A 115,343-nucleotide genomic window follows, 5' to 3' on the forward strand; every position below is an offset into this window, starting at 1 on the left:
GCTGGCGGCCTTCCGGCTTAAGTCCAACCCGCTTGGCGGTTGCACCCTTGGCAATCGCATCGAGCACGGCTTTGGCGCCATTAAAGGCAGCCTTTTCACGCACAGGCTTGGTGATTGCCCATGTGAGACCGGCAGAGACCGGATCGGTTTCCGGCGTGATGTCCTGACCGTGCAGGCAAAGACCCGCTTCAAGGCGCAGGCTGTCGCGGGCAGCAAGACCGATCCATTCGACGCGTTCGTCGGCCAAAAGCTTTGTTGCAAGCGCGCGCGCCTCATCGGCAGGCAAGCCAATCTCAAAACCATCTTCGCCAGTATAACCCGAACGGGTCATGAACCAGTTGGGATTAGGTTCAAAGCCGCTCATAAAACCGAGTTCTGCACCTTTCAGACCGGCATCATTAATCACGCTTTCGGCTTCCGGACCCTGAATAGCCAAGAAAACGCGATCCAGCGGATTGACCGTTACATCCTTGCCAGATGCTGCTTCATTGAGATGCTCAATATCGGCTATAGCGTTACCCGCATTGGCGACAACCATGAAACGGTTTTCGCCAAGGCGCGTGACAATAAGATCGTCAAGAACGCCGCCCTGTTCATTGAGAAAGAAAGTATATTTCGACTGGCCGGTTTTCAAAACCGAAGGATCAAGCGGACAGGTTTCGCTCAAAAGCGCAATTGCATCTGCGCCCGAAACTTCAATCAGCTTCATATGAGAAATATCGAAAAGGCCGACATGTTCACGCGTGTGAAGATGTTCCTTCATAACGCCAAGCGGATAGGTGATCGGCATGTTCCAGCCAGCAAAACCGCCAAAGCGTGCGCCAGCTTCCTCATGCAGATCCTGCAAAGGCAGGGTATTCAAGTGTGCGGTATCGCCCATAACAACTCCAGAGTCGCACGTATGCCTCCGCGAAATGCGGTTGCTTCGTGCCCCTCTGTCTCAAGCCTGAGAGACTCGCATAGCTATAAAGCTATACTTACACCTTCGGCGCAGGGTTTCCCCCGACTTTCCAGAGTTGCCTTACCCACCTGCGGTTCCTTGTACCTGAGAGATTTCGGGCGATTTCCCCTTCGGTGGCCGACTTGCGTCAGCTCTCTCCCGCAGACAAACAGTGACAGAACCATCTCTTAAAAGCGCAAAGCTCCATCACACGACATTAAGTCACTTAGCTTAAACTGTTTCTGGAGTCATGTATAATTATTGTCACAAGACGACAATTCCCGGGAATTTTGCGACAAAAATTGCATGGATTTCCCCCCTAAGCCGAAAGAATAACTTTAAGTTCCGGGCAAACAGGGCAATACACAGCAAATGCATTGCACTGTCGCTTCATTCGAAGGAATATTCTCTTGTGTAGACGTAGAATTGGCACGGTAATCGTTCTGTCTTTATCATGTGCAACCGCAGCTTATAGTAACGAACCATCCAAAGCAGACTACCTTTCCTTTGCGGAGCGATCATGGAAACATTTTCAATGCGGCTATCTTCATGAAGCCGCTATGGGTCATAATATAACCGGCATACAGTTTACGCGCCGGGGCTTTGAACTTGGCAAACAGTTTTTTGATGCGGTGAAACACGGGAAAATAAACCAGATGGACTTCACCCTGAAAACGCCGCGCGATTTCTGGGTAAGCATCACAGAATTATCGCCCGAATTCGATCTCGGACGCGCTTCGATCATTGCACAACATCAAATGGCAAGTGAAATAGTCGCCTTCAATCAAAACCTTCCTGCGACACTTAATGAGATCAAAGACAGCGGTTTTCAGATCGATAACGAACAAACCGCAAGCAATGCGATTGAGCGCATTAAAATCGAAAACTGCGATTATGAAGATTTGGGCTTTTCAGCAGAAATAACAAAGAACATACGGGAAAATGCCCTGCGCGGACCCATGCTTTTAAATAGCAGAAAACCACCAGAAAAAAGGTGATTTGGGCATGCTCCTGATGATTGTGATTATAAAATGGCCAAGCTGCGCAAAAGCCATGCAATCGACAGGCTAAATTGCACAGCAGCTATGCAAATCTGGCTCTCCACTTCTCAAAACTTAGGACCTATATGCTGGTCGCAACACAGAGAGATAAGATTTACTAGGTGAGAGAAATGAACCTGATCCGCTCGTACAATAACTGGCGCCGCTACCGTAACACGGTAAACGAACTGAGCCGCCTGAGCCCACGCGAACTGAACGACCTCGGCATTCTGCCTTCGGAAATCTCGTTCGTTGCACGCAAGGCAGCCGCTCGTTAATAGCGCGACCAAAAGGCTACAGCCTTTTATAAGAACCGCAGCACTTAAACCACGCGGTTCTACAGTTTCTAGGTTTTTCACCGGGGTGTTTCCTCCTCCCATTTGCCTCGGTGATATATAGGCCGGACCTCCTCCTCCCATTCCGGTCTAACCCTAAACAACACCCGCCGTCCTCCCACGGCGGGTGTTGTTTTTTTATACAGCTTTGCGTATGGCAGATGCTACTTTTTCCCGGTCTATATGATCGATCAAAATCGATACCGCAAAGACGATCAATCCAGCAGTTGCAAGGAAAGCACCAACTGTTCCGGTCGCAGTCCAGCCATATCCCCACGCGATTGCCAAGCCGCCTAGCCACGCACCCAAAGCGTTGGCAAGATTGAGTGCGGAATGGTTCATTGCCGCCGCAAGTGTTTGGGCGTCAGCAGCTACATCCATTAGTCTTGTTTGCAGAGCAGGCACCAATGCAAATCCACCGCCAACGAGAAGCACGCTCAGAAATGCGGTTACGGGATGCTGCATCAATAGCGGGAATGCCAGCATTACAATCATATCGTAAACAAGCACCCCGCCAACCGTACCCATAACAGAACGGTCAGTGAGCTTTGAACCGATGATATTTCCCAGTACCATACCAAAACCGAACATGGCAAAAACAACCGGCATCCACTTCATATCGACATGCGAGACTTGCGTGATGGTTGCCGCGACATAGGAAAAGACTGAGAATAGTCCGCCGGTGCCGACAGCACCAATCGCGAGCGTCAACAAAACCTGTTTGCGACGCAGCGCACCCAGTTCGCGCAGCGGTGACGCACCGTCTTCTGCCGGCTGCCTTGGAACGAAGACAACTATCATCAACATCGTCAAAATGGCGATCAGCCCAACGGCCGCAAACATTGCGCGCCATCCGGCCATCTGTCCCAGCCATGTTGCCAATGGAGTACCGACAAGTGTCGCGACCGTTAATCCGGTCATAACCCGCCCAACGGCTTGCGCACGTTTTCCAGGCTCGGCCATGGAAGCAGCAATCAGCGAAGCGACGCCGAAATAAGCACCATGCGGAAAACCCGCAACAAAGCGCATAATAATCAGACCACCGTAATTCTGCATAAAGGCACTTGCTAGATTGCCGAAGGCAAACAGCGCCATAAACAGAAAGACAAGTTTGCGACGGTCAAGCCGGGCACCAAAGACCGCCAGAATTGGCGCACCAATCAGCACACCCAGAGCGTATGAACTTATCAGATGTCCAGCGGAAGGCATATCGACATTGAGGTCACCCGCAATATCAGGCAGAAGCGCCATGATCGCGAATTCACCCGTTCCAATGCCGAAACCGCCGATAGCGAGCGCGAGTTCAGCAAGCCGTGCGGAAGAGCGCGGAGAATTATTCGGCAACAAAGCCGAAGGCTGGGTTTTTGACATGGATGGGCCTGAAAGAATGGAGGATGTCGGATAAGCCTACCATTCCCTTCACACAAACGCGATATGGTTTATTACGGCCACAAAGCGTTATCGTGCTGCTTATTTTGCTGCCACAACCTCGATTTCGACCTTGAATTCTTCGCGTGTAAAGCCAGAAACAATCATCAGCGTCGAAGCCGGTGCAGGTTGCGGAAACAACCGGTCACGCACATCCATATAGGGGCGCATATAAGCGCGATCCGTCACATAGGCGTTGATACGCACGGCATCGGAAAGCTCCATGCCTCCATCACGCAGAATGCGGCGGATGTTTTCAAAGCAAAGCTCAGCTTGCGCGGCTGCATCGTCCGGCACCGATCCATCTGGCGCAATGCCAAGCTGCCCCGAACAGAAAATCAGCTCGGCCCCCTCCCTCACCTTAACGCCATGGCTATAGGCGGCAAAGGGAGCAGCCATATCGGCTGGAAGCAAATGTTTCAAAACAGTCATTTTATGTCCTTAGGCTTTTGGCATCGACGCCAGCAATTGTTTGAGCCGCGCAGCGCCTGCTGCAATGTCGTCTTCCGTGGGATTGATACCAGCCGCCAGCAATCGACGCGCCATCATGTGATCCGCTGGACGATTGACGGAATCAACCGCAACGAGCTTCTCACCTGCAAAATGAAACACCGAAAAAGCATTATCCTCGAGACTGCCTGACAGAATATGACGGTCGGCATCGAACGACAGCCCAGCCGTCTGTAACTTCATGTCGCCCTGATCCGACCAAAACCACGCCACATCACGAAATGGTGTAGCGCGACCGACAATCGAGCGCGCAACATGCTTGGCCTGATCAGTGGCATTCTGCACTGATTCCAGTCGCACGCGGCGACCCGCATGGAAATGATCGTAGCTTACGCAATCGCCAATCGCATAAACATGCTCACTCGACGCACGCATATGCTCGTCCACCACGATACCATTATCGACAACAAGTCCGGTGTCGGTCGCAAGCTCGACATTTGGGACAGCGCCCGTCCCCAGCACCACCATATCAGCCGGAAAAAGCGTGCCATTCGCCGCTTTCACACCTGTCACGCGCCCGTCTTTGCCTTCAATGGCTTCAACACCCACCCCCGTCAGAAGCGTGATATCCGCAGCACGGCTGCGCGCTTCGACATGTGCTGAAACATGTGTGGCAACCGAACGACCCAGCACGCGAGTGGCTGCTTCAATCAGAACGGTCCTTTTTCCAAGAGCGACAGCACTATGCGCCATTTCAAGGCCGATAAAGCCGCCACCGATAATCACCACATTTTCAACACGCGGCATAATATCGGCAATGCGGCGCGCATCACCCAACCGGCGTAGTGTGACAACGCCATCAAGACCAACGCCCGGCATATCGGGAATGCGGGCGCGCGCACCGGTCGCAAAAACCAGCTCCGACCACCCAAGCACCTCGCCGTCATCAAGCGTGACAGTCTTGTCAGCTAAAGACACCTGTTCAACGCTACGCCCAAAAAGCATTTCAATATTATTATCGCGATAAGCGTTCTCCGGACGCAGCACCAAAATCCCGCTTTCAGGTGCTTTCAGATAAGACTTGGAAAGCGGCGGCTTGTGATAGGGAATTTCCTGTTCATCATTGATCAGGACGATTTCTCCCGCATAGTCTTCCTGTCTCAGACTGATTGCAGCCTGCGAACCTGCATGGCCCGCGCCAATAATAATGCATCTGTTGTCCATCGGACCTCCGGGAATTTTCCGCGCATCATAATCATGTGGCGGGCTGTCGCGTGGCGAATTCGTCACGGATTCACACCTTAATTGCATGCATCGCCATTTTTTTAAACATTTAGTTTGACCGATTGGTCAGATTGTTTAGTAAAAAGCTTCCACGCCTCCCAAGAATGCAGGAGCCTCCACCTTGAAAAGATACTGGGCTGATTACACGAGCGAAGCGTTCTCCCGCCTCGAGCGTGAAAAGATCGTGGCAGTTCTGCCCGTTGGTGCAATTGAACAGCACGGGCCTCATCTGCCGCTGGCCGTGGATGCGGCGATTGTGGATGGCATGGTGAAAGAAACCATCGCCCGCCTGCCCGCTGAAAGCCACGCGCTTTTTCTGCCAACGCAGGCTATCGGCAAGAGCAATGAGCACAGCCTTTATCCCGGAACGCTGACATTCTCTGCAGAGACACTCATTCGCATGTGGTGTGAAATTGGTGCCTGCGTCGCTGCAAGCGGCGTTCGTAAAATGGCGCTGTTAAACAGCCATGGCGGCCAGATCACGGTGATGGACATTGTGGCGCGCGAATTGCGCATCAAGCACAATCTCATGGTGTTCAGCGTCAACTGGTTTGGCCTCGGAATGCCTCAAGGCGTTTACAGCGAGCATGATCTCAAGCACGGCATTCATGCCGGTGACATGGAAACATCTGTCATGCTTGAATTCCACCCGGATCTGGTGGACATGTCGAAAGCGAAGAATTTCCGCACATTGACCGAAACGCTTGCTTCTGATTACAAGCATCTGTCGCTCGGCGGTGGCGCGAAGCCCGCTTGGCAGATACAGGACATCAATCCTTACGGTGCCGCTGGCGATGCTACGCTCGCGTCTGCCCAAAAAGGCCGCAAGACCATCGACTTTGCTGCCGAGCGGCTGGTCGAGGTGTTGGCCGAGATCGAACGAGCGCCGCTCTCGTGGCTCGATAACCAACCTGCCTGGTAAGGACGATGAGCGTGGCCCCCAACTCGCAGACTCCATCTTCCCTCATCAATATCAACAGCGTCTATAAGCAATATGGCACGGGCGTTATTGCGGTCAGCGACATGTCGCTCAAGATCGAACAAGGTCAATTCGTAAGCTTTCTCGGTCCATCGGGCTGCGGCAAGAGTACAGCACTTCGCATGATTGCAGGCCTTGAATCCATTTCGGCAGGCGACATTCACGTCAATGGCCATGCACCGGGCAAAGGCCCCATAGGTGCTCAGGATATCGGCTTTGTGTTTCAAGAACCAACGCTCATGCCGTGGGCCAGCGTTTTCGACAATGTTTATTTGCCGCTCCGTCTTTCCGGCATGTCACGCAAGCAAGCTACACCGCGCGTCGAAGAAGTGCTCACTCAGGTAGGGCTGTCCCGCTTTGCCAGCGCATATCCCCGTGAACTCTCCGGTGGCATGAAGATGCGCGTTTCTATTGCCCGCGCACTGGTCACGCGTCCGCGCCTTCTGCTGATGGATGAGCCTTTTGCGGCGCTCGATGAAATGACGCGATTCAAGCTCAACAATGATGTTTTACGTCTCTGGCAGGAGCACGGCCTCACTGTCATCTTCGTTACGCACAGCGTTTATGAATCTGTCTATCTCTCAAACCGCGTCATCGTTATGGCCGCACGCCCCGGACGCGTGGTTGCGGATATCGCTATTGAAGGCAGCTATCCACGCGCTGAAAACTTCCGCACCACGGAAGATTACGCCAAGGATTGCGCACGGGTTTCGGATGCGCTCACCGCAACTCTTTCGTCGCAAGACATCGACCATTGAGGACAGGAATCATGCAAGACCAAACGCCTGTTCTGAATTCCGAACAACATCGCCTCGCCCGCAGAGACCGCAACCTGCGGATCATCATGCCAACGCTTGCGATCATCATCGCACTTGGTATCTGGGAAGGTCTGGTGCGCTATTATAACGTGCCGCATTACCTGATCCCGGCCCCGTCGCTCATCGGCGAAACGCTGATTAAAGACGGGCCATCGCTGATGACTTCGATGTGGTTCACGGTCAAGCTCACACTGATTTCGCTGCTCTGCGCGATTGTCGGCGGCGTGCTGCTGGGAATGATCTTCGCACTGTCGCGACCAATCGAAATGGCTTTCTTTCCATTTGCCGTCATTCTTCAGGTAACACCGGTGATTGCCATTGCACCGCTGATCCTGATCTATGTGCGCGATACATTTTCAGCCCTGTTGATCTGTGCATGGATCGTGGCCTTCTTCCCGATCCTGTCAAACACGGTCATCGGCCTGCGTAGTGCCGATCATAATCTGCGCGATCTCTTCAAGCTCTACCGTGCCTCACCATGGCAGCGTCTGCGCTATCTGCTTGCTCCAAGCGCCCTGCCGTATTTTATGGCGGCGCTCAAGATCGCCGGTGGCCTTTCGCTTATCGGTGCTGTGGTGGCCGAATTTGTTGCAGGCAGCGCCGGACAAAGCACGGGCCTCGCGTCACGCATTCTGGAATCGAGCTTCCGCAATGAAATTCCGCGCATGTTTGCTGCACTTTTCCTCGTCTCACTACTTGGTATTGTGATTTTCCTGATAACAAGTTGGCTGTCGCGCCTTGTGCTGGGACGCTGGCATGAAAGCGAGATTCGACGTGAACGTTAAAAGCGAGGAAACTGATATGCTTAAAGGCGTCGCAATTGCTGGCCTGAATGGTCAATACGACATCTGCATCGAAGGTGATCGCATTGCATCGCTAACGCCTTCGCAAGCGACAGGCCGCGGCTTTATCACACCACTCTTCGCTGATTTGCATGTGCATCTCGACAAGACATTCACCATTGGCCGCATTGCCGATCGCGGCAGCGCCAAGGTCGAATGTCTGTTCGATGCCATTAATCTCATGAATATCGACCGCGAGAGCTGGAATGCCGACGATATTCGCGCGCGCGCCACGCGCGGCCTTGAGGCAGCATATGCGCATGGCGTTGGCGCCATCCGAACCCATGTTGACTGGACATCACCAGACGTGCCGACCGCATGGCCAGTGCTGAACGAAATGCGCAAGGAATGGAAAGACCGCATCAATCTTGAACTCGCCGCGCTTATCCATGGCGATATCGTGCTTGATGCCGGTGCTGCGATTGCTGAGCGCGTGGCAAAAGATGGCGGTGTGCTTGGCGCTTTCTTCTATCGTAATCCTGATCTTGAAGCCAAAATCGAAGAAATGTTTCGTCTTGCCGTCCGGCATGATCTCAAGCTGGACTTTCACGTCGATGAGGGACTCGAACTGGAAGCGGATGGCTTCTCGGTGATTGTCGCTGCAACCAAGCGTCACAACATGGCAGGCCGGGTGCTCTGCGGTCACGCCTGTTCGCTTTCGCTGCGGTCGTCCGAAGAATTAAACCGAATTCTCGATGCCGCAGCGGATGCGGGAACCGCGCTTGTGTCGCTGCCGACATCCAATCTCTATCTGCAAGACAGGCTTGGTGGAAAATCACCACGTCTTCGTGGTGTCGCACCGCTTAAAGAAGCGCGTCGGGCGGGCATGGACGCCATGCTTGGCTCCGACAATGTGCGCGACGCCTTCTACCCTTATGGCGACTACGATCCGCTTTCGGTTCTGCGCCTCGCAGCCCCGGTTTGCCACCTTGATCCGGATGAATGGCTCGACAGTATCACCACCCTGCCCGCCCGTTTCATTGGAAGCGACCGCGTAAAGGAACTGTCGGCAGGTGGGGCTGCGAATTTTATCTGGCATGATGCCAAAGACATCAACGATCTCATCAGCCGTCCTCAGGCACGTCGCGTCGTCTGGCGCGATGGCAAACAAAGTTAATCGGAGAACCCCATGAATTCTGCCGCGCCACAGCGCATCTATGACTGGGCCGCTTTTCGTGCCGAAATCGAAGGTATCCGCATTTATGACGATCCCAAGCAGGTCGAACTTCGGTCCCGCGATTATTTCTGGTATAGTCCGATCCTGACAGAAGATATCGGCCATTATCTGGGCGATCTCGTCGTCATCCCAAAAGATCAGGATGAAGTGCGCCGGGTGGCAGCCGCTGCCGCGAAGCTACGCATTCCGATCACCGTTCGCGGTGGCGGCACCGGCAATTACGGCCAGTGCGTTCCGCTCGAAGGCGGTGTCATTCTCGACATGACCAAGATAGATCGCGTCATCTCAATCGAACCGGGCAAGGTTCGCGTTGAAGGCGGCGCTCGTATTTCGCGCCTCGACGATGCGGTACGCGAAACTGGTCAGGAACTTTTGATGTATCCTTCGACCCGCCGCATCGCCACTATTGGCGGCTTTTTCTCAGGCGGTTCGGGTGGCATCGGTTCGCTGCGCCACGGCATGTTGCGGGATGATGGTAATGTCTATTCGGTCAAGGTTATGACTGTTGAGCCAGAGCCGAAAATTATCGAACTGACAGGCCGTGACATCCATAAAGTGCAGCACGCCTATGGCACTAACGGCATCATTCTTGAGCTTGAAATAGGTCTCACCAAAGCGACAGAATGGGTACATACTGCAGCATTATTCGATACTTATGAGGCAACGCTAAAATTTTGCCTTAAAGCACTCGAAAACAATCTGGACTGTTATCTGCTGACGACGGTAGACCGCCGCTTCGCGCGCTTTTATACCAAGTTCGGTGATCTTTTCCCATCCGACAAGGATGCGGTTTTCGCGATGATCGCACCAGAAGAACTGGAACGTTTCGAACAGCTGGCGACAGAATTCGGCGGCAAAGTTTCATTCTCGATGACACTGGATGAACTTCACAAAGCAGGGCTTCAGCCTGCTTACGAATGCGGCTGGAACCACACGACGCTTCAGGCGCTGAAAGCAGAGCCCGGCTGGACCTATTTGCAGGTTGCCTATCCACGTCCGTTCGAGATCGATGTGGTTACACGCCAGATCGAACGCTATGGCGAAACGCAATATATGCATCATGAGATGGCGCGTCTGGAAGGCGAAGTGCAGATTTTTGCTCTGCCGCTTGTACGCTTTGAAGGTCGTGATGAGATGTATCGCCTGATCGAAGAGCTGGAACAGGTTGACGGCTGCGATATTTACGATCCTCACGCCTATACCATCGAAGATGGCGGTATGAAAGAAATCGACAGCGTGCAAATTGAATTCAAAAAGCAGGCTGATCCTTATGGATTGCTTAATCCAGGCAAAACCCGCGGCTGGACAGCCGACATGGTAGCTAAAGACTAATTAAGGGGAACGAAAATGAAAAAGGCACTCGTCGCAGCATTTGCTGCACTTTCCTTGGGCTTTTCCGCACAGATGGCCTATGCACTCGATAAGGTGACGCTCGGCACCAACTGGCTGGCGCAGGCTGGGCACGGCGGCTTCTATCAGGCAGTTGCCGATGGCACATATGAAAAATACGGCCTCGACGTGAAGATCGAAATGGGCGGACCACAGGTCAACAATCGCCCGATGCTGGCCGCCGGTCGTCTCGACTTTCTGCTAACCGGTAATCTGCTTTTATCGTTCAACAACGTTGCCAACGGCGTTCCAACAGCGGTTGTCGCGGCTTTTTATCAAAAAGACCCGCAGGCACTGATGGCGCATGAAGGCGAGTACAAGGATTTTAAAGACCTGGCAAATGCCGAAACGATCCTGATCTCGAAGGATGGCCAGTTCTCTTTCTGGCCATGGCTGGTCAAGGAATTTGGCTTCAAGGACGAGCAACTCCGGCCTTATGGCTACAGCCTTGCGCAGTTCCTTGGCGACAAGAAAACCGTACAGCAGGCCTATGCCACAGCGGAGCCGATCTATGCTGAAAAGGAAGGCGCGAAAATCACAACTTTCCTGCTCGCCGATCAGGGCTTCAACACCTATGCCAATACGATTGAAACCCGCCAGCAGCTGATCGAAGAAAACCCGGATCTTGTACAACGCTTTGTGACAGCTTCGATTGAAGGTTGGAACAACTTCCTCTATGGCGACAACAGCAAAGCCTACGAGCTGATCCTCAAGGACAACGCAGATATGAGCAAGGAAACACTGGATGCAGAGCTTGCTCGTCTCAAGGACTTGCAGCTTATCGATGGCGGCGACACTTTGGAAAAGGGCATCGGCGCCATCGATATGAACCGCGTCAAAGGCTTTTACGAATTGGCTCGCAAGTCCGGCATCGTCAGCGGTGAAGAACTGGACATGACCAAGGTTGCGACCGACGCCTTCGTAAACAAGGGCGCAGGCCTCGACATCAAGAAGCAACTGGGCCAATAAGCCCTTGTAATTCAGATAGCGGCTGGCACATATGACAATAGATGACTGGAATGACGATAGTGGCCTGACCGGACGAGATAAGGTTCTCGGCCGCAGGCGTCGCATTCAGGATGCTATACGCACAGCCGCTATCGATGAATTTGCGGAAAAAGGACTGGTGGGAGCGTCAACGCAAGGGATTGCCCAGCGCGCCGGCCTCACCAAGCCGCAACTCCATTATTATATCTCCAGCAAGGAAGAGCTCTACGAAGATATTCTCATCTTCATTCTAGATGAATGGGAAGAAATTTTTCTAGGTGTCAGCGCGGAAACAGATCCGGCAACAGTTATCAGACAATATATTCGCGCCAAGCTCGAATACAGCCAGAAAAACCCCAAAGCCTCGAGACTTTTCACAACTGAGATCGCCAATGGCGCGCCTTTCCTGAGCCGTCACTGGAAGAAACACGTTTCTGCAACGCATAATGCTGTCAAGCTTATTCAGTCATGGGTCGATGATGGCCGTATAAAGCCTGTCGATCCTCTGCTGTTCCAGATGCACATTTGGGCTGTCACCCAGCACTATGCTGACTTTGAAGCGCAGGTCCGCAGTATGATGTCACTCACCAAAGACGAACCGCTGGACCTCGACCGCATAGAAAAGGAAGTCTCGACACTGTTCTTGCGCGCGTGCGGATTGGAGTAAGCATCTGTAATATCTAGCAGCTTTTTCACCCCGTCTAAAAAATGCCAGAAAAGAACCGGCGGACAGGAGAATTAAGTTGCACAGCAAAACAATTGTGCGTTAAAGTTGATTATAAGTTTATGGGAAATGAATTAGTTATTACTGATCATTATTTTATCCTATACAGCATCGACCATCCGCAGGCGGGGGCGATGCATCAAGGAGCAGGTTCTTGGGGAGGAGCCTGCTCCTTTTCTTCTTCATCATATATCATCAAAACTTGCTCTAGAGCGCACCCTGAAAGGAACAAACGCCTAAGGGAAAAATCGGTCCACTGGACTGATTTCTGATCTCGCGTCGATTGGACAAACTTGCTTGTTAAAACAATGGCTTAGAGCGACTATCTGATCCTGTCAGGTCATCACTTTAAAGCTTAGTCTTGACGATCACCGTTTCACTGCGTTCGTATCAAGGTTACAATAAAACCCCGGCAAATACCGGGGTTTTATTCTTTTGAAAGCGGTTACCGTTTATTCAGCAAGCCATTCTTTAACACGGTCAGGATGATCGGCAAGGTACTTATCGACAGCCTTTTCATAAGATGTTTCCTGCGCTTCAAACATTGCTGCTTCAAGTTCACTGATCGGAATGATCATCTTTTCAAGAAGTGATGCAACTTTTGGGTTATCTTCCTTAAAGCCCTTACGCGCTAGTGCATCGATATGCTCGGCGCCGCCCAGTGCGCCTTCCGGATCGGCAAGATAACGAAGCTTATATTTACCGAACATCCAGTGCGGACTCCAGGACGTTGCAACAAACCAGCCATCGGAGCGCGTTGCACGATCGACAGTCGTCAACATTGCAGCTTCACTGGAAATATTCAGCTTATAATCCAGTCCATATTTCTTGATCGCCTCTTCAGAAAGACGTGTCAAACCTGCGCCCGGATCAATACCCTGAATTTCGCCTTTCAGCTTTTCGCGAACTTCTGGCTTCTTGAGATCTTCAATGGAGCTGATTTCACTTTCTGGAATATAATCCGGAACAATCCAACCGAGCTTTGCCCCCTCGTAAAGTGGGCCGAGATTTTCGACCTTGTCTTCAACACGCTTGTAATAATCTGCATGGGTTTCTGGTAACCAGGCCATCATCATGGCATCAATGTCGCCGCGGCTTACGCCCTGATATAGCGGTGCGACATCAGTCTGAACCAGCTCAACCTTCTGTCCGAGATTATCCTCGATGAGCTTGGCTGCAAGTTTGGTGACGAATTCTGCATCAGACCAGGGAGCCCAACCGATTTTAACTGTTTTACTATCCTGCGCGAAGGCTGCTCCAGCAGACAAGCTGCCTGCGACCACCGCTGCGAGACCGAATTTTGTCAGTTTGCCTAACATAACTTCTCCTTTGAATTGAATGGTTCCCGTTATTGTTTTTATGCTTCCTGCTTGCTGAATGCCGATGACGACGGCTCATCTACTGTCTTTTTTGTAAATGACAGCTTTTTGAAATAGCCCAGTAAGCCCCCTGAGTTTCCCTTGCCAAAGCTCTGCGTAATACGGTCGAGGATAACAGCGAGAATGACGACCGCGAGCCCACCTTCAAACCCTTTTCCAACATCTAGGCGCTGAATACCGGTCAATACCGTGTTGCCGAGACCGCCCGCACCAATCATCGATGCGATAACGACCATCGAAAGAGACAGCATGATGGTCTGGTTCATACCCGCCATGATGGATGGCAGGGCATTTGGAAGTTGCACTTTGAAGAGCAGCTGCCGCGATGTACAACCGAATGCAAGGCCAGCTTCAACAAACTCGGAGTGCACTTGACGAATACCGAGGTTTGTCAAGCGTACCACAGGCGGCATTGCAAAAATCACTGTGGCGATCGTCCCTGGCACCGCACCAAGACCAAAAAACATTGCTGCAGGGATAAGATAGACGAAAGCGGGCATCGTCTGCATCAGATCCAGAACCGGACGAACAAGAGATGCCACCGCATCGCTGCGCGCCATCGAAATGCCGAGTGGAATGCCGATGACTACCGCGATGATCGTAGAAGCAAGCACAAGCGACAAGCTTTCCATCGTGCCGCTCCACAGGCCCATGTGGATAATGAGCGCAAGCGCGAGAACCGAAAAAATCGCAAACTTCCAACCAACACGCCAAAGGGCCAAAAGCGTGAGAATTGCAACGCCGCCATAAGGCGGAATTGCGAGAAGAGCATTCTGAATACCATCAGTCACAAAGCCAATTGTGGCTGCTATAACATCAAGCGCTGGCGTGAAATGATCAAGGATGTAGTTAACCACCACATCCGCCCCGCCTCCGATACTAAAATTCAAATCCATGGTTTACCGTCCATTTCAGATCGAGTTACCTATGGCTGGACTATTGTCCAAAACGGGCCAAAGCCCGAAAGCCTGAGAAGATATGGCGCGCAGATCAACCCGCGCGACCGAGCGTCTCGAGCAATGCCGATTTACTGATAGCTCCGAGATACCGATTGTTCCGATCAGTTACAGGTACCGGCCAAGGGCTTTCGGCAACACGCATCAGAAGCCCTGATAGCGGCGCATCGGCCTGTATCGCAGCCGCACCGTCCAACTGATCGTTCTCGGCCTTAAAGTTTCCGCTGGCGAGCGCATCGCGGGTTACAACACCGCGATAAATGCGATCTCCGTCAATTAAAACACCGTAAGATTTTCCGCTCGCATCTAGTCGTTCGAGCGCCGACGACAATTGGGCTGGATCGAAAACAATCAACTCATCTTCACGCGCAACATCCGCTGCCTTGAAGACCCTTGAAACATCAACATTGCGGAAGAACGAGCGCACGTAGTCATTAGCCGGTGCAGAAACGATTTCGTTGGGCGTTCCGACCTGCACGACCTTGCCGTGCTGCATGATGCAGATCCGATCACCGATGCGCATGGCTTCATCAATGTCATGACTGACGAAGATGATCGTGCGGCTGTGCTCCGCCTGAAGACGTTTCAACTCATCCTGCATTTCGGTACGGATAAGCGGATCAAGCGCAGAGAACGCCTCATCCATCAACAGAATTGTCGGTTCGCTCGCAAGTGCTCTTGCAAGACCAACACGCTGCTTCATACCACCGGAAAGTTGGTCGGGCATCGAATTGGCATAGGGTTCAAGCCCTACAGCCGCGAGTGCGTTAAGCGCCTTCTCATGGCGTTCAGCCTCACCCATTCCGGCCACCTCAAGACCGAACGCAGCGTTATTCAATACCGTGCGATTAGGGAGGAGAGCAAAGGACTGAAAAACCATGCTCATATCGCGGCGGCGAAGATCGATCAGCTCACATTTCGACATTTTAACGATGTCTCGGCCATCGACCTCTATCGACCCTGTCGTTGGCTCTATCAGACGATTGAGTAGACGCAGAAGTGTCGATTTACCTGAACCGGAGAGGCCCATAATAACGAATACTTCGCCTTCTTTAATATCGAAGGTGGCATCGTCTACGCCGATCGTAGCACCATGATCGCTATGAATCTGGGCCTTTGATTTACCTGCTCGCAACTCCTGCATCGCAAGTTTCGGATCGTCGCCGAAGACTTTAAAAACGCTATTCAAGCTTATCTTTGTCTTAGCAGGCGACTTCATACTTTCTTCCTTGTATAAAATACCATGCATTATGTTTAACCCCGCTGTGCTGGCGGGTTTAATCTCCTTTTTAACATCATTATTTCTTCATTCATGCGCGAATTTGACATGCGCAACTTGCAGGCTTCGAGTGGCCCGCAGAGAATGATTAGCGATTGGTGTGATGTATTTATATAGGCCATTTCCCGACATGTCCACCCACAGTGACGGATTCATCTTGGCGCAACCCGTTCCCATGATTGTTTTTGATGGGTTGCGCGACGAAATATGCAGGCTGATAGAGAGGTCCAATTACGAGGACTAATCAACCAGCCTGACATTGATAGTAATCCGGGGGAAGGCCTGCCTACGAGCGGGCTGCGACAAATATGCAATTAGCTGCGACATGAGGCAATTTAGTATTCGTAGAATATAATTTCGCTTAAGCGCAGTAAATTTGTATGATTATACTTATGCCTTATCCGGCGGCATTTGTCAGAAAAAATGGGCATGGATCAAGCAATCCGCGCCCAAAATTCGAAGTGAATGAATCGCCATGAATTAGCGATTAACCATATATCCAATGAAGCCGATGATACGCCAGCGATCTCCATGGCGACGACAAAAATAAAGCGTTTGCCAATTTAACCTGTCGTGGGTTCCGTCTACTTTAGCGATTGTTCCGTCAAATTTTTTACGCGCAACAGCGACATCTCCATTGATATCAATAGCGTCGAGTCGGGTGGCACGAAAAATGCCATCCGCTAGAGATTCGGCATATGGCGTGGCGGCACTTGTCGCCGCCTGACGCAACCATTCATCACGATAGGCGACAAGCGTCGGGAATGCCGCGTCCCATTTATCGGGATCTGTTTCACCATGAGCGTGAATGCCCAGAAAGCGCGCTTCATCAAAATCACTGGCAACCAGAGACCAGTTCTCCGTGACAAAAGCTTCAATATCGCGGTGCACAAGCATGTCCCAAATCTGCGCGCGATCCTTGTCGCCAGCAAATGGATTGGCGGCTTCTTTCACATTCTCCTCCTGATTACTTTAGTTTTCCGCGCGCGGCGACCGGCAGAATATCAATGACATCGTCACCCGAGATAAGATGCACTTCGTCGAAAAGATTGGAAACGACACAGACGTGATCGGGGATGACCCGCACTTTATCGCCAACTTTCAAACCCGTCAGATCACCCTTGAGTGTACCATGTTCTTCACTGAGGCTCGTAACGCGGGCTTCAGGCTTTCCGGCCAACTCGCCAAAATCCGCCAGCCCGAGTGTATCGCTTGAAAGCGACTTGGAGCCGGCATCGATAATTGCGCGATCAGCTGTTGGATGGCTGACAATTGTGGACAACACGGTGAACGCACAATCATCCAAAGTCCCGGCACCTTTGGCCACCTGAAACCGGTCGAAATAGATATATGTGCCGGGCCGATATTCAGTAATGACGCTTTGTGTTGGCGAACGCCACATGTCAGGCGTGCCACCGCTTGATATGGTCTCGCACTGAATGCCATTTTCAGCGAGCAGATTGCGTGCTGTCAAAAGCCATTGTTCAGTCTGGTCAGCTTTAGCCGTTGCTGGATAGGTCATCAAGCCGCCGAATTTCAGTCCCTTGCTCTGCACGATCTGACGCGCAAGTTCCAGCGCCTCTTCAGGTGTTTGCACGCCACAGCGCCCCATGCCCGTATCACACTCGACCAGCACCTTGAGCGGGCGCCCTTCATTGGTAAAACGCTTCGCCAGTCCCTCGAGGCTAGTTGCGTTATCGACGGTTACCGAGATCGTGATGCGCTGGTGAAGAGCATAAAGCCGGTCGAGCTTTTGCCTGCCTAAAATATTATAAGGCAGGAAAATATCGACAATGCCAGCATCGGCCATAACTTCAGCTTCACCGAGCTTCTGGCACGTAATGCCAATGGCACCGGCTTCCAGCTGCCGGCGTGCAAAATAGGGCAATTTATGGGTTTTGATATGCGGACGAAGGCTTACGCCAATCGCATCAGCATGCGCCTGCGCCTTAGCAATATTGGCCTGAACACGATTTACATCAATCAGGATTGCAGGCGTATCAATTTCATGGACGGTTGTAGGCCTTGTCATTCATCAGTCTCCCATCAGTCACCCAAGGGCAAACGCGGATCGTCAATCTTGAGTGTGTTTAAACTGTGCTTGATGCGCCTTAGGCTCTCAAGCACTTTTGGTCCATGAATTTCAGCAGCAGCCGTCGCAATCATGTCAAGAATTGCCATAAGTGCAAAGCGCGACGATGTCGGCTTATAGAGATTACCGTCCTCGTTGGACTGAAACGCAATGACCGTATCTGCGGCTTTTGCGACATCAGAATCCGGTGCCGTGATTGCTATCGTTTCCGCTCCATACTGGCGTGCAACCAGTATCGCTTCAACGACTGAACGCGCATAGCCTGACACCGAAAATGCAATAACCGTTGTTTCCCGCGTTGCGACAGCCGCATACATGCGCTGCAATTGCCCATCAACCTGCGCCACAACCGGAATACCGAGACGGAAAAGCCGGTTCTGCAATTCCGTGGCCATCATCGACGAAATGCCACCCGAGCCGATACAAAGCACTGATCCTGAATGAACAATACGTTCGGCTACCGCCATGACAATCGACATATCCAGCATATCGCTGGCACGTTGAATTGCAGCAATTGCCGCATCAGTAACCGCTGATGCAATACGCGCTTCGCGAATGTCGCGAGCAGGCACTTCGGCAGTCAGATACTGACCACCAATCGCCAGAGCTTGCGCAAGAAAAAACTTGAAATCGCGGACACCATCGCAACCCAGAGCACGACAGAACCGCGTCACAGTCGGCTCACTCACATCGGCCCGGGATGCTATTTCCGAAATAGCGGCCTTGGATGCATAGGCTGGATCAGACAAAACCAATGCGGCTAGGCGGCGGTCTGACTTTGATCCGTCCTGTGCTGCGGCATGAAGCTTTGTGATGATGTCTGCGACCTTGCTCATACATTATTGAAGCGGCAAACCGCTTTCCTTATCAAAGAGATGAATATGCTCGGGCCTAGCCGTTACAAGGACTCGCTCTCCGGGCGCAAGATCAATACGCTCTCGGAAAACAGCGCGTACAGCTTCGCCAGAAATTTTCCCGTAAACATGGGTCTCTGGTCCCGTTGGCTCGACAACTTCAATAGCCAGTGTTAGCCCCTCGCCCTCTTTCGCGATCATAAAATTTTCCGGTCGCACGCCCAGCTCAACACTCCGCCCCAAGGCAGATTGACGGGGGATACCCATCTCTTCGCCTGAAGTGCTGCGGAATTTCCCATTCTCAATCAACGTGCCTGGAATAAAGCTCATGGATGGAGAACCGATAAAACCGGCAACGAATTTATTGGCAGGCCGGTCATAGAGCTCAAGGGGCGCACCAATCTGCTGAATTTTACCCTGGTTCATCACAACAATACGATCTGCCATAGTCATGGCTTCGATCTGATCATGCGTGACATAAATCACGGTTGATTTCAGGCGCTGGTGTAAAGCTTTGATTTCGGTGCGCATCTGAACACGCAACTGCGCATCGAGGTTGGAAAGCGGCTCGTCAAATAGAAAAACCGACGGCTCACGGACAATTGCACGTCCCATGGCAACACGCTGTCGCTGACCGCCAGAAAGCTGACGAGGATAGCGGTCAAGATAAGAGTGCAGATTGAGAATTGATGCGGCCTTATCAATCTTGTCAGCTGTAGTAGAACTATCTTCACCGCGAATACGCGGCCCAAAACCAATGTTTTCGCGCGCCGTCATATGTGGAAACAACGCATAAGACTGAAACACCATCGCAATATTACGTTTTTGCGGCGGAAGATCATTGGCACGCTGATCGCCAATGATCAGATCACCACCGGAAATCGGCTCAAGCCCAGCCACCATCCGCAGAAGCGTGGATTTGCCACAGCCGGACGGGCCGACGAGCACGAGAAACTCACCATCCTCAATATCGAGATCAACTCGATCCAGAACATTCATCTGTCCGAACGATTTGGTAATGCCACGCAGGGAAACATTTTTCATCACTCAGTTCCCATCTAAAATATCATCGATAAAGGGGCGACAACCGGCCATAAGTCCAGCATCAACAGGTAATACTGTTCCAGTAATGCCAGACGCTCTGTCAGATGCGAGAAAGGCTACCGCTTCGGCCACCTCATTCACTTTGACAATCCGCCCCAGTGGATAAAGACGGCTGAGCTTTTCAAAAACAGTGGGATCTTTTGCGATGCGATGATCCCATGCCGCCGTATGAATCGAGCCAGGGCACACCACATTGGCACGTAAACCGTTTTGGCCATATTCGACTGCAAGCGCTCTTGCGAAAGCATTAATTCCGGCTTTTGCAGCGGCATAGGCGGGATTACCGAAATGAGCGAGTGCATTGACAGACGACACGAAGACAAACGCACCTGAGCCACGAACGGCCATTTTCCCGGCAATTGCGGACGAAATCGTGCCTACGCCTGTCAGATTGAGATCAATTTCCCGATTAATCGCTGACTGATCAAGACCATCGAATGATTCAGCGCGTGTCCACCCGGCATTGTTGATGACAATATCCGGCACACCATCCCGCCCCACAATATCGGCGACCGTGCGGTCAAGTGAATCGCGATTCAGCAAGTCAAAAACATGGCGGCTGGATATCGACGTATCGAGCAAAGCATCTGAATGACGGTCGCAACCTATGACACGTGCTCCACGTGATGCGAACATGTGAACCAAGGCAGTGCCAAGACCACCACCTGCACCGGTAATCAACACGGATTTTCCGGCAAACTCGCCTGAATTATCCACTCTGTTCCCCTTTGTGTAGCACTTTGCGCGCCTGATTATTTTGATAAGCCTAGAAGTGAAAATGTAAGTTTGCAACAAAACATTTTACTTGAAAGCGTAAAATTTGCCGATAATGTAGGAAAATAACAAAAATTAGCATGTCTTGCATAATGCATGGGCAAAAAAGGGAACGGAAACATGACCATAGGAAAATGGAAGGCTGGCCTGCTGGCCGGATTAAGTATTTTGGCACTTGGCTCGACGGCACTTGCTGGCGAAGTGCGTATGACAGTCGCGGAATACAGCTCCAAAACCGGCCCGTACTTTGAAGAGGTGAAGAAAGCTTTCGAGGCAGAAAATCCGGGCATCACTCTTACGTTCGAGGTCGTGCCGTGGGACGTGCTTCTTCAAAAACTGACAACCGATATCTCGGCCGGAACGAATGCTGATCTTTCAATCATCGGCACCCGGTGGCTGATCGATTTTGTGCAGCAAGGCATCGCGGAGCCGATGGACGGCTATATGGATGATGCTTTCAAGGATCGTTTCATTGAAACCTTCCTGTCGCCTTCCGTTTTGGAAGGCAAGACATACGGTCTGCCGATCGCAGCATCTGCACGTGCAATGTATTACAACAAGGATCTGCTTGAAAAAGCTGGCGTTGCCAATCCACCTGCAAATTGGCATGAGGTCAAAGCGGCCGCTGAAAAAATTAAAGCGTTAGGTGGCGAGAACTATGGTTTTGGCCTGCAAGGCAAAGAAATCGAAACGGACGTTTATTACTACTATGCAATGTGGTCGCAGGGAGCCGAAATCCTCAATAAGGATGGCACATCGGGTTTAAGTTCGCCGGGCGCACTGGAAGCTGCGAAGCTTTACAAGTCGATGATTGATGGTGGTCTTACCCAGCCGGGCGTGACATCCTATGCACGCGAAGATGTGCAGAACCTGTTTAAACAGGGCAAATTGGGCATGATGATCACTGCGCCGTTCTTATCCAACCAGATCAAGGAGGAAGCGCCAAACCTCAAATATGGTGTGGCTGCCATTCCAGCTGGTCCAACTGGCGCTCGCGGCACTTATGGTGTGACGGATTCTGTAATCATGTTCCAGAACTCCAAGAACAAGGAAGAGGCCTGGAAGGTTCTGGACTTCCTGTTCCAGAAAGACTGGCGCGCAAAGTTCACGCAAGGCGAAGGGTTTCTTCCTGTAAACAAGGAAGAAGCGAAGATGGATTATTACGTCAATAATGCCGATCTCGCAGCTTTCACAGCGCTTCTTCCTGATGCACGCTTTGCACCGATCATTCCGGGCTGGGAAGAAATTGCCGATATCACGTCCAATGCGATGCAGAACATATATCTCGGTCAAGGCGAGCCGGAAGCTGTTCTGAAGGACGCAGCTGCAAAGGCAGACGCAATCCTGAAGAAGTAATCCCATCAACCCGGCAGCAGGCAAAGTCGTAAACTTTTTGCACTGTTCTGCTGCCGGGACCCTTTTCTTCCGTGGAATTTTTGGCCGATGCAAAATCGCACCCTGCCCTATTTTCTGATATTGCCGAGCCTGATGCTGGCTGCGGTGGTGATTTTCTGGCCGGTTGTCAATCTCTTTGAGATTGCCACGCATGATGTGAACCGTTTCGGGCAGTTGCGCGATTTCAACGGTGGCGATAATTTCGCGGCCCTTTTTGCCTCACCGGACTTCATCAATGCTTTATGGCGTACGGCCTTATGGACAATTGCAGTTGTTGGTGGGGCATTACTGGTTTCAATTCCGGTCGCGATTATTCTGAACATGGACTTTTACGGTCGTTCCGTTGCGCGTGTCATCGTTATGTTGCCATGGGCTGTATCGCTTACAATGACGGCAATCGTCTGGCGCTGGGCTTTGAATGGCGAAAGCGGAATGCTCAATTCAGCCCTGCGCAATCTGGGGCTGATCGACAGCAATATTCAATGGCTGGCAAGTGCCGCGACAGCCTTCCCGATGCAGATATTGGTCGGCATTCTGGTGACCGTCCCATTCACAACCACAATCTTTCTTGGTGGTCTTTCATCCATACCAGAGGATCTTTACGAAGCGTCATCGCTCGAAGGCGCCAACCCGTGGCAGCAATTTCGTGAAATAACCTTTCCGCTGCTCAAGCCCTTTGTGAATATCGCAATCGTCTTGAATACGATTTATGTTTTCAATTCATTCCCGATCATTTGGGTGATGACCCAGGGCGGACCGGCGAACTCCACCGATATTTTAGTGACGCATCTCTACAAGCTGGCCTTCCGCCTCGGAAAGCTTGGCGAAGCCTCTGCTGTTTCTCTCATCATGCTGGCGATCCTGCTGGTGTTTACCGCTATTTACATTCGTCTTGCCATGCGGAAGGAGCCGGCATGAACAAGTCCAAGCTCAAGCGTACAATCCTCGCATGGGTAACGCTTGCTCCGCTGATCGTGCTGACATTGTTTCCTTTTGCGGTCATGTTCCTGACCGCCGTTAAACCGCCTCAGGAAGTTTTGTCTCCGACCTGGTGGCCAAGTGAATTCCATTGGCAGAATTTCTCGGAAATGTGGGTGCGAACAGGCTTTGGCACCGCACTTCTGAATTCAATCTATGTTTCCGTGATCGCATCCATGGGCGCGATCATCTTCTCCATCCCGGCCGCCTATGCCATGTCGCGATTTCGCTTTGCGGGTAACGGCGCATTCAGGCAGTTCCTGCTTATTTCACAAATGATTTCGCCCATCGTTCTCGTACTAGGCTTGTTCAGATTGCTTGCAACTTATGGCCTGATTGAAAGTGTTACAGCAGTCGGTGCGGTCTATATGGCTTTCAACGTTGCTTTCACGGTGTGGATGCTGCAAAGCTATTTTGACACGATCCCGAAGGACCTTGAAGAAGCGTCATGGATGGAAGGTGCTGGCCGCTTCAAAACATTGGTCAAAGTTTTCCTGCCGCTTTGTTTGCCTGCAATCGCTGTCACAACGATTTTCACATTCATAAATGCATGGAATGAGTTTGTGGTCGCGCTCACCATGCTGCGCAGTCAGGCAAGCTACACTTTGCCTATTCAGGTCTTCTCACTGGTTGCGGGCCGCTACACGGTCGAATGGCATTACGTGATGGCCGCTACCCTCGTAGCTACTCTGCCCGTCGCAATACTGTTCGTCTGGTTGCAGCGCTATCTCATCAAAGGCTTGGCTTTGGGTGCTGTAAAATAAACGGAGTCTATCATGTCAAAGAAACAGGCTTTTGGTGCGTCACACGTGCCGCTTTCCCCTGCTGTGCGCGCTGGCGACACGATCTATATTTCTGGTCAGGTACCGATGGGTGCTGATGGCCGGATCATTGAAGGCAACATCGAAGCACAGACCAGACAGGTTCTTGAAAATATCAAAGCGGCCTTGGCCCTCGCTGGTGCAAACATGGAAGATGTCGTCAAAACGACGATCTGGCTTGAAGATGCACGCGATTTTGGGCGCATGAATGCGGTTTACGCGACTTACTTCCCGAAAGATCCCCCGGCGCGCACCACGGTTGAATCCCGTCTGATGATCGACATCAAGATCGAGATTGAAGCCATTGCCTACGCACCGCAAAAATAGCCCGGTCAAACCATATGCGTATTTTCACCGCGTCGCTTGCGACCGAAACCAACACTTTTTCACCTGTGCCAACCGACCGTGCGTCGTTTGAAATGGCTTTTTATGCTCCCCCCGGAAAACATCCGGACACGCCAACGCTTTGTTCATCGCCGATCATCGCTCTGCGCAAGCGGGCAGAAGCTGAAAGCTTAACTGTCATTGAAGGTACGGCCACATGGGCCGAACCTGGCGGTTTGCTTCAAAAGCAAGCTTTTGAAGATCTGCGCGATGAAATTCTGGATCAGCTCAAAGCGGCGATGCCTGTGGATGCGGTGGTGCTTGGTCTTCATGGCGCCATGGTCGCACAAGGCTATGATGACTGCGAAGGTGACTTGCTTGAACGCATCCGCACAATTGTTGGGCCGGATATTCTTGTTGCCAGCGAGTTTGATCCGCATAGCCATCTGACAAAAAAGCGGGTCGAAAACCTCAATATTTACGCTGCATTCCTCGAATTTCCGCACACGGATTTTTATGAGCGGGGCGAGCACGTCGTATCTCTGGCTCTGGATACACTCAAGGGCAAAATCAAACCTGTCATTTCGACATTTGATTGCCGGATGATCGGCGTTTTCCCGACGAGCAAGGAACCGATGCGGGGCTTTATTGATCGTATCAAAGACTTGCATGGCAAGGATGGTATTCTGTCCATTTCTGTTATTCACGGATTTATGGCAGCAGACGTCCCCGAAATGGGAACGCAAATACTCGTCGTCACCGACAATGATGCAGCCAAGGGGTATGCCTTGGCTGAGAAACTCGGTCGTGAACTCATCGCCATACGCGAGCAAACACTAATGAGCATGTATGGGATAGATGATGGTATTGATCGCGCGATCGCGGCCCGTGCTTTTCAACCGTCCAAGCCAGCGGTCATCGCAGATGTGTGGGACAATCCCGGCGGCGGTGTTGCGGGAGATGGCACCTATATTTTACGACGCTTGATCGAACGTGGCATTCAAAAAGCCGCTGTTGCAACGATCTGGGATAGTTTGGCAGTCACTTTCTGTCATGCAGCCGGTGAAGGGGCGGTTATCAATCTGCGTATTGGTGGAAAATCCGGTCCGCAGGCTGGCGAACCAATCGATGCACGCATCACTGTGATGAAAGTTTTGCAGGAAGGGTGGCAGAGTTTTGGCCTTAGCCGCGTCACACTCGGACCTTCGGCAGTCGTGCGCATCGTTGGGACTGAGATAGACATCATTCTCAACACCAATCGCACGCAGACATTCGAGCCGGACATCTTTTCAAATTGCGGCATAGACCCGATGCAGAAAGACATTCTGGTGGTTAAATCGACCAACCATTTTCATGCGGGTTTCGCGCCGATTGCCGCAGAAATAATCTATGTCGACGCGCCGAGTTCCTACCCGGTCAATCCGCGTGTAACCGACTACCAGAAAATGACCCGGCCAATCTGGCCGCGCGTAGAAAACCCATGGTGAAATGCAAAAGCGCGGGAATTCCCCGCGCTTTTTCTTAATCAATGTGCCAGAAACGTCGAGATAAACGGCACGTAAGTTACAAGCGCCAGCAGAATGAACAGCGCCAGATACATACTGAATGCCTGACGCGTGAAATCGGCCACTCTGACCTTGGCAATATTGCAGACCATCAGCATAACCGTGCCAACTGGCGGTGTCAGCGTCCCAATCGAAAGATTGACGATAACGACGATACCAAAATGCACCGGATCGATACCCAGAGCTTTCACTGTCGGCATTAACAGCGGTACCAATACGATCATCAATGCCGTGCCTTCAATCAATGCACCCAGCAGCAGCAGGATCACGTTAACAGCCAGTAGGAACGCATAAGGATTGCTGGTGAAGGAAGAAATCAGCTGCATCAGCGATTGCCCCGCCTGTTCCAGCGAAAATACCCATGCGAGCGCGGACGACGCCATGATCACGAGCATGACCGAAGCTGTCGACTTGGCTGTTTCAACCAGAGAATCCACCACATGTGAAACGCGCATTTCACGATAGATCACGAAACCGATGATCAAAACCAGCGTCACCGCAACCGCACCGGCTTCCGTCGGCGTGAAGATGTTCATGCGGATACCGCCCAGAATAGCGAACAGCAGGAACACCGCGGGCCAAGCAGATGCCAGCGTAGACATAACTTCCGAGCCGGACATTTTGTGCTGACGGCTTGGCTTATAGCCACGCTTTACCGATGTGATATAGGCCGCAATCATCAAAATAACTGCGCCGAGCAGACCGGTAATAACGCCTGCCATAAACATCTTGCCAATAGATACGTCAGCAATCAGGCCATAGATGATGAGAGCAATACCCGGAGGAATGATCGGCGTGATCAGAGAACCAGCTGCCGTGACCGCACAGGAAAATGCCTTGTCATAACCGCGACGAACCATTTCCGGCACCATCATACGGGTGAGCATGGCACTGTCTGCCAGATTGGAAGCGCTGACACCGCCCATCAGGGTGGAAACCATAATGTTGGTCAGTGCCATGCCACCGCGCATACGGCCAACCAGAATATCGGCAACCTTGATCAGACGCTCGGCGATACCGGTGTGGGCCATCACAGTGCCAAGCATGATGAAAAAGGGAATCGCCAGAAGCGAGGTATTTTGTGCCGGGCTGATGAATCGCTGTACGGCAATTGCAATCGGCATCTGGTTGAAGAAGATGAAATAGGTGAAGACCGCAATCAGAATGGCCACATAAAGCCGCATGTTGAGCGCGATAAAGGCCAGCATGATGAGAACAATAGTCGTAAGTGTCATGCATTGCCTCCCGCAAAGGCGGCGCGCAAGGTCTTGAAAGCGCCAGCGAACATGTAAAAGGCGATAATCACGAAGCCAACAGGCACGGCAATATCGATCCAAAAATAGGAAACGCGGAGCACATCAGTCACTTTGAACTGTGCTGCGACCGACAGCTTGTAACCGGCATAAGACACATACAGCAGAAACAGGCCGGAGAAGACTCCGATTATCGCATTGACGACGTCACGGACCTTGTCCGAGAACATGTCCACCAGCATCGGGATTGCGAGATGCTGGTTGCTCCGCTCAGCCGCTACGCTGCCAAGCATGACAATCCAGATCATCAACAGACCGGCCATTTCTTCGGTCCATTGCAGCGGCTGATGCATCCAGTAGCGCATGACAACAGCCGCATTGAACATTGCCAGCAGAACGAACAGCGGCGCTGCGGCCAGCCAGTCGATCAGTTTTTCAAAATATTTCATCGGAATAATTCCATGACGGAGCCATGCTGCAGCAAGGGTCACGGCCCGATCTGCAGCATGATAATATCCTGATTGAAGGGGATTAAAGCGCGTTTCGATCCGGCTCAGCCAGATTTGCACTCCAATCGTTTGTTTTCACGCGCATCTTGCCCGAAAACTGTTTCACAGTTTTATGGGGGCGCCTAATTCAGTTCCGCTTGAATCTGCTCGTAAAGACCATCAGACCATTCAGGGAACTGTGTGTAGACTTTTTCAGCCAATGCCTTGAAAGGTGCGCGGTCCACTTCGATAACCTCGACGCCGGCTTCCTTCATCTTCTCGATCATCTCATTGTCTTTTTCGATCGTCAGCTTCTGGCTGTAGAGACCTGCATCATATGCTGACTCATGGATCATCTTGAGCTGCTCTTCAGGCAGCGTCGAGAAAAAGGCTTCGCCACCGACGATCAGAGCCACATTAGTCAGATAACCGACCTTGCTCAGATACTTCGCTTCTTCCTGGAACTTCTGGCCATAGAGAACCGAAATCGGATTTTCGACGCCATCGATCACACCCTGCGCGAGAGCCGGGAAGGTTTCCCCCAGAGGCATCGGAGTCGGTGTTGCACCCATGGCTTCAAAGGTCTTGATCTGCATGACATTGTTCGGCACACGAATCTTCATACCCTTAAGGTCTTCGGGGGTACGGATCGGCTTCTTGGAAATGATCTGGCGAATACCATAAAGGTAGTTCGGCATTACGATATGAATGCCCTTTTTCTTCAGCTCTTCGCTCTTTCCTTTGAACCAATCGCCGTCATAAACTTTGAAAAGCTGTGCCGGATCATCGGTCAGGAACGGACCATAAAGCACGCCAAGATCCGGATCATATTCGGCCAGAAAGCCAACGTCGGAAATCGTCACGACGTTGAGGCCCATCATGGCCTGCTCGGTCACATCCTTTTTCGAGCCGAGCTGTGAGCTTGGATAAAGCTCCAACGTGATTTCGCCATTGCTGCGCTTGGCGAGATCGTCTTTCCAGTAATGCATCACCTCATCAAAAGGCTCGCCCGGGTTGTTTTCATAGGCAACTTTGATCGACACATTGGCAGCATAGGTTGCCATGCTTCCTGCCAGCAACATGCCAGCGGCGATCATGCCGGTAACGAGTTTTTTCATGATATTCCTCCCTTTTGGGGTCTTCAAACAATGGCCACGAGGCCGGTTTCCTCCACTAGCGCGCCATACCGTCCTTCCCGGCGTGACGCATTTGCTTCGATTCAGTTGCGTTCAATGATGATTTTCAGAACGTTGCGGTCGCCATCCCAATAAGGCAGCGCCTGCTCTGCTTCCTCAAAAGGGAACACTTTCGAGATAAGCAGGTCCGCGTCGTTTCCGAGCTTTTCAAGATGCGCGATGACAGCCTCAAAATCTGTAAGCGTCGCATTGCGTGAACCCATGATGTCGAGTTCTTTGAGATTGAAGAACTGAGTCTGATAGGTCACCGGTGATTTGGAATAGCCGACATAAACCACGCGGCCAGCAAAGCCTGCGAGGTCAACAGCCTGCGTGAAAGTAATCGGCAGACCAACCGCCTCAAAGGCGACATCAACACCATCGTCATTGGTGAGTTCCTGAACCTTTGCAACAACATCTTCGCCACCCGGCAGAGCATGTGTTGCACCAAACTTCAGCGCCAGTTCACGCTTTTCAGCACTGGGATCAATGGCGATCACCTTGGCACCGCGCGCAACGGCACCAATCAGCACCCCCATACCGATCATGCCGCAGCCAAGCACCGCAACGGTATCGCCAGCCTGAACGCGACCACGTTCAACCGCATGGAAACCAACCGAAAGTGGCTCAACCAGTGCGAGATGACGTGGTGCAAGCGTATCATTCAGGATCAACTTTTCTGCTGGCAACACAATCTGTTCTGCCAGTCCACCATTCTGCTGCACGCCCAGCGTCTTGTTATAGCGACAGGCATTCAGACGACCTTTGCGGCAAGATGAACACTCCCCGCAGTTGGTGTAGGGCAGTACGATAACGCGTTTGCCCTCGGCATAGGCCGCGCTCACACCTTCACCTGCCTCGATGATTTCGCCGCCGATTTCATGGCCGGGAATACGTGGCAGTTCTACCAGTGGGTTAAGCCCCTTAAACGTATTCAAATCGCTGCCGCAGAGCCCCACATGCTTCACATTCACCCGGACATGGCCGGGCAAAAGCGATGCTTCGGGAATTTCGGCGAAACGGGTTACGTTCTCGCTCTCGATACGCAGAGCTTTGACCATCAGAATATTCCTGTTGTTTTTATTGCAAGGCCCAGGTCAGGTTACGGCACCGACCTGCCACGGTACGAATTCGTTATCGCCATAGTCGTAGATTTCGCTCAGTGTCTTCTGACCGGAAGCGACCGCGATAATATGCTCGAAAATACGCGTGCCGGACTCTTCAATGGTCTCCTCACCGGTGACGATACCACCGCAATTGAAGTCCATATCTTCCTTCATGTGCTCGTACATTTCGGAATTGGTCGCGATCTTGATGCACGGCGCAGGCTTGAAGCCAGAAACGGATCCGCGTCCTGTAGTAAAGCAGATGACGTTACAACCACCTGCCACCTGTCCGGTCACCGCAACCGGGTCGTAGCCCGGCGTATCCATGAAAGTGAAACCCTGTTCGGTTACGGTTTCTGCAAATTCATAGACAGCCTTGAGCGGCATGGAGCCGCCCTTGGCAACAGCACCGAGCGACTTTTCAAGGATGGTGGTCAGGCCACCGAGCTTGTTTCCGTGCGATGGATTATTGTTCAGCTCGTCACCGTTGCGGGCCGTATAATCGCGCCACCAATCGATCCGCTGAAGCAGCTTTTCCGCAACAGCGGGCGTGACTGCGCGGCGTGTTAGCAGATGTTCCGCACCATAGATTTCCGGCGTTTCCGAGAGAACGGTCGTGCCGCCATTACGCACAATCAGATCCGATGCATAGCCCAGCGCCGGATTTGCAGAAATGCCAGAATAACCGTCAGAACCTCCGCATTCGAGCGCAACTTTCAGCTTCGATAAAGGCTGCGGCGTTCGCTTGGCGGAGTTCACCAGCGGCAGCATTTCTTTGATCTCGGTGATCGCATGATCGATTGTCTTGCGCGTACCGCCATGTTGCTGGATCGTCATGGTGCGCAGGCGAGCGCCCTCTTCCATGCGATAATGTTCCATGATCGGCGCAATCTGGTTGGTTTCGCAACCAAGGCCGATCAGCAGAATGCCACCAAAATTCGGATGTTTGGCATAGCCCTGAATGGTACGGGTCAGCAGGCGGTAGCCTTCCGACTTGGTGTTCAACGCGCAGCCGCTACCATGCGTGAGTGCCACTACTCCATCGACGTTTTCAAATCCATCCAGACCACCCATGCGGTTGAAATAATCCGCAATATAGCGAGACACGGTCGCAGAGCAATTTACCGATGAAATGACACCAATATAGTTGCGCGTACCGACGCCGCCGAAACCGCGATCATAGCCCATGAACTGGCGGCGCTCCGCTTCCGGCAGCATACCGCGTTCTTCAATATCGACCGAAAACTGATGTTCATGCTCAGATGGCAGCATTGCGAGATTGTGCAGATGCACATGCTCACCGACCGCTATATCTTGCGTAGCAACGCCAATTACCTGCCCATATTTGAGCACTTCCTTGCCTTGTGGTATGGCATGTAGCGCAACCTTGTGGCCGCGACCGATCAGATCGCGAGCGATAACCTCACCAAGTCCAATCGGATCGCCTGCACGAACCGAAAGACGCGCAACTGCAACATCATCCGACGGATGCAAAAGGATTACCGGCGTCGGAGCCGAAACAGCCTTGTCGTTCATTTTTCTGACCTCACTCCCAAGATCGAAACAGCGTTAAATATGAGCCCAACTATCTAGGCTCGTTCTCCATCCATCGCTGCTTTGACGTATCCAGATGCGTTCGCATCGCTGTCTGCGCCAGAAGCGGATCCCTCGCCTCCAGTGCAGCATAAATCTTCTCATGCTCTGCCAAAGCATATGTCCATGTTTCGACATTCTCATATCGGGTGCGCATTTGCGCAGTTAATGGACTATGCCGTTCGTCAAACAGATCACGCACAATGCGGGCAATAACCGAATTGCCCGACTGCTCGGCAATGATCAGATGAAACTGGCGATCCAGTTCAATCGGCTTGCGATCAGCTTCAATCTGCAGCCGCATCGCATCGAGATTGCCGCGAAGACGTTCCAGCGCTTCCGTGTTGATCTGGCTGCAAGCCATGATGACAGCACTACCTTCGATCAGCGAGCGCGCCTGCATGATTTCGAGCGGGCTTTCACCAATCGAGCCGCCCTGAGCTGGAAGCCGTGCTTCTTCGGCAGCAACATAGATTCCCGAACTCATGCGAATTTCGACATTGCCTGCGATTTCAAGCGCGATCAGAGCTTCACGCAAGGAAGGGCGCGACACGCCAAGCTGCTGTGCAAGTTCGCGCTCGGCAGGAAGTCTGCTTCCAGCCGGAAAATGGCCTTCGCGGATCAGCAACCTGACCCGGTCGGCAATCTGTTGGTAAAGCCTCCGCGGCTCCGCAGCGCTAATATTCTCGCTCATACTCTCTCCCAATTGGCCTTACCATATTTTGAAGTATCGAAAAGTGCAACATCTAATAATCTATTGTTATTGTTATATATTGTATAATTTCTCAGTTTTATCGCACTTGTATATAGCGAATATACGCACAGTGGCTTGACCAATTTTACCCACTGGCTTAGCTATTCAGGAACTGTTCAAGGGAGGAATACATGACCGCGCAGCCATCGATTCTACAGTTTGGAACGAGCCGCTTTCTGCTCGGACATGCGGATTTCTTCATCTCGGAAGCAATGGAAAAAGGTGAAGCGATCGGTACAATCGCCATCGTTCAGACCACATCCAATCCCGAAAGCGCGCGCCGTATTAGCGCGCTCAACAGTGGCGAAGGCTATCCGGTCATCATCCGCGGATTACGTGACGGCAAGCCCGTTGATGAAAAATATCAGGCAAAAAGCGTGAGTGCCGCCTATTCCGCCCACACCAACTGGCAAGCTATACGCGCCATTGCCGCACAGGTTCAGGTAATCCTGTCCAATACTGGTGACAAAGGTTTTGAGCTGGATGCAGCTGATGATGTTTCGCTTCTGAGCGAAACTGACCGCCTGCCGAAAAGCTTTCCCGCCAAGTTGCTTGTGCTGCTGCATCATCGCTGGCAGGTAAACCCAGATGCACCCCTGTCGATTTTTCCATGTGAGCTGATCTCGCGCAATGGCGATAAGCTACGCTCGATTATTCTTGATCTTACGGAAAACTGGAGTCTGCCCAGGGCCTTCACACAATGGATTGAAAGCAATTGTGTTTTTGCCAACAGCCTCGTTGACCGGATTGTATCGGAACCAATTGATCCAGTTGGCGCCATTGCCGAACCCTATGCGATCTGGGCCATTGAACAGACGGACGGACTCACGCTTCCCTGCATGCATCCAGATATAGTGGTGACGGAAAACCTTGCGCTTTATGAGCGCCTAAAGCTCTATCTGCTTAATCTCGGCCACAGCTTCATTGCCGAGCAATGGCTCAACGGCAACCGTCCGAAGGATGAAATCGTGCTGGAAGCCATGAATGACGAAACGATCCGCTTTGAACTTGAAGCGCTTTGGCGCGAAGAAGTTCTGCCGGTCTTCGCCGCTGATGGTCTCGGCAGACAGGCGGAAGCCTATGTTAGTACCGTTCGCGAGCGCTTCCTGAACCCGTTCCTCAAACACCGCATCGCGGATATTGCTTCAAACCACGCAGAAAAGAAACAACGCCGCTTTGCTCCGATTATTGCTCGCGCGAAGGAGCTCGGCCTCAATCTGGAACAGCACCGCCTGAAGACGGCATTAAAATAAACGACACTAAAATACTGCACATATTACGCTGCTGCTGCTAATACCATTGTGCATTAATGTGCAAATCATAAAATAACGACGACATCCAAAAAAGATGCCGTCGTTCTTTATAAATATAAATATGAATGTAGTAAAAAATTATTTTGGCGGCTCTTAAATTTGTTTCTGTCCCCTTCAGACTGAGCTTATCCTAAAAGTGCTGGTTATAAAAAAGACGCAAACAAAAGCGCTGCATCTACCATATAACAAACAGCGAATATTCAAGTGCATAATTAGTATTTACTAAAATATTCGACGGAACATTTTTTAAAAGTCAAGAAAAACAACATTTAAAAATGATCAGTTTGATAATATGGCCATGCGCCTATAGCAGCATCGTCAATAAAATGTAAACGGAGTGTCAACAATATATCGCTCACATTACCGTGAAAAACTTAAATATACAATGTAAGTTTAACGGCTAAATTAAGTTATATTAATTTAGCCGTTAAGAATTTATCTATTCGGAAGACGATTCAAACAAGTCTTCAAAACGCGCCTTTGCGCGAGCGGGAAATTTCACTTCACGATAACTTGGCGGAAGCTCTACATCACCCACTTTAATTAGCATCACCATACCCATGCCATAGTGTGGTGAACATTTGATGCCGTAAAAGCCCGCCTGATCAAAAGTCACTTCGATCTCTTCGTTTATCTTGCCCTTAAAGCCCGGATGCCCCTCTGGAACCATCCCATCAACCGTCGCTGCGTTATGGCTCTTGTGGGTCGCAATGAATTTCACTTTATCGCCCGGTGCTAACTTCAAGAAATCCGGCTCGAAAACCATTGAGCCTTTTTCACCACGGTTCATCATCTTGACTTCAAACATTTCAGCTAAAGCTGGAAATGCAGAAGCAACCGTCAACGCGACGGCCAGGAAAAATCGTTTGCACATCGTCATACCAATCATGTTTATGCGGATTGTTTTAACTCAAGTTTGGGCTGGCCAGGTGCCCGATAACGAATATGGCAGCCATCAACGCCATGATATTCAACATCGACCTCGACACGGAAAACGTTACGGATACATTCGGCCCGCAGTACTTCACGTGGCGTCCCAAGCGCGACAAGCCGCCCCTGGTTCATGACTGCTATTCGGTCACAAAACATGGCCGCGTGATTGAGATCATGCAGTGCAGCCACAACGGTCAGTTTCTGGCGTCGGACCAGATCGAGAAGCCCGATCTGATGGCCGATATCAAGATGGTTTGTAGGTTCATCCAGCAACAGGATTTGCGGCTCCTGTGCGAGCGCACGTGCGATATGCACACGCTGGCGTTCACCGCCTGAAAGCGTGTGCCAGTAACGCTCAGCCAAATGTGTCATATCGACATTGGCCAGCGCGTGATCAACGATTGCATCATCCGTGGAAGACCACGGCGACAGTGCACCGAGATAAGGTGTTCGTCCCAACTCCACAGCCTGCCTCGCGGTAATGCGATCAGTCGTGGCTGCCTGTTGCTCAACCAGTGCCAGCTTGCGGGCAATCTCGCGGCGATTGAGTTTCTGGATCGGTGTCCCACAAAGCTTTACTTCGCCCGAATGGCACCGACGTACACCGGACAAGAGTGAAAGAAAGCTGGTTTTGCCTGAGCCGTTCGGTCCAATAATGCCAAGAAACTCACCTTCTTTGACGCCAAGCGATACGTCGCGAAGGATGTCCACTCCGCCCGCCGACCAGCCCACACTCTGGGTTGAAAGCATCATGACTGCGCCCTCCTTTGTCCAAGCAGAAATGCAAAGGCGGGAGCGCCGAACAAAGCGGTAATAACGCCGATTGGCAGAACCTGTCCGGGAATGATGGTACGCGAAAGAATATCGGCAATGATCATGAAAATCGCCCCGATGAGAGCTGACGCAGGTAACAACCGCCCGTGACGAACACCAACGACCATGCGAGCAGCATGCGGAATGACCAGACCGATAAAGCCGATGGAACCGACAATTGAAACCATGGCTGCCGTCATCATCGCACTGACGCCAATTAGCACAGCATAGACGCGACGCACTGGAATACCCAGCGATGCAGCTGATTCCGACCCAAAGGTGAAAGCATCAAGTGCACGCGCGTGCCACAAGCAAATCGCAAGCCCGATGAGGCAGGCAGGTAAGGCCAAGGTTACATCGCTCCATCGGACACCAGAAAGATTGCCCAAAAGCCAGAACATTATACCGCGCGCCTGTTCCGCATTCGCCGATTTCGTTACGATGAAGGAGGTCATCGCATTGAATAGTTGGGAGCCCGCAATACCAGCAAGAATTATCGAACTGTTGCCCCTACCCGCCCTTACAGCGAGCAAAGCGATAAGCGAGAAAGCGATAATCGCGCCAAAGAAAGCACCCACTGACATTGAAAGCATACCAGCGCCAACACCAAGGATAGCAACACCGACCGCCCCCGTTGAGGCCCCAGCGGAAATGCCGAGAATGTAGGGGTCAGCCAGCGAGTTGCGCAGCAGCGACTGCAGAACAACCCCGGAAATAGCGAGTGCGGCTCCGCAGCAAGCGGCGACCACGGCACGGCTGAGACGATAGCTCCATACAATGCCTTCATCGATGGGAGCTATCGGGTAGCCAGCATGCCAGACGCGGTTGGCGATTGTTTTCGCCACCACATCGAGAGGAATGGACGTCTCGCCAATGGCAGCGCCCAGCCACAGCGCTCCAAGTAGCAGGATAAGCGCCAGAACAGCAAAAAATGTTCTGGAACGACTGCCTCTTGATACTAAAATCCCGGCTGTGGCCGTGCGTATTGTCACTTGTTGAGACCCGAAGCTGCAATGGCGTCCGCCAGCGTTTCAATGCCTTCGATAGTGCGGATGGTCGGGTTCATCGCCTGCGCATCCATATCGAAGACGTAGCCCTCCTTGACGGCTGGCATCAAGCTTGCAACCGGATCCGTCTTCAGGAATTCACGCTTCACCGCCACATCATCCGCAGGGAAACGACGACGATCCATTGCACCCGCAATGATCATTGTCGGATTTGCCTTGGCGATGGTTTCCCAGCCAACGGTCGGCCATTCTTCTTCACTGTCGATGATATTGTTGATCCCAAGCGTTTTCAGGATGTAGGCCGGAGCACCATTCTTGCCTGCAACATAAGGATCAATGTCAAGCTCTGCACTGGAGAACCAGACAACAGCAGAAAGTTTGCCATCGCCCGATGCGATCTTCTTGCGTGCTGCTTCTTCACGCGCTTTCAGATCAGCCACGACCTGAGCACCACGGTCTTGTACGTTGAAAATCTGCGCCAGTTCTTCAATTTCCTGATAGACCTGATCCATCGTGAAAGCGTCATGACGCACGCCATCCCCCCCATCCGAATTGTCTTTTCCAATGCAATCGGCTGGTGACGTGTAAACGGGAACGCCCAGTTCTTCGAACTGTTCGGCTTTTGCTACAACACCTTCCGGTCCAATCTGCCATTGGAACTGATTGGCAACGAGGTCCGGTTTTTCGGCCAGAATGCTCTCGAAGCTCGGATCATTATCGGCAAGGCGCTTTACCTTGGCATTGGCTTCTTCATAACCTTTAAGAACCGGTCCGACCCACAAAGCAGTGCCGACCATCTTGTCGCCAAGTCCCAGAAGATACAAAATCTCTGCACTGCTCTGACCAACTGCCACAGCGCGCTCTGGAGCATGCTTGAAAGTCACGTCCCGTGCACAGTTCTTGAGCGTCAGCGGATACTGCGTTTCTGCTGCCTGAGCGGAAAAGCCGGTTGCAATAAGGGTGGCCGCGCCTACGAGTGCGCCAAACGGCATCTTGCCGATAAACTTCATTTTAATCCCCGAAATGATGTGAGAAAGCCGTATCAAACAGCGGAAGCGATCCGGCGCGTGAAGAAGACGGACATATCCGGGGATATGAATGACGAGGAAAAGCGACGTCTTGCGACGCTAAAAGCTGTCATAACCAACTCCTGCTCCGGGCATCCCCGCCCGTGACAATGGACAACGTTAGACGGCAGGTCTCCTGGCTCACGAATATCCGCCGTCCACCTGCCTTCCCGAGCTTTTTGAATAGGCTCAGTGGCATGACGCTTGATGCGTCACGAGGATGAACGGCAATCCGCTTACAGTTGCGGGGGCAGCCACGGTCTCGGTCCCTTTTGGGTCGTCCTCACCGTGTTCCCTATTAATCCCCTTCACTCTCGGTCGGGGAACCGTCGCAACCCTATTACGTGTTGAACCTGAGGCGGTCAAGCGACAGGAACACCTAAATCCATTATAAAAAATTGGTTAGACTTTAAGCTAATACTTCGGATCTTAAACAGTCCGGCGCTGGCATATTGTAAATCCCTGCTGTAGTCTTCAAATCGGGAAGCTCTGCTTGGGAAGCAGAGTTTTTTTGAGGAGAGCTGTCCAAAAGACAGCAGAAAAATGCACGCTAAGTGCATTAATGGAGGATTTATGCGTAAATGGATTCTGGCCATTTCGTCGGTGGCAGCGCTTGCAATGACGGGTGCAACCTGGGCGGCGGACTATAAGGTATTGGCTCCAGCGGCACCGGGCGGCGGCTGGGATCAGACAGCGCGCACCATGCAGAACGTACTCCAGGACGAAAAGATTTCCGGCAGTGTTCAGGTCATTAACGTTCCGGGCGCTGGCGGCACAATCGGTCTGGCACAGTTCGTCAACCAGAACAAAGGCGACCCAAGCCAGCTTATCGTTGGTGGTTATGTCATGGTCGGCGCGATTTTGACCAACAATTCACCGGTCAATCTTGACGCGATTACGCCAATTGCCCGTCTCACCGGTGAATATGAAGCCATCGTTGTACCGGCATCGTCCGACATTCAGAACCTCGGCGATCTTGTCGCCAAGCTCAAGACTGATCCAGGCTCCGTTTCCTGGGGCGGTGGCTCGGCAGGCGGTACGGATCACATCACTGCTGGCCTTTTTGCCAAGGCCGCAGGTGTTGACCCAACGAAAGTCAATTATATCGCCTTTTCAGGTGGTGGCGAAGCACTTGCTGCTATTCTCGGCAATCAGGTGACAGTTGGCATTTCCGGTTATGGCGAGTTCGACCCGCAAATCAAGGCTGGTACGCTCCGCGTGATCGGAATTTCCAGTGATGAACGCGTGGAGGGCATTGATGCTCCAACCTTCAAGGAAGGGGGCGTCGACGTTTCAATCCAGAACTGGCGCATGGTTGGTGCTGCACCGGCAATCACTGCTGAACAGGAAGCTGCAATCAACGCAGACATCGAAAAGATGGTGAAATCGGAATCCTGGCAGAAGGCTCTCAAGGATAAGGGCTGGGCCGACACCTATCTTGCGGGCGATGCTTTCAAAGAGCAGCTCAAGAAAGATGTTGCTTCCACTGAAACGATCCTCAAGGAAATCGGTCTCGTCAAATGACAGGATCTGAACAGCATGGAGAGCGCCGTTCCGCTGGAACGGCGCCTGACTACGCCGCTCTTGTCATAGCCTTTATCCTTGCTGCCGTTGCCATTGCAATTGCATGGTCCACCGCCTATGGCAACAATGTGCTGTCCTACTCACCCGTAGGGCCTAAAACCGTGCCTTATATTATTGCGGCCGGGCTGTTCATGTTGTCAATTTGGACAGTCGTCAGCGCTTTGAAGGGCGAGTTTCCCGAACGCGAGCATCAGGAAATTGCGCCCATGGCGTGGATTGTCGGTGGTCTGGTCGTTCAGATGCTGACCATGAAAACCATGGGATTTTCAATCGCAACGGGCTTGCTTTTTGCAGCAACGGCGCGCGGATTCGGCTATCGCAAATTCTGGATAAGCGTGCCTGTCGGTATCGTCTTTGCATTCATCATCTGGTTCATTTTTGCGCGCGGCCTGCAGCTTTCGCTGCCTTCGGGCTGGCTTGAACAATTCGTTTAAGGCGAAAGATCATGGATACAGTCAATCTCCTCGCGAGTGGTCTTCTGGTAGCACTTGAACCGGCGAACCTCATTTATGCGCTAATTGGCGTAACACTTGGTACGGCTGTTGGCGTGCTACCGGGCATCGGCCCAGCACTTACAGTGGCGTTGCTCCTGCCCGTCACCTATAAACTCGACCCTGCCGGATCTCTGATCATGTTTGCCGGTATTTATTATGGCGGCATGTATGGTGGATCGACAACCTCGATCCTCTTAAATACGCCCGGAGAAAGCGCTTCCATCGTCACGGCATTGGAGGGCAATAAAATGGCCCGAGCGGGACGCGGCGGACCAGCCCTAGCAACGGCCGCAATCGGCTCGTTTATCGCTGGTCTGATTGCCACGCTTGCTCTCGCATTCGTCGCTCCTTGGGTGGTGAAATTCGCTCTCTCCTTCGGTCCTTCGGAATATTTCGCGCTGATGCTGCTCGCTTTCATGACCGTCTCGGCGGCTTTTGGCGATTCAACGCTGCGCGGTCTCACTTCGCTTTTCATCGGGTTGACGCTTGGTCTTATCGGCATCGATCAGCTGACCGGACAAGCGCGTCTCGTCATGGGCACACCGAACCTGCTTGATGGGATCAATGTTACCACTCTTGCGGTAGCGCTGTTTGCTATCGGTGAGACCTTGGCGGTGGTTTCGAAGAAGCTTAGTCCCGACGACGAAGTGATCGCCGTCAAAGGCTCGGTCTGGATGACCAAGAATGACTGGAAGCGCTCGTGGATGCCATGGCTGCGCGGAACGGCAATTGGCTTCCCGATTGGGGCCATGCCAGCGGGCGGTGCGGACGTTTCAAGCTTCCTGTCTTATTCGGCAGAACGCCAGTTCTCCAAACATCCGGAAGAGTTTGGGAAAGGCGCGATTGAAGGCGTTGCAGGGCCAGAAGCCGCCAACAACGCATCGGCTGCGGGTACACTCGTACCACTGCTGACACTTGGCCTTCCAACCACCGCAACAGCTGCAATCATGCTGGCTGGTTTTCAACAATTCGGCTTGCAGCCGGGACCATTGCTTTTTGTCACCAACGCACCTCTCGTTTGGGGGCTCGTCGCAAGTCTTTTAGTCGCCAATCTGATGCTGTTGGTGCTGAACCTGCCGCTGATTGGCCTGTGGGTAAAGATGCTCACCATACCGCGCCACTGGCTTTATGCTGGCATTCTGGTCTTCGCGACCCTTGGCACTATCGGTGCCAACGCATCGACATCGATCCTATTCGGTATTCCTGTATCGTTTGAACTGGGTCTGCTTCTGGCTTTCGGTTTGCTTGGCTATGTGCTCCGCCGCTTCTCATACCCGATCGCGCCGGTTGTTGTGGGCCTGATCCTCGGACCCATGGCAGAGAAAAGTCTGCGTCAAGCATTGCAGATAAGTCAGGGTAACCCGATGACACTCATAAATTCATGGGTATCGATAACATTGATCGCACTGGCAATTGCTGCTGTGATTATACCCATGATTATGCGGCGGCGTGGCAAAGGCGATTTGCTCAAGCAAATGGCGACTGACGAAGACTAGAGCATTTTCTGTTTTAATTGAGTCATTGGAGGTGCTCTATCCCTTTGTTTTTAAGTGCATCTTGTTCCGAAAAATGCTCGGCACTTTTCTCGATGCACTCCAAAAGCAAAAAGCCCCGGAAAACCAGGGCTTTACTTCAATAAAAAACTGTAAACTTAGTCGAGGATCTTGCGGAACTGAGCCACGTCAATGCCGAGCGTCTCAAGGTCTTTTGCCATTGGCTGATGGCCAACACGCAGAGCACCTGACGCACAAACAGCACTACCAAATTGCGCAAAAGCACGACCGAAACGATTATTAAAGCGGGCAAACATTTTCATCTCCATCGCGGACATCTTATTGGTCCGCCCGCTTGAGATGGTGTTTCACAACTTCTATTTGAAGTGATGCCTTTGCATAAGAGCCATGCAGAAACTGCAAATACCGATATTTTTCACGATTGATTGGGATCAATGAAGCTTCCGTTTTCAGCTGCCAATCTGCGATCAACAAAGGAAGGAGAACACCATGTCCAACACCCCCCATACGCTCGGTGAAGAGTTTCCCGGACAGCTCGAAGCCATTCACGCGCTGAAAGCAGCAGACCCGCGTTTCGCTCGCATTCTGGAAGAATATGACTCGGTCAATGATCGTATTCATCGCGCTGAAACCAAGATCGCACCTGTCAGCCAGGACGAAGAGACCAATCTGCGCAAACAGCGCCTGGCCCTGAAAGATACGATTGAAAAAGCATTGGCTCAATAACAATAGAGCTGGCCACGGCAGCGGCGGCGCTCTAAATATTTTCTGACGCGCATCTTTGTCCGAAAACCGCTACACACTTTTCGGAATGCGTTCTAGTCGCCTCTGTCTGGCCTTACTGATCGTTCCATCTTTCCAACCGCGATCAGCATGATAACGGCAATGGCCGTTGCCATAATCGCGATATGCCACAGTCCGAGGCCGCTTGCGAGACCGATGGCTGCAGCAAGCCACATGCCCGCACCCGTTGTAATGCCGGTAATCTGTCCTTTGGCAAAGATGATAAAGCCAGCCGCAAGAAACGCGACGCCGCTGGTGATCGCTTCTACAAGACGCGAAGGGTCCATGCGGATGTTCTGATCGTCGAAAACCGGCACATTCACCAGCTCAAGCGATACGATTGTGAAGGTTGCTGATGCGAGACAGACCATCATGTGGGTCTTCAACCCTGCCGGTCGCTTTCGCCATTCTCTTTCAAGACCTATAACCGCGCCAAGAAGAGTTGCGAGCAGCATTCTTGCCAATACGACTGGCAGGCTCAGCATATTATCGTGTGTGAATTCAGCCCAGAATTGATCCATGCCCTTCAACGGAAATTCTCGGCTTTTGTTCCAGCAGCTTCAAACGCAATATGTATCCGCAATTCATATTGGTTTTAAAAGATTAATTGCCAGAAGCAGGCGGAACAGTTTCTGTGCTGGCTGGTGGCACCGAGCCTTCACTATTGGAAGACACATCAGGTGCAATCGCGCTACCGAAAAGCTCAACAAGCAGCCAGACAACTGCAGCTGCAGCTATACTAACCAGCAAAATTACAAGAACGGGTTTGCCCTCACGACCCTGTCGCGCTTCACGCGGGCTGACCTGTTTCATAAAACAACACCTCCCTTTCTGGACGCTCCTATAATAGCCCAATGATTGGGTAGTGGTTTTGTTCCATAGGGAAGAAGTTAGCCCAAATTGCCCGGCAATATTACGGGATTCCATGAAGAGTAATATCCAGAATCACGAAATTTCAATGGCTTGCTGGAAGCTTCTTTTAAATTGCAAAAAGATGCCGACGTTCCGCTCCAATACAGCGACTTCGGCATGTCACACAACACGCTGATCTGTTTCAGGCATTGTCTACAGTATATGTTGGAAAATTAGATGGTACGGACGGGTGGATTCGAACCACCGACCTCAGGAGCCACAATCCTGCGCTCTAACCAACTGAGCTACGACCGCGTACCTAAATCTCAACGAACTCGCTTCGGTGTCCGTCGACAGGGGGTCACATACGGAGAATCGAACCACATTGCAAGTGATTATAATGATCTTTTTTGAAGATTTCCCCGTTTGTTAGCTCGAAAGCCGCAATCGTTAAAATTCGACGCATTCTGGTTACCATGTTTTATGCATGGTTGTGCATAAACGCGGATTATCCACCGACACATAAAATTGCCTTACCTGCATTAACTAATGAAACAGAAAGTAAGGCCCATATCGAATGCAAATATGGACCCGAACGCACAAGAGGCTTATTAACAGGTTGTTAATAGCTGTCTTGGATGGACGGAAGAACAGGTAAAGGACCGGTATGTCAGGATCATACCCCTTCATCGATATTGCGGCGCTGGATCAAATCCGCGACGGCTTTGCCAAGGGCGATGCGCAGCTCGTGCTGACGCGTGACTTATCGACAGTGCTTTGGGCAAATGGCGCTGGCGCTCGTCTTTTTGGCCATGAGCGCATCGAGGACCTGATCGGCGGCGCTCTTGATCTGCCGGTCGCGACGCGCCGACAGATTACGGCTGCTACCAATGATGCTGACATCACGCCCCGGATTGCCGCCGTTCGTCTGGGCATAGGAATGCGGGACGAACTGACCCGGCTGAAAATTTCGCATATTGTGCTGCCCGATGGCATTGACGCCTTGCTGATTTCAGTCGACCGGCAGGATGCAAAACCCGACGATATTATTTCCGGCCTTGCTGATGACACAACGCATGTCGCGCTGATTGATGCACAGGCAAAAGTTCTTGCAGCAAGTTCTCATTTTGCAGCACTCGATATTTCAGCATCCACACTTGAAGATCTTATCGTCGAAGCGGAAGATGCGAATGACCATCTGGTCAAGCGACGTATCCGTGCAGGAAAGCATTCCGTTCCGGGTGCGTTGGCGCGCCTTTCGGACGCTCCCGCATTGCATCTGCTCTGCATCATCGGCGAAGCCACAAAACCGATTGTAAGCGCTATGGCGCCTCTGGCTGAGCAAAATGCCTCGACTTCGGTGAAAGAAGCAGTGGCCGTGGCCGAAGAGATTCAAAAGCCGAAGGAATTTTCTTTTGACCCTGACGGCGCACCTGCCCGCTTCATCTGGAAGACGGATGCAACAGGTACATTTACCGAAGTATCACCAGAGCTGGGCATTATCATCGGGCCCAATGCTGCTGATGTTATCGGGCGCCGCTTTGCGGAAGTCGCCAATGTATTCGGTTTTGATACAGATGGCGCTATTGCCGTTCTACTGCAAAAGCGCGATACTTGGTCCGGTAAAAAGCTGCTCTGGCCAGTTGAAGGAACAAACCTTCGCGTACCGGTAGAGCTTGCCGCTCTTCCCGTTTACTCACGTGATCGCGAATTTATCGGTTTCCGTGGTTTCGGCCTTGTGAAACCCAACGAAGCAGAAGCAGACCCTGAGACCATCGGTGCCGTGCTGGCTGGCGGTGTACCACAGAAGCGCGTTCCAGAAGAGCAACAGAATAGTCTGCCGCTCGACAGTGTGGACGATGACGTTCTGGCGCTTTCAGAAGAAGTTGCGAACGACGACCATCCTTCAGAAATTAAATATCAGCCGCCCGTTGTTCTGACACCTAATCCGGGTCGTCGGGAATCCGACAAGGTGCTTGAGCTTCTCAACGCTGCTGCCCGCGAAAAAGTCGCGGCAGATCAGGAAAAAGACCATAAGACGAAGACTGACAGACGCCCTGAAGGTGGTCTGACGACCACCGAGCGCAATGCATTCCGCGAAATTGCTGACCGCTTGCGCAAGCAAGGTCTCGCAAACTCGCGTCAGGATCAGGATGCAGCAAATGAGAAGCCGGTTGCAGCCGAGCAGATAAAGCCTGCCGCCGAACGCGCCTCGCCTGTCACGCTGGTTTCGGAACCTGCTCAAACAAATTCCGGCGAACAGCCTGCGACAGAAGCCGCAACACCCACTGTCTCAGAAGAAAAGGTGTTTGGTGACGAAACGGCGTTGCTTGCCAATCTGCCTGTGCCGGTGATTATTCAGTCTGGCGACGATATCCATTATGTCAATCAAGCATTGCTTGATCTGACGGGTTATGACGCACTTGAAGACATCCGCAAGGCTGGTGGTGTCGATGCGCTTTTCAACAGCGAAGCCGACGACAGTGAAAAGCGTCAGGGTATGGTGCTACGTCATGCCGACGGACACGAAGAACCAGTCGATGCACATCTTAATGCGATCAACTGGCGTTCTGGCCGTGCATTGATGCTAAGCCTCATGCCTGTCGCCGATGAAGCGGCTATCCCTGTTAAAAGTGTAGCAGAAGTGGCCCCTGAGGATCGCTCGGAGAAGCAGGAACTGCAGGCCCATATCGAAGAGCTCAAAACTATTCTTGATACGGCAACCGATGGTGTTGTGCTGATTGATCCGGAAGGCCGCATTCGCTCGATGAACCATTCAGCTTCGGCGCTGTTTGGATATGATCAGGACGACACGGAAGGCAAGTTCTTCTCGATGCTCTTTGCCATCGAAAGCCAGCGTGCGGCGATGGATTATCTGCATGGCCTTTCCGGCAATGGCGTTTTGAGTGTCCTCAATGACGGACGCGAGGTGATTGGTCGTGAAGCACAGGGCGGTTTCATTCCGCTGTTCATGACGATGGGCAAGCTACCGCATACAAACGGATATTGTGCAGTTCTGCGCGACATTACGCAGTGGAAGCGCACAGAGGAAGAACTGACCAATGCACGTCGCGAAGCCGAACGTGCATCCAGTCAGAAAACGGAATTCCTTGCGCGTATCAGCCATGAAATTCGTACGCCCCTCAATGCCATTATCGGCTTCTCGGAACTGATGTCCGATCAAAAATTCGGCCCGATCGGCAACGAGCGTTATCGCGACTATCTGCGTGACATCAACCGTTCCGGCAATCATGTGCTGGCATTGGTCAACGATCTCCTTGATATTTCAAAGATCGAAGCCGGTGCACTCGACATGCAGTTTGAAGCGGTTTCGCTCAATGACGCCATTGGTGAAGCCATCGCGCTCATGCAGCCGCAGGCCAACCGCGAACGCGTCATTATCCGCTCCAGCTTCCAGTCGAACCTCCCGGATATCGTCGCCGATGCGCGTTCGATCAAGCAGGTCGCACTTAACCTGCTCTCCAACGCCGTCCGCTTCACAACAACCGGTGGACAGGTTATCGTTTCGACGAATTACGAGTTGAACGGCGACGTCGTGATGCGTGTGCGTGATACCGGCGTCGGCATGACCAAAGCGGAAATCGAACAGGCGCTGAAGCCGTTCCGACAGGTCAATACGATGCAGCGTCGTCAGGCCGAAAGCGCAAAAGATTGGCGCAATGAAGGCACAGGGCTTGGACTTCCGCTGACCAAGGCGATGGTTGAAGCCAATCGCGCACAGTTTGCCATCGACTCAACACCCGGCCAGGGAACTGTGGTGGAAATCGTTTTCCCTCCTACCCGCGTTCTTGCAGATTAGGTGGACATGCAGAATAAACTGAATGAAAGCAAAAAGCCCTCTCTTCGAAGGGCTTTTTGTTTTTGGTCAAAAAAAGCGCCGGCAAAAGCCAGCGCGATAAATCTCAGAGACAAAGACACGAAAGCAAGTGACAGATAAGCGCAACGAGCGGCACGATCATTACTCAGTGTTGCATTGTTTATCGCGCCTCGCTGGTTAATAGGACCTTAAAATCCGATGTCAGAATTTAGAGATTGGAAACTCCTGTAAAATCAGGGTTAATTTCTGAGAAGCAATTGTTTAACCATAAGCTGGAATCAGCATAGGCGGCTTTGCTTTGCCACAGTGCTGAGCTAGGTTAGATTACGGAATATGTCTCACTGATAGGATGGTTGATGCGCTGGCCGAAGTTTATGCGCCTTATTATTGCGCTCGTCATTTTGGGAGCGGCGGCGGTCGCAACCCTGCTCGCGATCATACCTTTCATCGTCTCCACCGATGCCATCCGCATTCGTGTGGCACAGGAAATCAGTGCGTGGACCGGCTATAGCGTTGAACTGCGCGAGGCACCGCGGTTGCGCGTGTTTCCTGTTCTGCGGGCTTCGCTCGATGGTGTGACCCTTAGCAAACTGTCCGATCAAAGTGCCAAACCCTTCATGAGCGCTAACCGCATCGAGATAGAGCTTTCGCCACTTGATGCCATCATGGGCAGGCTATCGTTCTCTGAAACACAGATTGTGAGGCCACATTTTAACATTGGTGGTCCAGTCGATAATTTTTCTGAACTGCTGGATGCGATTGCAAGTTCGAATGGCCGGTTGGGCACAGCAATACGCGCACAGCGCGCCTTGCAGCAGCAAAATGGTGGCAATGACAAGACGCTTGCCACGCAACAGGCTTCCCAGCCCTTTGGCCGCGTTGTGGTTCGCGACGGCACGATCTCGTTCAACCACCCGGATTCGGAAGAAGAACCGAAAGAAGACCAGCAGATCACCAAGGTGAATGCCACTCTCGAATGGCCACGCACATCAAGTGCTGCAACGCTTCGCGGCAGTGCGCTTTGGCGCGGTGAAAACACCCAGTTCAGCCTGACTGCAACGCAGGCCCTTCCATTGCTCGCAGGTGGTACCTCTGATGTGACCGCGAGCTTTACCTCCAACCCGCTCAACATCACTTTTGAAGGCAAAGCCAATATTTCCAATGATCGCTTCTTTGAAGGTACGTTGAGCGCCAAGACACCTTCATTGAGCAATTCGCTGCGTTGGCTTGCCTTGCCACCTGTAGCGGGCAGCACGGAAATCGGCGCCTTCTCGCTTAACTCCACCATCACCTCTACAACGCGTCGGTTGAAATTTGCCGATGTCGAAATGACAACGGATGAAAGCCCGGCCAAGGGTGTGATCGAGATCGGATTTGAGCAGGAAACGCCTGCCGTCACAGGAACACTTGCTTTCGAGAAATTGAACTTGCGCCGCCTGTTTTCGATTTTTGTACCGCTGCCTGAAAATCAGCCTCGTTCGCCGAACGAACGGGATCAGAATGAAAACGACACCATCGATACAAGTTTCATCAACCGATCCGAGCTGGACTTACGGCTGTCGGCGCAGACGGCAACTGCTGGCCCCGTCTCCATGACAGGTGTGGCTGCGGCCGTGCAGATCAGAGGCGGTCGCGCGATGTTCGATATCGGTGACGCCAAAGCTTTCAATGGCATTTTACAGGCCAATCTCCAAATCATCCGCGATTTGAAAACCGCCAGCGGAGAGTTGCGCTTTAATGCGTCGGACATCGATAGCTCACAGCTTTTTGCGGCTCTCGGTTTTGACAAACCTTTTATCAATGGCAAAGGCAATGTTTCGCTGTTCATGAAGGGGCCGGCCAACCGTTGGTCCGGCTTACTCAACAATGCGCAGGGCAATGTTTCGGTGCAGTTGAACAATGGCCAGATGCAGGGTTTCTCGGTGCAGGACTTTCTGACCAAGGCCCAAAGTCAGGGCTTCTTCGCTCTTGAGCGGCAGGACAATGTCTCGCTCGCGTTCAATCGCCTCGACCTGAAAGCAAATCTCTCGGATGGCGTGGCATCGCTGGAAAATGCGACATTGGTAACGTCGGAAGGCACGCTCAACCTTGCTGGCATTGTGCCATTTGTGGATCGCAGTCTGGCACTGAGTGGTGAAGTTATTTTCCCCGATAGTCAGCCCGAGCAGCAGCAAAGCACTGAAGGCCAGCAGACCCAGCCAGTTCCCGCCAAACCGCCACTCCATTTCTTCGTTGGCGGCTCGTGGGATCGCCCCTTTATATCCCCATCATCGACAGGAAGCGGAACGGGGCAGTAAGCCCCTCTCCTGATTATCATCATCCGATGCGGAATGCGGCCTGCTCATCACGGCGGCGCTGTACTTCGCGACGCTTGTTGACAACTGATGCGATGATAACACCCGTCGTCACCAAGGCGATCAGGATGGTACAAACCGCATTGATTTCCGGCGTCACACCGAGCCGCACCTGTGAGTAAATCTTCATCGGCAGAGTTGTTGCACCCGGACCGGATGTGAAGCTCGCAATCACCAGATCGTCGAGAGAAAGGGTGAAGGCCAGCATCCAGCCAGAAACGACCGCTGGCAGGATCACCGGCAGCGTAATTTTCATAAAAGTGGTGACGGGTGGTGCTCCGAGATCCATCGCAGCTTCTTCCAGCGAACGATCAAAGCTCACGAGACGAGACTGCACAACGACTGCAACGAAGCACATTGAAAATGTGATATGTGCCAGCGTGACCGTCCAGAAACCGCGGTCAAAATTCATCGCCACGAACAAAAGCAGCAACGAAAGACCGGTGATAACATCGGGCATGACCAGCGGCGCATAGACCATGCCCGAAAATAGAATACGTCCGCGAAACCGCGTATAGCGGGTCAGTGCGAGCGCAGCCAGCGTACCAAGCACCGTTGCGATTGTGGCTGACAAAAGCCCGACGCGAATCGTCACCCATGCCGCATCCATCAGCGCCTGATTGCGGAACAGTTCCACATACCATTTGGTCGAGAAGCCCGCCCAGACAGTGACGAGACGGGATTCGTTGAATGAGTAGATGACCAGAAGAACAATCGGCAGGTAGAGAAACGCAAAGCCAAGCGCGACTGATGCGATATTAAAACGGGACCAGTTGTTCTGCATCTTATTTCCCCTTCTCCTGCTGGCGTGCCTGCACCTGCTGGAAAATCACTATCGGCACGATAAGCAGGAGCAGCAGCACCACTGCTACCGCTGAAGAAACCGGCCAGTCACGATTGGAGAAGAACTCGCTCCAGATGGTCTTGCCGATCATCAGCGTCTGAGAGCCGCCAAGAAGATCAGGGATCACGAACTCACCGACAGCCGGAATGAATACGAGGAAACAACCCGCCACAACACCTGCAAGTGACAATGGGAAGGTTATCTTCCAGAAAGCCGAAAATGCTGTGCAGCCGAGATCCTGCGCCGCCTCAATCAGAGAATAGTCCATTTTTTCCAGCGATGAATAAATCGGCAGAACCATAAACGGCAGATAGGAATAGACAATACCAATGAAGATCGCCGTTTCGGTGTTCAGAATGTTGAGTGGTGTATCGATAACATTGAGCCACATCAGAAACTGGTTGAGCAGGCCTTCGGGCTTGAGGATGCCGATCCACGCATAAACGCGGATAAGGAACGAAGTCCAAAACGGCAGAATGACCAGCATCAGTAATGTCGGGCGAAGACTCTGCGGCGCACGCGCCATCCCATAAGCCATTGGATAAGCAACCAGCAGCGTCAGAAACGTTGAGATTGCTGCAATCCGCACGCTCGAGAGATACGCCATATAATAAAGCGGATCATCCATCAGCCAGAGGTAATTATCAAAGGAGAGCTGCTTCACACGCTCCCATGCGAGACTGAAGCCCTGCGTCAGATCAATGACCGGCTGATAAGGCGGGATCGCCATCGTGACTTCGGAAAGCGAAATCTTGAAAACGATGAAAAACGGAATCAGAAAGAAGATCAGCAGCCACAGATAAGGCACTGCGATCACGAGGCGACTGGTTATGGAAGCGATCAGCTTTTGCATGTGCCTCCCCTCAGGCTTTCAGCACCAGACCGGCATCGGTATCAAACGAGACCCATACGCGCTCATCATATGTCAGCGGATTTTCCGTCTTGCGCACTGCATTCAGGCTTGCAGCCTTGATGGTGCGGCCATTGTCCAGGCGAACATGGAAAACCGTCATGTCGCCAAAGTAAGCAATGTCCCAAAGCTCCCCCTCAACCGCGTTGACGGAGGTTTCGTCAGGCTTTTCGCGGGTAATGCGTGTCTTTTCAGGACGCACCGCATACCATACCTTTTGACCCGGACTAAGCTGCTCACGGGTTTCGGTCTGAATGTTGAACCCGAATTTTTCGGTGGCGATTTCCGCCTCACCGTTCGAGGCCTTCACCACTTCGCCTTCGATGATGTTCACATTACCGATGAAGTCGGCCACGAATTTGGAGCCTGGCGCTTCATAGACTTCAGCAGGCGTTGCGACTTGCATGATGCGACCCTTGTCCATGACGGCGATACGATCAGACATCGTCATGGCCTCTTCCTGGTCGTGGGTGACGACCATGAAGGTCAGACCAAGCTTGACCTGCAAATCCATCAGCTCGAACTGAGTTTCTTCGCGCAGCTTCTTGTCGAGCGCGCCCAGCGGTTCATCGAGCAGCAGAACTTTTGGGCGCTTGGCAACAGCACGCGCCAAGGCCACACGCTGACGCTGGCCGCCCGAAAGCTGATGTGGCTTGCGCTTGCCATATTTCTCAAGCTTCACAAGCTTAAGCATTTCAGCAACCCGCGCATCGATTTCCGATTTCGCCATGCCGTCCTGCTTGAGACCAAACGCAATGTTGTTTTCAACTGTCATATGCGGGAACAGCGCATAGGATTGAAACATCATATTGACCGGACGCTTATAGGGGGGAATGCCGCGCATATCCTGACCATCGAGCGTAATGCGACCCGATGTCGGCTCCTCAAACCCCGCCAACATGCGCATCAGAGTTGTCTTGCCGCAGCCGGAAGCACCCAGAAGCGAGAAAAACTCGCGATTGAACACATTGAGTGAAAGATCATCAACAGCAGTAAAATCGCCGAAAATCTTGGTCACATTTTCGAAAGAGATGAAAGGCTTCGCGGCCGGATCATTCCAGGGTGCGAATTTGCGGCGAAAGCTGCCAAAAGATTCCATTCCGTTCCCCTATCGACTTATTAGGAACCTGCATTCACAGGCACAGCCTGCCACTAAAAGACTCTATCTGTAAGGCATAGAGCGGCCCTCCTGTATGAACAGTGAGCCGCTCTTAACAATTTGACGGGATCCAACCCGATCAGACGTGCAAAGCCGTCTTATTATCCAACTGTTACTGACCTGTGACGATCTTGGTCCAAGCACGCGTAACATAACGCTGTGTCTTCTGATCATAAGGTGTTGGCACGAACAGCTTCTTCAACACCTCTTCGCTTGGATAGATTTCCGGATCATCGAGAATGTCTTTATCGATAAACTCCTGCGAAGCCTTGTTGCCATTCGCATAAAACACGAAATTTGATGCCTTGGCTGCAACTTCTGGGCGCATGATATAGTTCATGAATTCAAGTGCTTCAGGCACATGTTTTGCGTCAGCAGGGATTGCCATCTGATCAAACCACATCAGCGCACCTTCCTTCGGGATCGAATAACCGATCTCTACGCCCTGATTGGCCTTCTCGGCACGATCACGCGCCTGGAAGATGTCGCCTGAATAGCCAACGGCCATGCAGATATCGCCGTTTGCAAGGGCATTGATATATTCCGAGGAGTGGAACTTGCGGATATTGGGCCGAATTTTCAGATAAAGCTCCTGCGCCTTTTCCATATCTTCCGCCGATGGAGAATTCGGATCAAGACCAAGGTAGTTCAGTGCCGGACGCAGCATCTCGCTTGATGTATCCAGCAGATAAATACCACAATCTTTCAACTTTGCGGATATCTCAGGATTGTACAGCACATCCCACGAGTCGATGGTATCGGTGCCAAGGATTTCTTTGATCTTGGCCTTGTTATAACCAATTCCGGTCGTGCCCCACATGTAGTTGATGGAATATTCGTTGCCCGGATCGTAGGTCGCTGCGCGGGTAGAAATTTCGTCCCACATATTCTTGAGGTTTGGCAGCTTGTCCTTGTCGAGTTTCAAAAACACACCAGCCGGGATCTGACGGCCAAGGAATTCACCCGATGGCACAACGAGATCATAGCCGCTGCCACCGGCAAGAAGCTTCGTTTCTAGAATTTCGTTGGAATCATAGACATCGTAAACGACCTTGATACCCGTTTCCTTGGTGAAGTCCTTCAGGATCGAATCGTCGATGTAATCCGACCAGTTATAGATGTTCACCACCCGCTCCTGAGCGCTTGCGGGAAATAAGGCGGCGCTTACAAGGCAGGACGCCATGGTTGTCGCCAGAAGAAAGGATTTCATCCTCATCGCGTGCTCCATTCTGCACCGTAATTTCCGGTACAGTTAAAGGGTGGGTAAACTATTTCAGCTACCACCTTTTTAGATTGTGCAGCATTCGTCAACCGGGTGATTTAAAGACGAACATAAAAAATTGTGTTGTGAACTCTCGCATGCAAAATATTGTGACTTCACTGGAAGTCGAAAGCAGACAACCCCGCCACCATTTCATCGAGCCCTAATGGACGCGTCAACGGCGGCTCCGCCCTTGTGATGCACCCCTGTCGTTCACAAAGCCGACAGACCGGACCGATTTCCGTGCGCGTGGTACAGTTTTCACCATAAATTGTCTCTGCTCCTGCATCGAGCGAACAGCCGAGAAGAATGGCAGTACGTCGCGGGCGTTCATTGAAAGCCCCCTGCGGCCCTTCAAGCGTTCGCGCAACTGTCAGAAAAGAGGAACCATCGGGCAATACGGCTGGCTCCACCAGCACCTGTCCCGTTTGCGTGAATGCCGCATAGACTGGCAGTTTGGGGCACTGCCCGCCAAATCGCGTTGGAAACCCTTCCGCTCCGACCATATGAAGACGATTTCCAGCATGGTCAATTTCCATCAGAAAGAATGGTAACGCAGAATTACCTTGTCGTTGAAGCGTCGTAAGGCGGTTCGCTGCCTGCTGAAATGATACCCCAAAGCGCGAACGCAACACGTCGACATCATAACGCACCCGCACGGCGGTATCGCGAAATTGCCGATACGGCATCATCAGGGCCTGTGCCGCATAACGGGCCAGTTCAAAGCGCGCGATGCGCTTTGCTTCACTGGACGAGAGCTTCAGCCCTTCTATTTCAGCGCCGATCATCACCTGCATACGGATAAGCGCCGCCTCCATCGCAATTTCCTGCAACTGATCAAAAAGCGACAATCGCTCCGATATAAACAGCCGCTGCGAATGCCGGTCATAACGCCTGCGCCAGTTGGGCATGGTCGCGACGGGCAGCGTACGCACAGTGATACCATGTTCGCGCCGCAGCCATTCTTTTAGAACACCCGATAAATCACCTTCGGGTTTCAGCAAACCATGAAAGCTTTCCGCCTCCTCCTCGATACGCGGATAATGATTGGGGCGTCGCGCCATCACATCGCGCACTTCATCCAGCGGCAAATGCGTGGCGGAAAGCTGCGTATCTCTCCCCTCGTGCGAAAGCAGTTGCGACAGATCAGAAAGACGCTGCTGTTGTTCACGATAGGCGCGGTAAAGTTTGACGATACCATTGGCGGCGTTGGGTGCTGCCTCGCCAATTTCCACCAGTTCCTGATCGCCCGGCAATTCGCCAGTCAGCAGCGGATCGGAAAACACCTCCTTTAGCCCCGCAACAGTCGTGCCGCTTTCTGCCTGAAGGCTATCAAGATCAAGCTTATACACACTGGCAAGCTTTAACAGGAGTTGCACCGTCAGTGGACGCTGATTGCGCTCGATGAGATTGAGATAGGATGGCGAAATACCGAGCGCATCGGCCATCGATGTCTGCGTCAGACCTCGCTCGTTGCGGATGCGTCTGATACGTGGACCGGCAAATATCTTGCGTTCGCTCATCAGACTCTCCCAAGCTGGCAATGACGCATTTTACAATTCATGACAAAATAACTGCAAAAATCATCTTTGACAATATTTACAAATTTACAGATCGTATCAGTCAATTTTCAGACAGCGTTACCTCAATTATTTGGCGTTTTTTCTGCTTTTTCTGGCTGTCAAAACATTAGCATTGTAAATCTAGTCACAGAAAGAGTGGCAGCAACCTGCTCTACAAAAACCTGATCCAAGTGTGAGGAGACACCGAAATGACAGATTTTTACAGCCTTATCCCTTCGGCACCAAAAGGCCGGTTTGACGGTATCCAGCGTGCCCATACAGCCGAAGATGTGAAAAGGCTGCGCGGTTCGGTGGAGATCAAGTATTCGCTGGCCGAGATGGGTGCAAACCGTCTGTGGAAGCTCATCCATGAAGAAGATTTCGTCAACGCGCTTGGTGCGCTTTCGGGCAATCAGGCCATGCAGATGGTTCGCGCCGGTCTGAAGGCGATTTACCTTTCCGGCTGGCAGGTCGCAGCAGACGCAAACACGGCTTCAGCAATGTATCCTGACCAGTCGCTTTATCCTGCCAATGCCGCTCCCGAACTGGCAAAGCGCATCAACAAGACGTTGCAGCGTGCTGACCAGATTGAGACCGCAGAAGGCAAAGGCCTTTCAGTCGATACGTGGTTTGCACCAATCGTTGCGGATGCGGAAGCAGGCTTCGGCGGACCGCTGAATGCATTTGAGATCATGAAGGCCTTTATCGAGGCAGGTGCTGCCGGCGTACACTATGAAGACCAGCTCGCATCTGAGAAGAAGTGCGGACATCTGGGCGGCAAGGTTCTGATCCCGACTGCTGCCCATATTCGCAACCTCAACGCGGCACGTTTGGCGGCGGACGTTATGGGAACGGCCACACTGGTTATAGCCCGTACAGATGCGGAAGCTGCGAAACTTCTGACCTCGGATATTGATGAGCGCGACCAGCCCTTCGTTGATTACGATGCTGGCCGTACGGCAGAAGGTTTCTATCAGGTGAAGAACGGTATTGAGCCATGTATCGCGCGTGCCATTGCCTATGCGCCCTATTGCGATCTGATCTGGATGGAAACATCCAAACCCGATCTCGAACAGGCTCGTCGCTTTGCGGAAGCTGTACATAAGGTACATCCCGGCAAGAAGCTCGCTTACAACTGCTCGCCGTCGTTCAACTGGAAAAAGAACCTCGACGACGCAACAATCGCCAAGTTCCAGCGTGAGCTGGGTGCAATGGGCTATAAGTTCCAGTTCATTACACTTGCCGGTTTCCACCAGCTCAACTTTGGTATGTTCGAATTGGCGCGCGGCTACAAGGATCGTCAGATGGCAGCATATTCTGAGCTGCAACAGGCGGAATTTGCAGCCGAAGCCAACGGCTACACTGCGACCAAACACCAGCGCGAAGTCGGCACCGGCTATTTCGATGCAGTTTCGCTCGCAATCACTGGCGGCCAGTCTTCAACTACTGCCATGAAGGAATCCACTGAAACAGCACAGTTCCGCCCGGCTGCGGAATAACAATGAAGGGAACATAAAAATGGCTTCGATTGCACGTGTTAAGGAAAGAGCAGAAGAGCAATCAACCTCAATGAGCACCGATCAGCAAAGCGCGATCCGTATGCTTGCCAATGACCTGCACCGTCTCAACCAATCGGTTATGAAAGCAGTTGAGGCCGGTGTTTCAGTAGAACTGGTTCGTTCAGCCCGGCATCATGGTGGAGAAGGCAACTGGGGCGACCTCCTGATCCCCGTCATCGTCACCCGTAATGCGTGACGTGAAAAAATAATAGATTATAACTTGATATACCAGCTCATTCATGTTGGACTGGCCCTACTGACCTCCCCGGCTGGCTCTGCCAGTCGGGTTCTTTTTTACATCAACAAATAGTCTTTTGGCTGCGGCAGGTCTGGCAAATTCGTTTCACCCAAGGCTTCGCGCAAATTGATCTCGATCGTATCCGCAATCGCGCCAATCGGCAGATCATTGGGTAACGTGCCAAAGGGTTCTTCCAGTTCATCGCCTAAAGCATCAAGACCGAAGAAGGTGTAAGCGACCAGCGTGGTCGCAAAGGGCGTACCCCAGCCCAGCATATCTGCAAAGCCAAACGGAATAAAAAAACAGAAAAGATAGGCTGTGCGATGCAACAGCAACGTGTAGCCAAATGGTACCGGGGTGAAACGCAGGCGCTCTGAAGCCGCCTGAACTTCCGAAAGACCGTGCACCGATGCATTCAATGTCTGAAAATCGATTGCATCAATTCTACCCTTGCCGCGAAGATCGGCAAGCGTTTCACTGATCATTCGCAGAATGGAGTCAGGACCATTGCGACTGGCAGTAAATGCTTGCTGCTCATCGGTGGAAAGCCATTTTTGGGATTTTACCTGCCTGTCACCCGGACGAAGATGCGGAACCATGGCTTGGGTAAATGCGATCACATAGTGAAGCAGTTTCTCGCGTGCACCTGTCATTCCCGATATCTTGTCGAGAATCAAAGTATCGCGGGCAAAACCGCGTGTGACATAGACCAACTTTCCGAAAACTTTGCGCGCTTCCCACCAGCGATCATAGCAGGCATTGTTGCGGAAACCGAGGAAGATCGAAAGCGCGATGCCAAGGAGAGCGAATGCTGTGCCATTGTTGAAGGCTGGCACCCAGCCCGGAAAGGTACGATGAGCCCAGACCACACCAAGTGAGAGCACGAAAACTGCAGAGATTTGCGGCAAAATCCGCGTGATGATCGAGCCTTTAAGGATGAAGAACAGCTTCCACAAAGGCGGACGCGGGCGAACTATCATTTCGATGGAAGTCCCCAAATAATGCGGTATGTCCTTATACTCTTTGCGCTTCTTCGCCAAGCATCACAAGCTCCATCCTTGATCAAATCTTGATGCGTTCTGCACAATCGCCGTTTATAAGCGCGACCAGTTAAAACCTGCACAATTCATCAGGAGCCCCATGTCCATTCAATCGCTCATCGATACAGTTGCAAACCGGGTTAATATTGATCAGCCACTTGCCGAAAAGTTGACCGGATCAGTCTTTTCCGTATTGCAGCACAGTGCGCCAGAAATTGGAGAAAAAATATTCAAGCTTTTGCCGGATGCCAAGCCGCTTGCGGATAGATATGATGTGCTCACCGCAGAAAGCGGCGGAGTGTTGGGCCTTTTTTCAGGACTGTTGAACACAGTTGCCGGAGAAAAAATGAGCGCTTTGCTCAAAGCAGCCGCCAGCCTGCGTACAAGCGGTCTCTCAAGCGAGCAGATCACCGACGCGGGAAATCAGGTCTTTCAATATATTCGTGAACGTGATCCACATCTCGTGGACCAATTGACCACTGCGATCCCATCTATCAAAGAGCATTTCGGACTTTGAACTGATAATGCGCCACCGGAAAACATTTCGATGGCGCATTTGTCAGATCATTTAAGTGTCTTTTCCAAGATCGACCATTGCTCGTCACGCGTCGCAAGTCCCATACCACCGCTTTTTGCCGGTACATTGCGATTGAGACGCACGAAAACAACCTTCTCGTCGCCTTTCTCTGCCCATCCCACATACCAGCCAAACTGGCGACGTCGGTCAAGCTTACCTTTTGGACCAGTTTCAAACGCGGAGCCTGTTTTACCATAGGTGGTCCAACCGTTTACAAGCTTATGGCTTGGCAGAATAGCCATGGTTTTGGTCATGGAAGGTTCCGAAAAAGGCAGCTTGTTATTGACCATTTTCATAAGAAAATCGGCCTGCTCGTTAGGAGATATCATCAGTGACGATGAAATCCATGAGCGCAACATGCCGTTATTCTTGCCCGGATCACCACTCAGATCACGATTCCCGTAATTCAGTTGGTCTGTATATTCCTGAAACTTCTCTTTCCCGAGTTTCTGCGTCAGCTCCTGTGAGAACCAGACAACTGACTGGTCTTGCCAATAGGTCGGATCAACAGATTGTTTCCAGGATTCACGCCAGGCAGGATACTTCTCCTTGTAGGGCCAGGACGGGTTGTGACTGTCTTTCAATATGCCGCTCTCAAACCCCATCAGAGCCAAAGGCACCTTGAAGGTTGATGCTGGACTGTTGCGCTTGTCACAAATCTCACCCTCTCTGGCGATAACCTCTCCGCTTTTCGCATTGAGAATAATAGTGCAAGTGAGTTTTTGTCCCGTAGCCATTGCATGTGATTGAGATACGAGCATCGCAAGCAGCACACTGCCTGCCATTCCGAGGCCCGCTTTGACCGATTTTTGCATTAAGAAAATCTCCTAAAAGTACATTTCGGAATTCTTTTCTCAAACATGGCGCGAACATTACGCAAAAGTGGCAATTCACACATTCATGCACTGCTGACACATCGCATGTTGTGCAAGAATGCAGAACATCGCACGGACATATCGGTACCGCACACTATTCCTCGATATTTAATACAATTGTTGCTCAAAGGTCATTTGTCATTGGCGCTTGTCCCCGCTATCATACACTCATAAGAAATCATATTTTGGTGCTGGATGTCTGCTGATACGACCGAGAAGAAGGTTACGCGCGCGCCGCGTCGCCGTACGCCTGCTTATGTCAAATCGCTTCGCGGCGTGAAGAACTGGAAGCAAGCCACTGAGTGGCTGGCGTGGCGTGATATCGAAGACATTGAATGCATCACCCCTGATCAAGCTGGCGTTGCCCGCGGCAAGATGATGCCATCCAAAAAATTCACATCGAACACCTCGCTGGCACTTCCTTCGGCTGTCTTCATGACCACGATTTCGGGCGATTATCCGGAAGACGGCCACGGGTTTCAATATCCAGAAGACGACGGAGATCTCAGACTTCTTCCCGATCTTTCTACTCTCTCCGCGGTGCCATGGGAGTCTGACGCTACGGCGCAGGTTATCTGCGATCTGGTCTACCAGGACGGGCGGGCGGTCGAGTTTACGCCGCGCAATGTGCTGCGCTCAGTTGTTTCCGCTTACAGCAAACGAGGCCTCAAACCTGTGGTTGCACCGGAAATTGAATTCTATCTGGTGCGTAAAAACCCGGATCCGGATTATCCGCTGACCCCTCCGGTTGGCCGTTCAGGCCGGGCGATTGGCGGCGGTCAGGGCTATTCCATCGCCGGCGTCAACGAATTCGACGAACTGATCGATGACATTTATCACTTCTCCGAAGGTCAGGGACTTGAAATAGATACCCTGATCCATGAGGAAGGTGCTGCGCAGCTTGAAATCAACCTGCGCCATGGCGATCCGGTTGAACTGGCAGATCAGGTCTTTATGTTCAAGCGTACAATCCGTGAAGCGGCTCTCAAGCACGATATGTATGCGACCTTCATGGCAAAGCCTATTCAGGGCCAGCCGGGATCGGCCATGCATATCCACCAGTCGATTGTCGACAAGAAGACTGGACGCAACATCTTTTCCAACGAAGATGGCAGCGAAAGCGAAGCCTTCCGCCATTTTATCGGCGGCATGCAGCGTCATGTGCCGAACGCACTTGTTATGTTTGCACCTTATGTAAACTCTTATCGTCGTTTGACGCCTGATGCCTCAGCGCCGGTCAATGTGAAATGGGGTTACGATAACCGCACAACCGCGTTTCGTGTACCACGCTCGGAATCCGGCAGCCGCCGTGTCGAGAACCGAATCCCTTCATCGGATGCAAACCCCTATTTGGCACTTGCTGCTTCTCTCGCGTGCGGCCTGATTGGCCTGGTGAACAAAATCGACGCGGATCAGCCCGCATCGACCAGCGTCAACACCAAGGACATCGACCTGCCCCGCGGTCTCATTGACGCTGTGGAACTGTTTGAAAAAGATCAGGAGTTACGCAATCTGTTCGGCAGTTCATTTGTCACCACTTATGCCGCGATAAAGCGCGCCGAGTTTGAAACCTTCATGGAAGTCATCAGCCCGTGGGAACGCGAGTTCCTGCTGCTCAACGTCTGAGCGGTCCCTCATGCCATATCAGTCGCCAATCTCGCCCGGCATATCATGGTACGAAGCGAGTGTTGCAGAACGCCCGCAATATGAAGAACTCGACGGCGCACGTCAGGCGGACGTCGTCGTTATCGGCGGTGGCTATACGGGACTGTCGGCGGCTTATCATCTTGCAGAGCAAGGAGCCGACGTCATTCTGATCGAAGCTGCCCGTTTTGGTGATGGCGCATCAGGGCGAAATGGTGGTCAGTTCGGCACTGGTCAGCGCACCTGGGCCGAAGATCTCGAAAAGCAATATGGTTTTGAACGTGCCAAAGCACTGTTTAATATTGCGGAAGAAGCCAAGGCCGACCTTCTTGGTTTTGCCCGCGAGCACCATATCGACATGGAATATATGCCCGGCCAAATTTCTGCCGCGCATAAACCGCGATATCTCAAACAATATCAGAACCATGCCGAACTGATGGTAACGCGCTTCAATTATCCGCATATCCGATTTGTTGAGCGCGAAGAAATGGCGATGCTCCTGGGTTCAAACCGCTATCACGGCGGGATCTATGATGCCGGCACAGGCCATATCCATCCACTTAAATTGCTGATCGGTTTGGCGAAAGCTGCAAAGGCTGCCGGAGCGCATCTCTTTGAAAACACAAAAGCAACAAAGATAACCACAGTCAGCGGTCGTGTTGAAGTTCAAACCCCGCGCGGCACCATTTCAGCAAAGAATGCATTCATCGCGGTTAATGCGCATGGCGGCGATCTGGAGGCGACAAGCGCTGCCCATGTCATGCCGATCCGTTCGTTCATCGGCGCAACTGCACCCTTGGGCGATGACAGCCCTGTCATTCCAGGCGGTGAATCGGTAGATGACTCGCGCTTTGTCGTTCGCTATTTCCGCAAATCCAAAGATGGTCGCCTGCTGTTTGGGGGGCGTGAAGCCTACACCGCAGACAATCCGCGTGACATAAGCGAACATATTCGCCGACAAATCGCCGAAATTTATCCGGCACTCAACAAAGTGGAAATCACCCAGGCTTGGGGCGGGTCGGTTGGTATCACCATGCCGCGCCAGCCTTTTGTGCGTGAAGTGATGCCTGGCGTCATTTCTGCGGCTGGCTATTCCGGTCACGGCGTCATGCTCGCCAATTATATGGGCAGGCTCTATGCAGAAGCCATCTCTGGCAAGCGCGACAAGCTCAAGCTCTTCGAAGAGCTACGTATTCCATCATTTCCCGGTGGCCGGACCTTCCGCTCACCGCTCCTGTTTGTCGCACTGTCATGGTATGCGCTGATGGATCGGCTGTGATGATTAAGAGAATAGTCGATTGACAATGCGTCCCTGCGAGAATAGCAAGGTCAAATGATTAAAGCGCTCATCAACACCCGGTCTTATTACGCCCCGCTCATATAGCGGCGGGTTTGCTTTGTCATAGTTCAACCGCTGCATTGCCAGCGGTTTAGTTTGAAGACAATGCCTCTGGCGGTCCAGCCATTCAGAGGTCAGCCATGTCTTCCGACAAAAATCAGCAGCATAAAACAATCGGCATTATCGGGTTTGGAGCATTCGGACAGCTAATCGCCCGTTACCTCAGCCCGTATTTCCGACTGTATGCTTATGATCCTGTCTTAAGTCTTGATAATGTGGCAGGTGCGCTTTCCGTAACGCTTGCTACAATCGAAGATGTGGCCCGCTGCGACATCGTTATTCTTGCAGTACCCGTATCAAACCTTGAAGCGGTCATCAGCGCGATCGCGCCGCACCTGCGGCCCGGTGCTCTGGTTCTGGATGTTGGATCAGTGAAGGTCGGCCCGGCCAATATAATGCTCAATGGCCTGCCCGATCATGTCAATATCATCGCTACACATCCACTGTTTGGCCCGCAAAGCGCGCGCAACGGCATCACTGGGCTTAAAATTGCCATCTGTCCGGTTCGCGGCAGCCGAGCGTATCGCATCGGCGCATTCTTGCGCAAGCAACTGGGGCTTGATGTGATCATGACAACACCCGAAGATCATGACCGCGATGCCGCTATGGTTCAAGGACTGACACATCTTATTGCAAAAGTCCTCGTACAGATGGAGCCTCTTCCCACGCGCATGACGACAAAAAGCTTCGACCTCATCATGCAGGCGGTGGGTATGGTGCGCCACGATGCCCCCGAGGTTTTCCATGCAATCGAACGTGCAAATGACTTTGCACCTATGGTGCGCCGGCGCTTTTTTGAGTTGGCGGCGACACTTGAGCAATCCCTCAACGAAGCCAGTTCATAGAGAATTGCCCGCAAGGGCCTTATGATGCCAATCGTTCAGATGCGCGATTTCAGACTCCATATCCGTGATAAATTTTGCGGCAATGTCGTCTATTTCGCCCTCTGGCGACGATGCGCTTCCATTCAAAGGGCTGGCCTTACCAAGGGATTTGAGTTCCAGAACGAGTTGATCAAGTCCCTCTCCATGTGCGGCATACTCCGCTTTAATATCCGTTATCGAATAGGATGTAATAGCATCGCACAGGCGTTCCATTGACGTGATCACCGGATACCAGACAATGGCCTGCAAACCGGCCGGCGGCGGATCGCCAAGTGTCTTCTGCAAGGTGGCCCGCATATCCGCAAGCTTGCCATAAGCAAGTCTGCGCGCCGCAACAACATTGACTGTGTCATCTGCTTTCGTCGGTTTCGAGCTGTTCAAAACTTGTGCAAGATAATGAACAATGGCTGCTCGAGCAGCGTTAAAGCAACGCTCAAACGTGTCGTACTTACGCTTGGGCCAAATGAGATAGCCGAAAACAATGACAATGATACCGCCGGTCAATGTATCGGCAAATCGCCAGACCGCGTAATTGGCCTCTTTTGTTTCAGGACTGATATAATCAATCAACACCAGAACAAGCGGCGTTAACACCAAAGAAAACAGCGCGTAGGACTTCTGGATTGCCCATGGCATGAGGAAGGCAATCGCTGTCAGGATCGCAACAAAAATCACTCCAAGCGGAATAAAGATCAAAATTGCTGCGCCGATCAGCACGCCCGCGCTGGTCCCGACACAACGCAACACCGTTCGACCGAAAACAGAGCCAAGATCGGGCCGCATCACAATGACGATTGTCATCGGTATCCAGTACCAATGCGTCACACGGTCAACAAAATGGAATGACAGACCGATCCCCAGGCAGATAGCAAAAGCCAAGGCTGATAAGATCGTGTCTTTACCAACGCTCATAATATCGACCGTCATCCGCAGCCGTTCAAAAATTGGTGCACTCTGTGGCGTCTGAACATTCATATTGTTAAGGACAAAAGCACGTTTATTGGTAATGCTTTGAGCGAGCTGATCAACGGCACTCCCTATCCGCCCTGCATCAGTGACCACCTTCTGGCGGTCAATACTGCCCTTGGTTGCGAGCATCTCATGCATGAGAGCAAGATTGCTGGCTGCCTTCTGCAGTATGTCACTTTTGTCTGTACCCAGAATGAGCGTAAAAAGAGCGTCAGCTTTCTGGACGATTGCCGCTGTTTGCTCACTTTGCGGACTGGTTCCCCATGCATTGAAACGGGTGTGCATCATCATCTGATAAAGCGCATCAAGCAAAGTCGTGACGTGTTCGCGATCGGCCTCCACCATTGTGCCATCGGCGCGCGATTGAGCCAGTTTTTGCAAAGCGGCTAGCAAATTGGTCAACAGTTTACGACGCGGAGAATTTCTGGTGCAGAGCCCCTCAATACCGAGCATCAACGCATAAAAAGCCGATCCAAGAATGAAAAAACCGGCAAGCGGTATGAATGATTTTATCTCCGGATTGCACAAGGCAATCGTGCCGAACATTAAAATCATCATGCAGCCAGAAGAAAGTACGCTGCTGTGAAAGCTGACGATGGTCGAGAAAAACGCGAGAACCATCATAATGCCGATGATAGCAATCCATGGCAGAAAGCCCAAATAGCCGAGCAGCAACCCAATCGAGCCGCAAATTGCTGAAAGCAGGATTTTCAGGAATGTAAACTGATAAGCTTCGTCGCGCTCACCGGGAGCCTGTGTCAGCGACCCCATTGAAACGAAAAGCGATTCAGCGACATGTCCCGTCGCGATACCCACGGCCAGAGGCAAACCGACACCAATCGCAGCGCGTATTGATCGCCCCCAGACCCATTTTGCAGGCTTAAATGCAAGAAGTTGCTTCAACCAATCTGCATTGGTGTGGCTGCTCGTGTACTGTTGCATCAAAACTCGCTTAAACGTAATTTAACTTTCAATCCCGGAATGCCAGTCGCAACTTAAACGTATGAAATATTTATTGCGACCCTAAAACTCCTTATATTAAGAGTATCTAACCGTATGCCGCGAGATCACTGCAATGAACAAAGATACGCTTTTTCTTCTAACGCCCGGTTTTGAAGACCCGGCCTATCCCGGCCAAACGTTCTACTGCGAGCATTGTGCCCTGTTGGAAGGTGTGCTTGCTTCGTTTCCGCAACTCGGTCAAAGCCTAGACGTCAGGCGGATTTCCTGGCCACGGCCAAGGCATGATGTGATCGCACTCGTGGGTGAAGCAAACCAGTCACTGCCTTTGTTAATATTGGCGAAGGGCGAACGCTCGCTCCATCAGACGGGAGAATATGAAGACAGAGCATTCATTTCAAACAAGGATGCGATCATGGCAGTTCTTTCTGAGCGACACGGTTTCCCCAATCCACATCCATAACTGAGTATGGAAACACGTCTGCGCTGCAACCGAATCCAAATGCTTTCAGAGACCGATATCGAAACCTGGCGCACGCATTTGTGACCAGTAACTTTCAAACTTCCTCTTTCCTTTTTGCGGTTACGCTTCATCTTACATCCTGCCGACTCGGCACTTTTCATAGGACGGCGGGCCTCGCCCTTCATGAACCTGTCTAGAAGGTTTGATCATATTCTTCGTCCGAATATCGAGCGGCAATAGACGAGATTTCAGACTGAGTGACACGCATAAACGTGCGCTCATCCTCAACCACAACAAGGAGCAACCTCATGGTCGTAAAAGCCTATGGTGCTTATGCCGGTGACAAGCCACTTGAGCCGATCGACATTGCCCGTCGTGCGCCGGGTGCAGAAGATGTGCAGATCGCAATCGCCTATTGCGGCGTCTGCCATTCCGATCTGCATCAGGTCCGCTCAGAATGGGGCGGCACGGTCTATCCTTGCGTACCCGGCCACGAAATTGTTGGGCATGTCACCGCTGTTGGCGCAAATGTCAGCAAATTCAAGGTTGGTGATACGGTCGGTGTTGGTTGCATGGTCGACAGCTGCCAGCATTGCTATGCCTGCGATGACGGACTGGAGCAATATTGCGAACACGGCTTCACGGCCACTTATAATTCGCCGACAACAGATGCGCCAGGCCACACACTGGGCGGCTATTCGCAACAGATCGTTGTGAAGGACAAGTTCGTTCTCAAGATCAATCATCCGAAGGAACAGCTTGCCGCTGTTGCACCGCTGCTCTGCGCTGGCATCACAACATGGTCGCCGCTGCGCCACTGGCGCGTCGGTCCGGGCATGAAGGTTGGCATCGTCGGTATCGGCGGTCTTGGACATATGGGCATCAAGCTCGCCCATGCGCTCGGAGCCCATACGGTCGCCTTCACCACATCCGAGAGCAAGCGTGCAGACGCCAAGGCACTCGGTGCGGATGAAGTCATCGTATCGCGCAACGAAGAAGAGATGAAGGCACATGCCAATAGCTTCGACTTCATCCTCAACACCGTCGCAGCAAGCCATAATCTCGACGCCTTCACGCAGCTTCTCAAGCGCGACGGCACCCTGACACTGGTTGGTGTGCCTGAACATGCCCATCCGTCGCCAAGTGTCGCTACGCTGATCTTCAAGCGTCGCTCTATTGCCGGTTCACTGATCGGTGGCATTGCTGAAACGCAGGAAATGCTCGATTTCTGCGCTGAAAAAGGTATTGTCGCCGATATTGAAATGATAGCAATCCAGGACATCGAAAATGCATATGAACGTATGCAGAAAAGCGATGTGAAGTACCGCTTTGTTATCGACAGCGCCACACTCGCAGCTTAACGAACTGAAAAGCGGCCCGGTTATTCCGGGCCGTTCGATTCATAGCGGTATTTCTGACACCTGCTTCACCGTCTGGCTCGGGACGTCGGTCTTGAGGCTTTGAACGCCTTTAATGCGGCTCAAATGCTCCGACTGAAACCGGCGATAGTCTTCAATGTCCGCGGCCACCACACGGATCATCGCGTCGAAATCCCCCAACATGAAATAGCACTCAACCACCTGTGGCAAGTTGAGGATCGCCTTGGCGAAGGTCTGAAGTGTTTCTTCATCCTGCTGGTCAAGACGGATACGCACGAAGAATGTCAGCCCTTTGCCGATCTTTGCCGGATTAAGCACCGCGACATAGCGGTCGATAACCCCCGCCTCTTCAAGAAGCCGGACACGTCTTAAACAAGGCGATGGCGAAAGCCCCACTTCCCGCGCCAGATCATTGTTGGCGATACGACCGTTGCGCTGAAGCACGCGAAGAATCCGTCTATCGATATCATCGAGCTTCATTGGCTCTCAATTCCATTTCTGCGAATATAATTGGCATTATCTGCTAAATATTGATGCATGATGGCGATCTTTGCAACCCGATTGCTCAAGATATTGGCTACATTGCGCGTCGACTACAAGTGTCGTGTAATTTATGAAAAGCAGGCTTAAAGCCAGCCAACGGAATTTTGATGGATATTTCACAGACCTATGCGCCGCAAAAAAGCAAGACTACGGGCAATTCTGAATTTCGCCGCGGAGCCGTTGCAGGATTCCCAGTTTTACTTGGCATTATTCCCTATGCGGTAGTTTTGGGTGCGCTCGCGGCACAAAAAGGGTTGAGTATCGTTGAAGTCCCGTTGATGACCGGTCTCAATTTCGCGGGCGGCTCCGAGTTTGCAGCTATTCAGCTCTGGACATCGCCACCGCATATTCTGCTGATTGCAGCGATAACATTTCTCGTAAACAGCCGTCATTTGCTAATGGGAGCAGCACTCGCTCCGTTCATCCGTCATCTACCAAAGCGCAAGGCTTTTGCTACGCTTTTTCTCATGTGTGATGAAAGCTGGGCGATTGGCATTGCCGATGCCAGACGCCGGAAGGCCAAAGGCATCAACTATGCTTTCAGCCTGAAATTTTATGCCGGTGTTGCGGTCCCGTTTTACATCGCATGGGTGTTCTTCACCACGCTCGGCGCTGCCTTCGGTCCGATGATGGGCGATCTGCGTCCATACGGCTTTGACATGGCCTTCCCGGCAGTCTTCCTTGTGCTGCTTGCAGGTATGTGGAAAGGCGTGGCCGCCGCGCGGCCATGGCTCGTCAGTCTGGTTGTCGCAGCAACAACTTATCTAACAATCCCCGGCGCTTGGTATGTCGCAGCCGGTGCGATTTCCGGCCTGATTGCTGCTTACGTACTTGCAGGTGGCGACAATGATTGATCCAATAGCAATTGCAGCTATCGTACTGATGGCAAGCGTCACCTATCTCACGCGCATTGGCGGTTATATTCTGTTGCGCAATCGGACACTCAGCAAGCGTGCCACAGCTGTCATGGAAGCAGCCCCCGGCTGCGTGCTGATTTCAGTGATTGCGCCAGATTTCGTATCAGACAAACCGGCCGATCTCGCAGCGCTTGCCATCACCATTCTTGCGGCAACCCGCTTTTCCATGCTGCCAACCGTCATCATTGGCATCTGTTCGGCAGGCTTTTTCCGCTATCTGATGGGCTAATTTGACGACGCAAGCACGCTTAGAATCCACTCGCGAAAAGCGCGAATTTTGGGCATATTCTTTCGTGCTTTGGGATAGACCAACCAATAGGCCTGTCCGTCATCGCAAAGAAGATCAAAGGGTTGGACCAGTTGCCCGGATGCCAGTTCTGCCGCATGAAATGCAGGCGTCAGAATGCCCACGCCCTGCCCGGCGGCGGCGGCTCGCCCTTCCAGATGCTGCGCACCATAACGGCTGAATGAGTTGCCCTTGATGTCCGGATTTTCAATTCCGGCAGCCTTGTACCAGATTTTCCACCATGGATCGTTGGGATCGACAGCGCGAAGACGCAACAGATCCGATGGTTCCCTGATACCTCCGACCGATTCAATAAGCTTGGGACTGAGCATCGGTGAGAACTGCGCCTTGATCAGCTCATGCGCCTCAAGCCCCGGCCAATTTCCTCGCCCGGCGCGAATGGCCATATCGACATTTGACGTCGAGAAATCAATTATATCGTTTGAGGTATCCAGTCGCACAGCCAGTGCCGGATGTTGCATCTGAAACGATCCCAACCGCTGCACGAGCCAGTTTGATGCAAAAGTCACCACAGCGCTGATCGTCAAAACGCCTTGTGTATCTTCGCGTGCCGATGCAAAGGCGGCGCGCATGGTTTCAAAAGCATCATTGATGGCAGGAGCGAGACGTTTGCCCAGTTCGGTCAATTCGACCTGGCGCGGTTTACGCAGAAACAGTGGTGCACCGACGCGTTCTTCCAGCAATTTGATCTGATAGCTGACAGCAGCCTGTGTCATCCCAAGCTCTTCCGCCGCACGGGTAAAGCTCGCATGGCGGGAAGCGGATTCAAAAACGCGAATGGCTGCCAGAGATGGTAGGACTGTCGTCATAATACATAAGGCCTCCTTATATCTCATAATCGACGTTCAATTGGAAAACAACGCATTTTTCCATCATAAACATAGGCACAATTTAACCGGATATCTTAGAAAAAATCGAGATCGACCATGCGTGATGTTGAGATCAACTCATCAGCGATTGCCGTTGTTTGCCCTGAAAAAATAGTGTCGTCCGGCCTGCGTGCATGGATTGCACACTTGTTCGAGCGCAAGGGAAAGCGCGGTGTCCTCAGCGAACACGCGCCGGACTATTTACTGCACGATGTGGGCATCAAAGACGGAAGGCCATCCCGTTTTGACCGTGGCGGACATAAGCTGCCCGAATGGCGATAGTTGCTGGTGTTTCGCATTATCCGACGCAAAATCGAATCCAAAACCCCTCCGCACTTTTGCAGGAAATGCCTTAGCCACTTACCACCGCAAAGCCACGCGCTTTCAATCCCCGTCGGTCCTCACGCAGATTATCGATCAGGCGAGAGCGACTTCCACCCAGATGCGATGTCATCAGAGCCGTTGCTTGCGATGCATCTCCTTCCCGCACCGCATCCAGAATAGCATGATGCTGTTGCCATGCGCGCGCAAGCGCATCCGCATCGCGCACTTCAAGCCAGCGCGCCCGCGAAAGCCGCTGCATGGCATCGCGAACACCGCGGCTCAGAAACTCATTGCCTGAAATCCGGGCCAGCTCGATGTGAAAATCCATACCGACACGATGCCACTCCTCGCGTGTGCTTGTGGCATCGCAACTGTTGAGCATTTCGGCAATTGCCTCCACACCACTGCGATCTTCCAGCGTGCAAGTGACGTTGAGGGCGGCAATCTCCAGCGCCTCACGATAAACACCAATCTGCTCAATCTCCGCGAGATTGATCGGTGAAACGGTCCAGCCGCGCCCTTCCCTTCCGACAAGCCCTTCGGCTTCAAGGCGCAAAAGCGCCGCACGGATCGGCGTGCGTGATGCATTGAACTGCGCTTCGATCCAGCGTTCAGTCAGCCGTTCGCCCGGCCCCAGCTCAAGTCCGAGGATCATATCGCGTAACTGTTCTTCGACTTGACGCATCTGTGACATTGGACCCTCGATATCCTCGCGCCCGACTGATTGACAAGCCTTCTGGACAAGCGCATGTATGTATTCCATTTTGGTATCCCAAAATGGAATACAATGCAACAACGCATAAAAACACGGAACACAGCATGAGCACCCAGCACGCCACAAGCGGCGGCAAGGCCACAATCAACGCGGATGTAAAGAACGCGACCGCCGCAGACGAAATTCACGAACGCTACTGGAAGCAGAACCTTCTCATCTGCCTGATCGGTTCGTTCACCACGCTTGTTGCCATGTCGCTGCTTCTGCCGTTCCTGCCGCTTTATGTGGAACAACTGGGCGTCGCTGATCACGCCGCTATCGTGCAATGGTCCGGCATTGCCTATGGCGCGACCTTTCTCGCAGCTGCTATCGTCGCTCCGTTCTGGGGCAAGCTCGGCGATCTTTATGGCCGCAAGCTGATGCTGATCCGCGCAAGCCTTGGCATGGCAATTGCCATGTCGCTGATGGGCATGGTCACAGATATCTGGCAGCTCGTCGCACTCCGCCTGTTCGTCGGTATTGCAGGCGGCTATTCGTCGGGTTCCATGATCCTCGTCGCGACCCAGACACCAAGGGACAAGACTGGCTGGGCGCTCGGCGCACTTTCTGCCGGCATCATGGCAGGCAATCTGGCTGGCCCTCTGCTGGGTGGCGCGCTTCCTCCACTGATCGGCATTCGAGCAACCTTCTGGCTCGCTGGCAGCGTGATCTTCCTGACCTTCCTTGCAACAACATTTCTGATCCGCGAAGATCGCAAACCACCCAAGCGAAACAAGGAACAAAAGAAGCAATCGATTTGGGCAGCGGTTCCCGACCGCAGACCCGTCATTGCCATGCTTGCGACCGGTATGTTGCTGATGTTCGCCAATATGTCGATCGAACCGATCATCACCGTCTATGTAATGCAGCTGATGGATGACCAGACCAAGGTCACTCTGATTTCCGGTGTCGTGATGGCTGCGGCAGCGCTCGGCAGCATCCTGTCGGCCTCGCGTCTTGGCCGTCTGGCAGATCGCATCGGCCATACCCGCGTTATCATCGGAGCTTTGATGATCGCAGCGTTTTTGCTCATTCCGCAGGCTTTCGTAACCGAAGCATGGCAGCTGATAGGTTTGCGCTTCCTGATGGGCTTGGCACTGGGCGGCCTTTTACCCTGCATCAGCAGCGTTATCCGGCACAATGTCCCTGACCGCATTGCAGGCAGCGTACTTGGTCTATCTGTTTCCGCACAATATGTCGGGCAAGTTGCGGGTCCGGTCGCCGGTGGCTTTGTCGGCGGACGCATGGGAATGCCGTGGGTGTTTATCGGTACCAGCGTGCTGATTGCAGCAGGCGCTTTCTATAATTGGGTGGCGTTGAAACGCGCCACCCAAATCGGCAACTAAATCGAATAGCCACCATCGACGCTGAGCGCGGTTCCTGTCACCATTGACGATTCATCCGACGCAAGGAAAAGTGCAGCTTCGGCAACATCTTCAGGCTTGGAAAACCGGCCAAGCGGGATGGTGGCTTTCATCCCTTCACGCGCCTGCGGTGTATCTTCTGCCAAAAACAATCCGAGAGCTTCCCCCTCGCTTTCAGCGGGGCAGATGCAGTTGACGCGAATATTCTTCCCAGCAAGTTCAAGTGCCATCGCCTTGGTGGCGCTGACCACCCAGCCTTTGGAAGCAGCAAACCATGTAAGGCCCTTGCGTGGACGATTGGCCATGGCCGAGGCGGTATTGATAATGACGCCGCTGCCCTGATGTTCCATGATCGGAACAATAAGCAACGTCGAATGATAAATCGCCTTCATGTTAACTGCATTGATAAGATCAAAATTATGCTCATCCACGTCCGTCAAAGGCATGTTGCGATGCGTAAATCCGGCGTTGTTGACCATGATGTCGATACGACCGAACTTGTCGAAAGCAGCGCGTGCCAGCCGCTCCATATCATCATTACGAGAAACATCCGCCTGCACGGACAAGGCATTCTCCCCAATATCAGCCAACTCGTCTTCAAGACGTTTCACATTGACATCAGCCAGCACGACCTTCGCGCCTTCGGCTGCAAATCGGCGCGCTATGGCAGAACCGAAACCCGATCCCGCACCTGTGATGATCGCAACCTTATCCTGCAGCCTCTTCATGTCATTCTCCTTTTGCGGATGAGAGATATGATCCGCGCGTCAAATCAATAAAACTTTGTTCAGCCTAGCTGTGTTCATGCCTGAATAAGGCTCTATGTTGAGCATGTCATCTGTGCATTTGCAGTTAACTGAAATGCTATGCCAGCCGCAATTGATAACATTTATGGGAATTTAACATTGGAGAGTTGAATTTAAATCGATTAGATTATAGACAAGAGGTGCGCCAAAATCGCAATCTGCTATTAGCAAAGTGATTTGCGCCAGAAGTGGAAGAGAACAGTATATGACCAGCCAGATAATACCGGTAGAGCCCTTCGATTGTATCGTTTTTGGCGGCTCTGGCGATCTTGCCGAACGCAAACTGATTCCTGCGCTTTATCAGCGCCAGCGTGCAGGTCAGCTCAGTGAGCCGACGCGTATCATCGGTGCTTCGCGTAGCCCCATGACCGATGAGGAATATCGCAAATTTGCCCGCGATGCGATCAACGAGCATGTCAAAGCCCAAGAAATCGACGCCAAGGAAGTCGAGACTTTTATTGCTCGCCTCACCTATGTTGCAGTCGATGCAAAGTCGGAAGACGGCTGGGCAGCTTTGAAAGAGGCCATCGGCAAGAAGCCTGAAAAGATTCGCGCATTCTATCTGGCCGTAAGCCCGACGCTGTTTGGCGATATAGCAAACCGCCTCAAGTCGCATGGTCTTATCACGCGCGACACCCGCATAATCGTTGAAAAGCCGATTGGCCGTGATCTTGAAACCGCCAATGCACTCAACGACACCATCGGCAGCGTCTTCCGCGAAGACCAGATTTTCCGTATCGACCATTATCTGGGCAAGGAAACTGTTCAGAACCTGATGGCTCTGCGCTTCGCCAATGCGCTTTATGAGCCACTTTGGAATTCCGCTCACATCGACCATGTGCAGATCACGGTTGCAGAATCTGTCGGGCTTGAAGGCCGTGCGGGCTATTACAACACCGCTGGTGCACTGCGCGATATGGTGCAGAACCATATTCTCCAGCTTCTTTGCCTTGTTGCCATGGAGCCGCCGTCGTCGCTCGAAGCCGATGCTGTGCATGACGAAAAGGTAAAGGTGCTGCGCTCGCTGAAGCCAATCACCACCGCGAATGTCGAAGATGTTACGGTCCGCGGCCAGTATCGCGCCGGCGCATCTGCTGGCGGCCCTGTTAAAGGGTATCTTGAAGATCTCGGCAGCGACGACAGCAACACGGAAACCTTTGTTGCGCTCAAGGCTGAAATCGAAAACTGGCGCTGGGCTGGCGTTCCTTTCTATATGCGCACCGGCAAACGACTTGCATCGCGCGTTTCGGAAATCGTCGTCACCTTCAAGCCGATCCCGCATTCGATTTTCGGTGAAAATGCTGGCAAGGTCGTTGCAAACCAGCTCGTTATCCGTCTGCAGCCCGATGAAGGCGTCAAACAGTGGCTGATGATCAAGGATCCAGGTCCAGGCGGCATGCGTCTGCGTCACGTTCCACTCGACATGAGCTTTGCCGAATCCTTCAATGAACGCAACCCGGATGCCTATGAACGCCTGATCATGGACGTCGTTCGTGGCAACCAGACCCTGTTCATGCGACGCGATGAAGTTGAAGCTGCATGGCGCTGGGTTGACCCTATTCTGAAGGGTTGGGACGTCAACAACCAACAGGTTCAGGGCTACACGTCTGGCACATGGGGTCCGTCGTCTTCGATCGCTCTTATCGAGCGTGACGGACGGACTTGGCACGAAAGCTGATAAAGCACATGCCGGGAGCGTTGACAGACTTTCCCGGATCAGTCTTTGTGCCAGAAAATAAAGAGCGAGCACAAATATCTTATATGGGTGTGCTCGCTCTGGACTGACTTGAAAGGTATGGCATGAGCATCGAACGGCACGATTTTACCAGCGGAACAGAACTTGCGCAGTCGCTCTCGGAAGCGATTGCGAACAAGCTTTCTGCCGCTATCGCTGAGCGGGGGCACGCAACGATTGCTGTTTCCGGCGGTACAACGCCGCTCAAGCTGTTCGATATTCTGTCACGCAAGATGATTGACTGGACGCTTGTAACCATCACGCTCGTCGATGAGCGCTTCGTGGCTCCGACCAATGAGCGCTCCAATGAGAAGCTGGTGCGCGACCATCTTCTGCGCGATCATGCAGGTGTTGCAAAGTTTGTCGGCCTCTATAATCCGGCCGCAACCGTAGAAACCGCGGCTCTGGCTGCTGCGAGCCGCATTGATGCATTGCATCGCCCGTTTGACGTTGTTGTGCTTGGCATGGGCAATGATGGCCACACAGCCTCATTCTTTCCCAATGCTGACAGGCTTGATCAGGCAATCGACCCGAATACCAAAGCTGTTGTACTACCCATTCATGCGGAAGGCGCAGGTGAGAAGCGCCTGACACTGACTTTGCCGTTACTGGTGGAGGCAGACATGCTGGTTCTGCATATCGAGGGTGCTGCCAAGCAGGCAACGCTTGAGAAAGCACTGGCAAACGACGACGAAAAAGAAATGCCGGTTCGCGCCGTGTTCCGTCACGCCCGCAAGCCGATACAACTTTACTGGACCAGCTAACAGTCTCAATGAAAACGCAGTTTGCGTTTGGGACTGTGAGCCAATTTTAGCCACAGGCAAGCCTGAAATAACTCACAGGTGATACCCATGACGACACAGACTGCGCATACCCGAATAAAGGCTATCACCGAACGTATCGTTGAGCGCTCGAAGCCGACCCGCGAAGCCTACATCGGACGCGTACGCGAAGCGGCTTCCCGTAAGCCGCATCGCTCGATCCTTGGATGCGCCAATCTCGCACATGGCTTTGCAGCCTGCGGCCCCAATGACAAGTCGGCCCTCACCGCCGACGTCGTGCCAAATCTTGGCATTATCACTGCTTACAACGATATGCTTTCGGCCCATCAGCCATTTGAAACCTATCCAGAAGTGATCCGCAAAGCCGCGCGCGAAGCAGGCGGCGTCGCACAGGTTGCAGGCGGTGTTCCAGCCATGTGCGATGGTGTGACACAAGGCTTTGCCGGGATGGAACTTTCGCTGTTCTCGCGCGAAGTCATTGCCATGGCAACGGCTGTAGGCCTTTCGCACGATATGTTCGACGCTGCTGTCTATCTCGGCGTTTGCGATAAGATTGTACCGGGGCTGATCGTCGGTGCCCTCACCTTCGGACATTTGCCCGCGGTATTCATCCCTGCTGGTCCGATGACAAGCGGTTTGCCGAATGACGAGAAAGCAAAGACCCGTCAACTATACGCAGAAGGCAAAGTCGGCCGCGCGGAATTGCTCGAATCCGAGTCAAAATCCTATCACGGTCCCGGCACCTGCACTTTTTATGGCACGGCCAACTCCAATCAAATGCTTATGGAGATCATGGGGCTGCATACCCCGGGCTCATCCTTCATCAATCCCGGCACACCTTTGCGCGATGCGCTGACGCGCGAAGCTGCCAAGCGTGCGCTGGCGATTACCGCTTGCGGCAATGAGTATACGCCTGTGGGCGAGATGCTCGATGAACGGTCTTTCGTCAATGGTATCGTCGGGCTAAACGCCACCGGCGGCTCGACCAACCACACGATTCATCTGATCGCGATGGCAGCCGCCGCCGGCATCAAATTGACGTGGCAGGACATTTCGGACATTTCAGACGTAGTGCCTTTGCTGGCGCGCGTTTATCCGAACGGCCTTGCCGATGTGAACCATTTCCATGCGGCTGGCGGCATGGGCTTTTTGATCCGCGAATTACTCGACGGCGGTGTTCTGCATGAAGATGTCCGCACCGTCTGGGGTGAAGGTCTGCGCCCTTATGCGATTGAGCCCAAACTCGGGCAAAATGGTACGGTTATTCGCGAACCTGTCCCGGAAAAGAGCGGCGATGACAAGGTTCTGGCCAAGATCGGCGCACCCTTCCAGCCAAGTGGCGGTATCAAGGTTCTAACCGGCAATATCGGCAATGCCATCATCAAGGTTTCAGCCGTGAAGCCCGAACGCCATATCATTGAAGCCCCTGCGAAAGTCTTCAACGATCAGGCCGAATTGCAGGATGCTTTCAAGGCTGGCGACCTTATCGGCGACTTTATCGCAGTTGTGCGTTATCAGGGCCCAAAGGCCAATGGTATGCCCGAGCTGCACAAGCTGATGACCGTGCTTGGCATTTTGCAGGATCGAGGCCAGCGCGTAGCACTCGTCACCGATGGTCGTCTTTCCGGCGCGTCCGGTAAGGTACCGTCTGCCATCCACGTGACACCGGAAGCACTCGACGGTGGCGCAATTGGAAAAATCCGCACGGGCGATATTGTTCGTCTCGATGCTGTGAACGGTACTCTGGACGTTCTCGTCAGTGATGCGCTTCTAGATGAACGCATCGAACAGCGTCCTGACCTATCAGCCAATGAGTACGGCATGGGGCGCGAACTTTTTCGCGCTTTCCGCAACATCGCCGGACGTGCAGATGAGGGCGCTTCCGTCTTCTGAAAGACGATGTGTTAAAAATAAGGCAAAGCGGTTTTTAAGCCGATTTGCCTCTTTATTTGTCCAAAACTTCACAAAAAGGTGCAAAAAACGCCCTTAAATTGTGTCAAAATACTGGCTTTTCGAAGTCAGCGCTGCGGCAAGCAGCTGTCAAAGTGTTGGCCATCAACATAGCGATCGTCATCGGACCGACACCACCCGGTACAGGTGTAATAGCTCCTGCAACCTTTTCTGCATCCGCAAAGTCGACATCTCCAACCAGACGGGTCTTGCCTTCGCCCTTTTCAGGCGCTGCGATACGATTGATACCGACGTCGATCACTGTCGCACCCGGCTTGACCCAATCGCCTTTGACCATCTGCGGACGACCAACAGCCGCAACCAGAATGTCGGCCGTGCGAGCAATCGTCGGCAGGTCCTTGGTACGGCTATGTGCAACCGTTACGGTCGCATTAGCTGCGAGTAGAAGATTGAACATCGGCTTGCCGACAATATTCGAACGACCAATCACAACGGCATTAAGGCCTGACAGATCGCGACCGTGAACGCGCTCAATCATGATCATTGCCCCAGCAGGCGTACATGGAACAAAAGCCGTATCGACTTCACCTGTACCGAGCTTACCGACATTGATAAAATGGAAGCCATCGACGTCTTTTTCCGGCGCGATCGTCTGGATCACACGACCTGAATCGATATGCTTTTGCAGTGGCAACTGCACCAGAATACCGTGGATGGCAGGATCATTGTTGAGACTGTCGATCAGATCAAGCAGCTCCTGCTCGGAAGCATCTTCCGGCAAATCATGCTGCACAGAAAGGAAGCCGCATTCCTTGGCTTTCTTGCCTTTAGAGGCCACGTAAACCTGACTTGCCGGATCTTCACCAACGATCACCACTGCGATGCCCGGCACAACACCAGTCGCAGCCACGAGCTTTTCGGTCTCCCGCTTCACCGTTGAAACCACATCCTCGGCGAGCTTTTTGCCATCGATCAATTGGGCCATATCGAATGCTCCGTTTTAAACAGGCGATGCCTTGGGATACAGCGCCTTAATCCTGAAAACATGCCAATAAGCGTCATCGGCTGCGATGACAATCGCAGAAAAGATAAGTTTCAGGATAAAGTCGCAAAATGCCGGAGCGTGAAGGCTATTTCATACAAAAGCGCAACCGTGATGAAAGCCGCATGATAGCGCCGATTATCCTTAAACATGGCGACAAGGCTTGCTATGATTAGAACGCCGATCCGAACAGGGTATTCAAACCCATACAGGTTGAAATGCTCTACGCCTTTGAGAAGCGTGTCAACGAGATCAGCGACATAGAGCAGAGCCAGAAGGCCGAAAAACCACTTTCGTCGCGAAATAAAATAGTCCCGATAGCCCTTATATTCCCCCATGCTGTCAGGAAACAGCAGGGTACAGAGCATGAAATAGAGCCCCGCATAGAAGATCACGAAGAAATATTTCTCAAACGTCCATAGATGGATGGAACGCAGGCTGAATTCAAACCACCAGAAATGGATTACCGAAAGCAGCAGGAATGCGACCCATGCAATATGCACCGGATATATGTGCTGCTTGCCCGGATGCTGGATAAAACGCGCAACACCCGTCAGAAGACGCGAAACGCTCAAACCCAGAATAATGCCAATGATCATGCGAACATGCACAAAGGCTTCCGCAGGTGGCACGCCAGTTGTTAAAGCCGGATCCATCGTTTCCCTCAATGTAGTGATACTGCATATTGTTATAAAAAAATGAGCAATCGATGAATCACATAAAAAATCTGAAACAAAAAACGGCACTGATACACATCAGCGCCGCTCATTATGAATATCAATGATCCGAAATCAGTTGATCGATGAAAGGAAGCCCGACCAGCTTTCCGACCAATGCGCACGGCTTTTTTCATCGGCGGAACGGATATTGCAGGTCTGCAGATCACTTTCAGGAATGTCCTTCTGGGTCTTTTCGCACACCCAGACATCGTTATTTTCGGGCACAGTTGACGCTACAATACTGACAATCTTGTTATCTTTAATACCGAGAAGAATATCGAAATCCGCCTCTTCATTATTAAAAGCCCACGAGCAAAACTCGTCAAAATCCGGACGGTTTTCTTCTGGCTTGCCACAAGCCTTGTCGTGATCGGGAGCCAGCTTATCCATAAAGCTTTTGCCTGCCGATGACGAAAGAACAAGATCAGCATCGGACAGCTTGCTGATTTCCTTGACAGCCCATTCTGGACTGCTTGGCGTTTCGGCAACCGCTGCACCAGCTGTCATAATAACTGCTAAGATTGTAGCTAAACGCACGATAGGGAAAGCTTTTCCGAGCATTGGACCACCTTTTAAAGCAATATTATGCAACCTAATTTATCAGGTCGTAATTATCTTCCAAAAAAGACCTACCCAGAAAGACGCGCCGGTTCAACAAGGAATTGCTCCCAAGTTAGAAAGATTAAAGCTTGCCTGTCTTTCAGACTTTTTGCCTTCTTGCCTTGCGATTTGTGCTTATGGAGGGCTATATCGGACCCAACAAACGACAGTGCTTAAACACTCGATTCATGAAGGTGGAACTTTCTCATGCAAGATACAGTCATTCTCGTTGGTTGCGGCAATATGGGCTTTGCGATGCTTAAAGGTTGGCTCGATAGCGGCATTTTAGAAGCGGAGAATGTGCATGTGGTTGAGCCTTCTGAAGCTCTTCAAACTCGTGCGGCACTTGCCGGTGTAAATGCATGCTCAAGTGCGGACTCACTCTCCGACAACCTCGATCCGCGAATGGTGCTGGTTGCCGTCAAGCCGCAAGTCATGAGCGATGTATTGCCTGCCTATAAGCGCTTTGCACCGAATGCTACCTTTGTCAGTGTCGCTGCCGGCATCCCGGTTTCGTTCTTCGAGCAGCATTTAGGTAGCGACGCAAAGATTATGCGTTGCATGCCGAACACGCCTGCCGCGATCGGCAAGGGAATGCTTGTCACTTACAAGAATACAAATGTCGGTGATGACGACGCGGCTTTTGTGAAGAGCTTGCTCAAGACGTCCGGCAAGGTCGCAAGCATCGACGATGAAGCGCAGATGGATGCAGTGACTGCCGTTTCCGGTTCTGGTCCGGCTTATGTGTTCCACTTTATTGAGGCGCTAACCGATGCTGGTGTAACAGCTGGGCTGCCGCGCGAGACGGCAGCGCTCCTTGCCATGCAGACCGTCATGGGTGCCGGTGCATTGGCTGCGGCAAGCAGCGACAGCCCAACCAAGTTGCGCGAACAGGTTACAAGCCCTAACGGCACCACTGCCGCAGCATTGGACGTGCTGATGGGCGAAGATCGTCTCAAGAATTTGGTCACCGAAGCCGTAGATGCAGCGCGCAAACGTTCAATTGAACTCGGCAAAGCTTAGAGCATTCCCTAGTTAGAATAAATTATAGGAAATGCTCTAAAAAAGAATTCGCGGCACAGCTTCAATGAGCGCCTTTGTAACGGGCGCTTGCGGTGCCGCGATCAAATCTCGCGCGGGGCGACATTCGACAATTCGTCCACGCTCCATAACAGCAATCCGATCAGCCATTTGTGCAGCGACCGCCAGATCATGCGTGATGAAGAGATAGGCCGTGCCTTCGGCCTTCTGTATTTCCTTCAATAATTTCAGAATTGAGCCACGCACCGTCAAATCGAGCGCCGACACCGCTTCATCCAGAACGATGAGCGACGGGTTTGTTGCAAAGGCCCGTGCGATTGCCACACGCTGACGCTGGCCACCGGAAATCTCATGCACACCGCGTTTGCTCAACTTGGGATCAAGGCCAACCTTTTGCAAAAGCTCTGAAATATCGCGCCTTATGCCATGGATGCGCAAAGGCTCATGCAGCAAACCATATACTGTTGCGCGAGGATTAAAGGCTGAAAGCGGGTCTTGAAACACCATTTGCATCCGTGCGCGGCGCTTTCTCAACACGCTGCCTTTGAGCGCAAGCCAGTTCTCATTATCAAACTCAATCGAACCCGATTGAAGTACATGCAGCCTTAGAAGTGCCCGCGCCAGTGTGGATTTACCGCTACCGGAAGGCCCGACCAGTGCCAGCGTTTCACCGGATGCAATCTCAAGATTTACATGATCAAGCGCCAGCTTGCCGCCATAACGCACACTCAAATCATTCGCCCGCAACAAGCTTCTATCCATGTTCAGGCTCCAGCACGGGAACGGCTGCAATCAGCGCTTTTGTATAATCGCTCTGTGGGTTTGTAATGATTTCGCGCGCTAAACCGCTTTCCACCAGTTCACCATGACGAAACACGGCAATGCGATCCGCAAGATTGGAAGCCAGCGCAATATCATGGGTGATGAAGATCAGCGTCATGCCATCAGCCTGAACCAAGGCGCGCAGCAGTGCCACGATTTCCTGTTGTACAATGGTATCGAGCGCACTGGTCGGCTCGTCCGCAATCAAAAGATTTGGGTTTGCTGCGATGGCAAGAGCTATAGCGATACGCTGTTTTTGCCCACCGGAAAACTGATGCGGGTAGCGCACAAAACTTAAATCCGGCTCCGCAATCTGCACGCGCGCTAACAGCTTGAGCGCCTTATCTTTGGCCGCATGACGATCAATGTTTTGATGGGCACGGATTGTCTCGACGAGTTGCGCACCAACGCGCATCAGGGGATCGAAACTTGAAACCGGATCCTGAAAAACAAAGCCTACATCGCGCCCCGGTTTTGGTTTCCCATTCGGCCATTGGATCGCGCCTGAAACCCGAGCGTTGGCTGGCAGAAGGCCGGCGAGCGCCAATGCCAATGTGCTTTTCCCGGAACCGCTTTCGCCAATAATTGCAAGCGTTTCACCGGCCTCTATATCGAGGTCAAGATTGTTGAGCGCTGTATCGCTGCCATAGCACACGCCTAGATTTTCAATATAGGCGAGCACGCTCATGCCTGCACCTCGCGCCGCGATGCAGCCTGCGTGATACCTTCTCCTGCGAGATAGACACCGACGACAGTTAACGCCAGTGCAATCCCCGGTAAAATGGACAACCACGGCGCTGATCGCAAAACCGTGCGGCCTTCGGCAATCATGCCACCCCATGTCACCCGATTGGGATCACCAAGTCCCAGAAATGACAGCGCTGCTTCAATCAGAATTGCAGAGGCAACAATTACCGGCACAAGCGCCAGCACCGGCGGCACGGCATTGGGCAGGATTTGCCGGAAAGCAATTTCAAGCGGGTGCATACCGATAACACGCGCCGACGCCACATAATCGCGCTCACGGATCGACAGAACCTGCCCGCGCGTAAGGCGTGCAGCCTGCGTCCAGCTAGAAAGCGCTATCGCTGCGACCAGCACCGGCAGCGAGGGCCCAGCGATGCTCACCAGTGCCAGCGCTAGTAGAAAACCCGGCACAGTTTGAAAGGCTTCCGTGATGCGCATCAGCACTTCATCGACCAGACCACCGGCGAAACCTGACAGTGTACCGACAATGCTGCCAATCAGAATGGATGCCGCCGCTGCGGCCAGCCCCACGACCAGAGATGTTCGGCTTGCATGGAAAAGCTCGGCTACCACATCACGACCCAGCCGGTCTGTTCCGAGCGGAAAGGATGGATTGTCAAACGGCGCAAGCATCGGCGTTGCAACAATATGCAGCGGATCGCCAGGAAAGAGCAGCGGTGCAAGAAGTGCTGCTGCGATGAGCACGAGCAGAATAATCGCGCCTGCAACGCCCTCGCCCGATCCGAAATAACGTCTCATCCCACTCATGGCCGTGCCTTTCCGGCAGATATGCGCGGATCAAGCCAAAGATAGAGAAGATCGACGACAAAATTGACCGCGATCACCATGATGGCACTCGTCAAAATGACGCCCAGCAGCAAAGGCGTATCACGGCTTGCAACCGACTCCTGTGCGAGTCTTCCCAGGCCGGGGACCGCAAAGACGCTTTCAATCACCACGCTGCCGCCCAGCATGGAAGCGGCTTGCAACCCAAGCATGGTGACAAGGGGTGAGAGCGCGTTGCGCGCCACATGGCGCAGTACGATACGCGGACGTGATATGCCTCTCGCTTTTAATGCGCGGACGAAATCCATGCGCCAGATATCAGCCATGGAAGCGCGCATCACGCGCAGATAAAGGGCCAGATAAATCAGCCCTAGCGAGACAACCGGCAGCACGAGATGACGTGCTATATCAAGCCCGCGCGCAAACCCTTCCTTACCGGAAGCAATGGTCTCAATGCCGCTTGAAGGCAGCCAGCGCAGCCGGATTGAAAACAGGATGACCAGCACAAGCGCCAACCAGAAACCGGGAATGGCATAGAGTATAAGTGAAGCAACCGACAGAAAACGGTCTCGAAAGCTTCCGGGCCTTGCGCCTGCGACAATGCCCAAAGCCGACCCGACCGCGAAAGACAGTGCCGTCGCAGCGCCCATCAGCAACAGCGTATTGGGGAGGCGCTCAAGAATGACATCGAGAATGGGACGATTGAAACTGACCGACCAGCCCAGATTACCTTGCACAAGTGCGGCGAGATAGGCTGTAAGTCTGTGCCAAACGGATTGATCCAGCCCCCAGCGAGCGCGCATCTCAGCAATGGCACTCGCATCACCGCCAAAGCTTACCGCATAGGCATCAACCGCGTCGCCCGGTGCGGTTTCCAGCATCAGAAAACAACCAATGACAACAATTAGCAGCACAATCATGCTGCTGATCAATCGTTTCCTGAAAAGGGTTAGAATCTGCGCCACGTCGTGAGCGTACAGTCAAAGCAACGTTTCGTCACTGTGCAATAAACACATCGGCCCAGTTGGAAACAGCCCATCGGGGATTGTTGGAGACGTTCTTCACTCGCTCATTGGCAACCGTGATAAAGCCCCACTCCGCCACATTGATGAGCGGCAAATCATCTTCGACGCGTTTCTGGAACTGATGATAAAGCGCGGTTCGCTTCTTCTCGTCAATTTCATGGGCAGCCTTGGCAATCAGTGCATCCAATTCCGCATTAGCATAGCCACCCTGATTGGAGAATGGCACGCCCGCTGCAATACCGCTTTCCACCAGAATGGTCGTAGAAATTGCGGGATCGCCACGATAGACGGTCGGTGCTATCGCAAGATCAAAATCGTGATCCGTATAGACTGCCTTCTGATGTGCTGCTGAATCATTGTTGACGATACGCGCATCAATGCCGATTTCCGCCAGCGCCTGCCGCAGATAATCACCAAACTGTCTGGTTTCGTTAAAATAGGGGGCTGGAAGCAGCTTCAGTGCAAAGCGTGTGCCGTCCTTGCCGCGCTTATAGCCCGCCTCATCCAGCAGCGCATTGGCCTTCGCCACATCGAAAGGATAAGCGGTAACATCGCCCGTATAGAACTGGCCGTCATATTGCGGAACCGGCCCGGTCGAAGGCTTTGCATAGCCGAGAAAAATCGTCTTCACGACGAAATCGCGATCAATCGCATGGGCGATTGCCTGACGAACTTTAAGGTCGGACAGTTCCTTGCGTCGATGATTGATTTCGACAACCAGCTGATAGGTCAGCGCTTCATAGCCTTTGGAAATGACATTCAACCCTGGCACTTTCGAAATGCGCGCGAGATCAGCCAGAGGCACGGCGGAAAACGCAGCAAGATCAATTTCCTCGGCTTCCAGCGCACCGGCCGCTGCGGCACGATCGGGCAGCACGCGATAGATGATTTCATCGAGATAAGGTTCACCCTCGCCCCAATAATCTTCATTTTTCGTCAGACGATAATATTCACCGGTCTTGTGTTCGGCATATTTGAACGGCCCAGTGCCGATCAGCTTTTCATTGGCGGGATTGGCAGCAATATCCGTGCCATCAAACACATGCTTGGGCAGTACCGCAGTCAGTGCTGGCATCGCATTGCGAATAAGCTGAAACGATGTTGGCTCACTGAAGTGGAAAACAGCCGTATGCTCATCCGGCGTTTCGACCTTTTCAAGCGTCTTGAACACCACGCGGCCGAGATTTTGCAGCGGCTTCCAGACCTGCATTGCTGAAAACGCCACATCCTCGGAAGTAAACGGCTGACCGTCATGCCATTTTACGCCATCACGCAGGCGGAAGGTCGCGGTCAGGCCATCATCGGAGCCTTCCCAACTGGTTGCAAGGCGTGGTTCCAGACCGTTTTCACCATCAAAGGACGCTTCGGCCAGCGGCTCGATCACCTTGCTCGCAACGAAGAAAACACCATTGGACGCAACAATTGCCGGATTGAGATTGCGCGGCTCGGAATCTGCAGCCACGACCAGCCGCCCGCCTTTTTGCGGTGCGTCTTCGGCACGCGCCCAATCAGGCAACAGCGGCAAAGCCGCAAGTGATGTCGAACCAACCAGAAATGCCCTGCGTGAAGCAATAAACCGAGCCATATCGCTGCCCCTGAAATTTCCCTTGTTATGTTTACACCGGGTTTCAACGATTTGCAGGGAAAATCCTGTCACAGTGTCAATAAATATCGAAAATTGCTTCTCATTTTTGAAACGTTGAGTGGCTAATCCGCCGGCAATTCTCTCCGAGACCAGTCTTTTTTGGGGATGACGTCGCCAATTGCATATTGGAACGATGTGACGTTCATATCTTCTGGATTAATCTTGCAATCAAAATCAAGATTGTACCAATTTGAACGGCTTCTGAACGCACCATCTGACATTTTCAAACTCGAAGCTGTCAACGCACCACCTGTGCGCGCCATCATATCGGGCACAATATCAGGCCGGTGATGCCGAATCTGCTCCAGCGCTTCTATCCCACAAATCTGAATAACCCGGTCTGTGGGAGAGAGTTTTCCCAAGGCCTGTTTCACGCGTGGATTTGAAAGTGCATCTTTTGAGTAAATTCGCCTGGCTTTAACCATGGGGGTCTGCTGCTCTTCGCCACTTGCGACACTGATGGCGGAGTTTTCAGCACTCAGAACCTGTTCACCCGCGGACGACTGCTTTTTTTCCTGATCCGACTGACCATCGACAGGTTGAGGCGTATCATCCCCTTCCTGAGCAGTCGGATCCGTCGGTTCAATTTTGGTATTTTCTTTTTCCTCATTTGTAGCTGTTTCATATGCCTGAGGTGCTTGCGCAGACTGGGAGGGCTCAACAGGCTTGTTCTCAGTTGGTTCGGGCGATGGCGCTGAAGGCGGCGGCACAAGCTCCACTTTCACATCTTCTGGCGCAACAGAATGGTTTGAAACCGGGAATGAAATCAACAGCAGAGTAAGCACGGCACTATGAAGGCAAACCGAAACAAAACCGCCCAAGACTGTATCCCTATCCACCAATGACGGCGTTCCCTTCGCAACTGCCTGATCACAGCATTTTCAGGCATTTCTTGCGCTATAATACCACAGCGTCACACGCTTCCTACACAGACAATAATGTTACAGTTTGCGTGAAACTCATTTTCCCTACAGAGCGTTATAAAGGAAATTTTACCCTTGCCAAACACCCACCCTTGCATAGATCATGGTTAATTATGTGTTGTCGTATTTTGTGAGGAAGGATTGATACGGCAGATGCATGACGGGCTGAACAAAGCCCGTTAAACCGCATTTGCGGAGTCCTGTATTGAAGTATCCGTAAGTGCCTGTAGCTGAACCACATTAGAGTGCGCATCCAATTCAAAAATCGTTTCCCGTTTTTCGGGATGCGCTCAAGAAGAGAGGAAACAGAAATGTCTAGTTTGCTGCCCCCACTTCATGACGGTCATGCACCGATCTATTTACATCATGCATTTCAGGACGCAGTGGATGCTTATGAGGACTGGAATCTTGAAACGGCTGAACCAGTCGTAGCAATCAATGGTAAGGTTACGCGCATCAGCGTCGTTTTCCGTCGCCTGTGGCGCTGCACCGATACAGTCCCGCGCCATACGCTTGAGGCATTGAGGGATATTGTTCCGTCAAATCTTATTCATTCGGAGCGCTGGAAAGACAATGCAACATTCGCCGAAGCTGCCCATCTGATGCGGACAGCACTTGAATGGCGCAAGGCACGGCGTGTTCCTGTCGTCTGCTAAGCCAGACTAACTTATGCTGCGGGCGGGATTTACCCCGCCCGTTTTCAATTTGAAGTTATGAATTGATCAAAGCTTGCGGAAACGCACTCGTGCGCTGCGCTCAATGGCTGCAACGGTAAGCTCATCCAGCGTCCATCGGTCACGCAGCATTTGAAGAAACTCAAGCTCTTCCTGCTCGACATGCAAGTCAGCCGCCGCCACTTCGACCGCCAGTGCATAGGCGGTATCGTAGAGTTTTTCCGGCATTGCATCATGCGCAAGATCGAGAATCCGCTCCAGACCATCCTCAAACGCCAGAAGCCCGTAGCAATCGCTGGCAAGCTTTGGCAGACGTGCTGAATCAAAACCCTGAAAAACCGGCAGGCGAGAAACTACGTTACTAATGGATTCCAACTCGGCATCGGTCATTGTGGTGTCAGCGGCAGATGTCGTCACCATAATGTAAACGAGCGCGTCTTGCGGCGAAATATTTTTCATCGAATGCTCCTGCATCGTCTCACCGGAATCATAGTTTCGGCTAATTTCCCGGAAAATTAGGGAGCCTGTAAGACTTGCGCAAGGAAATTCGGTCGGAATTGCTGTGGCAAAGATTGACGTGTGAGTTCCACCGCGCCATAGAGCAATGACACGTTTCAGTGTAAAAGATTTCAACAAATAAAGCCCTTCACAGGACATCAGGATAAAATCATGACTTCGCACCGTCTTCCCGAAATTACGCTGACCCCGGAACTGACCGCGGCGGCTGCGGAAGCGAAATCGTGGCCTTTTGAAGAGGCGAAGAAAATCCTCAAGCGCTATCAGAAGACCGGTCTCCCTGAAACCGTGATCTTTGAAACAGGTTATGGTCCGTCGGGCCTGCCGCATATTGGCACGTTCGGCGAAGTCGCACGTACATCGATGGTGCGCCACGCGTTTCGCGTTCTGACGGAAGACAAGGTCAAGACCCGCCTGATCTGCTTCTCGGACGATCTCGACGGGATGCGCAAGATCCCAGACAATGTGCCGGACAAGGCAGCGCTTGAACCATATCTGCAACTGCCGCTTTCTGCCGTGCCAAACCCTTTTGGCGGCGAATACAAGAGCTTTGCCGAGCATAACAACGCAATGCTCTGCCGCTTCCTTGATACTTTTGGTTTCGATTACGAATTTGCGAGTGCGACCGAGTACTACAAGTCCGGCAAGTTTGATGCAGTGTTGCTGAAAGCTGTCGAGCGCTATGACGACATCATGAAGGTGATGCTACCTACACTCGGTGAAGAGCGGCAGGCGACCTACAGCCCGTTCCTGCCGATCTCGCCAAAGTCTGGCCGCGTGCTTTACGTGCCGATGAAGAGCGTGGATGCCAAGGCTGGCACTATTACTTTTGACGATGAGGACGGCGTTGAAACCACGTTGCCCGTCACCGGCGGTAATGTGAAGCTGCAGTGGAAGCCAGATTTCGGTATGCGCTGGGCAGCGCTGGGCGTCGATTTTGAAATGTTCGGCAAGGATCACCAGACAAATGCGGGCATTTACGACCGCATCTGCGAAATTCTTGGCGGTCGTGCGCCAGAACACTTCGTCTACGAACTGTTCCTCGATCAGCTTGGCCAGAAGATTTCAAAGTCGAAGGGCAATGGCATTGCGATTGACGAATGGCTGGCCTATGCGCCGACCGAAAGCCTTGCACTTTATAACTTCCAGAAGCCTAAGACCGCGAAGAAGCTCTATTTCGACGTAATCCCGAAGGCCGTGGACGAATATTTCACCTATCTCTCGGCTTATAATCGTCAGGAGTGGAAAGACCGTCTGAACAATCCGGTCTGGCACATCCATTACGGCAATCCGCCAAAGGTTGAACTGCCGGTCACATTCGCGCTGATGCTCAATCTGGTGAGCGCATCGAATGCAGAAAACCCGAGTGTTCTCTGGGGCTTCATTTCGCGCCATGTGCCGGGTGTTACACCGGAAAACAATCCTGAACTCGACGCACTCGTTGGCTATGCGATCCGCTACTTCAACGATTTCGTCAAGCCTACAAAGCAGTTCCGCACCCCTGACGATGTGGAACGCGCAGCACTTGAAGGCCTTGACGCCAAGCTTGCAACGCTACCTGCCGGGACCGATGGCACCGACATTCAAAACGCCATTCTGGACGTTGCTCGTGCAATCGAGCGTTATCAGGATCACACCAAGAAGAGCCCTGAAGGCGGCCCCGGCGTATCGGTCTCCTTCTTCCAGATGCTTTATGAAGTGCTGATCGGTCAGGAACGCGGTCCACGCTTTGGTTCATTCGTTGCCCTCTATGGCATTGATGAAACTCGTGCACTGATCCAGAGGGCTCTTTCTGGCACATTATCGTAAGCACTTGATATTTTTATGAGAAGCCTCACCCTGAATGGTACAGGGTGAGGCTTTTTTTGCCCGGTTTATAGCCGGAGCAGAATTGATCGACCCCCAATGCGAACCCTTCGCCACAGGCTTGCTGGCTGTATCAAACGGCAATGAAATCTATTGGAAGGCATCGGGCAATCCGCAAGGAAAGCCAACCCTTTATCTTCATGGCCGCCCCGGAAGCGGCTTGCGCACGGGCAGCTATCGGCAACGCTTTAATCCCGAAAAATACCTTATCATCGGCATTGACCAACGCGATAGCGGGTTCAGTCGTCCGCTGGTGATTGATGATCCCGATCAGCTTCATCTCAATACGACCCAGGCGCTGATTGACGATATTGAAGCTGTTCGAAATCATCTTCGCATCAATGCTTGGCTGATCGCAGGCTCATCATGGGGTGCTACGCTTGCGCTCGCCTACGCACAAGCGCATCCCGACAGGGTGACTGAATTGGCACTCGTTGCCGTCACGACCACGAGCCGTGAGGAAGTGAACTGGATCACCGAAGGCGTTGGATGCCTTTTTCCGGAAGAATGGGAACAGTTCGAGAAAGCCTCTTCAAGGTGCGCGGGTGAGCGGGTTGTTGAGGCCTATGCGAGACGGCTTGCCAATGGCAGTCTGGAAGAACGCTTGCAAGCCGCGCAGGATTGGAACGCATGGGAATCGACGCATATCTCGCTTGATCCGAATTGGACGCCAATCGCAAGCCGTTTCGATGATCTGCAAGGCCTCGCCTTCGCAACGCTGGTTACGCATTACTGAGCGAATGATGGCTTCCTTCGCAACGGGGCTGAAATTCTAGCGAATATGGACCGGATTGCGCATATTCCGGCGATCCTGATTCGTGGACGCAGAGATTTTAGCGGACCGGCAATAACCGCGTGGAGGCTCCATAAAGCATGGCCTGCAAGTCGGCTGCGCGTTATCGAAACGGAAGGCCATAGCGGTCCGCTCTCAACGAATGAGATGCGGATGGCGCTCAACGCGTTTGCCCTTGGTTGAAATCAGCTCCGTTGACTCTAACCTCATTAGTAGGTAGTACGTCCTACCTACTAATGAGGTAGGACTATGAGTATCGAAAAAGCTCCATTGGAAACTGCGCGCGACAAGTTGCTCAAAGCCGCTGCCGTTCTTTTTTATAATAACGGTGTCGGTGGCACCGGAATCGACGCTATTGTTGAAAGAGCGGGCGTTGCAAAGAAGAGTCTTTACAACAACTTCTCCTCGAAAGCTGATCTGGTAAATCAATATCTGGAAGCACGCCATGCCGAGTGGTTAGCCCTTTATCATGCACGGCTGGACCATGCGGCAACAGCCCAAGACAGGGTTCTTGCCGTTTTTGATGCCTATCAGGACCATGCCGAGCATAAATATGAGCGCGGCTTTCGTGGCTGTGGTTCGCTCAATGCTGCGGCAGAACTAGCCGCGGACGATATTGGGCGGCAGGCAGTCAAACATCACAAACGGGAAGTTGAGGCGCTACTCGCCTCACATTTGACGGAGCTGCTGCCCGAAGCCCCTGATCGTGCCACTGCACTCGCAAGGCATATGTCTTTTCTGCTTGAAGGGGCAATATCAAGAGCGGGTCTGGAAGGTAATAGCGGCTGCGTTCAAGACGCCCATGCAATCGTCTCTGACATGCTGGAGGCATTGTGAGCAATTCATCTCGCGATTATACAATCGGTGTGTCTGCTGTTCTTTTTTCATCCGTTGTATGGGGAACCACCGGCACTGCGGCCACTTTCGCGCCAGAAGTCAGCGCTGTCGCAATCGGTGCCGCGGCCATGGGGGTGGGAGGCTTATTACAAGCTCTGCTCGCCGGACGCGGAATTATACGCAACTTCTCATTTCTGAAAAAGCAATGGAGACTTCTCGTTTTAGGCGGACTTGCTGTCGCCATTTACCCATTGGCGTTTTATGCCTCTATGCGGATGGCTGGGGTCACCATCGGAACAGTCGTCACCATAGGCTCTGCACCGCTGCTTTCTGCACTCATTGAATACCTGTTCGACCGCACGCGGCTCTCACGTCAATGGCTTGCAGGCGCATTAATCGGTCTTGCCGGTATCGCGCTGATTACAGTTGCAGAAGGTGCAGACCATACAACGATGGAAACAAAAAGCTCTGTTGTTACAGGTATTTGCCTGGGCCTTCTCGGTGGCCTCACTTACGCACTTTATTCATGGACGGCACGCCGCATGATGCTCAATGGAGTACGCTCTTCTGTCGCTATGGGTGCCACATTCGGGCTTGGCGGATTATTGCTCATGCCAGTTTTGATCGTGGCCGGTGGTCCATTTCTGGCATCATGGAACAATGCAGCAGTCGGCATCTATATGGCTATTGTGCCAATGTTTCTTGGCTACGTCTGCTTTGGGATCGGCCTCGCACGTATTCCGGCCAGCATGGCGACAACGATCACACTGATCGAACCGGTAGTCGCGGCTATACTAGCCATCATTATCGTAGGCGAACGCTTGCCACTGATGGGTTGGTTTGGCGTTGCACTTGTTATCTCATGTCTCGTGGTGGTCACGGTTCCACTCAAGAAGCCTCTGAGACAGGATCAGAAGGCTGTGGTCGCGACATAAGCTTGATAACAAATCTCAGAAAAAGGAGAGCCGGTCTTTCTATATAAAACCGGCGCTCCAAACTTAACTCAATTTACAGGAGCAGGAGCTGGAGGAAAGTCTCCCTGCTGCATCGACGGCGAGGTCGGCACTGGTTCGATCTGCGGTACGCGTGGAGAAGAGCTTTCCAATGCGCCCCCATTAGCAGGTTCAAGCCTTTGCAAAGATGCATCAGGCTTGTTCCCGAAGATGCCCAAACGATTGTCTTCGGCTTTTTGCCCTGCTTCCTGATAGACACCACCAGCAATAGCTTTTGCCCAACCATTGGCAACTAACCACTGTGCGGGATCTTCATTACCGACGCTGCACTGCGTTGAAACAGCAGCGCCACTGTCGTTCTGCGGCAAACGACACATGACTGCACGCGCCCGCAACCACTGCCGAAACGCCGTCCGTGCCTGCATACCACATGGCCAGCTTTCGCCAGCCGGTGACTGGCAGGTTTGTTCAATCGGCATGACTTCGATGCCCTGCAGATCAACCGTGCGGCCCTGACTTTCGAGCCGACCGGCGGCAACTGCAACAGGACGTTGCAAAAGTTGCATCGGCTCACCCTCATCCACGGATGCTGCAGGCGCTGGTGGCTCTGGTGGTTTTGGCGTTGACGCCAGCCCCAAATCACTCAGAGGTGGGCGTGCAGGTTCGCGCTCAAGTCCATCCTGCTCCAATCCGCTTTGGACACTCTGACCGTCAGAGTTTTTTTCATCGATGTTTGGCGCGACTTCGGGAGCAGGTGTCTCTTGCGGTGTCGGACTATCTGCACCTGTGGCCTCATTAGGCTCCCTATAATCGAACTGCTCGACGACAATCCCACTACCTGAACCCGTTTCCACTTTGCTTTCACCGTCGCCGCTTGCGACAATAGTGACTGGGCGATCAAGCGCGCCATAAAACGGCGCGACAAACGCGGCCACAAGAATTGCCCCGGTTATGCCTGCAAAAACACCAAAAACAATGCGTGCATGGCTCTTCGTTTGCTGTTTCGGCATTACTGACTCGCCCATAGAATACGAGCGATCCACTCGACATCCTTGGTCTCAAAGGAACGATTTGGAAACTCGGGATTAAACGAGTGAAGTTCAATCGTACGCGGTGTCTGGCGATGCAGGATTTTAGCCATAACCTCTCCGTCTTTAGTACGAACAACCACGCGGTCACCGCGGCGAACCGGTGCATTGGGTGCTACGACCAGCGTATCGCCATCACGATAAAGCGGCAACATGGAGTCGCCAGAAACTTCCAGCGCATAAACATTATCGGTGGGTGCGGCTGGAAACTGCACCACATCCCAGCCCTGACCCGCAGGAAATCCGGCATCATCAAAATAGCCACCTGCTCCCGCTTCTGCCATACCAAGCAACGGAATAGCGCTAGGCTCTTGCAAATAGTCACCGTAATTGGGCATCGATGCTTCGCCACGAATGAGCCGGATCAATTCATCGAATGTTGCGCCGGTCGCTTCCATGACTTTGGCCAGCGACTCTGTCGATGGCCAGCGCGCGCGTCCATCAGAGGCATAGCGCTTGGATTTATTGAAAGTGGTCGGATCAAGCCCTGCACGGCGTGCAAGACCGGACGCACTTAAAGAATTGCGCTCTGCCAAGGCGTCTATCGCAGCCCATACGCTATCGTGAGAAAACATTGATATAGCCCGCCAAAGAGGATTTTAAACCTAATCATCTATCCTATATTGTGCAAAACCTAGCCGAAAAGCTTATTTTACGCAAGATGCGCTATTTTACAGGGAAAATTTTCTTATTAATAAATAAAAACGCGCGACATCGGAATGCCGCGCGTAATTTAAATAGCTAATGCGACAGCAGATCAGGCTGCTTTCTTCGCCTCGCCCTTATAGGGGTTGAAGCGCTGGTAGAAGCTTTCGCCATTCTCTGCCATATCGACAAGCAACTTCGGTGCCTTGAACTGCTGCCCGTATTTGCGCTGCAACTCCTTGGCAAGCTTGACAAATTTCTTCGCCCCCATGCCATCGATATAAGACAACGTGCCGCCGGTATAAGGCGCGAAACCAAAGGCCAGAATGGAGCCGACATCGGCTTCACGCGGATCGGTGACAATACCCTCTTCCATCACGCGAGCAGCTTCCAAAGCAATCGTCACGAGGAAGCGCTCTTTCAGCTCTTTCACGTCAATTTTATCCGGGTTCTGCTGAGGATAGAGGTCTTTCAGACCGACCCAGAGATGCTTCTTGGCAGGCTTGGCTGGGTATTCGTAGAAGCCCTTGCCGTTCTTGCGGCCCTTACGATCAAACTCATTGACGAGCTTGTCCACCAACTCCACATGACGTGGATCAACGGCCTTTTCGCCAAGATCGGCAAGCGTTGCCTTGAGGATTTTCTGCGAGAGATCGATTGCCGTTTCGTCGTTGAGCGCAAGCGGGCCAACCGGCATACCGGCCATACGGGCGGCATTTTCGATCATCGCAGCAGGAACACCTTCAACGAGCATGTTGTAGGCTTCTGACATATAGCGCAGCACACAACGATTGACGTAGAAACCACGTGTGTCGTTAACGACAATCGGCGTCTTTTTGATCGCACGAACATAATCAAGGGCTACTGCCAATGCCTTGTCACCCGTCTTTTTGCCGAGGATGACTTCCACCAGCATCATCTTGTCGACGGGCGAGAAAAAGTGGATACCGATGAAGTTCTTCGGACGCTTGGAGACTTTCGCAAGGCCCGTGATTGGCAAGGTCGAGGTGTTGGATGCGAAGACTGCAGAAGTTTTCAACACTTCCTCAGCCTTTTCAGTCGCCACGCGCTTGACGTCGCGATCCTCAAACACAGCTTCGATCACCAGATCAGCACCTTCCAGCAGCGCATAATCAGGCGTTGCGGTGATGAGCGACAGGAGCTTTTCCTTGTCGGCTTCCGTCGCGCGGCCCTTCTGCATTTCCTTGGTGAAAAGGTCAGCCGTGTGCGCCTTGCCCTTGTCGGCAGACTCCTGATCGCGATCGATCAACACCACGGGAATGCCTGCTTTAGCTGTCACGTAGGCAATACCTGCACCCATAAAGCCCGCACCAATAATGCCGATCTTCTTGAACTTGGTTGGCTTTTCTTCAACCGGGCGACGTGCGCCCTTGTTCAATTCCTGCAACGACACGAAGAGCGAACGGATCATCATTCCCGCTTCAGTCGTCTGAAGGATTTCAGTGAAGTAGCGCTGCTCGATCTTGAGGCCGGTATCGAACGGCACAAGAAGGCCTTCATAAACCGATTTCAGAATAGCGAGTGCAGCCGGATAATTGCCGGAGGTTTCACGACGCAAAATAGCGGTTGCAGCAGGCCAGAGATTTGCACCGGCAGCCGAATATATCGCGCCGCCCGGAAGCTTGAAGCCCTTTTCATCCCATGGTTGAACCGGCTTGAGGCCACCCTTGATGAGCTTCTTTGCGGTTTCCACGAGCTTCTTGGCAGGTGCCACTTCGGTGACAAGCCCCATCGCCTTGGCGCGCTGTGCGCTCAGACTTGAGCCAGTCGTCATCATCTGCAAAGCGTCCTGCTGGTTGGCAAGGCGCGGAACGCGCTGTGTACCACCGGCACCCGGAAACAAGCCTACTTTCACTTCCGGCAGGCCCATCTTTACACCCGGAGCGTCTGACGCAACACGAGCATGGCAAGCAAGCGACATTTCAAATGCCCCACCCATGCAGGTGCCATTGATCGCCGAAACCCATGGCTTGCCGGAGGTTTCAAGTTTGCGGAACAGTCCGCCCATACGGCCTACATTGTCGAACAGCGACTGGACCGCAGCTTGGCTGTCTTTGGCCTTTTGTTTCTGGAACTCCTTGAACATGCCTTCAAGCATGGTCAGGTCTGCACCGCCGGAGAACGTGTCTTTGCCCGACGTGATGACGACGCCCTTGACCTTTTCGTCAGCCGTCGTTGCGTCGATAATGGCGTTCAATTCCTGCATCACCTCGACGGTGAAAACATTCATCGACTTTTCTGGCATGTCCCAAGTTACGAGAGCGATGCCATCGGCGTCGGTTTCAACTTTGAAATTTACATAAGCCATATTCGCATCCTCCCCTTACACGCGCTCGATGATCGTGGCCGTACCCATGCCCGCACCGATACACAAAGTGACCAGTGCAGTGTTGAGGTCGCGGCGTTCCAATTCATCCAGCACCGTGCCGAGGATCATCGCACCTGTTGCACCCAGCGGATGGCCAAGCGCAATCGCGCCGCCATTGACGTTGATCTTGTCGTGCGGGATGTCAAAGGCTTGGCAGTAACGCAGAACCACGGCAGCAAAAGCTTCGTTTAACTCAAACAGATCGATATCCGAGAGCTTCATCTTAGCCCGCTTGAGAAGCTTTTCCGTCACATCTACCGGGCCGGTCAGCATAAGCGCGGGTTCAGAGCCGATATTGGCAAAAGCACGGATACGTGCACGCGGCTTCATATCGAAGGCTTTGCCAGCCTTCTTCGAGCCAATCAGAACACCAGCCGCACCATCGACGATACCCGACGAGTTACCAGCATGATGGACGTGATTGATGACTTCGACTTCCGGATGCGCCTGAATGCCAACAGCATTAAAGCCGCCCATTTCACCGGGCATCACAAAGGATGGGTTAAGCTGACCAAGCGCCTGCATATCAGTGCCCGGACGCATATGCTCATCATGGTCAAGGATGGTAAGGCCATTCTGATCCTTGACCGGAATGACTGAATTCTTGAAATAGCCATTTTGCCACGACTTGGCCGCGCGCTTCTGGCTTTCAACAGCATAGGCATCCACGTCATCGCGCGAGAAGCCGTATTTCGTAGCAATCAGATCTGCAGAGACGCCCTGCGGCATGAAAAAGCCAGGGAATCCGACTGACGGGTCCATATACCAGGCACCGCCCGACATACCCATGCCGACGCGGGACATGCTTTCAACGCCACCCGCAATCACCAGATCGTCGGCACCGAAGGCAACCTTGGCCGCGGCCAGATTGACGGCATCGAGACCAGATGCGCAGAAACGCGAAATCTGAACGCCCGGTGCCTTGAAATCATAACCCGCTTCAAAGGCGGCAGATTTTGGTATGACGGCGCCCGCTTCACCAACAGGATCGACACAGCCGAAAATAATATCGTCGACCTTTGCCGTGTCGATACCGTTGCGGTCGCGCAAGGATTCCAGAACCTTCGCGCCCAGACGAACGGCGGGAACTTCATGCAGGCTACCGTCCTTCTTTCCACGTCCGCGCGGTGTTCGGACGTGATCGTATATATAAGCCTCGGCCATTTTTTCTCCTTCCCGCTAAGTTCGAAAACTTAGCCTGATCTCTAACTCAAAATGCGTCTGCGTTAAGCGCCATCATGCTGTCCGCACCCGACTGGATGCGCGCGAGATGGGCAACACTTTCCGGCATGATCCGCTCGAAATAGTAGCGAGCCGTGACAAGCTTTGCTTCAAGATAGGCCTTGTTGCCCTCACCAGCAGCCAGCTTTTCCTCCGCGACCTTCGCCATGCGCGCCCACATGTAACCAAGCGCCACCAGACCAAACAGATGCATATAATCGTTTGATGCTGCTCCGGCATTGTCGGGTTTTGCCATCGCGTTCTGCATCAGCCACATCGTTGCGGCCTGAAGATCGTTGACGCCCTTTTTCAGATGCTTGGTGAAGAATGAGAGCTTTTCATTTTCGCGATTGACCTCGCAGAACTCGCCCACTTCCTTGAAGAAAGCAGTGATCGCACGACCACCATTCAGCGCCAGCTTGCGGCCCACCAGATCAAGCGCCTGAATGCCGTTGGCACCTTCATAGATCATAGCAATACGCGCATCGCGCACATACTGGCTCATGCCATGTTCTTCAATATAGCCGTGGCCGCCGAACACCTGCTGCGCCATGACAGCATGTTCAAAACCTTTATCAGTCAGAACACCTTTCAGCACCGGCGTAAGCAGGCCAACGAGATCGTCAGCCGCCTGACTTTCTGCTTCATCGCCGGAACGATGGGCAATATCGGAATTGAGCGCCGTCCAGAGGATAAGCGCGCGACCAGCTTCGTTGAAAGCGCGGATATTCATAAGGTTACGGCGGATATCCGGATGCACGATGATCGGATCAGCCTTCTTGTCAGGTGCCGCGGCACCTGAGAGCGCACGGCCCTGAATACGCTCACGCGCATAGATCGCAGCATTCTGATAGGCAGTTTCGGCAATCGAAAGACCCTGCAAAGCCACACCGAGACGTGCTTCGTTCATCATGGTGAACATGGCGCGTAGACCCTTGTGTGCCTCGCCAATCAGGAAGCCCGTCGCATCGTCATAATTCATGACGCAGGTTGCATTGCCGTGGATACCCATCTTCTCTTCGATGGATCCGCAGGACACGCCATTCCGCTCTCCCGGATTGCCATCGGCATCCAGAATAAACTTCGGCACGACGAACAGCGAAATGCCTTTCACACCTTCCGGTGCGCCGTCGATACGAGCCAGCACCAGATGGATGATGTTTTCCGACATGTCATGTTCACCAGCCGAGATGAAAATCTTCTGGCCGGAAATCTTGTAGGAACCATCACCCTGTGGTGTCGCCGTTGAACGCAGCAGCCCCAGATCGGTACCGCAATGTGGCTCGGTCAGGTTCATGGTGCCGGTCCATGTGCCTTCCACCATCCTTGGCAGATAAGTGTCTTTCTGCTCATCCGTACCGTGGGCGAGGATCGCGGCGATCGCGCCCTGTGTCAGGCCCGGATACATGGTCAGCGCCATATTGGCTGACGACATATATTCACCAACGGCTGTATGCAGCAGATATGGAAGTCCCTGCCCGCCATATTGTTCCGGCACCGCAAGACCAAGCCAACCGCCTTCGCGATACTGGTCATAAGCTGCCTTGAAACCCTTTGGTGTCTTCACTGAACCATCAGATGCGCGGACACAACCTTCCTGATCCCCGGTATGATTGACCGGAAACAGCGTGCCTTCGGCAAGCTTCGCGCCTTCGGACAGGATCGCCTCGACGACATCGGGTGATGCATCGGCAAAACCCGGCAGATTGTTATAACGCTGATAATTCAGAACGTCATTGAGAACGAAATTCGTATCCTCAACTGGCGCGCGATAGCTCGGCATCGAAATCCTCCAAATCAATTACCCGCTCGGCTCCGCATGAAGCGGAACAGGCTCCCACCTGTGTATTTGGTACGTCTGCCATATGGTGCACTCAAATGTGTGACAGGGTACTCTCCATGTCAAAATGGGGCCAAAACTCAAAGAAACCACCAATTTTGCCACTTTTGACGCTCTCGCAACTCAAAAAAACGATGACGAGAGTTCGATTGTGGAGCAAAACTAGCGTACTTTGACTTTTCCGTAAACGTCAAAATTTATTTATTCGTGCGACTTAAATTAAATTGTTTCTTCTCTTCAAATTTCACACCATTCGTGAACTAAGATCTGAACACCGAGAAATGCTTTTCCAAAACCCCTTACCCTGCTTTATCGTTGTATTGCGTGTCTTTTTGAATTTTCATCTGCGACGAATGCGAACGCTCTGGGCTCGTCATTTTTGCATCTGAGAGCGGAGCCATGCAAAAACATAAAAATGCTCTTTAAATGGAAAAAGGAAGGCATCGTAGAATTCAGATGCCCCAGATCAAACCCGGAAAGCGCAGATTTTTGGGATAGGTGAAGCTGCTCGTGTGAAAGCTGAAAACTCGGCATTCATCGAGCTACACCGGAGTCTGGCGCCGTTTCCTCTTTCAGCCAGTGGATGAAATCGCGCACTGGCTGCCGCCTGGCAGCATCGGGCAGAGTTACCGCATAATATGCGAACTCTGCCGGCCATGGCCGATCCAGTGCAAGCGCCAAACGTCCGGAGGCGATTTCTTCGGCAGCATAGACATCCCGCACGAGGGCGAGCCCCTGACCGGCAATTGCCGCGCGAACAAGCATATAATCATCCTCAAAGGATGGGCCACGCTCTGCGCGAGGATCATCTGCTACGCCAACAGCTTTAAACCACAGATGCCAATCGGCCCGATCAGAATCCTGAAGCAGCGGCCAGCCGAGGCAGTCCACAGGTTCCTTTATCGGTGGCCGTGTGCCCAGCAACTTCGGACTTGCGACCGGCAAAAAGACCGGGGCCATCAGATGTTCGGATACAAGGCCAGGGTAATGGCCTAGCCCGTGCCGGATGGCGATATCTACACGGTCGCGTCCAAGGTCGACGAGCTTTGATGTAGCCTCTACGCGAACCTCAATATCCGGTTGCCGGGCGGTGAACCTGCCAAGCCGAGGCACCAACCAAGACGCAGCGAATGACGGCACCGTGCTGATGGTCAACGTCGGACGCGTATTGATTGCCTCCAGCGTCTCTAGGCTCTTTGCGATCTGGTCGAAGGCGACAAGCAGACCTGGATGAACCTTTGCCCCTGCCTCGGTCAGTCGCACCCCGTAGCGCGTGCGCGTGAACAGTGTGACGCCGAGGCGATCTTCCAACTGTCTAATCTGCTGGCTAACCGCCCCGGATGTGACACCCATCGCTTCGGCGGCTTGCTTTATACTACAATGTCGTCCCGTTTCGACAAAGGCCCGCAGAGCAAGCAGGGGAAGCACAGGATTCATAATATAGATTACCTAAATTCTAAAAGCAGATCATATGGTTTTTGATCGCAATTTATATCGGATAATACGTCTTTATCGACAGACATAAAGATTTAGCATGGCTATCTCCTGAAAGCGAGATGAATTGATGGCAACGGCAATACCTCGACAAGACAGTTCATCTACTTTCAGCGGCTTTCTTTTTTGGACGCGGTGGATTTTTTGCGCTGGCGGATAAAGTCATAGGTTTCCGTGGGCCGCATCTTCTCGCGTCCGCGGGTATGACCACTATCGCTCTTGGTTCCAAGCTCAAGGTGCTGACCGGTTCCGCTCTGGTCTTCATCCGAAGCAATAAACCGTGAAACTCCCAAATTCATCGCATAATTCAAGGAACGGCGGAATGATCCACCTCTATACAGATTCCTCTCCGAACGGATTCAAGGCGACAATTGCTCTTGAAGAACTGGCGCTTCCCTACCGCCTGCATCATGTGCGTATTGACGATGGTGAACATCGCCAGCCCGCCTTTCTCGCTCTCAATCCCCATGGCCGTATTCCAGTCATCACGGATGAGGATACCGGCATCACTTTGTTCGAGTCAGCAGCTATCCTGCTCTATCTGGCCGAAAAGACGGGCAAGCTTCTGCCACAAGACACCAAAGCGCGGTGGGAAGCGATCAAGTGGCTTCAGTTCCACACGTCAAGTATGGGGCCTATCCTCGGACAACGTGTCCATTTCGAGATGTTTGCCAAGGACAAAATCCCGTCCGCCATTGAACGCTATCAAAATCTGACCGAAGACGCCTTCGCGGTGCTCGACGACCGATTGTCGGGAAATACGTGGCTGGCGGGTGAGGACTATTCCATCGCCGACATCGCAACCTTCGGCTGGACACATATCGCGGTGATCTGCGGATTCACTTTCACTCACCATCAAAATTTACTGCGCTGGCACGAACAGGTCGCAGAACGCCCGGCCGTGCAGCGCGGCATATCGCTTCCGGCTCCCGCAACAGGGCCGTGAAGACAACTCGCATAAGGAATTCATTTTCATGACTATCATTACCGATACCGCACCGTCCGTTAGCATTTCGGAGGGAGCGTCATCCGACGCTTTTGCCCTGCATCCCGGCTATAACCGAATGTTCAGAGCCGATCATCTCACGGTCGGTATCTTCTTGCCGCTGCGCTTCTATCACGGCAGCATGTCAGTATTGGAGGGGCAGGCTGAACTTGTCGGCAGCATCGACAGACACGGATTTGCAGCCGTTTGGCTGCGAGATGTTCCGCTGTTCGATCCCGGTTTCGGCGATGCCGGACAGGTCTTCGACCCCTTTACCTATCTTGCTTATCTAGCGGCCAAAACGGAGCGCGTTGCTCTTGCCACGGGAAGCGCGGTCTTTTCGCTGCGCCACCCCATCGACCTTGCCAAGATGGCGACAACCATCGATCAACTTTCTGGTGGCCGCCTTGTTCTTGGAATCGCTTCAGGGGACCGCCCCGTCGAGTTCCCGGCATATGGCGTTGATTTTGATACAAGAGGCCAACGCTTTGCGGAAGCCGTCGCGTGGTTTCGCCGTCTTGTCGCTGAAGGCAGTCCTTCGATCAATGGGAGGCTTGGCGCAATGACCGGTGCCGATTTGCTTCCCAAAGCCGCGACTGGCCGCATCCCGCTCATTGTCACAGGCTCAAGCCGGCAGACGCCAGAATGGGTGGCGACGCATGCTGACGGCTGGCTGACCTATCCGCAACCAACTCATACGCCCGAAGGACCGAAACGCCTCGCAAAGAACATTCGCGCCTGGCGCGAGAAGATAGGGGGCGGTGGATTCCGTCCGCACATGACGAATGAATGGCTTGATCTGGTCGCCGATCCGCACTTCCCTCGCACACCCTTGCAGGGCGGCTTTGTGCTCCGAACGGGACGAAACGGATTGATCGACCTGTTGGGCGAATGGCGAGATGCAGGCGTGAACCATGCGGCTCTTGGCATCCAGTTCTCTGAACGTCCTGCCGCCGAAATCATACAGGAATTGGCCGAGGAGGTTCTACCGCTGTTTCCCTCCCACGAAGGCCCCGCGCCGTTGAGTGCGAAATGGTGAGCCTGACAACCAAGGAAAGGAAATGCAATGACCGTTCTAGCCGACGAGCATGACCTGTCAGCTATCAGCTTGCGCGGCGCTCGATGATCGACGCGGCTGCCCGACACCTCTATGACGGTGTGGCGGTGGCGACCCTTGGGTCACATACAATCTGCAACCATGAGGCCACGCTATGTTAGAACTTCGACCTAATTGCGAGTGCTGCGACCGAGATTTACCGCCATCAAGTGTTGAAGCTCGCATATGCAGCTTTGAATGCACATATTGCGTAACCTGCGCCGGGGCGTTTCCCGGCGGGAATTGCCCCAATTGCGGCGGTAATCTCTTAGCGAGACCAATCCGTCCAGACGTCTTTCTTCTACGACATCCGGCATCAACAGCACGCATTTTCAATGCAAAATGTCGCAAACATTAGGACAATGAGGCGGGAGGGGTGTGAATGCATTTCTTGGGAAAAATCGAGACACCAATCGGGCAAATGACGGCCATCGTCAATAGAAACGGCGCTCTGGTTCGGCTCGATTTCGTAGGTGACACACGAGCAGGCGCTGATTGGCAGCCCCCCGGTGCTTTGGTCCAGAAAGACGATGCCGTTGCACATGTCGCAGCGCAGATTGCAGCTTACTTTCGCCGTGAGCTAAAGATTTTTCGTATCCCCCTCGCACCGGCAGGTAATGTATTCCTACAGGAAGCGTGGTCGCAACTGGCGAAAGTGCCCTATGGTACCACCATCACTTATGGTGATCTCGCCCAACGTCTGGACAAACCGACATCGGCAAGGGCTATAGGGCGGGCCAATGCCATAAACCCGATCTCGATTATCGTACCTTGCCATCGCGTCATCGGCGCTAATGGCAAACTCACCGGCTATAGTGGCGGGCTGGAGAAGAAAGCGGCCTTGCTTCGCTTGGAAAACGTCAATGCAGGATGGGACGGGCATGATCCGGCACGCCTCCTCTAGGGTAAAAAAGGAGGCGCAGGTGGTCGCATACCAATGAGCTTATTGTGGCAAAGGCACTGGACCTCAACCAAACGATCGTCAGCCTGTGGATTTAGGCTTGCGAGGAAAATCTTGGCATCGTTCTTTTTGAGCTCAACAATCGGCGTTGATGCCCTTCAAACAACCTCTGTGTCTTCAGTATCGCTGGCAGGGATCAGCATGGCTTTTCATGGTCAAAGCGGTGTTGGCCGCATGAAAATGAACCCGATATCTTTCAGGACCTGCACGAAAGTGATCCTGAAATCGAGTTCTGCGTAGTTGGCCTCACTTATAGCAATAAAATCCTTATTGGTAGCGGCTCTTATGAGCGGCTTTTCACAAACAGTATAAGTTGTGCAGACATGATTGCAGTCTTCGCCCTGGCGTCTTGTGTTCACCACCGGCAACTTGAAGAAAGGTGCTTTGAGGAGATTGAGAAAACCGCGAAGACCCATCTGCCGAGCTATCTTCCACCCCACACTTGCCGGCTGGCGCCTTGTGGCCTGTACCGAACCCTCTGCGATCAACCCGCCCGCTGCGTCACGGAAGCGGAAGGTCCAGTAATCACCGGAAAAAACCACCTCGCTCTTGGTAAGTCGTGCATTGAGCAGCAGATGTTCGCTATTATACCGAACGACGCGTTGCGTGTTATTCCATAGACCATGACATACCATCATAAGATCAGGGATGAGTTTTAGTGCACGATAAAAGGAAAATGCATCCGCCCGCAGCGGTTGCTCTTTGTGCCGCGTGGCAAACAAAGATATTTGTAGTTCATGATGAGCATCAAGATTTGCTTCGGTGAAATCGCAAATCCATATTGCGGCGAGCGCACGCCCGTCTGTATCCAGCACAGGCTCTAGGTTTTCGGCTGCAAGAAATCTGGCAGCAACCTTTCCGTCAACCGTCCCCCCAAGTGATAAGATCGTGCCGTTGTAAATGTGATATGGAGTCGTTGACTCTTCGCCTGCGACGACAACAGAACCGTCGATTGGGAAGCGTTGAAACAATTGCTGCTTGTGCGTCATTGCATGCCCTTAGGTGGTTTTGGATTTCCATGCATTGTTGGGCTGATGCGCTTGCGCGGTATAGAACCGAAACGACATGAACTATGAGACAAGTTGAATATGCAACGCTGTATCGCCCTGAGCGCTGTCTTTCTAACTGCATATATCTCGCAGTAGAGCGCGATACGCGCAACGTTCAGTTAATCGACGCGGATCGGTTTAACTATTATCCCGCAACGCCTTTCGCTTCCATCTCGTGGATACTGGCTGGCCAATTGCACATGGTCGAAGGTTGCGCAACGGATGTTCCGACCCTCGGCAACCCGCTACCCAAAGTGTTTTTCTCCGGCCCAACGCGACGCCCGTCCATAAGTTGGTCTCCCGGAGCAGTGCACGTGCTAACCATCAGCTTCTATCCTGAAGCATTGACGCGCCTGCTCGAAATCAATCTCGCACAATATGTCGGCGCCGTTCTTCCCTTGGAGAAAATTGCATCGGGGGGCAGATTGGCCCAGCTGTCGTCTATCCAATTTGGCCGGCAGACCAAGCCGTTTGTCCAAATTCAGGATTTGCTAAACGGGCTTTGGGATAATGAACCTGCGCAGCAAGTTTCCGATGTCCGAAGCTGGTTGGCGCGGCTTGCCGCGTGGGCAGGATCAACTTCTGGGAAAAACGGGCAGAGGTCGCTGCAACGTCTTATCAAGTACAGGACAGGCCAGAGCTTGCGCGACCTTCAACTTTATGCCCGCGTTGAGAATGCAATTTCCCGTGGCGCCCAGATGGCGAATGAGGAAGACTGGAACTTCGCAGCCGTCGCGGCTGAAAGCGGGTTTTCCGATCAATCCCATCTTGGCCGGGAAATTCGTAGGGCAACCGGCCTCTCACCGGCAAAACTCAACGAGTTGGTGGAGCATAGTGAGCCATTCTGGATCTACAGATTGCTAAGATAGAAAGGCTATAATCCGTTCTGGTTGGTCATAAGCCGTCAACTCGGTAGATAGGCTTGAGATTATAATGTTTAGACATTTCCTGTTTAAACTGAACCACTGGAAATGCTCTGTCTGTTTGTTTTTACGCGCATCTGGTTCCCAAAACCGGCTCCCACTTTTTGGGATGCGCTCTAGTCGCATCCGAGCGTGAGCGTCGAAAAAGGTTATGTCTCAACAATGAACTTCGGCTCGTAAGAAACGGGAAAGTTGACCGAGCGAGCGACGAAGCAGACCTTGTGAATACGGTGATGGATGGACTCCGCAAGCTGAAGGTCGGTATTGCCCAGGACCGTAACCTTCGGTCGAAGCGTGGCAGATGTAAATCGCCCTGCTCCGCTTTTCTCCACTTCGCCGATGCCAACTGGCTTGTCCACATAGCGCGTCACCACGATTCCATGGTCCGATGCATAATGAAGATACCAGAGCATATGGCAGGCGGAGAGTGCCGAAATCAGAAGATCCTCGGGATTCATTTTCGTTGGATCTCCACCCAGTAAGGGATCATTCGAACAATGAACCACCGGCTTGCCGGGAATGGCTATGTCCCATGTTCGGTCATAGCTCCGATAATTGGCGGTTCCTTCTCCGCGATTGCCTGTCCAGACGACATATGAACTGTAGTTGTGACTCATAAGCTATTCCTTGTGCGGCAAATAATTTCCTGTTAGGTATACGTGTATACGCGTATATGTAAAATGGATGACGTGCAAGATGGCGCTTAGTGATACGTTGCGAAAGGAAATACTCGCCGGCCAGTTGCCGCCCGGAACTATGCTGTCCCAGACCGAGCTCGCTGTTCGGTTCGGTGTCAGTCGCATACCAGTGAGGGACGCATTGCAACAGCTTGCCGCTGAACGACTCGTGATGGTGCTCCCCGGCAAGGGGGCACAAGTCATCGAACTCACGGATGATGAACTGGTAGAAATCTACGACCTTCGAAGGCTTCTGGAATGCGATCTTTTACGACATGCGATTGCGAAGGCCGGTCCGGGGGATCATGCCGAAGCTGAATACGCGCTGCGTAAATCAAATCTCGAAGCCGGACGTCCTGGCTGGGCAGAAGGTGACTGGTTGTTTCATGCAACGCTCTACGCTCCGGCGGGGCGTAAGAAGCAACTCGCGATAGTAGAAGAGCTACGTCGTAGCTGCTTGATGCACGCCATCCAATACGACAAGTTAGCTATAAAAACGCCAGCGTGGATCGACCACCATGAAAATATTTTCCGAGCTTTCGTAGAAGGTCACATTGAAAATGCAGTTCGCTGCCTTGAGCAGCACATAGAAGCTGCACGGTCCTTCTTGCTTGAACTCCGTCACGATAGCGCCCCTGCGAAGCTCGACTGTGCACCGAGATGATCCTTGCTACTATATTTGCGAAGCCATCGCACGACCTTAGCTACACGCAATCGCGGCTATGCCCTTATGCTGGATTAAACAAATGGAAAAAGTAGGATCGAGGCTGCCCGTTATTCGGATCACTGGCCTGCTCAATCTGCGTAAAGCGGCCCTCCCATATACGCAATCTTACACTAGCACTATCCTCGCGCTTCTAATAAGCCCGGGTTGAAAAGGGAAAATTTCTGGGTTCCAAACCTAGAAAATCACCCTTTTTGCCTTTGCCTGACGGACTCGCAATTGTGGTGCTAACCAATCCTTTCAGATTGCCATCATCGCCGGTGTATCCAAGCTCGGCTGACCGGCTTCCAAACCATCTTCTTGACGAGCTAAAGGCAGAATAGTTGATCTATTTCTTGTGGACGTTGCCAGCTATCGCAACCATTGTTTCCATTGCGAGCGGGCGACTTGGAACGCTTCCGGCTTCTATAGTTGGGCTATTGATGGCGCTCATTGTCGCGCTGACCAGCGCGCCGCAGGTTTTTCTGGCTTCTGATGCCGCTATCTCCCTGTTGCGCGGTGTGTGGATTGGCTGGACCGTCGTCCCTTACATTTTAGGTGGGTTGCTTTTCTGGCAAATGGCGATCCGTCCAGGCAACGCGACCATGCCGGTCGAAACAGTTCTGGACGATCCGCGAACAAAGCGCCGCCTTCTGTTTACGGCCTGCTTTCTGATTGGCCCTTTTGCGGAGTCCGCAACCGGGTTCGGCGTCGGCATAATAGGAACCATGATGCTGGTTCGGCGGCTAGATGTGGCACCTATCTACCTTTTGTGTTTCAGCCTGCTCAGTCAGACCATGATTCTGTGGGGTGGCATGGGGAGCGGTGTCATCATCGCTTCCGCTTTTGGCCGCACAGATCCGAATACACTTGCGCTCAACACAAGCGTGTTTCTTGTCGCTTTCCATGTCTTTTGGCTACCGCTTTACTGGTTCATGGCCAATGCAGCGGGTGTGACCGCAGATTGGCGAGAGCGGGCGAACGAGGCGGCATGGCTCGGCGCCAGCCTTGCCGCTGTCATTGGCGCAACCGCGTTGCTGGGGCCTGAAACCGCCATGCTCGCGGCCTACGGGCCGATTATCGTGCTACGCTATATAGTTGACGAGCGCCCAGATGGCACGGCGCTGGTGCTGGCACTAAATCGCATGGCGCCCTTTGTCTTTTTGATCGGATGGCTCGTGGTGACGAGGATAGTTACGCCGATGGCACAGTTTCTGTCGGAAACGGCACGCCTACAGCCATTCTCGGGGGTGCCTGCGTGGTCGCCACTGTTCCATGCCGGAACCTGGCTTATCGTTGGCGCAATCCTGACCGGGTTTCTGCGCGGCCATAGGGCTGCGTTCGGTTCAGAGATCAAAGCAGCGTGGAAAACCGGCAGGCTTGCGGTTCTCACTGTCATCACTTTTTCCATGATGGCGGAACTGCTATCCGGCTCTGGTGTCGCCGCGGGACTGGCTAATGGATTGTTCGACGCATTCGGAACCTGGGCAGTGGTCCTGACACCGCAGATTTCAGCCGTTTTTGGGGCGCTTGCCAACAGCAGCAATGCCGCCAATGGCCTGTTCATGTCTTCGCAAGTCAGCCTGGCAACTGATGCCGGACTCAATATTGCTGCCGTCATTGCACTCCAGCAGGCTGCTGCGCTGTCGCTCAATATGATTTCGCCGGTGCGAATGTCGATTGTCTGCAGCCTCGCCGGAACGCCTGGGCGGGAACGCGATGCCTATCGCATAATGCTGCCTTTTGCTGCTTCAACGGTTTTTGTCGTTCTTATCGGCTCGCTATTGATCGCAATGGGGATCATTTGAAACGCGCGCTAAACGCTTCGTCTTCCCGATGTGATGCATTCAGCCGCATCGAGAAGCGCTTCGCATTCTTCTTTCGTACCAACCGTTATCCTCAGCCAGCCTGCGGTTCGCGGCTGACGAAAATGGCGCACCAGAATGCCCTGTGAGCGCAAGCTGGCAAATAATTCCTCTGCTGCGATTTCTCTGTGCGAGACAAACAGGAAGTTTGTTGCCGAAGGCAGAACCTCAAATCCTAGTGCAGACATAGCGGCTGTCGTTCTGTCTCTCTCGCCGATGATGCGCTTCCGCGTAACATCGAACCACTCGCGGTCTCGCCAGGCTTCGATTGCACCGGCTAGCGCCAGACGGTCGAGAGGGTAGGAATTAAAGCTGTCCTTTACCCGGCGAAGCGCCTCGATCAAATGCGGCTGCCCCACGGCAAATCCGACGCGCAGCCCAGCCAAACTCCGCGATTTGGAGAAGGTCTGGGTGACCAGAAGATTGTCGTAGCGCGGGGTCAACCGGACTGCACTCTCCGCTCCGAAATCGACATAGGCTTCGTCAAGCACCACCACAACGTCCGGATTTTGGCGCAATATCCGTTCGACATTATCCAAATCCATGGCGATGCCGGTTGGCGCATTGGGATTGGCAATCACGATGCCCCCGCAAGGTCCGTTGTAGTCATCGGGGACAAGTTTATAGGCGTGGTCGAGCGGTATTTGCCTGAAAGGCAGTGCATAGAGATTGCAGTAGGTCAGATAGAAGCTGTAGGTCACATCGGGAAACAGCACAGGCCCCTTGCCGCGAAAGAAAGCGTTGAAGGCATGCGCCAACACCTCGTCCGAGCCGTTACCAATGAAAAGACTATCAGACGGCAAGCCGAGGGTGGTGGCGATGGCATCGCAGAGGTCCTCGGCTTTAGGGTCCGGGTAAAGTCGCAAATCATCGTCCGTCGCAGCCCGGATAGCCGCAAGCGCTCGCGGCGACGGGCCATAAGGATTCTCATTGGTGTTGAGTTTGATGTATTTGCGGCCCTTCGGCTGTTCTCCTGGAACATAAGGAAGCAATGTCTCAACAAAGGGACTCCAGAATCTACTCATCGTTCGTTTATCCTTTATTGGCGCTCTTCTGCTCAACGGAAATCACGGATTGCTCCAATGATTTGATCCTGAATGTCATCATCGAGATATGGCCCCATGGGCAAGCTGAGGACAGTATCGGCCTTGGCTTCTGATACCGGCAGACCACCAGGGCCTACCCAGCACCGGGCATAAGCGGGCTGCCGATGCAGCGGGATCGGGTAATAGATCGCAGTCGGAACGTCGCGAGATTTCAGATGTGCGGCCAAGGCGTCCCGGTCCGCGTGTTCAATCGTATATTGCGCCCATACCGAACGCCCTCCTTCGATCACTGTCGGCGTTGCTGCGACCGCACCAGCAAGGCCGCTGTTATAGCGGTCGGCGACACGATTCCTCAGCTCGATTTCCGTGTCGAAAATCTTGAGCTTTTCCAGAAGGACCGCTGCTTGGATTGTGTCCAGGCGGCCGGTCATTCCCAAGCGCAGGTTGAGGTATTTGGGATCATGAACAAATCCTCTGCTCTCAATATCTCTGGCTGTTGCCTGTCCATGCACCCGCAGCGACGTGAGGTGATCATAAAGCTCCTCATTCTTCACCAGAACGGCGCCGCCGTCACCGTAGCAACCCAAAGGCTTCGCAGGGAAGAAGCTAATCGTCGTCGCATCGGCCCAATAAATGGGATGACGCTCGTGCAGCTTGCATCCAAAACCTTGAGCGGAATCAGCGATTAATTTCAATTGGAACGTATCGGCGATCGATCGGAGGATCGGATAGTTTGCCGGTTGCCCGAAAAGATCAACGGCAATAATCGCCTTGGGCTTGAGTACCGAATTGCGTGTGACGTCTTCTATTGCGGCCAGCAAATGCGCGGGATCGATTGTTAGTGTATCCGGCCTGATATCTACAAATATCGGCGACGCGCCAGTGAGGGCGATGGTTTCCGCTGTCGCAGCAAATGTAAACGACGGGCAGAAAACAGCATCACCTGTACCGATACCCCATGCCCGCATGAGTAGCGTTAGAGCATCGGTACCATTGGAACAGGAAAGTGCGAGCCCGGCCTGCCCGAATGTGGCAAGCTCCTTCTCAAAAGCATGGACCTCCGGTCCCATGATAAACTGACCGCTTCGTGTCACGGAAAGAATGGCGGCGTCAATCGCCGGTCCGATTACACGGCGTTGCGCTAGAATGTCGATGAATGGCGTCAGCACGGTTTACTCCTACTCCTGGCAAGCATGGGCTTACCGACTAATTGGTTCGGTTTTTGGCTGATTGAGTACGGATGCCAGGTCCTTGTCTCCGCGCCCAGATATGTTGACGACAACGATCTGGTCCTTTGGTCGAGCGGCGGCGACATCACCAAGGCGGGCCAGCGCATGTGCAGATTCAAGCGCTGGAATGATGCCTTCGATCCTTGAGCACAGGTGAAACGCCTCTATGGCTTCCTTATCCGTCGCAGAAAGAAACCGGACACGCCCGACATCGTGCAGCCATGCATGTTCGGGACCGATGCCGGGATAGTCGAGACCGGCGGAAATGGAATGCGCTTCCTGTATCTGGCCGTCGTCATCCATAAGTAGATAAGTCCGGTTTCCGTGAAGAACGCCGGGCTTTCCTCCGGCAATCGCAGCCGCATGGGCCACGTCGAGACCAAGACCAGCGGCTTCTACGCCATAAATCTCCACGCCGGGATCATCCAGGAATGAATGGAACAGGCCGATCGCATTTGAGCCGCCGCCGATACAGGCCATCAGTGCATTGGGAAGCTGGCCCTCGGCCTCCATCATCTGTCCGCGGGTTTCTATACCGATAATGGACTGAAAATCCCGAACCATCATTGGATAAGGGTGCGGGCCAGCGACGGTGCCAATGCAATAGAACGTGTCATCCACATTCGTAACCCAATCGCGCAGCGCCTCGTTCATGGCGTCCTTGAGAGTTGCGGAGCCAGAATGGACCGGCCGAATCTCGGCACCCAGAATCCGCATTCGGGCAACATTAGCTTCTTGGCGTTCGACATCGACCGCACCCATGTAGACAACGCAATCCAAGCCGAAGCGCGCGCAAAGCGTCGCGGTGGCGACACCATGCATTCCTGCTCCGGTTTCAGCGATGATGCGCCGCTTGCCCATCCGCATGGCCAGCAGAATTTGGCCGAGAACGTTGTTCACCTTATGCGCACCAGTGTGGTTGAGGTCTTCGCGCTTGAAGTAGATTTTCGCTCCGCCAAAGTGATCCGTTAAACCTTGTGCGAAATAAAGGGGTGAAGGGCGTCCAACAAAATTCTTGAGATAGCCTGTCATCTCGACTGCAAATTCCGGGTCGCGCCGCGCGTCTTCATAAGCATCCGCCAGAGCAAGGATAAGCGGCATCAGTGTTTCTGAAACGAAGCGTCCTCCAAACTTACCGAAATTTCCGTTCTCATCGGGACCGTTGCGGAAGGAGTTGATAAAGGGGTCATTCATACGCGGGTGTTCCTATCGCCGAGACAAGCGTCGGCGAGAGCTCGGCAGTCAGGAGCTCCACGAAACAACGAACAAACATCGGCATATAATATATCGACGTTCAGAATAACCGCTGACTGGTTTATCAAAGAGAACCGGATTCAATAAATGAGCTAGGCCGGATTTCCGGATTTCATCACGAGAGAACCATCCAGCGCCAGCGATATATAACAGTCGTGCCTGCAATGAGCCAAACTGGCCTAGCAAGTTTTATAAATCCGGCCATTCGTAAAGGCCGGATGTGCTGTTAGAGAACCACTATGAGGCCGGATGGCGGAGTGGTGACGTAACGGACTGCAAATCCGTTCAGCCTGGTTCAATTCCAGGTCCGGCCTCCAATACCTTGTGAAATGTGAGCAACCCTGTGCGGCTGTCTCAGGTCATACAAAGGGCGCTGGGCATGACAATGATCGACAAAATTCTGATCGGGGCCGTCGCACCGCTCGGCCCGCGCGCCGCACCAAGCGGCATCGATAAGCACCCTATAGAGGGCCGGGTTTTTCTCGGGCCGGAAGGGTTCGCTGGCGATGCACAGGGTGATCGCAAACATCATGGTGGCGTTGAAAAAGCTGTTCATCATTATGCTTATGACCACTATGCGCACTGGATTTCTACCATTGGAAATCGCGATGTTCTCACTAAACCGGGCGCATTCGGTGAGAACCTGTCGACACGCGGCATGACAGAACAGGATGTCGCTATAGGTGATACATTCAGGCTCGGACATGCAGTTCTTCAGATCAGCCAGGGTCGCCAGCCCTGCTGGAAGCTTAATGCGCGCTTCGAGACCGCGGACATGGCGGTCCGTGTCCAGAAATCCGGTATGACCGGATGGTATTACAGGGTGTTGGAGACCGGATATGTCGAATTAGGTGACGAACTCCATCTGATAGATCGCATTTCCCCGGAGTGGACAATCCAGCGCCTCTGGAGAGTCCTTTACGTCGACACGATGAACCGTGACGAGCTGGCAGCAATGATCGGATTAGACCATCTGCCGGAAAGCTGGCGCAATTACGCGCACAAGCGCCTTCAGACGCGACAGGTCGAAGACTGGTCACGCCGCCTCCATGGTGAGACATCGCCGTCGGCCTGAACCGGTCCAAGCTGAAATGCCGCGCCATCACCGAATTGCACTACCATTTCTCCGACATTAGTTTGGCCTATCAAAGTGCATCGAAATAAGCAAAGAAGATATGCCGGATGGGTAAGGGAACCACGCTTGCTATCGAAGTGCGACCGGAGCGACGCGAACCTGTGTTTCTCGCTCTGGCGCGAACAATTGTTGAAGAGATTGAACGCGGCCGTCTTAAACCCGGCGATCCCCTGCCTGGAACACGTGCACTCTCCCGCAATCTGAAACTCAACCGGAATACAGTCGATGCGGCCTATCATGAATTGGCCATGCAGGGCTGGCTGGTTACGGAACCCGGGCGTGGCACCTTCGTTGCAGCCGATCTTCCCGACATGGCGATGCATCCGCAGCCGATGCGCCCGACGGGCCATGCTGCCAAGCCCACTCGTGCGACCGATCCTTTAGTTCTTCGCTTGTCCGATGGCGCTCCGGATGTAAGGCTGGTACCAACCACGGCCTTTGCCCAGGCTTTTCGCCGGGCGCTCGCTAGCGCCGCCTTCGCATCGGGCGGCATCTACGGTGATCCCCGTGGAAACGGCAAGTTGCGCGACGCGCTGTCTTCCTATCTCAGAGACGAGCGCGGCCTTACGGCTGCACCTTCTGAAATTCTCGTGACGCGCGGCAGTCAGATGGCGCTTTTTCTGGCTGCTGCGGCGGTGGCCGGTCCCGGTGCTCTCATCGCCGTCGAACAGCCCGGCTATCCGCTTGCGTGGTCGGCTTTTCGTGCAGCAGGAGCGGATGTCATCGGTATTCCGGTCGATGCTGGTGGGATCGATGTTGAGATATTGGAGAGAATGGCAAGGGCCAATGGACGCTTGCGCGCCGTCTACGTTACGCCCCACCATCAATATCCGACCACCGTAACGATGGGCGCCGCCCGGCGGCTGCGCCTGCTTGATGTGGCACGGCGGTTTGGTCTCGTCATCATCGAAGATGACTACGATAACGAATATCGCTTTGATGGTCGACCAATCCTGCCGTTAGCGGCACGCGCTGAAAGCGATCTGCCGATCATTTATATCGGTTCACTGTCCAAGTTGCTGGCCCCTGGCATCCGGATTGGTTATGCAGTCGCATCGCCCAAAATCCTGACGCCGATGGCCGACAGGCGCGAAGCTCTGGACCGGCAGGGTGACCTGCCGCTAGAGCACGCACTCGCCGATCTGATGGAGGATGGAACGATCAAGCGCCACGCCCGCAAAGCACGCAGAATCTACCATATGCGCCGCGATCTGATGGCACAATTGCTGCGGGAACGGTTCTCCGAGGACGCACAGTTTTCCTTGCCTGCCGGAGGGCTGGCGATTTGGTTAAGCCTGAAGCAGGGTTTGAGCGCCGAGACATGGGCGGCAAACGCCGCAAAACTTGGACTCTCAGTAATGCCGGGCATTCATTTCGATCTGGAGACTGTGAAACCGGCCGAAGCATTCCGGCTGGGCTTCGCAGGCCTTGACGAACGCGAGATGATACGCGCCATTGATATATTCGAGCGATCAAAGCCCGTGTGCCGATAAACCGGCCCAGAGGTTTTATCCAATCCGCCCCTGCTTCATGGTCCTTATCATGACTAAACCCTGCCTTAGCACAGGAGGGCGTCGTGGTAATCGACAATGCTTTTTATCATAAAGTCGCAGCAAGCCCCGAAACAACGGGATTTGGCCATGTCTGATCCTCTGTTGAAGGTTTTCAAGCGGATTGATCTCTCATTCGAGTTCGGAAAGGGATCGTGGCTTTATACACAAGACGGCACACGCTATCTGGATTTTGCGTCCGGCATCGCTGTCAATTCACTCGGCCATGGGCATCCCCACCTCGTGAAGGCCGTCAAAGCCCAGCTTAACAAGCTCTGGCACACTTCCAACCTTGTTCGCATACCCGAAGGCGAACAGCTGGCGCAGCGCTTAA

111 protein-coding genes, 2 tRNA genes and 2 riboswitches (2 of these 115 running past the window's edge) are annotated in these 115,343 nt (G+C 52.7%); of the genes, 53 read left to right on the plus strand and 60 right to left on the minus strand.

From position 1 onward, the window contains the following. Positions 1-880 carry the 5' portion of a glycine cleavage system aminomethyltransferase GcvT gene (gene gcvT / locus H5024_RS17915; protein ID WP_187548468.1) on the minus strand. 224 nt of this gene lie to the left of the window's left edge, so 880 of the gene's 1,104 nt are visible here — the first part of the coding sequence; its start codon is at positions 878-880; its stop codon lies beyond the left edge, outside the window. A gap of 142 nt (positions 881-1,022) precedes the next feature. Further along, a riboswitch (glycine riboswitch) is annotated at positions 1,023-1,112 on the minus strand. Between the two features lie 388 nt (positions 1,113-1,500). Between gcvT and H5024_RS17920 the strand changes: the two genes are divergently transcribed. Both H5024_RS17920 and H5024_RS17925 read left to right on the plus strand, forming a co-directional pair. After that, positions 1,501-1,938 (plus strand): hypothetical protein, encoded by a 438-nt coding sequence (locus H5024_RS17920; RefSeq protein ID WP_187548469.1) that lies wholly within the window; start codon positions 1,501-1,503, stop codon positions 1,936-1,938. 173 nt (positions 1,939-2,111) lie between these two features. Next, positions 2,112-2,258: a DUF1127 domain-containing protein gene (locus H5024_RS17925; protein ID WP_187548470.1), complete on the plus strand. Its 147-nt coding sequence runs from the start codon at positions 2,112-2,114 to the stop codon at positions 2,256-2,258. Between the two features lie 195 nt (positions 2,259-2,453). On the opposite strand, the gene H5024_RS17930 is transcribed toward H5024_RS17925, so the two are convergent. The 3 genes from H5024_RS17930 to H5024_RS17940 form a co-directional block, all read right to left on the minus strand. Further along, complete coding sequence (locus H5024_RS17930) at positions 2,454-3,686, minus strand: MFS transporter (protein ID WP_187548471.1); 1,233 nt, start codon at positions 3,684-3,686, stop codon at positions 2,454-2,456. 99 nt (positions 3,687-3,785) lie between these two features. Beyond that, positions 3,786-4,175 (minus strand): RidA family protein, encoded by a 390-nt coding sequence (locus H5024_RS17935; RefSeq protein WP_187548472.1) that lies wholly within the window; start codon positions 4,173-4,175, stop codon positions 3,786-3,788. Between the two features lie 9 nt (positions 4,176-4,184). Continuing rightward, the gene (locus H5024_RS17940; RefSeq protein ID WP_187548690.1) at positions 4,185-5,417 is read right to left on the minus strand and encodes an FAD-dependent oxidoreductase; all 1,233 of its coding nucleotides are present in this window, start codon (positions 5,415-5,417) and stop codon (positions 4,185-4,187) included. A gap of 181 nt (positions 5,418-5,598) precedes the next feature. Here H5024_RS17940 and H5024_RS17945 point away from each other — a divergent pair, with 181 nt between their 5' ends. Genes H5024_RS17945 through H5024_RS17975 form a run of 7 tightly spaced genes read left to right on the plus strand, consistent with a single transcriptional unit; the run spans position 5,599 to position 12,336 of the window. Further along, positions 5,599-6,399, plus strand: coding sequence for a creatininase family protein (locus H5024_RS17945; protein WP_187548473.1), 801 nt, complete (start codon positions 5,599-5,601; stop codon positions 6,397-6,399). 5 nt (positions 6,400-6,404) lie between these two features. After that, complete coding sequence (locus H5024_RS17950) at positions 6,405-7,214, plus strand: ABC transporter ATP-binding protein (protein ID WP_187548474.1); 810 nt, start codon at positions 6,405-6,407, stop codon at positions 7,212-7,214. Between the two features lie 11 nt (positions 7,215-7,225). Then, complete coding sequence (locus H5024_RS17955) at positions 7,226-8,059, plus strand: ABC transporter permease (protein ID WP_187548475.1); 834 nt, start codon at positions 7,226-7,228, stop codon at positions 8,057-8,059. After that, entirely contained in the window at positions 8,031-9,233 is a 1,203-nt protein-coding gene (locus H5024_RS17960) for an amidohydrolase family protein (protein ID WP_247875335.1), read from the plus strand. The genes H5024_RS17955 and H5024_RS17960 overlap by 29 nt, the downstream gene beginning before the upstream one ends. Before the next feature lie 12 nt (positions 9,234-9,245). After that, a complete protein-coding gene (locus H5024_RS17965; protein WP_187548476.1) occupies positions 9,246-10,625 on the plus strand; it encodes an FAD-binding oxidoreductase in 1,380 nt (459 codons plus the stop codon). 15 nt (positions 10,626-10,640) lie between these two features. Beyond that, positions 10,641-11,651: an ABC transporter substrate-binding protein gene (locus H5024_RS17970; protein ID WP_187548477.1), complete on the plus strand. Its 1,011-nt coding sequence runs from the start codon at positions 10,641-10,643 to the stop codon at positions 11,649-11,651. 31 nt (positions 11,652-11,682) lie between these two features. Then, the gene (locus tag H5024_RS17975) at positions 11,683-12,336 is read left to right on the plus strand and encodes a TetR family transcriptional regulator C-terminal domain-containing protein (RefSeq protein ID WP_187548478.1); all 654 of its coding nucleotides are present in this window, start codon (positions 11,683-11,685) and stop codon (positions 12,334-12,336) included. A 509-nt stretch (positions 12,337-12,845) separates the two neighbouring features. Here the strand turns inward: H5024_RS17975 and H5024_RS17980 are convergent. The 8 genes from H5024_RS17980 to H5024_RS18015 form a co-directional block, all read right to left on the minus strand. After that, entirely contained in the window at positions 12,846-13,712 is an 867-nt protein-coding gene (locus H5024_RS17980; protein ID WP_187548479.1) for a glycine betaine ABC transporter substrate-binding protein, read from the minus strand. 38 nt (positions 13,713-13,750) lie between these two features. After that, a complete protein-coding gene (locus H5024_RS17985; protein ID WP_187548480.1) occupies positions 13,751-14,668 on the minus strand; it encodes a proline/glycine betaine ABC transporter permease in 918 nt (305 codons plus the stop codon). 94 nt (positions 14,669-14,762) lie between these two features. Then, positions 14,763-15,947, minus strand: a complete 1,185-nt coding sequence (proV, locus tag H5024_RS17990; RefSeq protein WP_187548481.1) for a glycine betaine/L-proline ABC transporter ATP-binding protein ProV — start codon at positions 15,945-15,947, stop codon at positions 14,763-14,765. Between the two features lie 540 nt (positions 15,948-16,487). Beyond that, positions 16,488-16,961, minus strand: a complete 474-nt coding sequence (locus H5024_RS17995) for a hypothetical protein (RefSeq protein WP_187548482.1) — start codon at positions 16,959-16,961, stop codon at positions 16,488-16,490. A 13-nt stretch (positions 16,962-16,974) separates the two neighbouring features. Continuing rightward, positions 16,975-18,039, minus strand: coding sequence for a D-TA family PLP-dependent enzyme (locus H5024_RS18000; protein WP_187548483.1), 1,065 nt, complete (start codon positions 18,037-18,039; stop codon positions 16,975-16,977). A 14-nt stretch (positions 18,040-18,053) separates the two neighbouring features. Next, positions 18,054-18,935 carry a MurR/RpiR family transcriptional regulator gene (locus H5024_RS18005; RefSeq protein ID WP_187548484.1) on the minus strand — a complete coding sequence of 294 codons (882 nt, stop codon included), beginning with the start codon at positions 18,933-18,935 and terminating at the stop codon, positions 18,054-18,056. Between the two features lie 3 nt (positions 18,936-18,938). Then, on the minus strand, positions 18,939-19,997 hold the full coding sequence (ugpC, locus tag H5024_RS18010; protein ID WP_187548485.1) for a sn-glycerol-3-phosphate ABC transporter ATP-binding protein UgpC: 1,059 nt from the start codon (positions 19,995-19,997) through the stop codon (positions 18,939-18,941). A 3-nt stretch (positions 19,998-20,000) separates the two neighbouring features. After that, positions 20,001-20,774, minus strand: coding sequence for an SDR family oxidoreductase (locus H5024_RS18015; RefSeq protein WP_187548486.1), 774 nt, complete (start codon positions 20,772-20,774; stop codon positions 20,001-20,003). Between the two features lie 177 nt (positions 20,775-20,951). On the opposite strand from H5024_RS18015, the gene H5024_RS18020 reads away from it, so the two are divergent. The 5 genes from H5024_RS18020 (at position 20,952) to H5024_RS18040 (ending at position 25,836) form a co-directional block, all read left to right on the plus strand. After that, positions 20,952-22,187 carry a sugar ABC transporter substrate-binding protein gene (locus tag H5024_RS18020; protein ID WP_187548487.1) on the plus strand — a complete coding sequence of 412 codons (1,236 nt, stop codon included), beginning with the start codon at positions 20,952-20,954 and terminating at the stop codon, positions 22,185-22,187. A gap of 87 nt (positions 22,188-22,274) precedes the next feature. Then, positions 22,275-23,144 carry a sugar ABC transporter permease gene (locus H5024_RS18025; RefSeq protein ID WP_187548488.1) on the plus strand — a complete coding sequence of 290 codons (870 nt, stop codon included), beginning with the start codon at positions 22,275-22,277 and terminating at the stop codon, positions 23,142-23,144. Continuing rightward, positions 23,141-23,968, plus strand: a complete 828-nt coding sequence (locus H5024_RS18030; protein WP_187548489.1) for a carbohydrate ABC transporter permease — start codon at positions 23,141-23,143, stop codon at positions 23,966-23,968. The genes H5024_RS18025 and H5024_RS18030 overlap by 4 nt, the downstream gene beginning before the upstream one ends. 12 nt (positions 23,969-23,980) lie before the next feature. Continuing rightward, positions 23,981-24,352, plus strand: a complete 372-nt coding sequence (locus H5024_RS18035) for a RidA family protein (RefSeq protein ID WP_187548490.1) — start codon at positions 23,981-23,983, stop codon at positions 24,350-24,352. Between the two features lie 14 nt (positions 24,353-24,366). Next, a complete protein-coding gene (locus H5024_RS18040) occupies positions 24,367-25,836 on the plus strand; it encodes a M81 family metallopeptidase (protein ID WP_187548491.1) in 1,470 nt (489 codons plus the stop codon). A gap of 38 nt (positions 25,837-25,874) precedes the next feature. Here H5024_RS18040 and H5024_RS18045 read toward each other — a convergent pair whose 3' ends face one another. The 6 genes from H5024_RS18045 to H5024_RS18070 form a co-directional block, all read right to left on the minus strand. Next, positions 25,875-27,149 carry a TRAP transporter large permease gene (locus H5024_RS18045; RefSeq protein ID WP_187548492.1) on the minus strand — a complete coding sequence of 425 codons (1,275 nt, stop codon included), beginning with the start codon at positions 27,147-27,149 and terminating at the stop codon, positions 25,875-25,877. Next, a complete protein-coding gene (locus H5024_RS18050; protein WP_187548493.1) occupies positions 27,146-27,616 on the minus strand; it encodes a TRAP transporter small permease in 471 nt (156 codons plus the stop codon). Before H5024_RS18050 ends, H5024_RS18045 begins: the two co-directional genes overlap by 4 nt. A 182-nt stretch (positions 27,617-27,798) precedes the next feature. Next, positions 27,799-28,773, minus strand: a complete 975-nt coding sequence (locus H5024_RS18055; RefSeq protein WP_187548494.1) for a C4-dicarboxylate TRAP transporter substrate-binding protein — start codon at positions 28,771-28,773, stop codon at positions 27,799-27,801. 101 nt (positions 28,774-28,874) lie between these two features. Beyond that, the gene (locus H5024_RS18060) at positions 28,875-29,891 is read right to left on the minus strand and encodes a zinc-binding alcohol dehydrogenase family protein (protein WP_187548495.1); all 1,017 of its coding nucleotides are present in this window, start codon (positions 29,889-29,891) and stop codon (positions 28,875-28,877) included. 36 nt (positions 29,892-29,927) lie between these two features. Then, complete coding sequence (locus H5024_RS18065) at positions 29,928-31,472, minus strand: altronate dehydratase family protein (RefSeq protein WP_187548496.1); 1,545 nt, start codon at positions 31,470-31,472, stop codon at positions 29,928-29,930. 49 nt (positions 31,473-31,521) lie between these two features. Continuing rightward, on the minus strand, positions 31,522-32,223 hold the full coding sequence (locus H5024_RS18070) for a FadR/GntR family transcriptional regulator (RefSeq protein ID WP_187548497.1): 702 nt from the start codon (positions 32,221-32,223) through the stop codon (positions 31,522-31,524). 191 nt (positions 32,224-32,414) lie between these two features. On the opposite strand from H5024_RS18070, the gene H5024_RS18075 reads away from it, so the two are divergent. Then, a complete protein-coding gene (locus H5024_RS18075) occupies positions 32,415-33,536 on the plus strand; it encodes a mannitol dehydrogenase family protein (RefSeq protein WP_187548498.1) in 1,122 nt (373 codons plus the stop codon). 499 nt (positions 33,537-34,035) lie between these two features. On the opposite strand, the gene H5024_RS18080 is transcribed toward H5024_RS18075, so the two are convergent. Genes H5024_RS18080 through H5024_RS18095 form a run of 4 tightly spaced genes read right to left on the minus strand, consistent with a single transcriptional unit; the run spans position 34,036 to position 37,341 of the window. Beyond that, complete coding sequence (locus H5024_RS18080) at positions 34,036-34,476, minus strand: pseudoazurin (RefSeq protein ID WP_247875382.1); 441 nt, start codon at positions 34,474-34,476, stop codon at positions 34,036-34,038. A gap of 11 nt (positions 34,477-34,487) precedes the next feature. Beyond that, a complete protein-coding gene (locus tag H5024_RS18085; RefSeq protein ID WP_187548499.1) occupies positions 34,488-35,282 on the minus strand; it encodes an ABC transporter ATP-binding protein in 795 nt (264 codons plus the stop codon). After that, complete coding sequence (locus H5024_RS18090) at positions 35,279-36,307, minus strand: iron ABC transporter permease (protein ID WP_187548693.1); 1,029 nt, start codon at positions 36,305-36,307, stop codon at positions 35,279-35,281. The genes H5024_RS18085 and H5024_RS18090 overlap by 4 nt, the downstream gene beginning before the upstream one ends. A gap of 23 nt (positions 36,308-36,330) precedes the next feature. Further along, a complete protein-coding gene (locus tag H5024_RS18095) occupies positions 36,331-37,341 on the minus strand; it encodes an ABC transporter substrate-binding protein (RefSeq protein ID WP_247875383.1) in 1,011 nt (336 codons plus the stop codon). A 183-nt stretch (positions 37,342-37,524) separates the two neighbouring features. Next, positions 37,525-37,762, minus strand: a riboswitch (cobalamin riboswitch). Between the two features lie 227 nt (positions 37,763-37,989). On the opposite strand from H5024_RS18095, the gene H5024_RS18100 reads away from it, so the two are divergent. Genes H5024_RS18100 through H5024_RS18110 form a run of 3 tightly spaced genes read left to right on the plus strand, consistent with a single transcriptional unit; the run spans position 37,990 to position 40,990 of the window. After that, on the plus strand, positions 37,990-38,940 hold the full coding sequence (locus H5024_RS18100; RefSeq protein WP_187548501.1) for a tripartite tricarboxylate transporter substrate binding protein: 951 nt from the start codon (positions 37,990-37,992) through the stop codon (positions 38,938-38,940). After that, positions 38,937-39,434 (plus strand): tripartite tricarboxylate transporter TctB family protein, encoded by a 498-nt coding sequence (locus tag H5024_RS18105; RefSeq protein WP_187548502.1) that lies wholly within the window; start codon positions 38,937-38,939, stop codon positions 39,432-39,434. Before H5024_RS18100 ends, H5024_RS18105 begins: the two co-directional genes overlap by 4 nt. A gap of 11 nt (positions 39,435-39,445) precedes the next feature. Beyond that, positions 39,446-40,990 (plus strand): tripartite tricarboxylate transporter permease, encoded by a 1,545-nt coding sequence (locus tag H5024_RS18110; protein WP_187548503.1) that lies wholly within the window; start codon positions 39,446-39,448, stop codon positions 40,988-40,990. Positions 40,991-41,145: 155 nt separating this feature from the next. On the opposite strand, the gene H5024_RS18115 is transcribed toward H5024_RS18110, so the two are convergent. After that, positions 41,146-41,304 carry a hypothetical protein gene (locus tag H5024_RS18115; RefSeq protein WP_187548504.1) on the minus strand — a complete coding sequence of 53 codons (159 nt, stop codon included), beginning with the start codon at positions 41,302-41,304 and terminating at the stop codon, positions 41,146-41,148. A 193-nt stretch (positions 41,305-41,497) separates the two neighbouring features. Between H5024_RS18115 and H5024_RS18120 the strand changes: the two genes are divergently transcribed. After that, positions 41,498-41,734 (plus strand): YdcH family protein, encoded by a 237-nt coding sequence (locus tag H5024_RS18120; protein ID WP_187548505.1) that lies wholly within the window; start codon positions 41,498-41,500, stop codon positions 41,732-41,734. A gap of 92 nt (positions 41,735-41,826) precedes the next feature. Here the strand turns inward: H5024_RS18120 and H5024_RS18125 are convergent, their stop codons facing one another. The 3 genes from H5024_RS18125 to H5024_RS18135 form a co-directional block, all read right to left on the minus strand. Continuing rightward, positions 41,827-42,312, minus strand: a complete 486-nt coding sequence (locus tag H5024_RS18125; RefSeq protein WP_007879655.1) for an MgtC/SapB family protein — start codon at positions 42,310-42,312, stop codon at positions 41,827-41,829. Between the two features lie 82 nt (positions 42,313-42,394). Beyond that, positions 42,395-42,604, minus strand: a complete 210-nt coding sequence (locus H5024_RS18130; RefSeq protein WP_187548506.1) for a hypothetical protein — start codon at positions 42,602-42,604, stop codon at positions 42,395-42,397. A 277-nt stretch (positions 42,605-42,881) separates the two neighbouring features. Beyond that, positions 42,882-42,958, minus strand: a tRNA-His gene (locus tag H5024_RS18135). 352 nt (positions 42,959-43,310) lie between these two features. Between H5024_RS18135 and pdhS the strand changes: the two genes are divergently transcribed. Both pdhS and H5024_RS18145 read left to right on the plus strand, forming a co-directional pair. Beyond that, positions 43,311-46,463 (plus strand): cell-division control histidine kinase PdhS, encoded by a 3,153-nt coding sequence (gene pdhS, locus H5024_RS18140; protein ID WP_187548507.1) that lies wholly within the window; start codon positions 43,311-43,313, stop codon positions 46,461-46,463. Between the two features lie 374 nt (positions 46,464-46,837). Then, positions 46,838-48,778, plus strand: a complete 1,941-nt coding sequence (locus tag H5024_RS18145; protein WP_187548508.1) for an AsmA family protein — start codon at positions 46,838-46,840, stop codon at positions 48,776-48,778. Positions 48,779-48,797: 19 nt separating this feature from the next. Here H5024_RS18145 and H5024_RS18150 read toward each other — a convergent pair whose 3' ends face one another. The 5 genes from H5024_RS18150 to H5024_RS18170 all read right to left on the minus strand — a co-directional run bounded on the left by H5024_RS18150 (position 48,798) and on the right by H5024_RS18170 (position 54,532). Beyond that, positions 48,798-49,619, minus strand: coding sequence for an ABC transporter permease (locus H5024_RS18150; RefSeq protein ID WP_187548509.1), 822 nt, complete (start codon positions 49,617-49,619; stop codon positions 48,798-48,800). A gap of 1 nt (position 49,620) precedes the next feature. Continuing rightward, positions 49,621-50,532 carry an ABC transporter permease subunit gene (locus H5024_RS18155; RefSeq protein ID WP_187548510.1) on the minus strand — a complete coding sequence of 304 codons (912 nt, stop codon included), beginning with the start codon at positions 50,530-50,532 and terminating at the stop codon, positions 49,621-49,623. 10 nt (positions 50,533-50,542) lie between these two features. Next, on the minus strand, positions 50,543-51,688 hold the full coding sequence (locus tag H5024_RS18160) for an ABC transporter ATP-binding protein (protein WP_187548511.1): 1,146 nt from the start codon (positions 51,686-51,688) through the stop codon (positions 50,543-50,545). Positions 51,689-51,860: 172 nt separating this feature from the next. Further along, on the minus strand, positions 51,861-52,964 hold the full coding sequence (locus tag H5024_RS18165) for a polyamine ABC transporter substrate-binding protein (protein WP_187548512.1): 1,104 nt from the start codon (positions 52,962-52,964) through the stop codon (positions 51,861-51,863). Between the two features lie 161 nt (positions 52,965-53,125). Beyond that, complete coding sequence (locus H5024_RS18170) at positions 53,126-54,532, minus strand: XRE family transcriptional regulator (protein WP_187548513.1); 1,407 nt, start codon at positions 54,530-54,532, stop codon at positions 53,126-53,128. 248 nt (positions 54,533-54,780) lie between these two features. On the opposite strand from H5024_RS18170, the gene aceA reads away from it, so the two are divergent. Continuing rightward, positions 54,781-56,070, plus strand: a complete 1,290-nt coding sequence (gene aceA / locus H5024_RS18175; RefSeq protein WP_187548514.1) for an isocitrate lyase — start codon at positions 54,781-54,783, stop codon at positions 56,068-56,070. 19 nt (positions 56,071-56,089) lie between these two features. Next, on the plus strand, positions 56,090-56,326 hold the full coding sequence (locus tag H5024_RS18180) for a hypothetical protein (protein WP_187548515.1): 237 nt from the start codon (positions 56,090-56,092) through the stop codon (positions 56,324-56,326). 98 nt (positions 56,327-56,424) lie between these two features. Here the strand turns inward: H5024_RS18180 and H5024_RS18185 are convergent, their stop codons facing one another. After that, positions 56,425-57,348, minus strand: a complete 924-nt coding sequence (locus tag H5024_RS18185) for a bestrophin family protein (RefSeq protein ID WP_187548694.1) — start codon at positions 57,346-57,348, stop codon at positions 56,425-56,427. A 160-nt stretch (positions 57,349-57,508) separates the two neighbouring features. Between H5024_RS18185 and H5024_RS18190 the strand changes: the two genes are divergently transcribed. Further along, on the plus strand, positions 57,509-57,925 hold the full coding sequence (locus H5024_RS18190; protein WP_187548516.1) for a DUF2267 domain-containing protein: 417 nt from the start codon (positions 57,509-57,511) through the stop codon (positions 57,923-57,925). Positions 57,926-57,972: 47 nt separating this feature from the next. Here H5024_RS18190 and blaOXA read toward each other — a convergent pair whose 3' ends face one another. Next, complete coding sequence (blaOXA, locus tag H5024_RS18195; RefSeq protein WP_187548517.1) at positions 57,973-58,800, minus strand: OXA-919 family class D beta-lactamase; 828 nt, start codon at positions 58,798-58,800, stop codon at positions 57,973-57,975. 255 nt (positions 58,801-59,055) lie between these two features. On the opposite strand from blaOXA, the gene H5024_RS18200 reads away from it, so the two are divergent. The 3 genes from H5024_RS18200 (at position 59,056) to H5024_RS18210 (ending at position 62,748) form a co-directional block, all read left to right on the plus strand. Then, entirely contained in the window at positions 59,056-60,486 is a 1,431-nt protein-coding gene (locus tag H5024_RS18200) for a glutamine synthetase family protein (RefSeq protein WP_187548518.1), read from the plus strand. Between the two features lie 10 nt (positions 60,487-60,496). Next, positions 60,497-61,783, plus strand: a complete 1,287-nt coding sequence (locus H5024_RS18205) for an FAD-binding oxidoreductase (protein WP_187548519.1) — start codon at positions 60,497-60,499, stop codon at positions 61,781-61,783. Between the two features lie 200 nt (positions 61,784-61,983). Then, on the plus strand, positions 61,984-62,748 hold the full coding sequence (locus H5024_RS18210) for a prephenate dehydrogenase (protein ID WP_187548520.1): 765 nt from the start codon (positions 61,984-61,986) through the stop codon (positions 62,746-62,748). Here H5024_RS18210 and H5024_RS18215 read toward each other — a convergent pair. Beyond that, positions 62,743-64,698 (minus strand): FUSC family protein, encoded by a 1,956-nt coding sequence (locus tag H5024_RS18215; protein ID WP_187548521.1) that lies wholly within the window; start codon positions 64,696-64,698, stop codon positions 62,743-62,745. The genes H5024_RS18210 and H5024_RS18215 overlap by 6 nt on opposite strands. A gap of 133 nt (positions 64,699-64,831) precedes the next feature. Between H5024_RS18215 and H5024_RS18220 the strand changes: the two genes are divergently transcribed. Together H5024_RS18220 and H5024_RS18225 are read left to right on the plus strand one after the other, a co-directional pair. Continuing rightward, the gene (locus tag H5024_RS18220) at positions 64,832-65,179 is read left to right on the plus strand and encodes a DUF3088 domain-containing protein (protein WP_187548522.1); all 348 of its coding nucleotides are present in this window, start codon (positions 64,832-64,834) and stop codon (positions 65,177-65,179) included. A gap of 308 nt (positions 65,180-65,487) precedes the next feature. After that, entirely contained in the window at positions 65,488-66,540 is a 1,053-nt protein-coding gene (locus H5024_RS18225; RefSeq protein WP_187548523.1) for an NAD(P)-dependent alcohol dehydrogenase, read from the plus strand. 39 nt (positions 66,541-66,579) lie between these two features. Here the strand turns inward: H5024_RS18225 and H5024_RS18230 are convergent, their stop codons facing one another. After that, on the minus strand, positions 66,580-67,038 hold the full coding sequence (locus H5024_RS18230; protein WP_187548524.1) for an Lrp/AsnC family transcriptional regulator: 459 nt from the start codon (positions 67,036-67,038) through the stop codon (positions 66,580-66,582). 170 nt (positions 67,039-67,208) lie between these two features. On the opposite strand from H5024_RS18230, the gene H5024_RS18235 reads away from it, so the two are divergent. Together H5024_RS18235 and H5024_RS18240 are read left to right on the plus strand one after the other, a co-directional pair. Continuing rightward, positions 67,209-67,955: an AzlC family ABC transporter permease gene (locus H5024_RS18235; protein ID WP_187548525.1), complete on the plus strand. Its 747-nt coding sequence runs from the start codon at positions 67,209-67,211 to the stop codon at positions 67,953-67,955. Further along, positions 67,948-68,247 (plus strand): AzlD family protein, encoded by a 300-nt coding sequence (locus H5024_RS18240; RefSeq protein WP_187548526.1) that lies wholly within the window; start codon positions 67,948-67,950, stop codon positions 68,245-68,247. The genes H5024_RS18235 and H5024_RS18240 overlap by 8 nt, the downstream gene beginning before the upstream one ends. Here H5024_RS18240 and H5024_RS18245 read toward each other — a convergent pair. Beyond that, complete coding sequence (locus H5024_RS18245; protein WP_187548527.1) at positions 68,244-69,134, minus strand: LysR substrate-binding domain-containing protein; 891 nt, start codon at positions 69,132-69,134, stop codon at positions 68,244-68,246. The two genes, H5024_RS18240 and H5024_RS18245, sit on opposite strands and share 4 nt — an antisense overlap. 117 nt (positions 69,135-69,251) lie before the next feature. On the opposite strand from H5024_RS18245, the gene H5024_RS18250 reads away from it, so the two are divergent. Beyond that, complete coding sequence (locus H5024_RS18250) at positions 69,252-69,476, plus strand: hypothetical protein (protein WP_187548528.1); 225 nt, start codon at positions 69,252-69,254, stop codon at positions 69,474-69,476. 70 nt (positions 69,477-69,546) lie between these two features. Here the strand turns inward: H5024_RS18250 and H5024_RS18255 are convergent, their stop codons facing one another. Beyond that, positions 69,547-70,212 carry a GntR family transcriptional regulator gene (locus H5024_RS18255; protein ID WP_187548695.1) on the minus strand — a complete coding sequence of 222 codons (666 nt, stop codon included), beginning with the start codon at positions 70,210-70,212 and terminating at the stop codon, positions 69,547-69,549. A gap of 125 nt (positions 70,213-70,337) precedes the next feature. Here H5024_RS18255 and H5024_RS18260 point away from each other — a divergent pair, with 125 nt between their 5' ends. Beyond that, positions 70,338-71,618 (plus strand): multidrug efflux MFS transporter, encoded by a 1,281-nt coding sequence (locus tag H5024_RS18260; protein ID WP_187548529.1) that lies wholly within the window; start codon positions 70,338-70,340, stop codon positions 71,616-71,618. Here the strand turns inward: H5024_RS18260 and H5024_RS18265 are convergent. Continuing rightward, positions 71,615-72,364 (minus strand): SDR family oxidoreductase, encoded by a 750-nt coding sequence (locus H5024_RS18265; protein WP_187548530.1) that lies wholly within the window; start codon positions 72,362-72,364, stop codon positions 71,615-71,617. The genes H5024_RS18260 and H5024_RS18265 overlap by 4 nt on opposite strands. A gap of 283 nt (positions 72,365-72,647) precedes the next feature. Between H5024_RS18265 and zwf the strand changes: the two genes are divergently transcribed. From zwf to edd, 3 genes are all read left to right on the plus strand, one after another. Continuing rightward, a complete protein-coding gene (zwf, locus tag H5024_RS18270; RefSeq protein WP_187548531.1) occupies positions 72,648-74,120 on the plus strand; it encodes a glucose-6-phosphate dehydrogenase in 1,473 nt (490 codons plus the stop codon). Positions 74,121-74,242: 122 nt separating this feature from the next. Beyond that, positions 74,243-74,941, plus strand: coding sequence for a 6-phosphogluconolactonase (gene pgl / locus H5024_RS18275; protein ID WP_187548532.1), 699 nt, complete (start codon positions 74,243-74,245; stop codon positions 74,939-74,941). Between the two features lie 87 nt (positions 74,942-75,028). Further along, the gene (edd, locus tag H5024_RS18280) at positions 75,029-76,852 is read left to right on the plus strand and encodes a phosphogluconate dehydratase (protein WP_187548533.1); all 1,824 of its coding nucleotides are present in this window, start codon (positions 75,029-75,031) and stop codon (positions 76,850-76,852) included. A 103-nt stretch (positions 76,853-76,955) separates the two neighbouring features. Here the strand turns inward: edd and folD are convergent, their stop codons facing one another. From folD to H5024_RS18295, 3 genes are all read right to left on the minus strand, one after another. After that, positions 76,956-77,855 carry a bifunctional methylenetetrahydrofolate dehydrogenase/methenyltetrahydrofolate cyclohydrolase FolD gene (gene folD, locus H5024_RS18285; RefSeq protein ID WP_187548534.1) on the minus strand — a complete coding sequence of 300 codons (900 nt, stop codon included), beginning with the start codon at positions 77,853-77,855 and terminating at the stop codon, positions 76,956-76,958. Between the two features lie 110 nt (positions 77,856-77,965). Then, positions 77,966-78,568 carry a hypothetical protein gene (locus tag H5024_RS18290; protein WP_187548535.1) on the minus strand — a complete coding sequence of 201 codons (603 nt, stop codon included), beginning with the start codon at positions 78,566-78,568 and terminating at the stop codon, positions 77,966-77,968. A 135-nt stretch (positions 78,569-78,703) separates the two neighbouring features. Then, a complete protein-coding gene (locus H5024_RS18295; RefSeq protein ID WP_247875336.1) occupies positions 78,704-79,138 on the minus strand; it encodes a hypothetical protein in 435 nt (144 codons plus the stop codon). 300 nt (positions 79,139-79,438) lie between these two features. Here H5024_RS18295 and proC point away from each other — a divergent pair, with 300 nt between their 5' ends. Continuing rightward, the gene (gene proC / locus H5024_RS18300) at positions 79,439-80,254 is read left to right on the plus strand and encodes a pyrroline-5-carboxylate reductase (RefSeq protein ID WP_187548537.1); all 816 of its coding nucleotides are present in this window, start codon (positions 79,439-79,441) and stop codon (positions 80,252-80,254) included. Between the two features lie 36 nt (positions 80,255-80,290). On the opposite strand, the gene H5024_RS18305 is transcribed toward proC, so the two are convergent. The 6 genes from H5024_RS18305 to H5024_RS18330 all read right to left on the minus strand — a co-directional run bounded on the left by H5024_RS18305 (position 80,291) and on the right by H5024_RS18330 (position 86,118). Beyond that, entirely contained in the window at positions 80,291-81,034 is a 744-nt protein-coding gene (locus H5024_RS18305; RefSeq protein WP_187548538.1) for an ABC transporter ATP-binding protein, read from the minus strand. Beyond that, a complete protein-coding gene (locus H5024_RS18310; RefSeq protein WP_187548539.1) occupies positions 81,027-81,782 on the minus strand; it encodes an ABC transporter ATP-binding protein in 756 nt (251 codons plus the stop codon). Before H5024_RS18310 ends, H5024_RS18305 begins: the two co-directional genes overlap by 8 nt. Next, the gene (locus H5024_RS18315) at positions 81,779-82,609 is read right to left on the minus strand and encodes an ABC transporter permease (RefSeq protein WP_187548540.1); all 831 of its coding nucleotides are present in this window, start codon (positions 82,607-82,609) and stop codon (positions 81,779-81,781) included. The genes H5024_RS18310 and H5024_RS18315 overlap by 4 nt, the downstream gene beginning before the upstream one ends. Beyond that, on the minus strand, positions 82,606-83,607 hold the full coding sequence (locus H5024_RS18320) for an ABC transporter permease (RefSeq protein ID WP_187548696.1): 1,002 nt from the start codon (positions 83,605-83,607) through the stop codon (positions 82,606-82,608). The genes H5024_RS18315 and H5024_RS18320 overlap by 4 nt, the downstream gene beginning before the upstream one ends. A 16-nt stretch (positions 83,608-83,623) precedes the next feature. Beyond that, entirely contained in the window at positions 83,624-85,237 is a 1,614-nt protein-coding gene (locus H5024_RS18325) for an ABC transporter substrate-binding protein (RefSeq protein ID WP_187548541.1), read from the minus strand. A gap of 122 nt (positions 85,238-85,359) precedes the next feature. Then, positions 85,360-86,118, minus strand: coding sequence for a DUF930 domain-containing protein (locus tag H5024_RS18330; protein ID WP_187548542.1), 759 nt, complete (start codon positions 86,116-86,118; stop codon positions 85,360-85,362). A 413-nt stretch (positions 86,119-86,531) separates the two neighbouring features. Between H5024_RS18330 and H5024_RS18335 the strand changes: the two genes are divergently transcribed. Further along, complete coding sequence (locus H5024_RS18335) at positions 86,532-86,876, plus strand: hypothetical protein (RefSeq protein ID WP_187548543.1); 345 nt, start codon at positions 86,532-86,534, stop codon at positions 86,874-86,876. Positions 86,877-86,942: 66 nt separating this feature from the next. On the opposite strand, the gene H5024_RS18340 is transcribed toward H5024_RS18335, so the two are convergent. After that, entirely contained in the window at positions 86,943-87,353 is a 411-nt protein-coding gene (locus tag H5024_RS18340) for a tellurite resistance TerB family protein (protein WP_187548544.1), read from the minus strand. 210 nt (positions 87,354-87,563) lie between these two features. On the opposite strand from H5024_RS18340, the gene H5024_RS18345 reads away from it, so the two are divergent. The 4 genes from H5024_RS18345 (at position 87,564) to H5024_RS21640 (ending at position 91,841) form a co-directional block, all read left to right on the plus strand. After that, positions 87,564-89,219, plus strand: coding sequence for a lysine--tRNA ligase (locus H5024_RS18345; protein WP_187548545.1), 1,656 nt, complete (start codon positions 87,564-87,566; stop codon positions 89,217-89,219). Positions 89,220-89,301: 82 nt separating this feature from the next. After that, on the plus strand, positions 89,302-90,012 hold the full coding sequence (locus H5024_RS18350; RefSeq protein ID WP_247875337.1) for an alpha/beta fold hydrolase: 711 nt from the start codon (positions 89,302-89,304) through the stop codon (positions 90,010-90,012). Positions 90,013-90,318: 306 nt separating this feature from the next. Further along, a complete protein-coding gene (locus tag H5024_RS18355) occupies positions 90,319-90,906 on the plus strand; it encodes a TetR/AcrR family transcriptional regulator (RefSeq protein WP_187548546.1) in 588 nt (195 codons plus the stop codon). Further along, positions 90,903-91,841 (plus strand): EamA family transporter, encoded by a 939-nt coding sequence (locus tag H5024_RS21640; protein ID WP_187548547.1) that lies wholly within the window; start codon positions 90,903-90,905, stop codon positions 91,839-91,841. The genes H5024_RS18355 and H5024_RS21640 overlap by 4 nt, the downstream gene beginning before the upstream one ends. A gap of 68 nt (positions 91,842-91,909) precedes the next feature. Here H5024_RS21640 and H5024_RS18365 read toward each other — a convergent pair whose 3' ends face one another. The 7 genes from H5024_RS18365 to H5024_RS18395 form a co-directional block, all read right to left on the minus strand. Beyond that, entirely contained in the window at positions 91,910-92,869 is a 960-nt protein-coding gene (locus H5024_RS18365; protein ID WP_187548548.1) for a thermonuclease family protein, read from the minus strand. Further along, on the minus strand, positions 92,869-93,522 hold the full coding sequence (locus H5024_RS18370) for a helix-turn-helix transcriptional regulator (protein WP_187548549.1): 654 nt from the start codon (positions 93,520-93,522) through the stop codon (positions 92,869-92,871). The genes H5024_RS18365 and H5024_RS18370 overlap by 1 nt, the downstream gene beginning before the upstream one ends. Positions 93,523-93,704: 182 nt before the next feature. Then, positions 93,705-95,921 (minus strand): 3-hydroxyacyl-CoA dehydrogenase NAD-binding domain-containing protein, encoded by a 2,217-nt coding sequence (locus tag H5024_RS18375; protein WP_187548550.1) that lies wholly within the window; start codon positions 95,919-95,921, stop codon positions 93,705-93,707. Between the two features lie 15 nt (positions 95,922-95,936). Beyond that, a complete protein-coding gene (locus tag H5024_RS18380) occupies positions 95,937-97,145 on the minus strand; it encodes an acetyl-CoA C-acetyltransferase (RefSeq protein WP_187548551.1) in 1,209 nt (402 codons plus the stop codon). A 46-nt stretch (positions 97,146-97,191) separates the two neighbouring features. Then, positions 97,192-98,985 carry an acyl-CoA dehydrogenase C-terminal domain-containing protein gene (locus tag H5024_RS18385; RefSeq protein WP_187548552.1) on the minus strand — a complete coding sequence of 598 codons (1,794 nt, stop codon included), beginning with the start codon at positions 98,983-98,985 and terminating at the stop codon, positions 97,192-97,194. 591 nt (positions 98,986-99,576) lie between these two features. Beyond that, on the minus strand, positions 99,577-100,479 hold the full coding sequence (gene gcvA, locus H5024_RS18390; RefSeq protein ID WP_187548553.1) for a transcriptional regulator GcvA: 903 nt from the start codon (positions 100,477-100,479) through the stop codon (positions 99,577-99,579). Positions 100,480-100,646: 167 nt separating this feature from the next. Beyond that, positions 100,647-100,835, minus strand: a complete 189-nt coding sequence (locus tag H5024_RS18395; RefSeq protein ID WP_187548554.1) for a hypothetical protein — start codon at positions 100,833-100,835, stop codon at positions 100,647-100,649. Between the two features lie 23 nt (positions 100,836-100,858). On the opposite strand from H5024_RS18395, the gene H5024_RS18400 reads away from it, so the two are divergent. The 4 genes from H5024_RS18400 to H5024_RS21555 all read left to right on the plus strand — a co-directional run bounded on the left by H5024_RS18400 (position 100,859) and on the right by H5024_RS21555 (position 103,521). Next, positions 100,859-101,482, plus strand: coding sequence for a glutathione S-transferase family protein (locus H5024_RS18400; protein ID WP_187548555.1), 624 nt, complete (start codon positions 100,859-100,861; stop codon positions 101,480-101,482). Positions 101,483-101,510: 28 nt separating this feature from the next. After that, positions 101,511-102,560 (plus strand): LLM class oxidoreductase, encoded by a 1,050-nt coding sequence (locus tag H5024_RS18405; protein WP_187548556.1) that lies wholly within the window; start codon positions 101,511-101,513, stop codon positions 102,558-102,560. Positions 102,561-102,732: 172 nt separating this feature from the next. Then, entirely contained in the window at positions 102,733-102,975 is a 243-nt protein-coding gene (locus H5024_RS18410; RefSeq protein WP_187548557.1) for a DUF1272 domain-containing protein, read from the plus strand. Between the two features lie 24 nt (positions 102,976-102,999). After that, positions 103,000-103,521, plus strand: coding sequence for a methylated-DNA--[protein]-cysteine S-methyltransferase (locus H5024_RS21555; RefSeq protein ID WP_282186080.1), 522 nt, complete (start codon positions 103,000-103,002; stop codon positions 103,519-103,521). Between the two features lie 212 nt (positions 103,522-103,733). Here the strand turns inward: H5024_RS21555 and H5024_RS18420 are convergent, their stop codons facing one another. After that, on the minus strand, positions 103,734-104,567 hold the full coding sequence (locus H5024_RS18420; RefSeq protein WP_187548558.1) for a hypothetical protein: 834 nt from the start codon (positions 104,565-104,567) through the stop codon (positions 103,734-103,736). A gap of 83 nt (positions 104,568-104,650) precedes the next feature. On the opposite strand from H5024_RS18420, the gene H5024_RS18425 reads away from it, so the two are divergent. Next, positions 104,651-105,496, plus strand: coding sequence for a helix-turn-helix domain-containing protein (locus H5024_RS18425; RefSeq protein WP_187548559.1), 846 nt, complete (start codon positions 104,651-104,653; stop codon positions 105,494-105,496). 203 nt (positions 105,497-105,699) lie between these two features. On the opposite strand, the gene H5024_RS18430 is transcribed toward H5024_RS18425, so the two are convergent. Further along, on the minus strand, positions 105,700-106,167 hold the full coding sequence (locus H5024_RS18430) for an OsmC family protein (protein WP_187548560.1): 468 nt from the start codon (positions 106,165-106,167) through the stop codon (positions 105,700-105,702). A 79-nt stretch (positions 106,168-106,246) separates the two neighbouring features. Between H5024_RS18430 and H5024_RS18435 the strand changes: the two genes are divergently transcribed. Together H5024_RS18435 and H5024_RS18440 are read left to right on the plus strand one after the other, a co-directional pair. Continuing rightward, on the plus strand, positions 106,247-106,891 hold the full coding sequence (locus H5024_RS18435; protein WP_187548698.1) for a GntR family transcriptional regulator: 645 nt from the start codon (positions 106,247-106,249) through the stop codon (positions 106,889-106,891). A 383-nt stretch (positions 106,892-107,274) separates the two neighbouring features. Further along, complete coding sequence (locus H5024_RS18440; RefSeq protein WP_187548561.1) at positions 107,275-108,738, plus strand: L-lactate permease; 1,464 nt, start codon at positions 107,275-107,277, stop codon at positions 108,736-108,738. A gap of 8 nt (positions 108,739-108,746) precedes the next feature. Here H5024_RS18440 and hisC read toward each other — a convergent pair whose 3' ends face one another. The 3 genes from hisC to trpB are packed head-to-tail and all read right to left on the minus strand — an operon-like array spanning position 108,747 to position 112,264. Continuing rightward, the gene (gene hisC, locus H5024_RS18445; RefSeq protein WP_187548562.1) at positions 108,747-109,820 is read right to left on the minus strand and encodes a histidinol-phosphate transaminase; all 1,074 of its coding nucleotides are present in this window, start codon (positions 109,818-109,820) and stop codon (positions 108,747-108,749) included. Between the two features lie 32 nt (positions 109,821-109,852). After that, positions 109,853-111,010 carry a DegT/DnrJ/EryC1/StrS aminotransferase family protein gene (locus H5024_RS18450; RefSeq protein ID WP_187548563.1) on the minus strand — a complete coding sequence of 386 codons (1,158 nt, stop codon included), beginning with the start codon at positions 111,008-111,010 and terminating at the stop codon, positions 109,853-109,855. Positions 111,011-111,040: 30 nt separating this feature from the next. Next, positions 111,041-112,264: a tryptophan synthase subunit beta gene (gene trpB, locus H5024_RS18455; RefSeq protein ID WP_187548564.1), complete on the minus strand. Its 1,224-nt coding sequence runs from the start codon at positions 112,262-112,264 to the stop codon at positions 111,041-111,043. Between the two features lie 303 nt (positions 112,265-112,567). Between trpB and H5024_RS18460 the strand changes: the two genes are divergently transcribed. The 4 genes from H5024_RS18460 to H5024_RS18475 form a co-directional block, all read left to right on the plus strand. Further along, positions 112,568-112,641: transfer RNA gene (locus tag H5024_RS18460), tRNA-Cys, on the plus strand. A gap of 62 nt (positions 112,642-112,703) precedes the next feature. Further along, on the plus strand, positions 112,704-113,399 hold the full coding sequence (locus H5024_RS18465) for an MOSC domain-containing protein (protein WP_187548565.1): 696 nt from the start codon (positions 112,704-112,706) through the stop codon (positions 113,397-113,399). Between the two features lie 107 nt (positions 113,400-113,506). Further along, positions 113,507-114,952, plus strand: coding sequence for a PLP-dependent aminotransferase family protein (locus H5024_RS18470; RefSeq protein ID WP_187548566.1), 1,446 nt, complete (start codon positions 113,507-113,509; stop codon positions 114,950-114,952). A 147-nt stretch (positions 114,953-115,099) separates the two neighbouring features. Further along, positions 115,100-115,343 carry the 5' end (the start) of an aspartate aminotransferase family protein gene (locus tag H5024_RS18475; protein ID WP_187548567.1) on the plus strand. It continues 1,025 nt past the right edge of the window, so the window shows 244 of its 1,269 coding nt (coding positions 1-244); its start codon is at positions 115,100-115,102; its stop codon lies beyond the right edge, outside the window.

The organism is Ochrobactrum sp. Marseille-Q0166 (genome assembly GCF_014397025.1).
In the GTDB taxonomy this organism is placed as follows: Bacteria; Pseudomonadota; Alphaproteobacteria; order Rhizobiales; family Rhizobiaceae; genus Brucella.

Bases quoted from the DNA above. Each gene is read 5' to 3' on its own strand.
- H5024_RS18395 (WP_187548554.1), bottom strand. From the start codon at position 100,835: ATGAATTTGGGAGTTTCACGGTTTATTGCTTCGGATGAAGACCAGAGC.
- H5024_RS18405 (WP_187548556.1), top strand. From the start codon at position 101,511: ATGACTATCATTACCGATACCGCACCGTCCGTTAGCATTTCGGAGGGA.
- H5024_RS18385 (WP_187548552.1), bottom strand. From the start codon at position 98,985: ATGCCGAGCTATCGCGCGCCAGTTGAGGATACGAATTTCGTTCTCAAT.
- H5024_RS18260 (WP_187548529.1), top strand. From the start codon at position 70,338: ATGAGCACCCAGCACGCCACAAGCGGCGGCAAGGCCACAATCAACGCG.
- pdhS (WP_187548507.1), top strand. From the start codon at position 43,311: ATGTCAGGATCATACCCCTTCATCGATATTGCGGCGCTGGATCAAATC.
- H5024_RS17920 (WP_187548469.1), top strand. From the start codon at position 1,501: ATGGGTCATAATATAACCGGCATACAGTTTACGCGCCGGGGCTTTGAA.
- H5024_RS18420 (WP_187548558.1), bottom strand. From the start codon at position 104,567: ATGACGCACAAGCAGCAATTGTTTCAACGCTTCCCAATCGACGGTTCT.
- folD (WP_187548534.1), bottom strand. From the start codon at position 77,855: ATGGCCCAATTGATCGATGGCAAAAAGCTCGCCGAGGATGTGGTTTCA.
- H5024_RS18020 (WP_187548487.1), top strand. From the start codon at position 20,952: ATGACCATAGGAAAATGGAAGGCTGGCCTGCTGGCCGGATTAAGTATT.
- H5024_RS18295 (WP_247875336.1), bottom strand. From the start codon at position 79,138: ATGACAGCTGGTGCAGCGGTTGCCGAAACGCCAAGCAGTCCAGAATGG.
- zwf (WP_187548531.1), top strand. From the start codon at position 72,648: ATGACCAGCCAGATAATACCGGTAGAGCCCTTCGATTGTATCGTTTTT.
- H5024_RS18345 (WP_187548545.1), top strand. From the start codon at position 87,564: ATGACTTCGCACCGTCTTCCCGAAATTACGCTGACCCCGGAACTGACC.
- H5024_RS17955 (WP_187548475.1), top strand. From the start codon at position 7,226: ATGCAAGACCAAACGCCTGTTCTGAATTCCGAACAACATCGCCTCGCC.
- H5024_RS18160 (WP_187548511.1), bottom strand. From the start codon at position 51,688: ATGGAATCTTTTGGCAGCTTTCGCCGCAAATTCGCACCCTGGAATGAT.
- H5024_RS18325 (WP_187548541.1), bottom strand. From the start codon at position 85,237: ATGGCTCGGTTTATTGCTTCACGCAGGGCATTTCTGGTTGGTTCGACA.
- proC (WP_187548537.1), top strand. From the start codon at position 79,439: ATGCAAGATACAGTCATTCTCGTTGGTTGCGGCAATATGGGCTTTGCG.
- H5024_RS18095 (WP_247875383.1), bottom strand. From the start codon at position 37,341: ATGCCGTTTGGCGCACTCGTAGGCGCGGCCACCCTTATTGCAACCGGC.
- H5024_RS18025 (WP_187548488.1), top strand. From the start codon at position 22,275: ATGCAAAATCGCACCCTGCCCTATTTTCTGATATTGCCGAGCCTGATG.
- H5024_RS18290 (WP_187548535.1), bottom strand. From the start codon at position 78,568: ATGGATCCGGCTTTAACAACTGGCGTGCCACCTGCGGAAGCCTTTGTG.
- H5024_RS18110 (WP_187548503.1), top strand. From the start codon at position 39,446: ATGGATACAGTCAATCTCCTCGCGAGTGGTCTTCTGGTAGCACTTGAA.
- H5024_RS18035 (WP_187548490.1), top strand. From the start codon at position 23,981: ATGTCAAAGAAACAGGCTTTTGGTGCGTCACACGTGCCGCTTTCCCCT.
- H5024_RS18435 (WP_187548698.1), top strand. From the start codon at position 106,247: ATGGCGCTTAGTGATACGTTGCGAAAGGAAATACTCGCCGGCCAGTTG.
- H5024_RS18075 (WP_187548498.1), top strand. From the start codon at position 32,415: ATGACCGCGCAGCCATCGATTCTACAGTTTGGAACGAGCCGCTTTCTG.
- H5024_RS18370 (WP_187548549.1), bottom strand. From the start codon at position 93,522: ATGTTTTCTCACGATAGCGTATGGGCTGCGATAGACGCCTTGGCAGAG.
- H5024_RS18150 (WP_187548509.1), bottom strand. From the start codon at position 49,619: ATGCAGAACAACTGGTCCCGTTTTAATATCGCATCAGTCGCGCTTGGC.
- H5024_RS18155 (WP_187548510.1), bottom strand. From the start codon at position 50,532: ATGCAAAAGCTGATCGCTTCCATAACCAGTCGCCTCGTGATCGCAGTG.
- H5024_RS17965 (WP_187548476.1), top strand. From the start codon at position 9,246: ATGAATTCTGCCGCGCCACAGCGCATCTATGACTGGGCCGCTTTTCGT.
- H5024_RS18230 (WP_187548524.1), bottom strand. From the start codon at position 67,038: ATGAAGCTCGATGATATCGATAGACGGATTCTTCGCGTGCTTCAGCGC.
- H5024_RS18365 (WP_187548548.1), bottom strand. From the start codon at position 92,869: ATGCCGAAACAGCAAACGAAGAGCCATGCACGCATTGTTTTTGGTGTT.
- H5024_RS18400 (WP_187548555.1), top strand. From the start codon at position 100,859: ATGATCCACCTCTATACAGATTCCTCTCCGAACGGATTCAAGGCGACA.
- H5024_RS18410 (WP_187548557.1), top strand. From the start codon at position 102,733: ATGTTAGAACTTCGACCTAATTGCGAGTGCTGCGACCGAGATTTACCG.
- H5024_RS18335 (WP_187548543.1), top strand. From the start codon at position 86,532: ATGTCTAGTTTGCTGCCCCCACTTCATGACGGTCATGCACCGATCTAT.
- H5024_RS18190 (WP_187548516.1), top strand. From the start codon at position 57,509: ATGTCCATTCAATCGCTCATCGATACAGTTGCAAACCGGGTTAATATT.
- H5024_RS18105 (WP_187548502.1), top strand. From the start codon at position 38,937: ATGACAGGATCTGAACAGCATGGAGAGCGCCGTTCCGCTGGAACGGCG.
- H5024_RS18355 (WP_187548546.1), top strand. From the start codon at position 90,319: ATGAGTATCGAAAAAGCTCCATTGGAAACTGCGCGCGACAAGTTGCTC.
- aceA (WP_187548514.1), top strand. From the start codon at position 54,781: ATGACAGATTTTTACAGCCTTATCCCTTCGGCACCAAAAGGCCGGTTT.
- H5024_RS17925 (WP_187548470.1), top strand. From the start codon at position 2,112: ATGAACCTGATCCGCTCGTACAATAACTGGCGCCGCTACCGTAACACG.
- H5024_RS18425 (WP_187548559.1), top strand. From the start codon at position 104,651: ATGAGACAAGTTGAATATGCAACGCTGTATCGCCCTGAGCGCTGTCTT.
- H5024_RS18255 (WP_187548695.1), bottom strand. From the start codon at position 70,212: ATGTCACAGATGCGTCAAGTCGAAGAACAGTTACGCGATATGATCCTC.
- H5024_RS18040 (WP_187548491.1), top strand. From the start codon at position 24,367: ATGCGTATTTTCACCGCGTCGCTTGCGACCGAAACCAACACTTTTTCA.
- H5024_RS18245 (WP_187548527.1), bottom strand. From the start codon at position 69,134: ATGACGACAGTCCTACCATCTCTGGCAGCCATTCGCGTTTTTGAATCC.
- H5024_RS18055 (WP_187548494.1), bottom strand. From the start codon at position 28,773: ATGAAAAAACTCGTTACCGGCATGATCGCCGCTGGCATGTTGCTGGCA.
- H5024_RS18240 (WP_187548526.1), top strand. From the start codon at position 67,948: ATGATTGATCCAATAGCAATTGCAGCTATCGTACTGATGGCAAGCGTC.
- H5024_RS18030 (WP_187548489.1), top strand. From the start codon at position 23,141: ATGAACAAGTCCAAGCTCAAGCGTACAATCCTCGCATGGGTAACGCTT.
- H5024_RS18340 (WP_187548544.1), bottom strand. From the start codon at position 87,353: ATGAAAAATATTTCGCCGCAAGACGCGCTCGTTTACATTATGGTGACG.
- H5024_RS18170 (WP_187548513.1), bottom strand. From the start codon at position 54,532: ATGAGCGAACGCAAGATATTTGCCGGTCCACGTATCAGACGCATCCGC.
- H5024_RS18220 (WP_187548522.1), top strand. From the start codon at position 64,832: ATGAACAAAGATACGCTTTTTCTTCTAACGCCCGGTTTTGAAGACCCG.
- H5024_RS18180 (WP_187548515.1), top strand. From the start codon at position 56,090: ATGGCTTCGATTGCACGTGTTAAGGAAAGAGCAGAAGAGCAATCAACC.
- H5024_RS18165 (WP_187548512.1), bottom strand. From the start codon at position 52,964: ATGAGGATGAAATCCTTTCTTCTGGCGACAACCATGGCGTCCTGCCTT.
- H5024_RS17930 (WP_187548471.1), bottom strand. From the start codon at position 3,686: ATGTCAAAAACCCAGCCTTCGGCTTTGTTGCCGAATAATTCTCCGCGC.
- trpB (WP_187548564.1), bottom strand. From the start codon at position 112,264: ATGAATGACCCCTTTATCAACTCCTTCCGCAACGGTCCCGATGAGAAC.
- H5024_RS21555 (WP_282186080.1), top strand. From the start codon at position 103,000: ATGCATTTCTTGGGAAAAATCGAGACACCAATCGGGCAAATGACGGCC.
- H5024_RS18380 (WP_187548551.1), bottom strand. From the start codon at position 97,145: ATGGCCGAGGCTTATATATACGATCACGTCCGAACACCGCGCGGACGT.
- H5024_RS18215 (WP_187548521.1), bottom strand. From the start codon at position 64,698: ATGCAACAGTACACGAGCAGCCACACCAATGCAGATTGGTTGAAGCAA.
- H5024_RS18185 (WP_187548694.1), bottom strand. From the start codon at position 57,348: ATGATAGTTCGCCCGCGTCCGCCTTTGTGGAAGCTGTTCTTCATCCTT.
- H5024_RS18005 (WP_187548484.1), bottom strand. From the start codon at position 18,935: ATGAGCAAGGTCGCAGACATCATCACAAAGCTTCATGCCGCAGCACAG.
- H5024_RS18250 (WP_187548528.1), top strand. From the start codon at position 69,252: ATGCGTGATGTTGAGATCAACTCATCAGCGATTGCCGTTGTTTGCCCT.
- hisC (WP_187548562.1), bottom strand. From the start codon at position 109,820: ATGAGTAGATTCTGGAGTCCCTTTGTTGAGACATTGCTTCCTTATGTT.
- ugpC (WP_187548485.1), bottom strand. From the start codon at position 19,997: ATGAAAAATGTTTCCCTGCGTGGCATTACCAAATCGTTCGGACAGATG.
- H5024_RS18080 (WP_247875382.1), bottom strand. From the start codon at position 34,476: ATGACGATGTGCAAACGATTTTTCCTGGCCGTCGCGTTGACGGTTGCT.
- H5024_RS18430 (WP_187548560.1), bottom strand. From the start codon at position 106,167: ATGAGTCACAACTACAGTTCATATGTCGTCTGGACAGGCAATCGCGGA.
- H5024_RS17950 (WP_187548474.1), top strand. From the start codon at position 6,405: ATGAGCGTGGCCCCCAACTCGCAGACTCCATCTTCCCTCATCAATATC.
- H5024_RS18050 (WP_187548493.1), bottom strand. From the start codon at position 27,616: ATGAAATATTTTGAAAAACTGATCGACTGGCTGGCCGCAGCGCCGCTG.
- H5024_RS18145 (WP_187548508.1), top strand. From the start codon at position 46,838: ATGCGCTGGCCGAAGTTTATGCGCCTTATTATTGCGCTCGTCATTTTG.
- H5024_RS18210 (WP_187548520.1), top strand. From the start codon at position 61,984: ATGTCTTCCGACAAAAATCAGCAGCATAAAACAATCGGCATTATCGGG.
- blaOXA (WP_187548517.1), bottom strand. From the start codon at position 58,800: ATGCAAAAATCGGTCAAAGCGGGCCTCGGAATGGCAGGCAGTGTGCTG.
- H5024_RS18120 (WP_187548505.1), top strand. From the start codon at position 41,498: ATGTCCAACACCCCCCATACGCTCGGTGAAGAGTTTCCCGGACAGCTC.
- H5024_RS17985 (WP_187548480.1), bottom strand. From the start codon at position 14,668: ATGGATTTGAATTTTAGTATCGGAGGCGGGGCGGATGTGGTGGTTAAC.
- H5024_RS18085 (WP_187548499.1), bottom strand. From the start codon at position 35,282: ATGATGCTTTCAACCCAGAGTGTGGGCTGGTCGGCGGGCGGAGTGGAC.
- H5024_RS18060 (WP_187548495.1), bottom strand. From the start codon at position 29,891: ATGGTCAAAGCTCTGCGTATCGAGAGCGAGAACGTAACCCGTTTCGCC.
- H5024_RS18310 (WP_187548539.1), bottom strand. From the start codon at position 81,782: ATGAGCGTGCTCGCCTATATTGAAAATCTAGGCGTGTGCTATGGCAGC.
- proV (WP_187548481.1), bottom strand. From the start codon at position 15,947: ATGAAGTCGCCTGCTAAGACAAAGATAAGCTTGAATAGCGTTTTTAAA.
- edd (WP_187548533.1), top strand. From the start codon at position 75,029: ATGACGACACAGACTGCGCATACCCGAATAAAGGCTATCACCGAACGT.
- H5024_RS18205 (WP_187548519.1), top strand. From the start codon at position 60,497: ATGCCATATCAGTCGCCAATCTCGCCCGGCATATCATGGTACGAAGCG.
- gcvA (WP_187548553.1), bottom strand. From the start codon at position 100,479: ATGAATCCTGTGCTTCCCCTGCTTGCTCTGCGGGCCTTTGTCGAAACG.
- H5024_RS17935 (WP_187548472.1), bottom strand. From the start codon at position 4,175: ATGACTGTTTTGAAACATTTGCTTCCAGCCGATATGGCTGCTCCCTTT.
- H5024_RS18315 (WP_187548540.1), bottom strand. From the start codon at position 82,609: ATGAGTGGGATGAGACGTTATTTCGGATCGGGCGAGGGCGTTGCAGGC.
- pgl (WP_187548532.1), top strand. From the start codon at position 74,243: ATGAGCATCGAACGGCACGATTTTACCAGCGGAACAGAACTTGCGCAG.
- H5024_RS18375 (WP_187548550.1), bottom strand. From the start codon at position 95,921: ATGGCTTATGTAAATTTCAAAGTTGAAACCGACGCCGATGGCATCGCT.
- H5024_RS18265 (WP_187548530.1), bottom strand. From the start codon at position 72,364: ATGAAGAGGCTGCAGGATAAGGTTGCGATCATCACAGGTGCGGGATCG.
- H5024_RS18470 (WP_187548566.1), top strand. From the start codon at position 113,507: ATGGGTAAGGGAACCACGCTTGCTATCGAAGTGCGACCGGAGCGACGC.
- H5024_RS18045 (WP_187548492.1), bottom strand. From the start codon at position 27,149: ATGACACTTACGACTATTGTTCTCATCATGCTGGCCTTTATCGCGCTC.
- H5024_RS18100 (WP_187548501.1), top strand. From the start codon at position 37,990: ATGCGTAAATGGATTCTGGCCATTTCGTCGGTGGCAGCGCTTGCAATG.
- H5024_RS18465 (WP_187548565.1), top strand. From the start codon at position 112,704: ATGACAATGATCGACAAAATTCTGATCGGGGCCGTCGCACCGCTCGGC.
- H5024_RS18305 (WP_187548538.1), bottom strand. From the start codon at position 81,034: ATGGATAGAAGCTTGTTGCGGGCGAATGATTTGAGTGTGCGTTATGGC.
- H5024_RS17980 (WP_187548479.1), bottom strand. From the start codon at position 13,712: ATGTTAGGCAAACTGACAAAATTCGGTCTCGCAGCGGTGGTCGCAGGC.
- H5024_RS18130 (WP_187548506.1), bottom strand. From the start codon at position 42,604: ATGAAACAGGTCAGCCCGCGTGAAGCGCGACAGGGTCGTGAGGGCAAA.
- H5024_RS17940 (WP_187548690.1), bottom strand. From the start codon at position 5,417: ATGGACAACAGATGCATTATTATTGGCGCGGGCCATGCAGGTTCGCAG.
- H5024_RS18070 (WP_187548497.1), bottom strand. From the start codon at position 32,223: ATGAGCGAGAATATTAGCGCTGCGGAGCCGCGGAGGCTTTACCAACAG.
- H5024_RS18115 (WP_187548504.1), bottom strand. From the start codon at position 41,304: ATGTTTGCCCGCTTTAATAATCGTTTCGGTCGTGCTTTTGCGCAATTT.
- H5024_RS18000 (WP_187548483.1), bottom strand. From the start codon at position 18,039: ATGACAAGGCCTACAACCGTCCATGAAATTGATACGCCTGCAATCCTG.
- H5024_RS18235 (WP_187548525.1), top strand. From the start codon at position 67,209: ATGGATATTTCACAGACCTATGCGCCGCAAAAAAGCAAGACTACGGGC.
- H5024_RS18200 (WP_187548518.1), top strand. From the start codon at position 59,056: ATGTCTGCTGATACGACCGAGAAGAAGGTTACGCGCGCGCCGCGTCGC.
- H5024_RS17960 (WP_247875335.1), top strand. From the start codon at position 8,031: ATGAAAGCGAGATTCGACGTGAACGTTAAAAGCGAGGAAACTGATATG.
- H5024_RS18065 (WP_187548496.1), bottom strand. From the start codon at position 31,472: ATGAACGACAAGGCTGTTTCGGCTCCGACGCCGGTAATCCTTTTGCAT.
- H5024_RS17970 (WP_187548477.1), top strand. From the start codon at position 10,641: ATGAAAAAGGCACTCGTCGCAGCATTTGCTGCACTTTCCTTGGGCTTT.
- H5024_RS18225 (WP_187548523.1), top strand. From the start codon at position 65,488: ATGGTCGTAAAAGCCTATGGTGCTTATGCCGGTGACAAGCCACTTGAG.
- H5024_RS18125 (WP_007879655.1), bottom strand. From the start codon at position 42,312: ATGGATCAATTCTGGGCTGAATTCACACACGATAATATGCTGAGCCTG.
- H5024_RS17975 (WP_187548478.1), top strand. From the start codon at position 11,683: ATGACAATAGATGACTGGAATGACGATAGTGGCCTGACCGGACGAGAT.